The 115,343-nt window shown below is 61.8% G+C and carries 95 protein-coding genes and 3 pseudogenes (1 of these 98 running past the window's edge); 56 read left to right on the forward strand and 42 right to left on the reverse strand.

Annotation, left to right across the window (positions count from 1 at the left end; genetic code table 11):
- A partial coding sequence (locus tag Q8X51_RS23495; protein WP_407694552.1) for an amino acid adenylation domain-containing protein occupies positions 1-5,357 on the forward strand: 5,357 nt, incomplete at its 5' end.
- Entirely contained in the window at positions 5,357-9,475 is a 4,119-nt protein-coding gene (locus Q8X51_RS23500; protein WP_407694553.1) for an amino acid adenylation domain-containing protein, read from the forward strand. The genes Q8X51_RS23495 and Q8X51_RS23500, both read left to right, overlap by 1 nt.
- Before the next feature lie 157 nt (positions 9,476-9,632).
- On the opposite strand, the gene Q8X51_RS23505 is transcribed toward Q8X51_RS23500, so the two are convergent.
- Both Q8X51_RS23505 and Q8X51_RS23510 read right to left on the reverse strand, forming a co-directional pair.
- Positions 9,633-12,020 carry a TonB-dependent siderophore receptor gene (locus Q8X51_RS23505; RefSeq protein ID WP_407694595.1) on the reverse strand — a complete coding sequence of 796 codons (2,388 nt, stop codon included), beginning with the start codon at positions 12,018-12,020 and terminating at the stop codon, positions 9,633-9,635.
- 154 nt (positions 12,021-12,174) lie between these two features.
- A complete protein-coding gene (locus tag Q8X51_RS23510; protein WP_167655429.1) occupies positions 12,175-13,827 on the reverse strand; it encodes a cyclic peptide export ABC transporter in 1,653 nt (550 codons plus the stop codon).
- A 200-nt stretch (positions 13,828-14,027) separates the two neighbouring features.
- On the opposite strand from Q8X51_RS23510, the gene Q8X51_RS23515 reads away from it, so the two are divergent.
- Positions 14,028-14,858 (forward strand): N(5)-hydroxyornithine transformylase PvdF, encoded by an 831-nt coding sequence (locus Q8X51_RS23515; RefSeq protein WP_407694554.1) that lies wholly within the window; start codon positions 14,028-14,030, stop codon positions 14,856-14,858.
- A gap of 121 nt (positions 14,859-14,979) precedes the next feature.
- On the opposite strand, the gene pvdO is transcribed toward Q8X51_RS23515, so the two are convergent.
- From pvdO to pvdM, 3 genes are read right to left on the reverse strand one after another with little or no spacing between them, the layout of a single operon-like run.
- Complete coding sequence (gene pvdO, locus Q8X51_RS23520; protein WP_315871652.1) at positions 14,980-15,852, reverse strand: dihydropyoverdine dehydrogenase; 873 nt, start codon at positions 15,850-15,852, stop codon at positions 14,980-14,982.
- Positions 15,853-15,884: 32 nt separating this feature from the next.
- The gene (pvdN, locus tag Q8X51_RS23525; protein WP_065947712.1) at positions 15,885-17,156 is read right to left on the reverse strand and encodes a pyoverdine-tailoring periplasmic protein PvdN; all 1,272 of its coding nucleotides are present in this window, start codon (positions 17,154-17,156) and stop codon (positions 15,885-15,887) included.
- 18 nt (positions 17,157-17,174) lie between these two features.
- Positions 17,175-18,524 (reverse strand): pyoverdine-tailoring dipeptidase-like protein PvdM, encoded by a 1,350-nt coding sequence (pvdM, locus tag Q8X51_RS23530; protein WP_065927966.1) that lies wholly within the window; start codon positions 18,522-18,524, stop codon positions 17,175-17,177.
- 142 nt (positions 18,525-18,666) lie between these two features.
- On the opposite strand from pvdM, the gene pvdP reads away from it, so the two are divergent.
- The gene (gene pvdP / locus Q8X51_RS23535) at positions 18,667-20,298 is read left to right on the forward strand and encodes a pyoverdine maturation tyrosinase PvdP (protein ID WP_407694555.1); all 1,632 of its coding nucleotides are present in this window, start codon (positions 18,667-18,669) and stop codon (positions 20,296-20,298) included.
- Here the strand turns inward: pvdP and Q8X51_RS23540 are convergent.
- A complete protein-coding gene (locus tag Q8X51_RS23540; protein ID WP_407694556.1) occupies positions 20,234-21,517 on the reverse strand; it encodes a methionine gamma-lyase in 1,284 nt (427 codons plus the stop codon). The genes pvdP and Q8X51_RS23540 overlap by 65 nt on opposite strands.
- A gap of 123 nt (positions 21,518-21,640) precedes the next feature.
- On the opposite strand from Q8X51_RS23540, the gene Q8X51_RS23545 reads away from it, so the two are divergent.
- Both Q8X51_RS23545 and Q8X51_RS23550 read left to right on the forward strand, forming a co-directional pair.
- Positions 21,641-22,111, forward strand: coding sequence for an Lrp/AsnC family transcriptional regulator (locus Q8X51_RS23545; RefSeq protein ID WP_065947715.1), 471 nt, complete (start codon positions 21,641-21,643; stop codon positions 22,109-22,111).
- A gap of 100 nt (positions 22,112-22,211) precedes the next feature.
- Positions 22,212-22,649 (forward strand): carboxymuconolactone decarboxylase family protein, encoded by a 438-nt coding sequence (locus Q8X51_RS23550; protein WP_407694557.1) that lies wholly within the window; start codon positions 22,212-22,214, stop codon positions 22,647-22,649.
- Between the two features lie 4 nt (positions 22,650-22,653).
- Here the strand turns inward: Q8X51_RS23550 and Q8X51_RS23555 are convergent, their stop codons facing one another.
- Positions 22,654-23,424 (reverse strand): AraC family transcriptional regulator, encoded by a 771-nt coding sequence (locus tag Q8X51_RS23555; RefSeq protein ID WP_407694558.1) that lies wholly within the window; start codon positions 23,422-23,424, stop codon positions 22,654-22,656.
- 101 nt (positions 23,425-23,525) lie between these two features.
- Here Q8X51_RS23555 and Q8X51_RS23560 point away from each other — a divergent pair, with 101 nt between their 5' ends.
- Entirely contained in the window at positions 23,526-24,656 is a 1,131-nt protein-coding gene (locus Q8X51_RS23560) for an MFS transporter (RefSeq protein ID WP_407694559.1), read from the forward strand.
- Here the strand turns inward: Q8X51_RS23560 and Q8X51_RS23565 are convergent.
- On the reverse strand, positions 24,646-26,793 hold the full coding sequence (locus Q8X51_RS23565) for a TonB-dependent siderophore receptor (protein WP_065947717.1): 2,148 nt from the start codon (positions 26,791-26,793) through the stop codon (positions 24,646-24,648). The genes Q8X51_RS23560 and Q8X51_RS23565 overlap by 11 nt on opposite strands.
- A 191-nt stretch (positions 26,794-26,984) precedes the next feature.
- On the opposite strand from Q8X51_RS23565, the gene Q8X51_RS23570 reads away from it, so the two are divergent.
- Positions 26,985-27,764, forward strand: coding sequence for an acetoin reductase (locus Q8X51_RS23570; protein WP_065927962.1), 780 nt, complete (start codon positions 26,985-26,987; stop codon positions 27,762-27,764).
- A 328-nt stretch (positions 27,765-28,092) separates the two neighbouring features.
- Here the strand turns inward: Q8X51_RS23570 and Q8X51_RS23575 are convergent, their stop codons facing one another.
- A complete protein-coding gene (locus Q8X51_RS23575; protein ID WP_407694560.1) occupies positions 28,093-29,952 on the reverse strand; it encodes a sigma-54-dependent Fis family transcriptional regulator in 1,860 nt (619 codons plus the stop codon).
- A gap of 309 nt (positions 29,953-30,261) precedes the next feature.
- Here Q8X51_RS23575 and Q8X51_RS23580 point away from each other — a divergent pair, with 309 nt between their 5' ends.
- Genes Q8X51_RS23580 through Q8X51_RS23590 form a run of 3 tightly spaced genes read left to right on the forward strand, consistent with a single transcriptional unit; the run spans position 30,262 to position 33,385 of the window.
- Positions 30,262-31,239 (forward strand): thiamine pyrophosphate-dependent dehydrogenase E1 component subunit alpha, encoded by a 978-nt coding sequence (locus tag Q8X51_RS23580; RefSeq protein WP_065927960.1) that lies wholly within the window; start codon positions 30,262-30,264, stop codon positions 31,237-31,239.
- A 26-nt stretch (positions 31,240-31,265) separates the two neighbouring features.
- On the forward strand, positions 31,266-32,285 hold the full coding sequence (locus Q8X51_RS23585) for an alpha-ketoacid dehydrogenase subunit beta (RefSeq protein WP_027606544.1): 1,020 nt from the start codon (positions 31,266-31,268) through the stop codon (positions 32,283-32,285).
- Positions 32,282-33,385 carry an acetoin dehydrogenase dihydrolipoyllysine-residue acetyltransferase subunit gene (locus tag Q8X51_RS23590; RefSeq protein WP_407694561.1) on the forward strand — a complete coding sequence of 368 codons (1,104 nt, stop codon included), beginning with the start codon at positions 32,282-32,284 and terminating at the stop codon, positions 33,383-33,385. The genes Q8X51_RS23585 and Q8X51_RS23590 overlap by 4 nt, the downstream gene beginning before the upstream one ends.
- 114 nt (positions 33,386-33,499) lie before the next feature.
- Here the strand turns inward: Q8X51_RS23590 and Q8X51_RS23595 are convergent, their stop codons facing one another.
- Complete coding sequence (locus Q8X51_RS23595; RefSeq protein ID WP_065927958.1) at positions 33,500-34,387, reverse strand: helix-turn-helix domain-containing protein; 888 nt, start codon at positions 34,385-34,387, stop codon at positions 33,500-33,502.
- A gap of 138 nt (positions 34,388-34,525) precedes the next feature.
- Here Q8X51_RS23595 and Q8X51_RS23600 point away from each other — a divergent pair, with 138 nt between their 5' ends.
- Genes Q8X51_RS23600 through Q8X51_RS23615 form a run of 4 tightly spaced genes read left to right on the forward strand, consistent with a single transcriptional unit; the run spans position 34,526 to position 38,761 of the window.
- Entirely contained in the window at positions 34,526-35,884 is a 1,359-nt protein-coding gene (locus Q8X51_RS23600; RefSeq protein ID WP_407694562.1) for a glutamine synthetase family protein, read from the forward strand.
- A gap of 22 nt (positions 35,885-35,906) precedes the next feature.
- On the forward strand, positions 35,907-36,995 hold the full coding sequence (locus Q8X51_RS23605) for a polyamine ABC transporter substrate-binding protein (RefSeq protein ID WP_027606540.1): 1,089 nt from the start codon (positions 35,907-35,909) through the stop codon (positions 36,993-36,995).
- The gene (locus Q8X51_RS23610; protein ID WP_407694563.1) at positions 36,992-38,287 is read left to right on the forward strand and encodes an NAD(P)/FAD-dependent oxidoreductase; all 1,296 of its coding nucleotides are present in this window, start codon (positions 36,992-36,994) and stop codon (positions 38,285-38,287) included. The genes Q8X51_RS23605 and Q8X51_RS23610 overlap by 4 nt, the downstream gene beginning before the upstream one ends.
- Positions 38,288-38,344: 57 nt before the next feature.
- On the forward strand, positions 38,345-38,761 hold the full coding sequence (locus Q8X51_RS23615) for an SRPBCC family protein (RefSeq protein WP_065927955.1): 417 nt from the start codon (positions 38,345-38,347) through the stop codon (positions 38,759-38,761).
- A gap of 429 nt (positions 38,762-39,190) precedes the next feature.
- Here Q8X51_RS23615 and Q8X51_RS23620 read toward each other — a convergent pair whose 3' ends face one another.
- Together Q8X51_RS23620 and Q8X51_RS23625 are read right to left on the reverse strand one after the other, a co-directional pair.
- Positions 39,191-40,585 carry a sensor histidine kinase gene (locus Q8X51_RS23620; RefSeq protein WP_065927954.1) on the reverse strand — a complete coding sequence of 465 codons (1,395 nt, stop codon included), beginning with the start codon at positions 40,583-40,585 and terminating at the stop codon, positions 39,191-39,193.
- Complete coding sequence (locus Q8X51_RS23625) at positions 40,563-41,246, reverse strand: response regulator transcription factor (protein ID WP_027606536.1); 684 nt, start codon at positions 41,244-41,246, stop codon at positions 40,563-40,565. Before Q8X51_RS23625 ends, Q8X51_RS23620 begins: the two co-directional genes overlap by 23 nt.
- A 323-nt stretch (positions 41,247-41,569) precedes the next feature.
- On the opposite strand from Q8X51_RS23625, the gene Q8X51_RS23630 reads away from it, so the two are divergent.
- On the forward strand, positions 41,570-42,475 hold the full coding sequence (locus Q8X51_RS23630) for a hypothetical protein (protein WP_323146817.1): 906 nt from the start codon (positions 41,570-41,572) through the stop codon (positions 42,473-42,475).
- A gap of 223 nt (positions 42,476-42,698) precedes the next feature.
- On the opposite strand, the gene Q8X51_RS23635 is transcribed toward Q8X51_RS23630, so the two are convergent.
- Positions 42,699-43,607 (reverse strand): MurR/RpiR family transcriptional regulator, encoded by a 909-nt coding sequence (locus tag Q8X51_RS23635; RefSeq protein WP_010211026.1) that lies wholly within the window; start codon positions 43,605-43,607, stop codon positions 42,699-42,701.
- Between the two features lie 284 nt (positions 43,608-43,891).
- On the opposite strand from Q8X51_RS23635, the gene Q8X51_RS23640 reads away from it, so the two are divergent.
- The 13 genes from Q8X51_RS23640 to Q8X51_RS23700 all read left to right on the forward strand — a co-directional run bounded on the left by Q8X51_RS23640 (position 43,892) and on the right by Q8X51_RS23700 (position 59,095).
- On the forward strand, positions 43,892-45,829 hold the full coding sequence (locus tag Q8X51_RS23640) for a bifunctional 5-dehydro-2-deoxygluconokinase/5-dehydro-2-deoxyphosphogluconate aldolase (protein WP_065947721.1): 1,938 nt from the start codon (positions 43,892-43,894) through the stop codon (positions 45,827-45,829).
- 101 nt (positions 45,830-45,930) lie between these two features.
- On the forward strand, positions 45,931-46,824 hold the full coding sequence (gene iolE / locus Q8X51_RS23645) for a myo-inosose-2 dehydratase (RefSeq protein ID WP_065927951.1): 894 nt from the start codon (positions 45,931-45,933) through the stop codon (positions 46,822-46,824).
- On the forward strand, positions 46,821-47,609 hold the full coding sequence (iolB, locus tag Q8X51_RS23650; RefSeq protein WP_065927950.1) for a 5-deoxy-glucuronate isomerase: 789 nt from the start codon (positions 46,821-46,823) through the stop codon (positions 47,607-47,609). Before iolE ends, iolB begins: the two co-directional genes overlap by 4 nt.
- 23 nt (positions 47,610-47,632) lie before the next feature.
- On the forward strand, positions 47,633-48,448 hold the full coding sequence (locus Q8X51_RS23655; protein WP_065927949.1) for a TIM barrel protein: 816 nt from the start codon (positions 47,633-47,635) through the stop codon (positions 48,446-48,448).
- A gap of 10 nt (positions 48,449-48,458) precedes the next feature.
- Complete coding sequence (gene iolD, locus Q8X51_RS23660; RefSeq protein WP_407694564.1) at positions 48,459-50,390, forward strand: 3D-(3,5/4)-trihydroxycyclohexane-1,2-dione acylhydrolase (decyclizing); 1,932 nt, start codon at positions 48,459-48,461, stop codon at positions 50,388-50,390.
- A gap of 19 nt (positions 50,391-50,409) precedes the next feature.
- The gene (locus tag Q8X51_RS23665) at positions 50,410-51,420 is read left to right on the forward strand and encodes a Gfo/Idh/MocA family protein (protein ID WP_330216052.1); all 1,011 of its coding nucleotides are present in this window, start codon (positions 50,410-50,412) and stop codon (positions 51,418-51,420) included.
- Positions 51,421-51,569: 149 nt separating this feature from the next.
- Entirely contained in the window at positions 51,570-52,598 is a 1,029-nt protein-coding gene (locus Q8X51_RS23670; protein WP_407694565.1) for a Gfo/Idh/MocA family protein, read from the forward strand.
- Between the two features lie 127 nt (positions 52,599-52,725).
- Positions 52,726-52,902 carry a hypothetical protein gene (locus tag Q8X51_RS23675; RefSeq protein WP_162844258.1) on the forward strand — a complete coding sequence of 59 codons (177 nt, stop codon included), beginning with the start codon at positions 52,726-52,728 and terminating at the stop codon, positions 52,900-52,902.
- Between the two features lie 48 nt (positions 52,903-52,950).
- Positions 52,951-53,886, forward strand: a complete 936-nt coding sequence (locus Q8X51_RS23680; RefSeq protein ID WP_065927945.1) for a sugar ABC transporter substrate-binding protein — start codon at positions 52,951-52,953, stop codon at positions 53,884-53,886.
- 65 nt (positions 53,887-53,951) lie between these two features.
- Positions 53,952-55,505, forward strand: a complete 1,554-nt coding sequence (locus Q8X51_RS23685; protein WP_065927944.1) for a sugar ABC transporter ATP-binding protein — start codon at positions 53,952-53,954, stop codon at positions 55,503-55,505.
- Positions 55,506-55,563: 58 nt separating this feature from the next.
- A complete protein-coding gene (locus Q8X51_RS23690) occupies positions 55,564-56,586 on the forward strand; it encodes an ABC transporter permease (RefSeq protein WP_024076018.1) in 1,023 nt (340 codons plus the stop codon).
- 325 nt (positions 56,587-56,911) lie between these two features.
- A complete protein-coding gene (locus tag Q8X51_RS23695; protein WP_003191666.1) occupies positions 56,912-57,316 on the forward strand; it encodes a TraR/DksA family transcriptional regulator in 405 nt (134 codons plus the stop codon).
- 546 nt (positions 57,317-57,862) lie between these two features.
- Entirely contained in the window at positions 57,863-59,095 is a 1,233-nt protein-coding gene (locus tag Q8X51_RS23700; protein WP_370737668.1) for a methyl-accepting chemotaxis protein, read from the forward strand.
- Between the two features lie 81 nt (positions 59,096-59,176).
- Here the strand turns inward: Q8X51_RS23700 and Q8X51_RS23705 are convergent, their stop codons facing one another.
- From Q8X51_RS23705 to Q8X51_RS23715, 3 genes are all read right to left on the reverse strand, one after another.
- The gene (locus Q8X51_RS23705; protein ID WP_065927942.1) at positions 59,177-59,413 is read right to left on the reverse strand and encodes a DUF2789 domain-containing protein; all 237 of its coding nucleotides are present in this window, start codon (positions 59,411-59,413) and stop codon (positions 59,177-59,179) included.
- A gap of 72 nt (positions 59,414-59,485) precedes the next feature.
- A complete protein-coding gene (locus Q8X51_RS23710; RefSeq protein ID WP_065927941.1) occupies positions 59,486-59,716 on the reverse strand; it encodes a hypothetical protein in 231 nt (76 codons plus the stop codon).
- Between the two features lie 115 nt (positions 59,717-59,831).
- The gene (locus Q8X51_RS23715; protein ID WP_074846368.1) at positions 59,832-60,098 is read right to left on the reverse strand and encodes a hypothetical protein; all 267 of its coding nucleotides are present in this window, start codon (positions 60,096-60,098) and stop codon (positions 59,832-59,834) included.
- A gap of 414 nt (positions 60,099-60,512) precedes the next feature.
- On the opposite strand from Q8X51_RS23715, the gene Q8X51_RS23720 reads away from it, so the two are divergent.
- Positions 60,513-60,962 (forward strand): hypothetical protein, encoded by a 450-nt coding sequence (locus Q8X51_RS23720; RefSeq protein ID WP_051429370.1) that lies wholly within the window; start codon positions 60,513-60,515, stop codon positions 60,960-60,962.
- 133 nt (positions 60,963-61,095) lie between these two features.
- On the forward strand, positions 61,096-62,112 hold the full coding sequence (locus Q8X51_RS23725; protein ID WP_407694566.1) for an ABC transporter substrate-binding protein: 1,017 nt from the start codon (positions 61,096-61,098) through the stop codon (positions 62,110-62,112).
- Positions 62,113-62,195: 83 nt separating this feature from the next.
- Here the strand turns inward: Q8X51_RS23725 and Q8X51_RS23730 are convergent, their stop codons facing one another.
- Positions 62,196-64,322: a TonB-dependent receptor gene (locus tag Q8X51_RS23730; protein WP_407694567.1), complete on the reverse strand. Its 2,127-nt coding sequence runs from the start codon at positions 64,320-64,322 to the stop codon at positions 62,196-62,198.
- A 95-nt stretch (positions 64,323-64,417) separates the two neighbouring features.
- Positions 64,418-64,807: a DUF2946 domain-containing protein gene (locus tag Q8X51_RS23735; RefSeq protein ID WP_074846374.1), complete on the reverse strand. Its 390-nt coding sequence runs from the start codon at positions 64,805-64,807 to the stop codon at positions 64,418-64,420.
- Positions 64,808-64,899: 92 nt separating this feature from the next.
- Between Q8X51_RS23735 and Q8X51_RS23740 the strand changes: the two genes are divergently transcribed.
- From Q8X51_RS23740 to Q8X51_RS23750, 3 genes are all read left to right on the forward strand, one after another.
- The gene (locus Q8X51_RS23740) at positions 64,900-65,337 is read left to right on the forward strand and encodes a DUF3995 domain-containing protein (protein WP_137212906.1); all 438 of its coding nucleotides are present in this window, start codon (positions 64,900-64,902) and stop codon (positions 65,335-65,337) included.
- A 116-nt stretch (positions 65,338-65,453) separates the two neighbouring features.
- Positions 65,454-67,955 carry a TonB-dependent siderophore receptor gene (locus Q8X51_RS23745; protein WP_065947729.1) on the forward strand — a complete coding sequence of 834 codons (2,502 nt, stop codon included), beginning with the start codon at positions 65,454-65,456 and terminating at the stop codon, positions 67,953-67,955.
- 274 nt (positions 67,956-68,229) lie between these two features.
- Positions 68,230-68,559, forward strand: coding sequence for a hypothetical protein (locus tag Q8X51_RS23750; RefSeq protein WP_026136677.1), 330 nt, complete (start codon positions 68,230-68,232; stop codon positions 68,557-68,559).
- Positions 68,560-68,572: 13 nt separating this feature from the next.
- Here Q8X51_RS23750 and Q8X51_RS23755 read toward each other — a convergent pair whose 3' ends face one another.
- A complete protein-coding gene (locus Q8X51_RS23755) occupies positions 68,573-69,472 on the reverse strand; it encodes a LysR family transcriptional regulator (protein WP_407694568.1) in 900 nt (299 codons plus the stop codon).
- A gap of 109 nt (positions 69,473-69,581) precedes the next feature.
- On the opposite strand from Q8X51_RS23755, the gene Q8X51_RS23760 reads away from it, so the two are divergent.
- The 3 genes from Q8X51_RS23760 to Q8X51_RS23770 all read left to right on the forward strand — a co-directional run bounded on the left by Q8X51_RS23760 (position 69,582) and on the right by Q8X51_RS23770 (position 71,431).
- Positions 69,582-70,640, forward strand: a complete 1,059-nt coding sequence (locus Q8X51_RS23760) for an AbrB family transcriptional regulator (protein WP_407694569.1) — start codon at positions 69,582-69,584, stop codon at positions 70,638-70,640.
- Between the two features lie 79 nt (positions 70,641-70,719).
- The gene (locus Q8X51_RS23765) at positions 70,720-71,166 is read left to right on the forward strand and encodes a GNAT family N-acetyltransferase (RefSeq protein ID WP_407694570.1); all 447 of its coding nucleotides are present in this window, start codon (positions 70,720-70,722) and stop codon (positions 71,164-71,166) included.
- Between the two features lie 4 nt (positions 71,167-71,170).
- Entirely contained in the window at positions 71,171-71,431 is a 261-nt protein-coding gene (locus tag Q8X51_RS23770) for a hypothetical protein (RefSeq protein ID WP_065927933.1), read from the forward strand.
- A gap of 265 nt (positions 71,432-71,696) precedes the next feature.
- On the opposite strand, the gene Q8X51_RS23775 is transcribed toward Q8X51_RS23770, so the two are convergent.
- A complete protein-coding gene (locus Q8X51_RS23775) occupies positions 71,697-72,641 on the reverse strand; it encodes a sensor domain-containing diguanylate cyclase (protein ID WP_407694571.1) in 945 nt (314 codons plus the stop codon).
- Positions 72,642-72,757: 116 nt separating this feature from the next.
- Positions 72,758-72,898, reverse strand: a complete 141-nt coding sequence (locus Q8X51_RS23780) for a hypothetical protein (protein WP_162844259.1) — start codon at positions 72,896-72,898, stop codon at positions 72,758-72,760.
- Positions 72,899-73,121: 223 nt separating this feature from the next.
- On the opposite strand from Q8X51_RS23780, the gene Q8X51_RS23785 reads away from it, so the two are divergent.
- From Q8X51_RS23785 to Q8X51_RS23805, 5 genes are all read left to right on the forward strand, one after another.
- A complete protein-coding gene (locus tag Q8X51_RS23785; protein WP_315871662.1) occupies positions 73,122-73,433 on the forward strand; it encodes a YXWGXW repeat-containing protein in 312 nt (103 codons plus the stop codon).
- A 31-nt stretch (positions 73,434-73,464) separates the two neighbouring features.
- Positions 73,465-74,043: an RNA polymerase sigma factor gene (locus Q8X51_RS23790; protein ID WP_065927930.1), complete on the forward strand. Its 579-nt coding sequence runs from the start codon at positions 73,465-73,467 to the stop codon at positions 74,041-74,043.
- Positions 74,040-74,465, forward strand: a complete 426-nt coding sequence (locus Q8X51_RS23795; RefSeq protein WP_407694572.1) for a hypothetical protein — start codon at positions 74,040-74,042, stop codon at positions 74,463-74,465. Before Q8X51_RS23790 ends, Q8X51_RS23795 begins: the two co-directional genes overlap by 4 nt.
- Complete coding sequence (locus tag Q8X51_RS23800; protein WP_065927928.1) at positions 74,462-74,947, forward strand: periplasmic heavy metal sensor; 486 nt, start codon at positions 74,462-74,464, stop codon at positions 74,945-74,947. The genes Q8X51_RS23795 and Q8X51_RS23800 overlap by 4 nt, the downstream gene beginning before the upstream one ends.
- A gap of 94 nt (positions 74,948-75,041) precedes the next feature.
- On the forward strand, positions 75,042-75,215 hold the full coding sequence (locus Q8X51_RS23805) for a hypothetical protein (RefSeq protein ID WP_159440245.1): 174 nt from the start codon (positions 75,042-75,044) through the stop codon (positions 75,213-75,215).
- Between the two features lie 187 nt (positions 75,216-75,402).
- Here Q8X51_RS23805 and Q8X51_RS23810 read toward each other — a convergent pair whose 3' ends face one another.
- Positions 75,403-75,765 carry an NUDIX hydrolase gene (locus Q8X51_RS23810; RefSeq protein ID WP_065927927.1) on the reverse strand — a complete coding sequence of 121 codons (363 nt, stop codon included), beginning with the start codon at positions 75,763-75,765 and terminating at the stop codon, positions 75,403-75,405.
- Between the two features lie 127 nt (positions 75,766-75,892).
- Between Q8X51_RS23810 and Q8X51_RS23815 the strand changes: the two genes are divergently transcribed.
- The 3 genes from Q8X51_RS23815 (at position 75,893) to Q8X51_RS23825 (ending at position 78,296) form a co-directional block, all read left to right on the forward strand.
- Positions 75,893-76,873, forward strand: coding sequence for a Gfo/Idh/MocA family protein (locus tag Q8X51_RS23815; protein WP_407694573.1), 981 nt, complete (start codon positions 75,893-75,895; stop codon positions 76,871-76,873).
- A 19-nt stretch (positions 76,874-76,892) separates the two neighbouring features.
- The gene (locus tag Q8X51_RS23820) at positions 76,893-77,522 is read left to right on the forward strand and encodes a ribonuclease T2 family protein (RefSeq protein ID WP_065927925.1); all 630 of its coding nucleotides are present in this window, start codon (positions 76,893-76,895) and stop codon (positions 77,520-77,522) included.
- 186 nt (positions 77,523-77,708) lie between these two features.
- Positions 77,709-78,296, forward strand: coding sequence for a LysE family translocator (locus tag Q8X51_RS23825; protein WP_065947735.1), 588 nt, complete (start codon positions 77,709-77,711; stop codon positions 78,294-78,296).
- Here the strand turns inward: Q8X51_RS23825 and Q8X51_RS23830 are convergent.
- The 9 genes from Q8X51_RS23830 to gloB form a co-directional block, all read right to left on the reverse strand.
- Positions 78,238-79,125, reverse strand: a complete 888-nt coding sequence (locus Q8X51_RS23830; RefSeq protein ID WP_407694574.1) for a helix-turn-helix domain-containing protein — start codon at positions 79,123-79,125, stop codon at positions 78,238-78,240. The genes Q8X51_RS23825 and Q8X51_RS23830 overlap by 59 nt on opposite strands.
- 73 nt (positions 79,126-79,198) lie before the next feature.
- Complete coding sequence (locus tag Q8X51_RS23835) at positions 79,199-82,645, reverse strand: hypothetical protein (RefSeq protein ID WP_407694575.1); 3,447 nt, start codon at positions 82,643-82,645, stop codon at positions 79,199-79,201.
- Positions 82,646-82,822: 177 nt separating this feature from the next.
- On the reverse strand, positions 82,823-84,436 hold the full coding sequence (locus Q8X51_RS23840; protein ID WP_065947737.1) for an ABC transporter ATP-binding protein: 1,614 nt from the start codon (positions 84,434-84,436) through the stop codon (positions 82,823-82,825).
- Position 84,437: 1 nt separating this feature from the next.
- A complete protein-coding gene (locus Q8X51_RS23845; RefSeq protein ID WP_027606501.1) occupies positions 84,438-85,457 on the reverse strand; it encodes an ABC transporter permease in 1,020 nt (339 codons plus the stop codon).
- Position 85,458: 1 nt separating this feature from the next.
- Positions 85,459-86,535, reverse strand: coding sequence for a microcin C ABC transporter permease YejB (locus tag Q8X51_RS23850; RefSeq protein WP_027606500.1), 1,077 nt, complete (start codon positions 86,533-86,535; stop codon positions 85,459-85,461).
- Complete coding sequence (locus tag Q8X51_RS23855; protein WP_407694576.1) at positions 86,536-88,380, reverse strand: extracellular solute-binding protein; 1,845 nt, start codon at positions 88,378-88,380, stop codon at positions 86,536-86,538.
- Positions 88,377-90,206 (reverse strand): extracellular solute-binding protein, encoded by a 1,830-nt coding sequence (locus Q8X51_RS23860; RefSeq protein WP_315871666.1) that lies wholly within the window; start codon positions 90,204-90,206, stop codon positions 88,377-88,379. Before Q8X51_RS23860 ends, Q8X51_RS23855 begins: the two co-directional genes overlap by 4 nt.
- Before the next feature lie 144 nt (positions 90,207-90,350).
- Positions 90,351-91,766: a lytic transglycosylase domain-containing protein gene (locus Q8X51_RS23865; RefSeq protein ID WP_407694577.1), complete on the reverse strand. Its 1,416-nt coding sequence runs from the start codon at positions 91,764-91,766 to the stop codon at positions 90,351-90,353.
- A gap of 98 nt (positions 91,767-91,864) precedes the next feature.
- A complete protein-coding gene (gloB, locus tag Q8X51_RS23870) occupies positions 91,865-92,632 on the reverse strand; it encodes a hydroxyacylglutathione hydrolase (protein ID WP_330216040.1) in 768 nt (255 codons plus the stop codon).
- A 65-nt stretch (positions 92,633-92,697) separates the two neighbouring features.
- Between gloB and Q8X51_RS23875 the strand changes: the two genes are divergently transcribed.
- The 5 genes from Q8X51_RS23875 to Q8X51_RS23895 all read left to right on the forward strand — a co-directional run bounded on the left by Q8X51_RS23875 (position 92,698) and on the right by Q8X51_RS23895 (position 97,824).
- On the forward strand, positions 92,698-93,456 hold the full coding sequence (locus Q8X51_RS23875) for a class I SAM-dependent methyltransferase (protein ID WP_053134936.1): 759 nt from the start codon (positions 92,698-92,700) through the stop codon (positions 93,454-93,456).
- A 44-nt stretch (positions 93,457-93,500) separates the two neighbouring features.
- Positions 93,501-93,953, forward strand: a complete 453-nt coding sequence (gene rnhA, locus Q8X51_RS23880) for a ribonuclease HI (RefSeq protein ID WP_003173571.1) — start codon at positions 93,501-93,503, stop codon at positions 93,951-93,953.
- Between the two features lie 82 nt (positions 93,954-94,035).
- The gene (gene dnaQ, locus Q8X51_RS23885; RefSeq protein ID WP_176718769.1) at positions 94,036-94,776 is read left to right on the forward strand and encodes a DNA polymerase III subunit epsilon; all 741 of its coding nucleotides are present in this window, start codon (positions 94,036-94,038) and stop codon (positions 94,774-94,776) included.
- 202 nt (positions 94,777-94,978) lie between these two features.
- A complete protein-coding gene (locus Q8X51_RS23890; protein ID WP_407694578.1) occupies positions 94,979-97,234 on the forward strand; it encodes an Orn/Lys/Arg decarboxylase N-terminal domain-containing protein in 2,256 nt (751 codons plus the stop codon).
- Between the two features lie 20 nt (positions 97,235-97,254).
- Complete coding sequence (locus tag Q8X51_RS23895) at positions 97,255-97,824, forward strand: GNAT family N-acetyltransferase (protein ID WP_027606492.1); 570 nt, start codon at positions 97,255-97,257, stop codon at positions 97,822-97,824.
- Here the strand turns inward: Q8X51_RS23895 and Q8X51_RS23900 are convergent.
- A complete protein-coding gene (locus tag Q8X51_RS23900) occupies positions 97,821-98,714 on the reverse strand; it encodes a LysR substrate-binding domain-containing protein (protein ID WP_065927913.1) in 894 nt (297 codons plus the stop codon). The two genes, Q8X51_RS23895 and Q8X51_RS23900, sit on opposite strands and share 4 nt — an antisense overlap.
- 181 nt (positions 98,715-98,895) lie before the next feature.
- On the opposite strand from Q8X51_RS23900, the gene Q8X51_RS23905 reads away from it, so the two are divergent.
- Complete coding sequence (locus Q8X51_RS23905; RefSeq protein WP_065927912.1) at positions 98,896-99,240, forward strand: hypothetical protein; 345 nt, start codon at positions 98,896-98,898, stop codon at positions 99,238-99,240.
- A gap of 63 nt (positions 99,241-99,303) precedes the next feature.
- Here the strand turns inward: Q8X51_RS23905 and Q8X51_RS23910 are convergent, their stop codons facing one another.
- Positions 99,304-99,540, reverse strand: a complete 237-nt coding sequence (locus tag Q8X51_RS23910; protein ID WP_065927911.1) for a hypothetical protein — start codon at positions 99,538-99,540, stop codon at positions 99,304-99,306.
- Positions 99,541-99,766: 226 nt separating this feature from the next.
- On the opposite strand from Q8X51_RS23910, the pseudogene Q8X51_RS23915 reads away from it, so the two are divergent.
- Positions 99,767-100,323 (forward strand): annotated as a pseudogene (locus tag Q8X51_RS23915) (NADPH-dependent FMN reductase).
- A gap of 93 nt (positions 100,324-100,416) precedes the next feature.
- Here the strand turns inward: Q8X51_RS23915 and poxB are convergent.
- Both poxB and Q8X51_RS23925 read right to left on the reverse strand, forming a co-directional pair.
- The gene (gene poxB / locus Q8X51_RS23920; protein ID WP_315871760.1) at positions 100,417-102,141 is read right to left on the reverse strand and encodes a ubiquinone-dependent pyruvate dehydrogenase; all 1,725 of its coding nucleotides are present in this window, start codon (positions 102,139-102,141) and stop codon (positions 100,417-100,419) included.
- Between the two features lie 77 nt (positions 102,142-102,218).
- Positions 102,219-102,497, reverse strand: a pseudogene (locus Q8X51_RS23925) (2,4-dienoyl-CoA reductase); the annotation flags it as partial.
- On the opposite strand from Q8X51_RS23925, the pseudogene Q8X51_RS23930 reads away from it, so the two are divergent.
- Positions 102,490-102,621 (forward strand): annotated as a pseudogene (locus Q8X51_RS23930) (MerR family transcriptional regulator); the annotation flags it as partial. The pseudogenes Q8X51_RS23925 and Q8X51_RS23930 overlap by 8 nt on opposite strands.
- Positions 102,622-103,140: 519 nt before the next feature.
- On the opposite strand, the gene Q8X51_RS23935 reads toward Q8X51_RS23930, so the two are convergent.
- Positions 103,141-103,635, reverse strand: coding sequence for a DUF934 domain-containing protein (locus tag Q8X51_RS23935; RefSeq protein WP_003235539.1), 495 nt, complete (start codon positions 103,633-103,635; stop codon positions 103,141-103,143).
- Positions 103,619-105,277 (reverse strand): nitrite/sulfite reductase, encoded by a 1,659-nt coding sequence (locus Q8X51_RS23940; RefSeq protein ID WP_407694579.1) that lies wholly within the window; start codon positions 105,275-105,277, stop codon positions 103,619-103,621. The genes Q8X51_RS23935 and Q8X51_RS23940 overlap by 17 nt, the downstream gene beginning before the upstream one ends.
- A gap of 422 nt (positions 105,278-105,699) precedes the next feature.
- Between Q8X51_RS23940 and Q8X51_RS23945 the strand changes: the two genes are divergently transcribed.
- Positions 105,700-106,767 (forward strand): ABC transporter substrate-binding protein, encoded by a 1,068-nt coding sequence (locus Q8X51_RS23945; protein ID WP_065927909.1) that lies wholly within the window; start codon positions 105,700-105,702, stop codon positions 106,765-106,767.
- Here the strand turns inward: Q8X51_RS23945 and Q8X51_RS23950 are convergent.
- Both Q8X51_RS23950 and metH read right to left on the reverse strand, forming a co-directional pair.
- Complete coding sequence (locus tag Q8X51_RS23950; protein ID WP_027606482.1) at positions 106,764-106,982, reverse strand: DUF2970 domain-containing protein; 219 nt, start codon at positions 106,980-106,982, stop codon at positions 106,764-106,766. The genes Q8X51_RS23945 and Q8X51_RS23950 overlap by 4 nt on opposite strands.
- 52 nt (positions 106,983-107,034) lie before the next feature.
- Positions 107,035-110,745 (reverse strand): methionine synthase, encoded by a 3,711-nt coding sequence (gene metH, locus Q8X51_RS23955; RefSeq protein WP_407694580.1) that lies wholly within the window; start codon positions 110,743-110,745, stop codon positions 107,035-107,037.
- Positions 110,746-110,910: 165 nt separating this feature from the next.
- Between metH and Q8X51_RS23960 the strand changes: the two genes are divergently transcribed.
- Together Q8X51_RS23960 and nfuA are read left to right on the forward strand one after the other, a co-directional pair.
- Positions 110,911-113,202, forward strand: a complete 2,292-nt coding sequence (locus Q8X51_RS23960; RefSeq protein ID WP_407694581.1) for a fatty acid cis/trans isomerase — start codon at positions 110,911-110,913, stop codon at positions 113,200-113,202.
- A gap of 93 nt (positions 113,203-113,295) precedes the next feature.
- On the forward strand, positions 113,296-113,880 hold the full coding sequence (gene nfuA, locus Q8X51_RS23965) for a Fe-S biogenesis protein NfuA (protein WP_017136914.1): 585 nt from the start codon (positions 113,296-113,298) through the stop codon (positions 113,878-113,880).
- A 185-nt stretch (positions 113,881-114,065) separates the two neighbouring features.
- On the opposite strand, the gene cobM is transcribed toward nfuA, so the two are convergent.
- From cobM to Q8X51_RS23980, 3 genes are all read right to left on the reverse strand, one after another.
- Positions 114,066-114,812, reverse strand: coding sequence for a precorrin-4 C(11)-methyltransferase (cobM, locus tag Q8X51_RS23970; protein WP_065927906.1), 747 nt, complete (start codon positions 114,810-114,812; stop codon positions 114,066-114,068).
- A gap of 70 nt (positions 114,813-114,882) precedes the next feature.
- The gene (locus Q8X51_RS23975; protein ID WP_323146798.1) at positions 114,883-115,275 is read right to left on the reverse strand and encodes a cobalamin biosynthesis protein; all 393 of its coding nucleotides are present in this window, start codon (positions 115,273-115,275) and stop codon (positions 114,883-114,885) included.
- Positions 115,272-115,343: the end of a CbtA family protein gene (locus Q8X51_RS23980; protein ID WP_065927904.1), read on the reverse strand. The gene runs 633 nt beyond the window's last position; 72 of the gene's 705 nt are visible here — the last part of the coding sequence; its start codon lies off the right edge, out of view; it ends in the stop codon at positions 115,272-115,274. Before Q8X51_RS23980 ends, Q8X51_RS23975 begins: the two co-directional genes overlap by 4 nt.

The following is a 115,343-nucleotide window of genomic DNA, read 5'->3' on the forward strand; positions in this document are numbered from 1 at the left end:
ACGCGCAACTCAACCTGCAACCCATCGGCGTCGCCGGTGAGTTGTACCTGGGCGGCGAGGGCGTGGCCCGCGGTTACCTGGAACGCCCGGCACTGACCGCCGAACGCTTCGTGCCGGACCCGTTCGGTAAACCGGGCAGCCGCGTGTATCGCAGCGGCGACCTGACCCGTGGCCGCCCGGATGGCGTGGTGGATTACCTCGGTCGCGTCGACCACCAGGTGAAGGTCCGTGGTTTCCGTATCGAACTGGGGGAAATCGAAGCGCGTCTGCGCGAACAGGACAATGTTGGTGAAACCGTGGTGGTGGCCCAGGAAGGGCCGAGTGGCAAGCAACTGGTGGCTTATGTGGTACCGGTAACCGCTCAGGTCAACGAAACCGAGTTTCGTGATGCCTTGCGCCGCGCACTCAAGACCCGCTTGCCGGATTACATGGTGCCCGTGCACTTCATGTTCTTGGCGCAGATGCCGCTGACCCCCAACGGCAAGCTCGACCGCAAGGGCCTGCCGCAGCCGGATGTGAGCCAGATGCAGCAAGCATATGTCGCACCGCAGAGCGAGCTGGAACAGAAGATCGCTGTCATCTGGGCCGATGTACTGCGCCTGCCGCGTGTGGGCTTGAACGACAACTTCTTTGAGCTGGGTGGCGACTCGATCATTTCGATCCAGGTAGTTAGCCGTGCACGGCAGGTCGGTGTTCGATTTACGCCCAAGGACCTGTTTCAGCATCAGACTGTACTGAGCCTTGCAGCGGTTGCCCAGGCGGGTGGGGAGGGCCTTGTGATCGAGCAAGGGCCGGTCACCGGCGAAGCGTTGCTGTTGCCGATACACCAGTACTTTTTCCAGGCAGACATTGCCGAGCGTCACCACTGGAACCAATCCGTGGTCCTGCGCCCGGGCGAACGACTGGATGGCGCGACATTGCGCGCCGCCCTGGCAGCGCTGCTGGCGCATCACGACGCATTGCGCCTGAGTTTCAGCCCGCAAGCGGCCGGCTGGCAGGCTCACTACCGAGGGGTTGAAGCCCAAGACGAGCTGCTCTGGCAAACCGCCCTCGATACCATTGAGGCGCTTGAGCCCTTGGGCCTGCAGGCACAACGCAGCCTGGACCTGTCAGAAGGGCCGCTGATGCGTGCGGTGCTGGTCGAGTTGCCGGATGCATCGCAACGGCTGTTGCTGGTGATTCACCACCTGGTGGTGGACGGCGTGTCATGGCGGATCCTGCTCGAAGATCTGCAGACCGCCTACACCCAACTGCAGGCTGGGCAGGCGGCTGTGCTGCCGGCTAAGAGCAGTTCGATCCAGGCTTGGGGCAAGCGATTACAGGCTCATGCGCATAGCCCGGCACTGCAGGAAGAACTGCGGTTCTGGCAGGCGCAGTTGCAAGGCGTCGAGGCCGATCTGCCTTGCGATAACCCGCAAGGTGGTTTGCACAATTCACTGGCTCTGAGCGTGGGCACGCACCTCGATCAATCCTATACCCGACGCCTGCTGCAAGAGGCTCCGGCGGCATACCGTACGCAGATCAATGACCTGCTACTGACCGCGTTATCCCGGGTCATCACACGGTGGACGGGCGGCGAATCGCTGTTGGTCAAACTTGAAGGGCACGGTCGTGAGGATCTGTTCGAGGACGTCGACCTGACCCGCACAGTCGGTTGGTTCACCAGCATGTACCCGCTGGCGCTGACCCCGGCCACGTCCCTGGCCGACTCGATCAAGGGTATCAAGGAGCAATTGCGCGCTGTCCCGGATAAAGGGATTGGCTTCGGCGCACTGCGCTACTTGGGCGATGACCAGGCCCGGCAGGTATTGGGCGGGCTGGTGCAGCCACGGATCACCTTCAATTACCTGGGGCAGTTCGACGGCAGTTTCAATGATACTGCGGCACAGGCCTTTTTCACCCCTACGGGCGAAAGCGCTGGCGCTGACCAGAGCGAGCACGCCTTGCTGGGTAACTGGCTGGAAATCAACGGGCAGGTGTACGGCGGTGAACTGAACCTGAGCTGGAGCTTCAGCCGCGAGATGTTCAGCGAGGTCACCGTACAACGCCTGGCCGATGCCTATGCGCAGGAACTCAAGCACTTGATCGAGCATTGCTGCCTGGCCGCACATCAGGGCGTAACGCCGTCGGACTTCCCGCTTGCCCGACTCAGCCAGGCACAGCTGGACCAGTTTGCGTTGGCTGCCGTCGATGATGTGTACCCGCTGTCGCCGATGCAGCAGGGCATGTTGTTCCACGCCTTGTACGAGCCCCAGGCGGGCGACTATGTCAACCAGATGCGCGTGAATGTTGAGGGCCTGGACATCCCGCGTTTCCGTGAAGCCTGGCAGGCAGCGCTGGATAACCATGACATTCTGCGTACCGGCTTCATCTGGGACGGGGATCTTGCGCAGCCTCTGCAAGTGGTGCATCGCCAGGTGCAAATGCCGTTTATCGAAACCGAGTGCCCAGAAGGTGCCGATCAGCAGCAGCAACTGGATCAGTTGGCCGATGCGCAGCGCTTGCAAGGCTTCACACTGGAGAGCCCGCCGTTGGTGCGCATAGCCCTGGCGCACACCGGCCCGCAACGTTGCCATCTGATCTACACCAGCCACCATATCCTGATGGATGGCTGGAGCAGCTCCCAACTGCTCGGCGAAGTTCTGGGGCGTTACGCCGGCCATGTGCCGCAGGCTCAGGTCGCGCGTTACCGGGACTTTATCGCCTGGCTGCAATCCCAGGATAAAACCCTGCGCGAAGCCTTCTGGAAGACCCAGCTGGCCAGCTTGGATGAGCCGACACGTCTGTTCCAGGCGCTGCCTCGCAACAAGGATGTGAGGGCGTCCGGGCTGGGTGAACACGCCCATGAGTTGGATGCCGTGGGCATGGCCCGCCTCAAGGCCTTTGCCCAAGGCCAGAAGATTACCCTCAACACCCTGGTGCAATCCGCCTGGTTGCTGTTGCTGCAACGCTACACCGGGCAGGACACCGTGGCCTTCGGCGCCACAGTATCGGGCCGCCCCGCGGACCTGCGTGGTGTTGAGCAGCAAGTTGGGTTGTTCATCAATACCTTGCCAGTGGTAGCAACTCCTCGCCCAGATATGCCCGTGTCGCAATGGATGCAACAGATCCAGCAACAGAACCTTGCGTTGCGCGAGCATGAACACACGCCGTTGTTCGAGCTGCAACGCCTGGCCGGGCTGGGGGGCGAGGCGTTGTTCGACACCATTCTGGTGTTCGAGAATTACCCTGTATCGGAGGTGCTGGAGCAGGGGGCCCCGCAAGGGGTGCGGTTTGGCAGTGTCAGCAGCCGGGAACAGACGCACTATCCGCTGTCGATCGCCGTCGGTGTCGGCGAAACCCTGACGTTGCACTACAGCTATGACCGCAGTGAGGTCGACGGCCCGACGGTTGAACGTCTCAACCGGCATCTGCTGCACCTGTTGGCAGAGCTGGTCGCCAAGCCCCATGCGGCCCTGGCACAGTTGACGCTGTTGACAGAGTCGGAGCACCTGGCCCTGCTGGAGAAAGGCAACGGGTTGCCGAGCGAGACCTCTTGGCAGTGTGTCCAGCAGCAATTCGAACAGCAGGTGCGCCGCACGCCACAGGCAACCGCTGTGATCTTCGGCGAGCAGCAGTTGACCTACGATGCGCTGAACCGACGTGCCAACCGCCTGGCGAATGGGCTGATCAAGCAAGGTGTAGGCCCGGATTCGCTGGTTGGTATCGCGCTGGAGCGTTCTTTCGACATGCTGGTCGGGCTGCTGGCGATCCTCAAGGCCGGTGGTGCGTATGTACCGCTTGACGCCGACTACCCCGAAGAGCGCTTGGCCTACATGCTCAAGGACAGCGGCGTGAAGTGGCTACTGACTCAGTCGCACCTGAACCTGCCGTTGGCCGATGGCGTGCAGTGCCTGAGCCTTGAAGGTGATCAACGCTGGTTGAGCGGGTGCGGCGAAACTGATCCGCAGGTGCCCGTCAACGGTTATAACCTGATGTACGTGATCTACACCTCCGGCACCACCGGCAACCCGAAAGGTGTGGGGGTGACACACGAAGCATTGGCGCAACGCTTGCAATGGATGCAGGACACCTACGCATTGCAGGCCGACGATGTGCTGTTGCAGAAAGCCCCGATGAGTTTTGACGTATCGGTATGGGAGTGTTTCTGGCCGCTGATCAGCGGCAGCCGGCTAGTGATAGCGGCCCCGGGCGAACATCGGGATCCGGTGCGCCTGTTAGAGTTGATCCAGGCATTTGGCGTGACCACGCTGCATTTTGTGCCCTCGCTGTTGCAATTGTTCATGGATACCCCGGGCGTCGCCCAGTGCACCCGCGTGCGTAGGGTGTTCTCAGGCGGTGAAGCGTTGACCGCCGATTTGCGCGATCAGATCCTGCGGACCCTGCCCGGCGTAACATTGCACAACCGTTACGGGCCGACCGAAACGACGATCAACGCGACCTGGTGGGTGTGCTCCCTTGAGGATGGCACCCGTTCGCCGATTGGCCGGCCATTGGACGGTGTGATTTGCCGGGTACTGGACGGTGATCTGAACCCGGTCCCGATCGGTGTTGCCGGCGAGTTGTGCGTGGGGGGAGCCGGTTTGGCGCGCGGCTATCTCGGACGTCCGGGGTTGTCGGCCGAGCGCTTTATCGCGGACCCGTTCGGCGGCGCCGGTTCACGCCTGTATCGGACCGGCGACCGTGTGCGCTGGGCCGAGGATGGCGCGCTGGAATATCTGGGGCGCCTGGACCATCAGATCAAGATTCGCGGCTTCCGCGTGGAGCTGGAGGAAATTCGTGCGCTGGTGCTGCTCCAGGCCGGAGTGGCCCAGGCCGAGGTCGTCCTGCGCCAGGACGGTGGTGGCGGCCAATTGATAGGCTACTACGTAGCCCTCCCAACGGTACTCGATGAGATCGATCACGCTCAGGCGTTGCGTCATGCCCTGCAGGCGCTACTGCCGGACTACATGGTGCCCAAACAGTTCGTGCGCCTGTCGCACATGCCGTTGAGCCCCAGCGGCAAACTGGACCGCAAGGCCCTGCCGGAGCCCGACAGCTATGTTGTGCAAGGCGAATATGTGGCGCCTTGCAGCGACCTTGAACAGCAACTGGCGGCAATCTGGCAAGACGTGCTGGATGTTGAGCAAGTGGGGTTGAATGACAACTTCTTCGAGCTGGGCGGGCACTCGTTGCTGGTGATCAATGTGATGTCGCGCATTCAGCTGGAGCTGGGCGTGAAGATCAGCGTGCATGAGCTGTTCCAGCATGCCCAGCTCAGGGAACTGGCAGCGCATTTACAGGGTCAGGGCGGCGGCATAAGCACTGAGAAGCTGTCGTTCCTCGATTCACTCCTTGACGAAATGGAGCAGCTGTAATGGACGGCCAGATGGCGTACAAAATCATGCAGCGCTTTATCGGGCTGCCGCTGGAACAGCGCAAGGTGTACCTACAGAGGATGCTGCAGGAAGGCGTTTCGCCGGGCAACCTGCCGATCCCGAAGGTACGGCGAGAGGCGCCCTCCCTGACGCTCTCGTATGCTCAGGAGCGGCAATGGTTTCTCTGGCAATTGGATCCGCAGAGCGCTGCATACCATATCCCCAGCGCCTTGCGGCTCAGGGGACATCTGGATATTACGGCGCTGCAAAAGAGCTTTGAACACCTGATAGCCCGACACGAGAGTTTGCGCACGCGGTTTCGCCAGGTCGGTGAAGGCATGCAGCAGGAAGTCCAGCCCGCATACCTCGTGACACTGGTGCCTGAATCCATTGACGAAAGCCAGTTGAAAGCGCGCGTCGAACAGGAAATTGCGCAACCCTTTGACCTGGAGCGCGGCCCGTTGCTGCGTATGACGCTCCTGCGTCTGGCAGAGCAGGACCACGTGCTGGTCCTGGTGCAGCACCACATCATTTCCGACGGTGGTTCGATGCAAGTGATGGTGGAGGAAGTGATACAGGCCTATGGCGCCTACACCCATGGGCGTGAGTTTGAGTTGCCTGAACTGCCAGTCCAGTACACCGACTACGCCCTGTGGCAGCGCAGTTGGATGGAAGCGGGGGAAAAGGACCGCCAACTGGAATATTGGCGCAGCCTGCTCGGCGGCGACCAGCCGGTGCTGGAACTGCCGTTGGACCGGCCACGCCCGGCGGTGCAGAGTTTTCGCGGTGCTTCCCTGGACTTGGTGCTGGATGAGCGCGTGGTAGCGGGTGTCAACGCCTTGGCTCAGCGTGAAGGCGCTACCGGTTTCATGGTGCTGCTGGCCTCCTTTCAGGTGTTGTTGCATCGCTATAGCGGGCAACAGGACATCCGTATTGGTGTGCCGACCGCCAACCGTAACCGGGTCGAGACGCAGCGCCTGGTCGGCTTCTTCGTCAATACCCAGGTGCTGAAGGCCGAGGTGGACGAGCACACCAGCGTGCTGGCGCTGTTGCGCCAAGCCCGCCAACGGGTGCTGGAAGCCCAGGCGCATCAAGACTTGCCGTTCGAACAACTGGTGGAAGCGCTTCGTCCCGAACGCAGCTTGAGTTACAGCCCATTGTTCCAGGTCATGTTCAACCATCAGAACCGTGGCGCTGGCAGTACAAGCGAGCCGGGAACCTCCGGCCTGGTGTTGGAGGGCCTGGACTGGGAGAGCCGAACCGCTCAGTTCGACCTTAGCTTGAATGTTGTGCAGGAGGCATCGAGCATTCGGGCATCCTTTGGCTACGCGACCGACCTGTTCGACGCAGCAACCATCGAGCGCATGGCGCAGCACTGGCAACGACTGTTGAGTGCAATGGTTGCAACGCCGGAGGCCCTGGTCGACTCTCTGGCAATCCTGGACGCAGCAGAGCGCCGGCAGATCGTCGATGGCTGGAATGCCACCGCTGTCGATTACCCCCTTGAAAGGACCGTGCACCAACTGTTTGAAGCCCACGCCGAACATGACCCGCATCGGCCAGCCCTGGTGTTTGGCGCGCAGCAGTTGAGCTATGCCGTCCTGAACCATCGCGCCAACCGCCTGGCCCATGCCTTGATCGCACGTGGTGTCGGTCCGGACGTGTTGGTGGGCGTGGCAATGGAGCGCTCCGTGGAAATGGTCGTCGCCTTGTTGGCGATCCTCAAGGCCGGAGGTGCCTACGTGCCTGTGGACCCGGATTACCCCGCGGAGCGCCAGGCCTATACGCTGGAGGACAGTGCGGTAAACCTGTTGCTCAGCCAGTCGCACTTGAGCCTGCCGGCCGCCGACAGCGTGTTGCGTATTGACCTGGACCGCGATGAGCGTTGGCTGGACGCGTACAGCGAGGCCAACCCTGACGTAGCCCTCAGCGGTGAACACCTTGCCTATGTGATCTACACCTCCGGTTCAACCGGCAAGCCCAAGGGCGCGGGCAACAGCCATGCAGCCTTGACCAATCGCTTGTGCTGGATGCAACAGGCGTATGCATTGTGTGCCGGTGATACGGTGCTGCAGAAGACGCCGTTCAGTTTTGATGTGTCGGTGTGGGAGTTCTTCTGGCCATTGCTCAGCGGCGCGCGATTGGTGATGGCGGCCCCCGGCGATCACCGTGATCCGACGAAGTTGGTGGAGGTGATTACGCGTGAATCTGTCACCACGTTGCACTTTGTGCCGTCGATGCTGCAAGCCTTCCTGCAGGACCGCCTAGTGGGCCGTTGCAGCAGTGTGAAGCGCATCATCTGTAGCGGCGAAGCCTTGTCGGTGGATGCGCAACAACAAGTATTCGCCAAGCTGCCTCAGGTCCACCTGTATAACCTCTACGGGCCTACGGAAGCAGCCATTGATGTCACCAGCTGGGCCTGCATTGACGAAGGCAAGGACGCGGTGCCAATCGGCAAACCCATTGCCAACCTGAGGTGTCATATCCTGGACGCTAACCTTGAACCGGTGCCGATCGGTGTGCTCGGCGAGTTGTACCTGGCAGGCAAGGGGTTGGCACGTGGGTATCATCGTCGGCCAGTGTTGACCGCCGAGCGATTTGTCGCCAGCCCGTTCGGGGCCGGCGAGCGCATGTACCGCACTGGAGACCTGGCGCGTTATCGTCCGGATGGGGTGATCGAGTACGCCGGGCGTATTGACCATCAAGTCAAGCTGCGCGGCCTGCGGATCGAGTTGGGTGAGATCGAAGCGCGCCTGCTTGAACATGAAGGGGTTCGCGAGACCGCGGTGCTGGCGCTGGACGGCACGCAATTGGTCGGCTACGTGGTGCTCGATCAGCCAATGCCGCACTGGCGAGAAACCCTCACGGCCTATCTATCGACTCATCTGCCGGCCTTTATGGTGCCGGCCCAGTGGGTCTTGCTGGACAGTATGCCGTTGAGCCCAAACGGCAAACTTGAGCGCAAGGCACTGCCGCGACCCGAAACCGCCGTTCAGCGACGCGAGTACGTGGCGCCGCATACGGCGCTCGAACACCAGGTCGCGCAGATCTGGCAACAGGTGCTGGGTACCGAGCGGGTTGGCCTGGACGATAACTTCTTTGAACTGGGCGGGCATTCATTGCTGTTGCTGGTGGTGAAAGAACGCCTGGCGGCTCAATGCGGGTTGATGCTCACGGTCAGCCAATTGATGACGCGCCCAACCGTTAGGGCGTTGGCGGGCAGCGCGTCGGATGAACGAGCGCGCTCGCTGCTCGTTGACTTGAATGGCCAGCAGGGCGGGCCGTCATTGTTTCTGTTTCACCCAAGTTTTGGTTCAGTGCACTGCTACAAGGCGCTTGGCATGGCCTTGCGCTCGGAGATGCCGGTACAGGGCGTTATTTGTCGGGCGCTGCTTGATCCGCAAAGCCAGGTGCCGACGTGGGATGCCATGGTTCAGGACTATACCCATCAGGTTCTTGCGAGCCAGCCGCAGGGGCCGTATTACCTCGCGGGGTGGTCGCTGGGTGGGAACCTTGCGTTGCAGGTGGCTGGCAGACTGGAGGCGCAGGGGGCCAAAGTGGCGTTCCTGGGGAGCATCGATGCGCCTCCGCCGATGCATGTCACTGCGTTCTGGGACAGGGACAAAACCCTGCGGCCGGCGTTTGAATCACTGGAAGCAGGCGATAAGCGCGTGGAGTTGCTGACGGTCATGTTCCCTGACGCGGCCCAGGATATTGCACTGGCCTGGCAGGATATCGAGCGCTCGGGCGCCACGGCGGACCAACGGTGGGAGGCACTTTGCGAGTGGGGACAGTCGGCTTTGGGCGAGGTATTTGTCAGCTTGCGCAACGAGCTGCAACAAGGCGGCGAGCTGGAGGTTTCGTGGGCGTTGAAACGCACACTCGATGAGCGCTTGAAGGATGCCGCCTATGCGCGCCTCGCTGCTCCTGTGAGTTGCTGGTGGGCAGCACAAAGCAAATCTGCCAGTGATCGGCAAGTCATCTGCACGGCACTTGAAGAGGGGATCGGCCATGGACTGGACTCTTCGGTGGTCATCGATACGACCCATGATCGAATCGTCGACAACCCTGAGTTCATTGCCTCGTTCGTAGCGGCCCTGACGGCTGCCAGGCACTAGCCCGGGCGAGCACGCTTACACTGGACACCGGCCTTGCGCCGGTGTTTTTTGCGTGGTGTTCCAGTCACGGCGCTACGCGCCATGCCTGGCGCGCAACAAAGAAAACCCCCGCCTGATGGCGGGGGTCTAAGTGCTGCTTGCACGCAACTGCCGGGGGTTAGAAGTCCCAGCGTGTGCTCAGCATGACGTTGCGTGGGTCACCATAATAGGCCGTGTTATAGAAGCCAATGTTGGTGTAGTAGTACTTGTCGAAGATGTTGTTCACGTTCAGTGTCGCGGAGACGTTGTCGGTGATCTGGTACTTGGCCATTGCGTCCACGACCCAATACGCTTCCTGGGTGAAGTCCTCCTGCCGTCCCTTGCCACTGTTGGTCACTTCCTGCCAGGACTTGCCCTGCCAGCGAGCGCCACCGCCGATGGTCAAACGGTCCAGCGGCCCGCTGAGCTTGTACGAGGTGAAGAAGCTGACCTGATCCTGAGGCTCCCAAGTAGATACTTTTACACCATGCTCATCCCGGATGACTTTATGGGTGTAACCAGCCTGAGCCTGCCAGCCTGGGGCTAGCTCACCGGACATTTCGGCCTCGAAGCCTTTGGTTTTGGCGGCGATGCCTTTATAGGCATACAAGATCGACGGGTTGGTCGGGTTGGCGTTGTAGTCAGAATCCGGGTCAGCCCTGTTGGTTTCATGCACTTCGAAGTAGGCCAGACTGGTGTTCAGGCCACCGTTGAAAAACTCACCTTTCAAACCCAGTTCGTAATTCTTGCCTTCATCCGGTTCGAGCAGTTTGTTCTCTCTGTCGCGGTTATACACCTGCGGCATGAAGATCTCGCTGTAGCTGGCGTACGCGGTGAAGTTGTCGTTCAGGTCATAGGTTACGCCGGCATAGGGTACGAGCTTGCCGGTTTCGGTGGACTTGTTGTCGCCAGTCAGCCAGTAGTTGGCCACGCGGGTGCCCATGAAGACGTTCAGGTCATCCGTGAGGTTGAAGCGGGCGGTCATATAGCCAGCGGTTTGCCGGGTGGTTTCATCAATGATTCGAGTCGGTGTGCCCCAGTTCGGCTCCGGGAAGTTACCGTCGAAGTTCCAGAAGTCGACAATGCGCCCATTGGCGTGAATCGGCGCGCCGTAATCCTTACCTTTCCACTGGGAATTGGACGCAGAGGCGCCCACCACCAACTGATGCTCGCGGCCGCCCAGACTGAATGGGCCACTGGCGTAGATATCGCCGGAGTCGGATCGGGTATCGCCGGTGAATTTGTTCGCGTAGAGCGTCGACAGACCGGTTGCCGTGAATGGGCCCAGCTGGATCGCACCCATCGGCGCGTCATAACCGGAGAACTGGTGTGTGTACTGGCCTTTGACCACCCAGCCGTTGTCGAAATTGTGCTCCAGGGTTGTGAAGAAACTCTGAGTGAACTGTTCCCAGCTGCTCCACTTCGCGCCGTTGTTGTATGAGCGCTTTACATCGATGCGGTTGCCGCTACGGTCAAACAGCGGGCGGCTGCCCGACCAGCCAGAACCTTGAGGATCGCTGTTCTGGTAGTCGAAGCCGATGGTGAGCAGGGTGTCCTCGTCCAGGTCCGCTTCCACGGTGCCGAAGTACACGTTGGTCTTGCGCTCGTAGCGGTCCATGAACGAATGCTTGTCCTGGTACGCGGCTACGGCACGGGCGCGGATGTTGCCGCTCTCGGTGAGGGGGCCACTTACGTCGACCTGGGAGCGATAGTTGTCCCAGCTGCCGGCGCCCAGCTCCACGCTGCCTTTGAAATCACGGGTAGGCTTTTTGCGGATCAGGTTGATGGTTGCGCCCGGTGCCCCGGCACCCGTCAGCAGGCCGCTTGCGCCCTTGAGGACTTCCACGCGGTCGTAGATCGCCATGTCGCTCAGTGTTTGCCCGGACGAATAGGCCGAGTTGCGCAGGGTAGGGATGCCGTCGTACTGGAAGTTCTCGATCGAGAACCCACGGGAGAAATAGTTAGTGCGTTCGCTGTCCAGGGCCGACAAGGTAATGCCCGGTGTATGACGCATCACATCATCAATGGAGTTGAGTGCGAAATCATCCATATGCTGGCGCGTGATCACGCTGATCGACTGCGGTGTTTCACGCGGGGTCAGCACCAGTCGCGTGGCGGTAGCGATAGTGCCTGGTGTGTAGGAGCCCGTGCCTTCGGTGACCGTACCCAACTGGTTGGCGGTCACCTGGGTGGCCCCAAGCTCCAGCCCGGAGGTCGCGCCCGCCGTGATGGTCACCGCGCTGCCTTGCAGGCCGTAGCTGATGCCGGTGTCCTTGAGCAGGGCGGCGATGGCGTGGGCTGGCTCTAGCTTGCCCTTCACCGTCGTGCTGTTTTTGCCCTGTACATCCGTCGGGCTGTATAGCACCTGCAAGTTGGTCTGACGGCCAAATTCCTGGAGCGCTGTCCCCAACGGCTGTGCAGGAATGTCGATCTCGATCTCTTGTGCCTGCACGTAACTCGATAGCGGTAACGACACCGCTAGGGCCAAGGCGCAAGGCTTGAGGTGGATGTTCAAGGCCCTGCGCATGGAGAGCGCTTTGCTCAGGGGGCTGAGACCGAGTCGTACTGACATGGGTGCTTTCTCTTCTATATTTTAGTTGGGCAGTTTATAGGTATTTATGAGGTTGGTTCTCATTACCACTAGTGAGACGTTCCCACCTGGAAAAACCGGAAAAGAAAATTCATGCCGGCTCCATTTCGTGCACCACCTTGCCAGCGCGCAAGCGCACCAACTGGTCGGCGATGTCGAAATAGCGGTCGTCGTGGCTGATCACGATGATGGTTTTGCCCAGGCGCTTGAGGTCCGGCAGCAGTTCCGTGTAGAAGATGCGGCGGAAGGCCGGATCCTGGTCGGCGGCCCATTCGTCGAACACCAGTACCGGACGTTCCTCCAGCCAGGCATTGACCAACGCGAGGCGCTTGCGTTGGCCAGTGGACAGGTCGGTGGTGCTGAATGCGCCGTCCTTGATAGTGACCTTGTGGGCGATCTCCAGGCGGTCCAGATACTGGGCCGCACTGTCCAGAGACTTCTGCCCGCCGCCTTGGACGAGATCGTCGAATAGGTAATAGTCGGCGAATACGGTGGTGAACAGTTGGCGGTAGTCGTCGCGGGTAGGGGCAATCACAGCTTCGCCATTGAGGTGGATTTCACCTGATTGCGGCTGATAAAGCCCCAGCAACAGCTTGATCAGGGTGGTTTTGCCGCAGCCGTTTTCACCGACGATAAACACGATATCGCCTTGCTTGATGCTCAGGTTGATCGGGCCCAGATGGAACGGCTCGCTGCCTTCCACCGGCGGAGGACTGTAGGTCACGCCGCGCAGCTCAAGGCTGTGCACTTGGGGTTTTGGCGCTTCACTGTCTTCCAGCAGCAGGTGCGGTTCGGGGGATGAGAACCGCTCGGACAGCTCGGCGATGCGCGAGAACGCGATCTGTGCGCGGCTGACGATCGGCAGCGCGGTCACCACGTGTTCCAGTGGGCCTTTCATATACAACAGCACCAGCACAAAACCGGTGATCACCGCTGGGTCCGGGTTGGGGTTGTAGGCCTGGAACGCCAGCGCCAGGCCGATCACCACGAAAAACAGCATGGAGCCGAACGTCTTGGCGACAATGAAGATGTTGACCGAGCGGATCTGGATATCGCCGATACGATCAGCAGTGGCCTGGATGCGATGGGTATTCATGCGATAGCGGCGTGGCCGATGAATGCGCAGCTCCTTGGCACCCGAGGCGATGGCGGTATAGTAGCGCTGCAACTCGTCTTCCTGGTCGCGAGCGGCTTCGAACCCCTTGATGCCCGCCGAGCGTGCCGCGTACTGCACGGCGGTACCGATGACGATCGCCACCACCATCATCAGGAACATCGGCACCGACAGGTACGCCAGGTAGCCCAGGCAGCCGAGTGTCACCGTGGTGGCAATGGCCAGTGGCGTGAAGGAGAAGGAAAAATCGCTGATGGTATCGACATCATGAGTCAGCACAGGGATCAGCTTGTGAGTGCGGTAGCGCTCGATCTGCTCGATGGGCGCCGACAGCACCTTTTCGCCGAGATCCTTGCGCAGGGCGGCGATGATCCGCTGGCCCACGTAGTTGGTGCCGATATCGGAGACGATCGAACTGGTCAGCGCCAGCACACACAGCGCCGCAAAGCTCAGGATCACGCCCTGGGTCATACCGGTGGAAGAGTGCAGCGCGTTGTTGATGGTCGCCAGCAACAGCGTGATGGCCAGGCCGCCGGCCATGCCCAGGGCGATGGAGACCGTCACGATGGTGCGAAACGGCCTGAGCAATGCAAGCAAACCTTTGAAGGCGCCGCGCTTGGGGTCGGTCATAAGTACTTCCCGGAAAGTGAAAAAGAGGGGGCTGGGCACACAGACCCTTACCCATGACAAACGAAGTGTTGGCGCGACGATTTAGCTCGGTGTGCCCGGCGGTGCGGTTGGTGGATAAATTGACCGGCATCTGGTTCGTTCTTGTGGTGTAGGCGCACGCGTATTGGCGCGTGCCTGATCTATCCAGCGAGAGCGAAACAATGACGAAAAAGAATCTGGTGTACGTGTGGTCCCTGCGCAATGCCGCTGCCGACAAGGCCGGCCAGCCAGTGGCCTACAAGGACCACGAGCGCTACATGAAATCGGTGCTGGAGTTTCTGGTGGGATCGCTCAACGACACGTCCCTGGGTGACGCCTACAACCTGGTGGGCGTGGTGTATGACGACGATGAGCAGAACCCGCGCGACCAGCAGTTGGTGGTCGACTATGGGTTTGCCTATAAACCGGGGCGCCAGTGGCTTTATCCGGCGGATTTGCAGGTGCAGGGCCACCTGGTCAACGACCTGCTGTTGAGCGTGCCGTCCACCTATCGCCGCCTGCCACGGGGCAGCGCCGAGCATATCGCCGGCAAGCAGGACTTCGAACGCCGCCTGCATGACACGCTGGTGGAATTGAAGGCCGATATTGTGGTGCTGGACGGCCTGCTGGTGATCCTGGACGAGCTGGTGCGCCCCGGTGCGCCGTTTGCCCGTAAGATCATGAACATTCACCCCGGTATCACCCGTATCGAATCGCCCTATGAGCGCCGTGGGGCCTATGCGACCTGGAATGCGCTGTACGGTGCGCGTGGGTTGACGGTTACGGATTGGGTGACCAAGGCCACCACGCCATCCGAGCCGCTGTACCTGACCGGCGCCTCCTTCCACTACGTGGACAACGGCATCGACTCCGGCGAGGTGTTCCACGACGTACTCAAGACCGAGATCTCGCCGGACGACACCATCCTCGAATTGCGCTGGAACAACTTCAACAACAGCCTGTTCCCGGCGCTGCATGAAGGTTTGGAGTTGTTGGCGCAGAAGGGGGGCTAAGCCGCGCACGATTTGACTGTGGGAGGGGGCTTGCTCCCGATGACGGAGTATCAGTCAATGGCGATGTCGACTGCCGCACCCCATCGGGAGCAAGCCCCTCCTACATTAAATCCCGTCAGCTTTAGAGATCGCGCACTACCCTGAAGCCAATCCAATCCCCCCGCGTTTGCGGGTAGATGTTGTTGCGGTTGCCCGAGCGTGAAAACACCGGCGCTTCGCCCCAGTCATTGCCACGAATCTGGTAGCCCTCGCAGTTCGGCTCCATCCACGCGCTGCCATCCGTCGGTGCGCCGACATAGTTGGGGTGCTCGCAGTCGGCCACCCGCTCATAGACATTGCCATGCATGTCGTACATGCCAAACGCATTCGGCGGGTAGCTGCCTACCGGCGAAGAATAGCTGTACCCGTCCGCCGGCCCGTAGGTGTTGGCATGCTCGGCGATGCTGTAGCCCTTGCCCTCGTCGAACGGGAATGGGAATGGTCCGGCGGAGCCGGCGCGCGCGGCGTATTCGCGCTGGGCCTCGCTGACCATGTGGTACTGCTGGCCGGTTTTTTTCGACAGCCAGGCCACATAGTGCTTGATGTCGTCCATGTCCATGCACACCGCCGGCTGGCGCGGGCCCTGGGGATAGCGTGGCTTGCTGGCGATGCATTCGCGGCCGGGGCGGGTGTCGCCGTCGGCGATCTTCACGCCGGTCTGGCGGATATAGCTGTCCCATTCGCCGGCGGTGATGTGGAAGCGGCTCATGGCGAACGGCTTGGCGAAGGTCACGTCATGCATCGGGCCTTCGTCCGGCTCACGGCCGACTTCGTCTTCCGGCGTCCCCATGGTGAAGGTGCCGGCGGGCAGTACCACCATTTCCGGACAGTCCTTGCAGTCCTTGAACACTTTGCCCGGTTGCGGCGTGGCGGCCTGGGCCAGGCCCGGCAGCAGCGCGCCGCACAGGGCGGTCAGTGCCAGGGTCGTCAGAGGGTTGAGTCGCAGTGGCGTCATAGGGGCCTCTCGTGCAAAGGGAAAAAGGCGCGTCACAACCGCTGGCTGAGCAGGGTCATGAAACGCTGGATTTCGTCGGAGTTGTTGAGCAGGCCGGGCGCCGTGCGGATCACCGGGCCGACGTCGCGGTCCACCGCGTCGATCACCACGCGGTTCTTCTGCATGTAGGCTGCCACCCGATCACTGTCCTGGCCCTTGACCCGGAAGAAGGTAAAGCCGGCAGACAGTTCTGGGCTGCGCGGCGTGACCAGTTCGATCTGCGGGTGCGCCAGCAATTGCTCCTTGAGTTCGGCGTTCAGTCCATGGATGCGCGCCTGGACCGGCGCCTTGCCCAGTTGCAGGTGCAGCTTGAAGGCCTCATCCGCCGCCCAGCGATGCTCGAAAGCGTGATAGCCGCCGGGGGTCATGATGGTGGCGAAGTCCTTGTCTTCGGAGAAGGTCGGCACCATGGGCGTGACGTAGGTGTTTTCAGGGTTGCGCGCACACACCAGCCCGGTACCGCGCGGACCGAACATCCATTTATGGGTGCCGGCGATAAAGAAGTCGCAATGCATGTCTGGGAAGTCGAGGTTTTCCACGCCGAAACCATGCACGCCATCCACCACATAGAGGAGGCGGTCCTTGTCATCGCGGTTGCGGTTGTGCGCCGCCACCAGCTTGCCGATCTCGCCGATGGGCAGTTTTACGCCGCTGCCGGACTGTACCCAGGTCATGCCCAGCACGCGGGTGTTGGGGCGGATATTACGCTGGATATTGGCCAGCACCTCGTCGGCAGAAACCTGGCTGGCCCGCTCGAACAGCTTGATCCGGCGAACCTGGGTGCCTTCCTTGAGCACGCGAAAATCCAGCACGTTCTGGGTCGCGTAGTGCTCATGCACGGTGGTGAGGATTTCCTGGTCCGGGCGCACCTTGATGCCGCCATAGATCATCGCCAGGCCTTCGGAGGTGCTGCCGGTCAGGGCGATCTGCGCCGGGGTGGCCTTGAGGTAGCGGCCGGCCCATTCGCGTACCTGGCCTTCGCGCTTCCAGGTTTCCTCCAGGTCCCAGTCCATGGCGAGCCCTGGGTTGCGGTCGATCTGGGCGCGGTAACGCTCGATGGCCTCGCGTACCGGCCTGGGGTGCGAGGCCACCAGGAAGTTGGAGAAGTGCAGGTAATCCGGGTCCTGGTTGAACAGCTGCTTGAACACCGTCCATGGGGCATCCGTGGTGGTGGCAGCCAGTGCCTGCGGGATGAGTGCAGCGCCCAATGGCAGGCTGGCGGCGAATATCCCGGCCTGCTTGAGAAACGTACGGCGGTCAGTCATGGACTTGCTTCTAGGTGATTAGCGGTTGGCCAAGGGTTTGGCGGCTTTTTGTACCTGGTCCCAGACCCGCAGGAAGTTACCTCCCCACAGCTTGGCGATGTCGGCTTCGGAGTAGCCGCGCTGGATCAGTTCGGCGGTGACGTTGCGGATTTCGCCGACGTTGTTCCAGCCGTCGATGCCGCCGCCGTCGTTGAAGTCCGAAGCGATGCCGACGTGATCGATCCCGATCTTGCGCACGGTGTAGTCGACGGCGTCGCCCCAGTCCTTGAGCGTGGCCTTGGGTTCCTCCTCAAGAATCCCGTACAGCCCTTGGGCGTACTGGCCGAACTTCTGCTCCGGCCATGCCGCGATGATCGCGTCCCCCGGCATCAGGGCCATGGCCAGGTTGGGCAGCGGCGGCAGGTCGAAACGCGCGCGCAGGGTGTTGAGTTTGTCCTGGGTCGGCTGGCTCAGGGGGCGTATGTAGGCCGGGAAGCCCACCACCTGCACCACGCCGCCACTGTTCTTGATCAGTTGCAGTTCCTTGTCGCTGAGGTTGCGCGGGATGTCCACCGACGCGCGCGGTGCCGAGTGGGACGCCACCATCGGCGTGCGACTCAGCTGCGCGACTTGCTCCAGGGCCTTGGTCGACATCTGCGACACGTCAATGATCACCCCCAGGTCATTGAGGCGCTGCACCGCTTGCTTGCCGATGTCCGACAGGCCTTCGAGTGCATCGACGGAATCATTGAAAAACGGCAGTGGGCGCGATGAGTCGGACCAGGCGTTATTGCCGATATAACTGAAACCGAACATGCGCATGCCCCGGGCGGCCCACAGGTCCAGCTGATTCAGGTCATTGCCCAGCGGGTAGGCGTTGAGCATGCTGATAAAGATCGCGAACTTGCCTTCGCCATGCAGGCGTCGAAAGTCATCCGGGGTATAGGCGATGCCGACTTGATTGGGAAAGTCACGCACCATGCCGGAGATGATCTTGTAGCGCACCTCCTGCTCGTGGCGGGCTTCCTCGACAAAGCCGTCAGTAGGCTTGTGCGGGGCGTTGGGGCCATTCCAGATTTCCGGCCAGCCGAAGATCGTCAGGGCTGCGCCGGACAAGCGCCCGCGTGCCGCCTTGGCCAGGTCGAACTGGCCGCTGCCGTCCTTGTCCGCCTCGTTGCCGGCGGTGCCAAAATCCATGGGAACGGTGATATGGCTGTCGAACGACAGCAAGCGGTCCTGCAGTTCATTGGCCTGCTTGATCACGGCCAATGGGTAGCCGGCATTGCCCTTGAACCAATGATCCCAGGCCAGGAAGCCTGCGCCGGCACCGATGGCCAGTGCCAGCGGCAAGCCGATGTACAGCGCCTTTTTCGAACGTGGTTTTGTCATTGCCATCTCAGTCAGTTGAGGCCTTCGCTATCAGGGAAGAACGAGTGGTGCGCGGGGAAATTTAGGCGGCACGGGCAGGGCGGTAAATTTCCCCGGCCTGCAAACGTTCTAGCTCTGATAAAGCCGTTTCCTAAGGTAGACAATGACCATCTCTCGACGTGGGTTCATCGCAGGCCTGGCGCTGACCGGCGCGGCTGTGCCTGCCGCCTTCTATGCCCATCGCGAGTTGACGCGCGAAGAAGAATTGCCCATCACTCCCGGCGAAGCCACCGTGGACCTGGCCGACACCGCCGGGCAGCACCTGGCCAACACCTTGCGCGGGGTGTGGAGCCTGCGCCTGGAAGGCCGCGACGCCGGCCTCAAGGGCCTGCCGCTGCAAGGCCTGGAACTGCTGCTCGACATCGCCCCCCGTGGCCGTGGCCTGCGCGGCTACCTGGACACCGCCGCCAACCTGCGCGCCGACGGCGAACCGCGCTACCGCGTGCTCGGTGACCTGCTGACGGGCGAGGGCGCCTTGCTCTACTGGCGCCTGATCGACCGCGATGCCCTCGACGGCAGGCCCGCCTATGAGTTCAAGATGACCCTCGATGAAGTCTGGGCCGACTTCGCCAACGCCGGCAGCGGCACCCTCAGCGGGCACATCCTCGACCTGGATCGGCCCCTGGCCTTGACCGAACGTGACAACCGCTTTATCGCCCACAAACAGCTGTTTCCCGAAGCCCGCCAACGCATCGGCCTTAACCCGACCCTGCTGGCCTGGCTGATTGCTCCGGAGCACCGCCTGTTTCACCAGCTGTGGCACGCCACCCGTGACCAATGGCACAAACTCTCCGAAGAAAAACGCGACGCCCTGCGCGGCATCGGCTGGCAACCCGGCCCGCGCGGCAAGGAGCGTGACGCCCGTGGCAAACACAAAGACCGCAACGGCTCGGGCATCGATTTCTTCTTCATGCACCGGCATATGCTCGGCACCGCGCGTTCCATGCAGGATCTGCCCTCGTGGCCTGTATTCCCCGAACCGCAACCGGCGCTGGAGCGCGACCGCTTGGGTTTCCTGCGTTACTTCGACAACCACGACGGCTTCGCGCTGCCGCCCACCTGGTCAGCCCCGGACGACAGCGAATACACCCAGTGGGTCAGCGACATCAAGGCCGCCGAGACCTACCACAGCAACTTCCAGGTCTGGGAATCGCAGTACCGCGACCCGCGCTACCTGGCCAAACTGACCTTGGGCCAACTCGGCTCCGAAATGGAACTGGGCCTGCACGACTGGCTGCACATGCGCTGGGCCTCGGTGCCCCGCGACCCGTCCAACGGCGCGCCGGTACCCCTGGCCCGCGACCCGGCAGACTTTGCCCCGCGCTGGTACGCGGCAGAAAACGACTTCCTCGGCGACCCGTTTTCATCCCATGTAAACCCGGTGTTCTGGCACTTCCACGGCTGGATCGACGACCGTATCGAAGACTGGTACCGCGCCCACGAACGCTTCAACCCCGGCGAAGTCAGACGCCTGGACGTCAACGGCGTGGCCTGGTTCGCAGCGGGACGCTGGGTCGAAGTCGGCGACCCGTGGCTGGGCCCGGACACCCATGGCTGCAGCACCACCCCGGGGTTGCGGATGGGCAAGTCGATGGAGATGGACCCGGAGACCATGAAGCTCGCCTTGCGCATTACCTTTGGCGAGGACGAGCACCTGTTGCAGGGCCTGTTCAAGCGCGTGCCGAAGCGGCCTTGGTATGCGCGGCATTTGAAGGTGAAGGCGCGAGAGGCTTGAGCGTTTGGCGTGGCACGGTGCGGGTGCACTTGGCCAGCGCCTGCTGCACGTCCGCCAACAGGTCGGCAACGTCCTCAAGCCCGACCGATAAACGCACCAGCCCTTCGCTGATGCCGTGGTGCGCGCGTTCTTCCGGGGTGTAGGTGCTATGGGTCATGCTCGCCGGGTGCTGGGCCAGTGACTCGGCGTCGCCGAGGCTGACGGCGCGGGTGAACAGCTTGAGGGCATTCATGAAGCGTCGACCGGTGTCGATCCCGCCCTTGAGTTCGAAGGCGATCATGCCACCGGCCTGGCTCATCTGCCGCGCCGCCAATGCGTATTGCGCGAAGCTGCGCAGCCCCGGATACGTCACCCACTCCACGGCGGGATGCGCCTGCAAGGCTTCGGCCACGGCCTGGGCGTTGCTGCAATGGCGGTCCATGCGCAGGGCCAGGGTCTTGAGGCCGCGCATCAACAGGGACGCGTCTTGGGGCGACATCACCGCACCGGTCAAGTCCTTGAGGCCTTGCAGGCGAATACGCTGGGCCAGTGCCTGGTTGCTGACGGCAATGCCGGCGGTGATGTCGCCATGGCCGCTGAGGTACTTGGTGGCCGAGTGCACCACCACATCGGCGCCCAGTTCCAGGGGCCGTTGCAGGTACGGCGTGCAGTAGGTGTTATCGACCACCACGGTCACGTTCGGCTGTTGATGGGCGAGGGCGGCCACGGCGGCGATGTCCACCAGTTGCAGGGTGGGGTTGGCCGGGGTTTCGCAGTAGACCATGCGGGTGGCGGGGCTGAGTGCCGCTTGCAGGGCCGCCAGGTCGGTGAGGTCCACGTGACGCACCTTGATGCCGAATTCGCCGATACCGTGATGCAGCAGGGCGAAGGTGCAGCCGTAGAGCGTCTGGCTGACGATCACCTCATCGCCTGGGCGCAGCAGGGTCCAGAACGTCGCGGCAATCGCGCCCATGCCCGAACTGAACGCCACCGCCGCTTCGCCGTTTTCCAGGCTGGCCATGCGGGACTCCAGCAGCGCCAGGGTCGGGTTGGAAATGCGCGTATAGAAATGGCCGCCGGCCTCACCGGCAAAACAGGCGGCGCCGTATTCGGCAGTGGGAAAGGCAAACGTGGCCGACAGGTAGATCGGCGGCACGAGTGCGCCGTGGTGGGCCTTGGGGTCGTAGCCGTGGTGGATGGCACGGGTGGAAAAGCCGAATGCATTGTGTTTAGTGTTCATGTCGGGCGCTCCTTATTTCCTACAATGCTATGCTTATAACCACGGCTGGATTTTCCAAACTTTGCCGAGAAATCCCTTGTCCTGGGATGAAAACTCGCTAAAAACAATAAACAGAGGCACGTCATGCCCATCACGCTGGATCGCACCGACAAGGCGTTATTAAACGCCCTGCAAGGCAATGCCCGTTTAACCGTGGCCGAGCTGGCCGAGCGCGTGTCCCTGACCACTTCACCGTGCTGGCGACGGGTCAGGAACCTGGAGGAAAGCGGGGTGATCAGCGGCTACCAGGCGATCCTCTCGCCCAAGGCGCTGGGGTACGGGGTGACGGCGTTTGTCAGCATCATGATGGAGAGCCACACCCAGGAAATCGCCCGGGCGTTCGAGCAACGCCTGTTGGATATTCCGGAAATCGTGGCCTGTCATAACGTGTCGGGACGCTATGACTTTTTGCTCGAAGTGGTGGCCAGGGATCTGGAGTCGTTCGGCGAGTTTGCGCGGGAGGTGTTGCAGACGCTGCCGTGCGTCAAGGAGATTTATTCGAGTTTTTCCTATAAGTCGGTGCGACCGTTGCGGGTGATTCCATTACCAGGTTGATCGCACCATTGGTCACCTGTTCTTCCCCGTAATTGGCTATTTCTCCCGTATGGCCCGGTGGCTAACCTAGCCACCACTTCCCACCGTTCCGGAGTTCCGCATGCAAGCCCGTACCGATTTCTACACCGCTTCCCCAGACGCCATGAAAGCCATGCTCGCCCTGGAAGCCGCCGTCGGCAAACTCTCCATCGAGCTGCCATTGCTGGAACTGATCCGCCTGCGGGTCTCTCAGATCAACGGCTGTGCCTTTTGCCTGGACATGCACACCGCCGATGCGCGCAAGGGCGGCGAGACCGAGCGCCGTTTGTACACCCTGTCGGCCTGGCGTGAAACGCCGTTCTTCACCCCGCGTGAGCGCGCCGCCCTGGCCTGGGCCGAAAGCCTGACCCTGCTCAGCCAGACCCACGCTCCCGACGAGCAGTTCAACGCACTGGCCGTCGAATTCAACGCTCAGGAGCAGGTCGACCTCAGCGTGGCGATCGCCACCATCAACAGCTGGAATCGCCTGGCCGTGGGGTTCCGCAAGATGCCTGAATAAGGCTTCAGCCTGATTTGAAATAGCCGCGCGGCGTGGTGCCGGTCATGCCCTTGAAGAAGGCGATCAACGCGCTGTCGCTGGCAAACCCCAGTTCAAAGGCGCAGTAGCCGATGCTGCGCCCGGTGGCGAGCAGCTCGATGACGCGCATCAAGCGCCACTGCTGGCGCCATTGCTGATACCCCAGGCCGGTTTCCCGCAGGAAGATCCGGCCGATGGTCTTGGTGCTGGCGCCGATCTGCTTTTCCAGGTCTTGCAGCGTGGGCGGCAATCGTTTCAGATTGGCCAGCAATGGCGCCAGGCGCTTGTCCCGTGGCAAGGGCAGGAGCATCGGTTGCTCGGCCGCACCCTGGATATCTTCCAGGCACAGCGCCAGCAAATGGGCATATCGGCCTGTGTGCCAATCGGTTTCGAAAGGGGCCATGGCCATCGGTTCCAACACCGCCCGCAGTAAGACGCTCACTTCGATCACCCGTACCTGTGTCGGCAACTGGGTGGCCATGGCCGGGCTTACGTACACCGAACGGTAATCGACGGCCTTGCTCATCACCGCGCGGTGATGCACGCCGCAAGGTATCCACGCTGCACGGGTCGGCGGCAACAGGCACAGTTGATTGTCCAGGGTAATGCGGGTGCAGCCCTGTTGGGTAAACAGCAGTTGACCGCGACGGTGCAAGTGCAGGCCGGAGTCATGGTCACCGAGGAGGGCGGCGATGCCAATGACGGGCGCCGGGTAGCTGTCCGGGTCGAACGATGCGTCGGCGGCGAGCCAAGCCATGGGTTTGTCCGATTTCATGGGTTAATTGTCGAAGTCTGGATAATACCCCAGCCCACGCTGCTTAAAATCCTTCCGATTGTTTTCCTGTGAAGGTCCTGTCCATGACATCGAAAAACCTGTTGGTGCTGGCCGTGGCGTTGCTGATGTTTCCGCAATTGGCCCAAACCCTCTACAGCCCGGCCCTGGGCGATATCGGCCAAGCCTTCGCGGTCGGGCCTGAACGCGCCGGGCAGACCCTGTCGGTGTACTTTCTGGCGTTTGCGTGCGGGGTGGTGGTATGGGGCCGGTTGTGTGATCGCTGGGGCCGGCGCCCGGTGATGTTGGCCGGGCTGGGGCTGTATGTTGCCGCCACGCTGCTCGCCTTGAGTGTGAGTACGTTCAACGGCTTGCTGTTGGCCCAGGCTCTCGCGGCCTTTGGTGCTGCAGTCGGTTCGGTGGTCACGCAGACGGTATTGCGCGACCGCTTCCACGGCGCGCAGTTGGCCCAGGTGTTTTCCGTGATGGGCATTGCCCTGGCTGCCAGCCCGGCACTTGGCCTGTTCAGTGGTGCGAGCCTGGTGCAGTACTTCGGCTATCGCGGCATGCTCACGGGCTTGCTGTTGATGGCGGCGGTACTGTGGGTCGCCTGCGTATGGGTCTTGCCCGAGACGCGTGCGGCCTTCTTGCCGACCTCACCGCTGGGCCAAACCGTGGGCCTGATGCTCAGGGATACGGGGGTATGGCGTTCCGTCGGCCTGGTGGCAGCGTTCAATATTGCGCTGTTTAGCTACTACAGCGTGGGGCCGTTTATCTTTGCGCGGCTGGGTTTGTCCGCTGCCGAATTCGGCTACAGCGGTGTGTTGCTGGCGCTTGGATCGGGGCTTGGGGCGTGGCTGAACAAGGCCTTGCTCAAGCGTGGCATGAATGGCGAGCAGTTGGTGTTGGCCGCTGCCGGGGTGGCGTTGCTGGGCGGCCTGTCAGTACTGATGCTGCAAGACAGCTGGCTGTTCGTATGGCCGATGCTGCTGGTGGTGCTGGCGTTCGGCATGGCGATCCCCAACGTACTGGGGGCGGCGCTGGTGGCGTATCAAGATCGCCTGGGCACCGCCGCTGCGGTATTTGGCTTGCTCTATTATTTGGTGATTGGCGCCGGACTCACCCTGGTGGCCTGGGCGCAGGACCTTGGCTGGAGCCTGTTGACCTGCGGCCTGACGGCGCTGTGGCTGGCAGTGCCGCGGGTGTTCAGAAGTTGACCGAAGCACTCAGGCGCGCCGTCAGCGGCGCGCCCTGGAACAGATAGTCATCGCCCATGTACTCGCCCGCGTCGCGCCAGTAGCGCTTGTCGAACAGGTTGTCGACGCTCAGGCGCAGCACCGTCTCGTAGCCGTCGACCTTGGTGGTGTAGCGGCTGCCGACGTTGACCACCGCATAATCCCCCACCTCCACATTGCCGCTGCGGTTGGCGTACTTCTTGGCGCTGTATTGCACGCCGCCGAGCACCGCCAGGCCATTGACCCACGGCAACGCATAATCGGCGTACACACTGGCGCGCAGCTTGGGCACGTTGATCGCCTGGTGGTCTTCGTATTCCGGTGTGCCGCTGCCGCTTACCCGTGCACGAATCGCCGCCACGCTGGTGGAAATCTGCAGGCGGTCGGTGGCCCAGCCGTTGGCCGACAACTCCACGCCGGTGTTCTTCTGCTCGCCCTGTTGCACATAGGTAAAGGTAGCGGCGCCATCCGGCCTGGCGTACTGGTAGGCCTGGCGTGTCTGGAACACAGCGGCGGCGAAGCTGATGCGGCGCCAGTCGTATTTCACCCCGGCCTCGATTTGCCGCGAGGTGGTAGGGGCCAGGGTTTCATCGGCGTTGCTGGCAAACCACGGCGCAGTGCCGCCCAGGGACAGGCCTTTGCTGTAACTGGTGTACAGCGAGATATTTTCTACGGGTTTGTAGATCAATGCCGCCTGGGGCAGAAACACGTATTGCTGGGTATGGCGGGCCTGGTTGCCAGTGACACCGTCGAAGGCTTTTTCATCCAGGCGCACTTCGCGGCCACCGAGGATGGTTTGCCATTGCTCGTTGAAGCGGATGCGGTCGGTGACGAACAGGCCGTACTGGCGGCTGTCGAGGGTGCGATGGCTGTCGTTCAACGGCTTGTCGGTGGGCGTGAACGTCGGCGCGTCAGCGTCGATATTGGCCGTGCCGATGTACTCGTTGACGGACTTGCGCTTGTCGATCACCCGGCGAAACGCGCTGGTGCCGAAGGTCAGTTCATGGCCGATGCCGGCGGTGTCGAACAGGCCGGTCATCGCCGCCTGGACTTCATCGTCACGGCGGGTGTCGTCGGGGCTGCGGTAGTCGTAGACGTCGTAGTTGCCTGCGGGCGTAAAGTGGTTGCCGACACCGTTGGTGTCGCCGCCCCAGGCAAACGAACTGTAGTCATCGATCACCACCTTGCTGCGCGCGGCGCTGACGCTGCCTTTCCACTGGTCGCTGAAGCGGTATTCGAAGGTGCCGTTGAGGTTCAGCGAATCGATGCCGACCTGCCTGGAGCCGCTCTGGTGGCCCAGCAGTTTTTTCGGCGAGGCGTCGTGGGGCACCTCGGTGCCGCCCAGCAACTGGTAGCCCGGTACCGAGCGCTGTTGCTTGTTCTGGTATTCCGCGTCCAGTTGCAGCACCGCGTCGGGGCTGATGTTCCAGTCGAAGGCCAGGGACACGAAGTCGCGCTGGCCGTTGGCGTGCTCCACATAGGAATTAAGGTCTTCATGGGCGACGTTGGCGCGCAGGCCGAATTGCTGCTCGCTGCCAAACCAGCCACCCACATCGGTGGCGATATAGCCACTGCCGCGGTCATCGGTGGACACCGTCACCGAGCGCACATCTTCCGGGCGCTTGGTCACGTAGTTGATCACGCCGCTGGGTTCGGAAATCCCGCTCTGCAAACCGGCCAGGCCCTTGAGCACTTCCACCTGCTGCTTGTTTTCCAGGGCGACGTTCTGCTCGCCGGTGATGGTGCGCCCGTTGATCTTGTAGCTGCTCGCCGCATTCAGCGAGAAACCGCGCACCACGAAATTCTCGTAGTAGCCGATGGGGGCGTAGCTGTCGCCCACCGAGGCGTCGTTGCGCAGCACCTCACTGAGCAGGCGCGCTTGCTGGTCCTTGATCAACGCGGCATTGATCACTGTGATCGAGGCCGGGGTGTCCAGCAGCGGCGCCTCGTTGAAGCCGCCGACCGAGGCGGTGTCTGCGCGATAGCCTGACGCGTCCTCGCCCTGGACCTGCACCGCCGGCAGCTCGAGTTGTGCCGCCCAACTGTTGCCGATCCCGCCGCTGAGCAGCAGGCCGAGGGCGAAACGTGTACTGACGACAGGACGAAAACGCAAAACCATGGGGGAGGGCCTTAAAGCGCAGGGCGGGGGGCGCATAAGCTAGGCATAACGGCCAGGTTTTACAAGCGTTCGGTACACGGGCGTGCGCTGAGACAGGGCGTCTCAACGCCTATGCCAAACCCGTTGCGCCTCGACAGCCCGTGCGCGTACCTGCGATAGACAACGTTCTCTCATCGTTGCAGGAGATTGTCATGAGTATCGCTGGAAAAGTTGCGCTGGTGACTGGCGCCGGGCAGGGCATTGGTCGGGCCATCGCCCTGCGCCTGGCACAGGACGGTGCCGACATCGCCCTGGTCGACATCAATGGCGCCAAGCTCGAAGCCGTGGCCGCCGAAGTCGTGGCCCTGGGGCGCAAGGCCTCGGTGTTTATCGCCGACGTGTCCAAGCGCGACCAGGTGGTGGCGGCGGTCGAACACGCACACCAGACCCTCGGCGGCTTCGACATTATCGTCAACAACGCCGGGGTCGCGCAGATCGACGCGCTGCTGGACGTCAGCCCGGAACAGGTCGAGCGCACCCTGGGCATCAATGTGCAGGGCGTATTGTGGGGCATCCAGGCTGCCGGCAGGAAATTCAAGGCGCTCAAACAGAAGGGCAAGATCATCAATGCCTGTTCCATCGCCGGCCACGAAGGCTTCGCGCTGCTGGGCGTGTACTCGGCCACCAAGTTCGCCGTGCGCGCCTTGACCCAGGCGGCGGCCAAGGAACTGGCGAGCGCCGGGATCACGGTCAACGCCTACTGCCCGGGCGTAGTGGGCACCGATATGTGGGTGGAGATCGACAAGCGCATGGCCGAGATTACCGGGGCTGAAGTGGGTGCGACGTATAAGAAGTACGTGGATGGGATTGCCTTGGGCCGTGCGCAAACGCCGGAGGATGTGGCGGGGTTGGTGGCCTACCTGGCGGGACCGGACGCGGATTACATGACCGGGCAGGCGCCGTTGATCGATGGCGGGCTGGTTTACCGCTGATCTCCCAAGGCCTACGGTGTTAAATGTGTGAGGGGGGGGCGACGATTCGACTGCACCCGATCAGCATGGGTATCTACACAACTTGAGCGAGCCTTCTGCGTAGATACCGCCTTATCCAACACCACGCAAATCCGTAGCAGCTGCCGAGCGCAAGCGAGGCTGCGTCGGCCGCGCCTCGAGCCTGAATCGGCCGCGCGCCTGACGCAGCCTCGCTTGCGCTCGACAGCTGCTACGCACTATTTCTATTGAAGTTGTGTAGATACCCATGCTGATCGGGGGCAAGTCGAATCGTCGCACCGCCCCTCCCACATTGTTGACCCCCGTTGTGTCAGTGCTTGCCGGGCATGTCGATGCCCAGTTGGTTGACTCGGCGGTAGAGGGTGGCTCGGGAAATGCCCAACGCCTGCGCCGTCGGCAACGGCTTCCAGCGATGCCGGATCAACGCGTCCAGTACCACCTGGCGTTCCGGGCTCACGCTAGGTTCCGCGGCTGGCGAAACCTGCTCCCCACGCACTTCCACCGGCAAGTCCGCCAACTGGATGGTGCCGCCTTCACATACCGCACAGGCATACGCCAGCGCGTGGTGCAGCTGGCGCACATTGCCCGGCCAGGCATAGCCCAGCAGGCGTTCCAGCGCGGCTTGGCCGATGCCGACCGAGACGCCGCTGCCGCGTGCTTGCTGCTCCACCAGCCGGTTGATCAATGCCAGTTTGTCACTGCGCTCGCGCAGCGGCGGCAGGTAGAAGCGTGCGCAGCCGAGGCGGAAGTACAGGTCTTCGCGAAAGCGCCCGTCGCCGACCAGCACGGCCAGGTCGCGGTGGCTGGCGCAGATCACCTGAATGTCTACCGTGCGGGTCTTGGCCCCGCCCAGGGGCGCGACTTCACCCTCGGCCATCACCCGCAGCAGGCGCGTCTGCAACGCCAGCGGCATATCGCCGATTTCATCGAGGAACAGGGTGCCGCCATCGGCCTGCACCAACAGCCCCGGCATGCCTTTGCTGGACGCACCGGTAAAGGCCCCGGCCACGTAGCCGAACAGCTCGCTTTCAATCAGGTTCTCGGGGATCGCCGCGCAGTTCACCGCCACAAAGGGCCCTGTTCGCCGGGCGCTGCGTTCGTGCAGCTGGCGGGCGAACACTTCCTTGCCGGCGCCGGTTTCCCCCTGCACCAGCACCGGCAGGTTGCGGTCCTTGACGCGCACGGCCAGGCGCAGGTGTTCTTCCACCCGTGGGTCGACCTGGGTGTGCGCAACGGGCCGTGACGGTTTGCGGCGCGGCGCGTTGACCCGCACGTGCAGCATGCCAGGCTCGCCCAGCCATTGCAGGTGTTGGGTTGATTGATCGGTGGCCGAGCGCAACGCATCCAGGTCGAACACTTCGCCGATATGCTCCGGCACCTGGCCGAAACGCCGGCGCAGTGCCTGGCGCGCCTTGCTATTCAGCGCGTGCAGGCGCCCGTCCTGGTCCCAGGCCAGCAGCAGGTCGGGCTGGCTGTCCACGTAGCCCGGTGTGCTGTGGGCCTGGAGCACCCAGTGCTCGCGGGCGCTGTGCATAAAGAAGGCGTTTTCGATGGCCAGGGCACTCTGGGCCACCATCTGCCGCACCAGGTGCTGGCTGCGCCGGTCATCCGGGGATTTGAGCGCCGAGGCATCCATCACCCCCAGCAGGTTGCCCTGGGAGTCGAAGATCGGCGCGGCGGAGCAGGTCAAACTGATGAAGGCGGCGCGGAAGTGGTCGCGCTTGTGCACGGTCACTGCGGCCTTGCTGGTCAGCACCGTGGCCACGCCGCAGGTGCCTTCCTCGGCTTCCGACCAGCAGGTGCCGAGGTACAGGCCGGCTTTGCGGCAGTCGCTGCGAATGGTGGTGTCGACGCGGTGGTCGATGGTCTGGCCCTGGGCGTCGGTGAGCATCACGCAGTAGTCGGCGTGGCGCACCCGGTGGTGCAGTTGCCCGACTTCCTCGCCGGCGATGCGCATGAACAGCTCGGCGCGTTCGCGGCATTCCTTGAGCAAGGGTTCGGTAAGGATGCGTGGCCCCTGCAGCGAGCTGGGGTCGAGGTGGTGTTGTTCAATGGAACGCCGCCATGAATCGAAAATCAGCGACGGCACCGGCGCCTGGGGCAGGCGATCGGCATTGCGGACCACGCGACTGACGCAGTCGACGTGCTCCCTGGAGTTCGCGGCGAGCATAAGGCCTCCGGTTCTCGATCTTTGTTGTTATGCCCGCCATTAAGCGCCCGTGGGCGCGAGGGGACAAGGGCGACCTGACCAACAGCCCCGCGTGAGACGCGGCGTCTCATTCCGGCCGAGACGCCGCCTGCACAGTGCAATGCACCGTCTCATTCTGCACAGGCATACCGTCCCGGCACAACCGCACGGCACTGCTCTGGATCAAGGCTTTGCCAGGTTTCATCGCACCTTGGCACAGGCTGTGCTGAACCGCTTGCAGCTGGCCGCAGCCAGCCTTTTGTGTGTCGAGACAACCTGGAGAACAACAAGATGTCCACCCACCTGTCCACCGATCAATTGCTGCATGCCTACACCGTGATGCGCACCATCCGTGATTTCGAAGAACGCCTGCATGTGGAATTCGCCACCGGCGAGATCCCCGGTTTCGTGCACCTGTATGCCGGCCAGGAAGCCAGCGCAGCGGGGGTCATGGCCCACCTCAACGATGAAGATTGCATCGCCTCAAACCACCGTGGCCATGGCCATTGCATCGCCAAGGGCGTGGATGTGTTTGGCATGATGGCCGAGATCTACGGCAAGAAAACCGGCGTGTGCGGAGGCAAGGGCGGCTCCATGCACATCGCCGATCAGGAGAAGGGCATGCTCGGCGCCAACGGCATTGTCGGGGCGGGTGCGCCGTTGGCGGCGGGCGCCGCGCTGGCCTCCAAGCTCAAGGGCAGCCAGGGCGTGGCGGTCGCATTTTTCGGCGACGGCGGCTCCAACGAGGGCGCGGTGTTCGAGGCGATGAACCTGGCGTCGATCATGAAACTGCCGTGCCTGTTCGTTGCCGAGAACAACGGCTATGCCGAGGCCACCGGTTCCGGCTGGTCGGTGGCGTGCAAGGACATTGCCGAGCGGGCGGTGGGCTTTGGCATGCCGGGGGTGATTGTCGATGGCAATGACTTCTTTGCCGTACACGCGGCGTTGGGCGTGGCCGTGGAGCGTGCACGCAAAGGCGACGGGCCGACCTTGGTGGAAGTCAAGCTGAGTCGCTTCTACGGCCACTTCGAAGGCGATGCACAAACCTATCGTGGCCCGGACGAGGTGAAGAACCTGCGCGAATCCCACGACTGCCTCGCACTGTTCCGCCAGCGCTGCAATGCCGAAGGCTGGCTTGACGCGGCCCAATTCGAACGTATCGACGGCGAGGTCGCGCAGTTGATCGACGACGCCGTGCGCCTGGCCAAGTCCGATCCCAAGCCCCAGGCCGCCGACCTGCTCAGTGATGTCTACGTCGCCTACCGCTAATAACTACAAGACTCGGAGAGAATTTCATGGCTCGCAAAATCAGCTATCAGCAGGCAATCAACGAAGCCCTGGCCCAGGAAATGCGCCGCGACCAGAGCGTGTTCATTATCGGCCAGGACGTCTCCGGCGGCACCGGTTCCCCCGGCGAGCAGGACGCCTGGGGCGGTGTGCTCGGCGTGACCAAGGGCCTGTACCCGGAGTTTCCGGACCGCGTACTCGATGCGCCGTTGTCCGAAGTCGGCTACGTCGGCATGGCCGTCGGCGCCGCCACCCGTGGCATGCGCCCGGTGTGCGAATTGATGTTCGTCGACTTTATCGGCTGCTGCCTCGACCAGTTGCTCAACCAGGCCGCCAAGTTTCGCTACATGTTCGGCGGCAAGACCACCACGCCGCTGGTGGTGCGCGCCATGTACGGTGCCGGCCTGCGCGCCGCCGCCCAGCATTCGCAGATGCTCACCTCGATGTGGACGCACATTCCCGGCCTCAAGGTGGTGTGCCCGGCCACGCCGTATGACGCCAAGGGCATGCTGATCCAGGCGATCCGCGACAACGACCCGGTGATCTTCCTCGAACACAAGATGCTCTACAGCCTCCAAGGTGAGGTGCCGGAAGAGCTTTACACCGTGCCGTTCGGCGAAGCCAACTTTGTGCGCGAAGGCCGCGACGTGACCCTGGTGACCTACGGCCGCATGGTGCATATCGCCCTGGAAGCCGCCGCCAACCTGGCACGCCAGGGCATCGACTGCGAAGTGCTGGACCTGCGCACCACCAGCCCGCTGGACGAAGACAGCATCCTCGAGAGCGTGGAGAAAACCGGGCGCCTGGTGGTGATCGACGAGTCCAACCCGCGCTGTTCCATCGCCACCGACATCAGTGCGTTGGTGGCCCAGCAGGGCTTCTCGTTCCTGCGTGCGCCGATCGAGATGGTCACCGCGCCGCACACGCCGGTGCCGTTTTCCGATGCGCTGGAAGACCTGTACATCCCCAACGCCGCGAAGATCGAGGCCGCCGTGCTGAAGATCGCCGACAAGAGGAACGCCGCATGATCCATACCTTGACCATGCCCAAGTGGGGGCTGTCGATGACCGAAGGCCGCATCGACGTCTGGCTCAAGCAGCCCGGCGACCGGGTGGAGAAGGGCGAGGAAGTGCTGGACGTCGAGACCGACAAGATCTCCAGCAGTGTCGAGGCGCCGTTCAGTGGTGTGCTGCGCCGCGTGCTGGCGCTGAGCGACGAGACCTTGCCGGTGGGCGCGCTGCTGGGGATCGTGGTGGAAGGTGAGGCCAGCGAGGCGGAGATCGATGCGGTGATCGAAAGCTTCAACGCCGGGTTCGTCTCAAGCAGCGCCGAAGCCGAAGCCACCGGGCCGAGTGCGCAGAAGGTCGAGGTGGGCGGGCGCTTGCTGCGCTATCTCGACCTGGGCGACGGCGGTACGCCGCTGGTGCTGGTGCATGGCTTTGGCGGCGACTTGAACAACTGGCTGTTCAACCAACCGGCCCTGGCCGCCGAGCGCCGTGTGATCGCCCTGGACCTGCCGGGGCATGGCGAGTCGGGCAAGCATCTGCAAACCGGTGACGCCGAAGAGCTGAGCCAGGCTGTGCTGGCCTTGCTCGATCACCTCAAGCTCGACCGCGTGCACCTGGCCGGGCACTCCATGGGCGGCTTGGTCAGCCTGACGCTTGCCGGCCAGGCGCCGGCGCGCGTTGCCTCGCTGACCCTGATCGCCAGCGCCGGGCTGGGTGCGGACATCAATGGCGATTACTTGCAAGGTTTCACCGAAGCCAATAACCGTAACGCGCTCAAGCCGCAACTGATGCAACTGTTCAGCGACCCGGCGCTGGTGACGCGGCAGATGCTGGAGGACATGCTCAAGTTCAAGCGGTTGGAAGGGGTGGACCAGGCGCTTCGTCAGCTCAATGCCCAACTGTTCGAGGATGGGCGCCAGCGCCTGGATTTGCGCAACGTAGTGGGGCAGCAACCGAGCCTGGTGATCTGGGGCAGTGACGATGCAATCATCCCGGCCGGCCATGCCCAGGGGCTGGAGGCCCAGGTGGAGACTCTGCCGGGGCAGGGGCATATGGTGCAGTTGGAGGCGGCGGAGCGGGTTAACCAACTAATCTCAACCTTCCTAAAATCCCAACCTTGAAATGCAATTCAATGTGGGAGGGGGCTTACCCCCGATTGCGGTAGTTCAGATACAGAGATGTTGACTGACCCATCGCCATCGGGGCAAGCCCCCTCCCACATTTTCAGATGCATTTCAAAGTGAGTGCTTGAGGGTTTCGCTCGGCAGCTCTTTGAACAACGCTCGATAGCTGTTGGAGAACCGCCCCAAATGCCAGAACGACCAATTCATCGCCACCTCGGCCACGGTCGTTCCGGCACCGCTCAACAATTCCCGCCGTGCCCCGTTCAACCGGCGCAGGCGCAACCACTGCGCCGGGCTCATCCCGGTGTAGGTCTTGAACCCTTGTTGCAACTGGCGCAGCGGTACGCCGGCAATCCGCGCCAGTTCCAACAGGTTGACGGTTTCGTCCGGCGCATCCGCCGCCCACTCGCCTATGCGCGCCATCAACCGGCGTTCTTCACTGCGCTTTTGCAATGAGCTGCGATCCAGGCACACGCAGGCGTTGTCGAGGATGAACAGGCAGTCGTCGAGCAGTTGCTGAGTGAGGGAAACGGGGTCGATGACCGTGGACAAGCGCGTCAGGGTGCCACTCAGCCAGCGGCTGAACAGCGCGTTCTGCTGGCAGGTCAGCGGCGCCATGAACAGGCCTTCCAGCGTCTCCACATCCAGGCCGTGGCGCTGCACGAATTGCGGCCCGAACACCACCGCCACTTCGCGGTAGTTTTCCGGGGTGATCCAGGTGTTGCGGCTTTCGCCATTGAGCAGATACAGCGCGTTGTCGCTGCCATCGAAACAGAACGCCAGCGCGCCCGGCGGTGCGTTGAAGTGCTGCTCCACACGGGTGTTCATGCTCTCTTCGTACACCTGCACACCGTGCAGGTCGAGGTAGCGGACGCGCCCGGCAAAATGCCCCGGGGACATCTGCTGGTACTGCTGCACCCAACCGGGTGTCGCACGGCATTGGGCGGCCACATCAGCGGTGGTGAAGGCCTGTACGCGCAAAGCGGTTGCCTGGGTCATGGGTGATCCGTGCGCACTCTATTGGTGCGTTGTGCTGCGTGCAAAGTGGATAGATGGCCTGTGAAGGCTGGCCCAAGATAGACCTCAATGCGCCGCGAGTACAAGCCGGCGCAGCACCCACCCCATGATGAGGTCCTTATGAACGCCCCCTTCGATCAGCTGTCCGCCTGGCTGAAAGAACACAAGATTACCGAAGTCGAATGCGTGATCAGTGACTTGACTGGCATCGCACGCGGCAAGATTGCGCCCACCAACAAGTTCCTGCATGAGCGAGGCATGCGCCTGCCGGAGAGTGTGTTGCTGCAAACGGTAACCGGGGACTTTGTCGACGACGAGATCTACTACGACCTGCTGGACCCGGCCGACATCGATATGGTCTGCCGCCCGGTGGCCAACGCGACCTACGTGGTGCCGTGGGCCATCGAGCCCACCGCGATTGTGATCCACGACACCTTCGACAAGCATGGCAACCCCATCGAACTGTCGCCGCGCAACGTGCTGAAGAAAGTCCTGCAGCTTTACACCGACCGGGGCTGGCAGCCGATTGTCGCGCCGGAAATGGAGTTTTACCTGACCCAGCGCTGCGAAGACCCGGACCTGCCGCTGAAAACCCCGATTGGCCGGTCCGGCCGTGCCGAAACCGGGCGCCAGTCGTTCTCCATCGATGCGGCCAACGAGTTCGACCCGCTGTTCGAAGACGTCTACGACTGGTGCGAAGCCCAGGGCCTGGACCTCGATACGCTGATCCATGAAGACGGCCCGGCGCAGATGGAAATCAACTTCCGCCACGGCGATGCCCTCGACCTGGCCGACCAGATCACCGTGTTCAAACGCACCCTGCGCGAAGCCGCGCTCAAGCACAATGTGGCCGCCACCTTCATGGCCAAGCCGGTGGCCGACGAGCCCGGCAGCGCCATGCACCTGCACCAGAGCGTGGTGGAGATCGCCACAGGCAAGCCGGTGTTTGTCGACGCCGACGGCAACATGAGCCCGCTGTTCCTGCACCATATCGGCGGCCTGCAGAAGTACATCCCCAAGCTGTTGCCGATGTTCGCGCCCAACGTGAATTCGTTCCGCCGCTTCCTGCCGGACACCTCGGCGCCGGTCAATGTGGAGTGGGGCGAAGAAAACCGTACTGTCGGCCTGCGCGTGCCCACCTCGAGCCCGGATGCGATGCGCGTGGAAAACCGCCTGCCGGGCGCCGATGCCAATCCCTACCTGGCCATTGCCGCCAGCCTGCTGTGTGGCTACCTGGGGATGATCGAGCAGATCGAACCCAGCGCCCCGGTAGAAGGCCGCGCCTATGAGCGCCGCAACCTGCGCCTGCCGTTCACCCTCGAAGACGCCCTGGCGCGGATGGAGGACTGCGACACGGTCAAGCAGTACCTGGGCGACAAGTTCGTGCGCGGCTTCGTCGCGGTCAAGCGCGCCGAGCACGAGAATTTCAAGCGGGTGATCAGTTCCTGGGAGCGTGAGTTCCTGCTGTTGAGCGTCTAAAAAACACAAAAGGGGTGTCGATATGCGTCTTGTGAACAAGCTTCTTCCGCTGGCCCTGGTGGCCGCGTTCAGCGGTGCCGGCCAAGCCGCGCCGACGGTGAGCGTCTACAACTGGACCGACTATATCGGCGAGACCACCCTGGCGGATTTCCAGGCCAAGACCGGGATCAAGGTGATCTACGACGTGTTCGATTCCAACGAAACCCTGGAGGGCAAGTTGCTCGCCGGTCGCACCGGCTATGACGTGGTGGTGCCCTCCAACCACTTCCTGGCGCGCCAGGTAAAGGCCGGCGCGTTCCTCAAGCTCGACCGTTCGCAGTTACCCAACTTCAAGAACCTCGACCCCAAGCTGCTCAAGCTGCTGGAGAAAAACGACCCGGGCAATGCGCACTCGGTGCCGTACCTGTGGGGTACCAACGGCATCGGCTACAACGTCGACAAGGTCAAGCAGGTGTTGGGTATCGATCATATCGATTCCTGGGCGGTGCTGTTCGAACCGGAGAATCTCAAGAAGCTCAACCAGTGCGGCGTGGCCTTCCTCGACTCGGCGGATGAGCTGTTCCCGGCGATCCTCAACTACATGGGCAAGGACCCGCGCAGTGAGAACCCCGAGGACTACCAGCAGGCCGAGGCCAAGCTGTTGACGCTGCGGCCGTACATCACCTACTTCCATTCCTCCAAGTACATTTCGGACCTGGCCAACGGCGATATCTGCGTGGCGTTCGGTTATTCCGGTGATGTATTCCAGGCCGCCAACCGCGCCAAGGAAGCCAGGAACGGCGTGAATATCGCCTACTCGATTCCCAAGGAAGGCTCCAACCTGTGGTTCGACCTGCTGGCGATCCCGGCCGATGCGAGTCACCCGAAAGAGGCCCATGCCTTCATCAACTACCTGCTCGACCCTGAAGTGATCGCCAAGGTCAGCGCCTCGGTCGGTTACGCCAATGCCAACCCGGCGGCGAAGGCGTTCATGGCCCCGGAACTGGTGAACAACCCCGAGGTGTACCCGTCCCAGGCCGTGCTCGACAAACTCTATATTTCCACCACGCCGACCCCGGCGACCATGCGCCTGATGACGCGCGCCTGGAGCAAAGTGAAGACCAACAAATGACCCTATCCAGCGACCACGCCCGTTCCTACTACCTTGCGTCGGCGAATGCCATGCCGGAGCGCCCGGCACTGGGCGCCGACCTGAGCGCCGATGTCTGTGTGATCGGCGCTGGTTTTACCGGGGTCAACACCGCTATCGAACTGGCCCAACGCGGGCTCTCGGTGATCCTGCTGGAGGCCCGGCGTATCGGCTGGGGCGCCAGCGGGCGCAATGGCGGGCAGTTGATTCGCGGGATCGGCCACGATGTGTCGGGGTTCGCCAAGTACGTGGGCGAGGAGGGCGTGCGTTACCTGGAACGGGCCGGGATCGAATCGGTGGCCCTGGTGGGCGAGCGCATTCGCGAGCACGGGATCGACTGCGACTTGCGCTGGGGATTTGCCGAGCTGGCCAACACCCCGGCGCAGTTCGCTGCGTTCAAGGGCGAGCAGGACAGCCTGGCGCGCCTGGGTTATGTGCATGAAACCCGCCTGGTGGGCCCGCAGGACATCCGCGACGTGGTGGATTCGACGCAGTATGCAGGCGCCTTGGTGGACATGGGCTCCGGGCACCTGCACCCGCTGAACCTGGTGCTCGGCGAGGCGCAGGTGGCCGAGTCCCTTGGGGTGCGGATCTTTGAGCACACCGAAGTGCTGGAACTGATCCACGGCGACACGGTGCAGGTGCGTTGCGCTGGCGGCACGGTACGCGCGGCCAGCCTGGTATTGGCCTGCAATGCGCACCTGGAGGAACTGGAACCGCGCCTGAGCGGCAAGGTGCTGCCGGCGGGCAGCTACATCATCGCCACCGAGCCGCTGTCGGTTGCACAGGCCAATCAGTTGATCCCGCAGAACCTGGCGCTGTGCGACCAGAAAGTCGGCCTGGATTACTACCGGTTGTCCGCCGACCGTCGCCTGTTGTTCGGCGGCGCCTGCCATTACTCGGGGCGCGATCCCAAAGACATCGCGGCCTATATGCAGCCCAAGATGCTCAAGGTGTTCCCGCAATTGGCCGACACCGCCATCGCGTTCCAGTGGGGCGGCAGGATCGGCATCACCGCCAACCGTTTCCCTCAGATCGGGCGGCTCAAGCAATACCCGAACGTGTTCTACGCCCAGGGCTATTCCGGGCATGGGCTCAACGTGACCCACTGGTGCGCGCGGCTGCTGGCCGAAGGCATACACGCGGGCCACAGCCAGGGCCTGGATATTTTCAGCCAGGTGCCGCACATGACCTTTCCCGGCGGCAAGGCGTTGCGCTCGCCGCTGCTGGCGTTGGGAATGGCGTGGCATCGCTTGCGGGAATTGATGCATTGAAGTCCGGGGCGTGGCAGGCTGTGCACGACGTTTTCCTACGACTTTTGGAGATTTAGCGTGCCAACAGCATCTGCAGTGATTGAAATCCCGGTATCGGCCGAGACGGTCTGGCACTTGGTGGGTGGCTTCAACAGCCTGCCGGACTGGCTTCCGTTTATCGCCAAGAGCGAGCCCGGTGAAGGTGGCCGCGTGCGCCATCTGACGACCGCCGACGGCGGTGTGATCGTCGAGCGTTTGCAGACCTTCGATAACGTCGGGCGTACTTACAGCTACACCATTGAAGAGTCGCCGTTTCCGGTGAGTGCCTATCTTGCGACCGTGCAGGTTGAGGCGTTGAGTGATTCGTCGGCGAAAGTGACCTGGTCCGGTGTGTTTACCCCGGCGGCGGGTACTACGGAGGCGGCGGTGGAAGAGCTGTTTGCCGGGATGTACAAAGGCGGGGTCGAGGCGTTGCGCGCCAACTTTCCGGCCTGATTCGTTCTACCAGGCAATGCAAGACTAATGTGGGAGGGGCGATAGCTATCTTCACAACTTTCAGAGACTGGCGAGTTGCCCTGTGGTGAGCGGGCTTGTCGAATCGTCGCACCGCCCGCGTTGGGCTGCGCAGCAGACCCAAAACCAGGCGCTGCGGTTTACCTGACAGAACACAGGGAGCCTGATTGGGGCTGCTTCGCAGCCCAGCGCGGGGCAAGCCCGCTCACCACAGCAAACCCGCTCACCACAATAAGCTTGCGCAGGCTCACCCGATAACGCATTCGAGAGTGCACCTCCACGTGCCCACGTGATCTGAGGACTACTCGTAACCTGTGGTGAGCCCGCTCACCACAGTTACAGTGTTCCTCCTTAACTGACTGGCATTGGGGCAAGCCCCCCTCCCACAGTTTGACCTCACTGGCTTATGGATCAGGCTTCGGGCATCAGCTGCTGGCGACACTCCAGCACCAGGCGCGCGCCGCCTTGCTCGCTGGTGCCGACTTCCAGCTTGAACCCATGCAGGTTGATGATCGCCGCCACGATCGACAAACCCAACCCAAACCCGCCTTGCTGGTCGCCTTCATCCACCCGATAAAAGCGCTGGAACACCGCATCGCGTTCCGCCGCCGGTATGCCGGGCCCGGAGTCGTGCACTTCGATGCGCGTGCTGCCGGCATCGTTGAGTCCCCGCAGGATCACTGCGCCGCCCGCTGGAGAGAACTTGATGGAGTTGCTCAGCAGGTTGGCCAGGGCTTCGAACAACAGGGCGCGGTCGCCGGTGATCCATGGCAGGGACTCGGGGACTTCGAGTCGCAACTGCAATTCGCCTTCCTCGGCCAGGGGCAGGTAGAAGTCATGCAACTCGCGCAGCAGCGGCAGCGGGTCCATGACCAGGAAACCGGAACGGCGCTGGTGGTCTTCCAGCTCGGAGATACGCAGCAGCCCGCGAAAGCGCGCCATCAGGGTGTCGGTCTCGGCGATGGCGTCGTCCAGTTTCACCGCGTAGCCGGAGTCCTGCTCGGCCTCCTGGCGGATGCGGTAGAGCTGCGCGCGCAGGCGGGTCAATGGGGTGCGCAGGTCGTGGGCGATGTTGTCGCACACGCCCTTGACCTCGTTCATCAGCTTCTCGATGCGATCGAGCATGGCGTTGACGATGGCCGCGAGCATGTCCAGTTCGTCACGCCGGTTGGACAGCGGCAAGCGGTGGGTGAGGTCGCCGGCGACGATGGCTTCGGCGCTGGCCTGGATCCCGCGGATCCGGCGCAGCGGGCGGCGACGCAACAGATGCCAGCCGGCGGCGCCGGGGATAATGGTCAGGGACAGCGCCCATAGCAGGGCATGCCAGATGATCCGCGTCACCCCGAACAGCGAGCCATTGGCGCGCACCAGTACCAGCCAGCGGCCGTCGTCGGTATGGCTGGCGACGGCGTCGCAGCTGTCCTTGGGCAGTTTGGGGTCGTCGGAGTCGACGCAATTGGCCAGGGCGTGGATCTTGCCGTCCAGCGGCAGGTCGGGGGGAATCGCGCGGATCGGCCCACTCAAGGGGCGGAACTGCTCATCGAACAGGCCGTAGGCGTCCACGCCCTTCATGTCGAAGGTCATGCTGGTGGTCAACGCTTCCACCAGTTCTTCGCCGTCGAAGCGCTGGAACAGGTGCTGGCGTTGCATCAGCGAATGGCGCGACAGGTCACTCAGGTAACCCGAGACCTCGTAATACAGCACCCCCATGAGGATGCAGCTCCAGGCCACGAACAACGAACTGTACAGCGCCAGCAAGCGGCTGCTGGATGAGCGCCAGCCCTTAGAGGGGTTCAGCAATGACATAACCGGAACCTCGTACCGTGCGGATCAGCGGCGGGAGGCCCGGTGGATCGATTTTCTTGCGCAGGCGGCCGATGTGCACGTCGATCAGGTTGGTGCCCGGGTCGAAGTGATAGCCCCAGACTTCCTCGAAGATCATCATCCGCGACAGGATCTGCCCGGTGTTGCGCATCAGGAATTCCAGCAGTTTGTATTCGGTGGGCAGCAGGCTCAGGGGCTGGTCGGCACGGCTGGCTTCGCGGCTGATCAGGTTCAGTTCCAGGTCGGCCACGCGCAAGGCGGTTTCGAATTCCTTGACCGTGCTTTTGCGGCGCAGCAGCACTTCGACGCGGGCGGCCATTTCGTCGGAGGCGAAAGGCTTGGTCAGGTAGTCATCACCGCCGGCGCGCAGGCCACGCACGCGCTCGTCGACGTCGGAGAGGGCGCTGATCATCAGGATCGGCGTCGATACGCCGATGGTGCGCAGGGTGGTGACGATGGCCAGGCCGTCGAGTTCCGGCAGCATGCGGTCGAGGGTGATCAGATCGTAATCACCACTCACGGCGCGGACCAGGCCTTCGCGGCCGTTGTCCACCCAATCTACGTCCAGTCCATGGCTACTCAGCTCGGCGACGATCTCGCGGGCCGTTACGGCGTCATCCTCGATGGTCAAAATGCGGGTCATAGGATTACCTGGTGAGCGATTCACACTAGAAGTGGGGGCATTTTGCCAAGAAACGGCTGAACGCTTCCTAAATAAAACTTCATGTTGGCAAAACTGACACAACTTTCATGACGGTACCGGCCGGGGAGCAATCTCCTCCCACAGGGAATGCATTACGCCCGCCTGCAACAATCATTTCTTGCAAGTTGCATGGTTCAGGCAAGTTCAATTTACTTAACCTGTTGAAATACAACGGATTTAATTTTAAGCGCGACTGGCATGCTGCCTGCACTGTGCCTTTTGAGACTTGTAACACTATTTTTCCTGCCGGGAGCACCATAACAATGATCACATCGTCATCCACGCTGCAAGAGTCGAGCGCGCGCTCCGGGGTTTCCTGGGGGGCTATCTTTGCCGGGGCCGCTGCGGCGGCTGCGTTATCCCTGATTCTGGTATTGCTGGGCTTCGGCCTGGGTTTCTCGGCGGTGTCGCCGTGGGCCGACAGCGGCATCAGCGCCAAGGGGCTTGGCATTTCCACGATTGTCTGGCTGGCCTTTACCCAGATCGTCGCCTCGGGCCTGGGGGGTTACATCGCCGGCCGGTTGCGGGTGAAGTGGGCCAATATGCATGGCGATGAAGTGTACTTTCGCGACACCGCCCATGGTTTCCTGGCCTGGGCCGTCGCCACGCTGATCACTGCCGTGCTGGTGGTCGGTTCGGTCAGCAGTGTGCTCACCGGCGGCGTGAAAGCCGGTGCCAGCGTGGCAGCCGGTGCGGCCAGCGGTATCACCCAGGCCGCAGGCAGCGCAGCCAAAGGCGTCAACGGCGGCGATTTTGACTACTACGTCGACAGCCTGTTTCGTGACGATCGCCCGGTTGCCGTCAGTGATGACGCTGCCCATGGCGTGGTTGCGCGCATTTTTACCCGCACCCTGAGCAACGACGGCCAACTCGCCGCTGAAGACCGTGCCTACCTGGCCCAGTTGATCAGCCAGCGCACCAACCTCAGCCAGGCCGATGCCGAAGCGCGTATCGACAAAGTCTACGGCGACGCGCGTAAAGCCGTCGAAGACGCCAAGCTCAAGGCCAAGCAAGCCGCTGAAACGGCCGCCAAAGTCGCCGCTTATACCTCGCTGTGGACCTTTGTCGCCCTGTTGATCGGCGCCTTCTTTGCCAGCTTCGCTGCAACCTTTGGTGGCCGTCGCCGCGATGCCGTGGTGTACGTCGAAACCGAAACCTACGTTCGTTAATTCAAGGAGAACACCATGCGCTCATTACTTCTGTGGTTCCTCGGCGTGCCGATCCCGGTGATCATCCTGATCGCAATTTTCATGCACTGATCCCCGGCCTATCTCGGTCCATTGTGGGAGGGGGCTTGCTCCCGATAGCGGTGTATCAGTTGATGTTGCTGTCGACTGACACTCCGCTATCGGGGCAAGCCCCCTCCCACATTTGATTTGCGGTGTTTGATAGTCAGTCATCAAACCCGACCTGCTCGTGAATCTCATCCACCTTCAACTCCAACCGATACGCCACGGCAATAAACAACGCCTGGCACAGGCACAAGGTGGCGCTCAACGAGCGGAAGGCAAACGACGAGCCTTCATTCACCAGCAGCACCGCGTTGGCCCGCTTGGCCAGGGGCGACAGGTTGCTGTCGGTGATGATCAGGGTCTTGGCCTGATGGTGCTGGGCGATCCGCAGGCAGTGCTGGGTCTCTTTGCCGTAGGGCGTGAAGCTGATGGCGATCACCAGGTCATTGGCGCGCACGCTGCGCATCTGCTCGCGATAGCTGCCGCCCAAACCGGAAATCAGGTGGATGCGCTTGTTGGTGTGCTGCAGGTTGTAGACCAGATAATCGGCCACCGCGAACGACCGGCGCACCCCAACCACGTAGATATTGTCGGCGTTGACCACCAGGTCGACGGCCTTGTCGAAGGCCACATCATCCAGTTCCAGCCCCAGGCGCTCGATACCCGAGAGGGTCGCGTTGACGCACTCGCGGGCCAGGTCGCCGCCGCTGGCTTTCTGCGACTTGTTGGCGATCATGCTGCGGATGCGCTGCTGGTAGTTCTGCACCGGTGTGGTCTTGTGGGTGTAGGCCTCGCGAAACAGCGCCTGCATCTCACTGAACCCACTGAAGCCGAAACGCTGGGAAAACCGCACGATCGCCGAGGGGTGCACTTCGCATTCGCGGGCGATGTCGCTGATGCGGTCGACCATGATCCGGTCGCTCTGCTGGCTCATGTAGCTGGCGATGCGCTTGAGCTGGCGCGGCAGGCTTTCGTACTCGTCGGTGATCAGCTGCAACAGGCGTTCGGCATTGATCGGAGGGCTGGCGATGGTGTCTTCCAGGGTGGTCTCGGGATCGGTGCGGGACATGGGCAATCCTTCTGGCGTGTTCTTCTGATGCGCTGGTGGGTGGCGCAAGTCTACAGGGTAGGCGTAAAAAAATACCCCGGCATCACGGCCCGCGTGGCCTGCTGAAACGATGCACGGCAGCTGGCATGCCCCTATGCTGACGTATTGGAAAAAATATTCCACTAAAAATAATTCTGGAATAAATATTGATTGCCGCCGCCGGACGTTCTAGTCTGCTCCCACCAAGAGCGTTTGCCGTCGCCACGACGGCACAACGCAGGCTGATAAAAATAACAGGAGCCAGCATGGGCCAGACTCGTTTTGCCAGTGGGCGTCAATTGGATCTGATTTGCCTCGGGCGCCTGGGCGTCGACCTCTACGCACAGCAAGTAGGTGCGCGGCTTGAGGACGTGTCCAGCTTCGCCAAATACCTCGGCGGTTCCTCCGCCAATATCGCGTTCGGCACTGCCAGGCTGGGGCTCAAGTCGGCAATGTTGAGCCGGGTGGGGGACGACCATATGGGCCGTTTCCTGATGGAATCCCTGGCCCGCGAAGGCTGCGATGTCAGCGGCATCAAGGTCGACCCGGAACGCCTCACCGCCATGGTGCTGCTGGGCCTCAAGGACCGCGAAACCTTCCCGCTGGTGTTCTACCGCGAAAACTGCGCCGACATGGCCCTGCGCGCCGAAGACGTCAACGAAGCCTTTATTGCCTCGAGCAAAGCCTTGTTGATCACCGGCACGCATTTCTCCACCGACGGCGTGTACAAGGCCAGCATCCAGGCCCTGGACTATGCGGCCAAGCACAACGTCAAGCGCGTGCTGGATATCGACTACCGCCCCGTGTTGTGGGGCCTGGCGGGCAAGGCCGACGGCGAAACCCGGTTTGTCGCCGACCAGAACGTCAGCCAGCATGTGCAGAAAATCCTGCCGCGTTTCGACCTGATCGTCGGCACCGAAGAAGAGTTTTTGATTGCCGGCGGCAGCGAAGATCTGCTCACCGCCTTGCGCACCGTGCGTGAACTGACCCCGGCGACCCTGGTGGTCAAGCTCGGCCCGCAAGGCTGCACGGTGATCCACGGTGCAATCCCGGCGCGCCTGGAAGAGGGCGCCATCTACCCTGGCGTGCGGGTTGAAGTGCTTAACGTGCTGGGCGCCGGCGATGCCTTTATGTCGGGCTTCCTCAGCGGCTGGATCAATGACGCCAGCGATGAGCGTTGCAGCCAGTTGGCCAATGCCTGCGGTGGTCTCGTGGTCTCGCGCCACGCCTGTGCGCCGGCCATGCCGACCCCGGCCGAACTGGATTACCTGTTCAACAGCCCGGTGCCGATCACCCGGCCTGACCAGGACGCGACCCTGCAACGCCTGCACCGCGTCACCGTGCCGCGCAAGGCCTGGAAGCAGCTGTTCATCTTTGCCTTCGATCACCGCTGGCAACTGGTGGAACTGGCGCAACGCGGCGGCCAGGACCTGACCCGGATCAGCGAGATCAAGCAGCTGTTTATCCAGGCCATCGAACGCGTGGAGAAAAAGCTCGCCGAGCAGGGCGTCGAGGCCGATGTGGGCCTGTTGGCCGACCAGCGCTTCGGCCAGGACGCGCTCAATGCCGCCAGCGGTCGCGGCTGGTGGATCGCGCGTCCGGTGGAGGTGCAGAACTCGCGGCCCCTGGCGTTCGAACATGGCCGCTCGATCGGCAGCAACCTGATTGCCTGGCCCCAGGAACAGATCATCAAGTGCCTGGTGCAATACCACCCCGACGACGAGCCCATGTTGCGCCTGGAACAGGAAGCGCAGCTCAAGGCGGTGTACGAGGCTTCGGTGACCAGCGGCCATGAGCTGCTGCTGGAAGTCATCCCGCCCAAGGATCATCCGTCCACTTACCCGGACGTGCTCTATCGCAGCCTCAAGCGCCTGTACAACCTGGGTATCTACCCGGCGTGGTGGAAAATCGAGGCACAGTCGGCCGAGGACTGGACAAAGCTCGACGAACTGATCCAGGAACGCGACCCGTACTGCCGTGGCGTGGTGTTGCTGGGCCTGAACGCCTCGGCCGAATGCCTGTCCGCCGGCTTCCAGCAAGCCAGCCAGAGCAGCACCTGCCGTGGGTTTGCCGTGGGCCGCACGATTTTCCAGGAGCCGAGCCGTTTGTGGATGGCGGGGGAGATCGATGATGAGACGTTGATCCAGCAGGTCCAGGCGACCTTTGAGCAGTTGATCAACGCCTGGCGCAGTGCCCGAGGCTGAACCAAGTTCTTAATTTGAAATGCAATCCAATGTGGGAGGGGCTTGCCCCCTCCCACAGAAAGCAGATCTCAGTGATACCAGAAAATAATAAAGGTGCAGCCATGCCCGCAATCCGAATTGGCATCAACCCGATCTCCTGGAGCAACGACGACCTTCCGGCCCTCGGCGGTGAAACCCCGCTGAGCACCGCCCTGAGCGAAGGCAAGGAAATCGGCTACGAAGGTTTCGAGCTCAACGGCAAATTCCCCAAGGACGCCAAGGGCGTCGGCGACGTCCTGCGCCCCTATGACCTGGCGCTGGTCTCCGGCTGGTACTCCAGTCGCCTGGCCCGTCGCTCGGTGGCCGAAGAAATCGAAGCCATCGCCGGCCACGTCGAACTGCTGAAACAAAACGGCGCCAAGGTGCTGGTGTACGGCGAGGTGGCCGATTCGATCCAGGGCTCGCGCATTCGCCTGATCGAGCGTCCTCGGTTTCAGAGTGAACAGGCCTGGCAGGACTACGCCGACAAACTCACGGAGCTGGCGCGTTTCACCCTGTCCCAGGGCGTGCGCCTGGCGTACCACCATCATATGGGCGCGTATGTCGAATCGCCTGAAGACATCGATCAGTTGATGGGCCGTACCGGGCCGGAAGTCGGCCTGCTGTTCGATTCGGGCCACTGCTATATGGGCGGCGGCGAACCCATCGAGGTGTTGCGCAAGCATATCGACCGCGTCTGCCACGTGCATTTCAAGGACGTGCGCAAAGCCGTGGTGCAACTGGCGCGCAACCAGATGTGGAGCTTCCCCGATTGCATCGTCAACGGCACCTTCACCGTGCCCGGGGATGGCGATATCGATTTTGCCGAGTTGCTCGATGTGCTGATGGCCGCGAAATACGCGGGCTGGCTGGTGGTAGAAGCCGAGCAGGATCCGGCCGTGGCGCCCAGCTACGTCTATGCGAAAAAGGGCTATGACACATTGCGTGCGCTTCTCGATGAGAGGACCCAACCATGAGCTTGCTGGTAAAGAGCAGTAAACGCGGACAAACCATGGTCGCCCTGGAAGAGGGCCGCCTGGAATACGTAGGCTTTGCCGCCTACCGCCTGAGCCTTGGCGAAACATTGCCGGTGACTGCCGGCGATCAGGAGCTGTGCCTGGTGCTGCTCAGCGGTCGGGTCAATATCGAAGGCGAGGGCTTCAACTGGCAGAACCTCGGTGATCGCCAGTCGGTGTTCGAGGACAAATCGCCGTTCGCCGCCTATCTGCCGCCGGGTACCGATGCCCAGGTCACGGCGTTGAGCGACGTGCAGATTGCCGTGTGCGCCGCACCGGGTGCTCCGGGTTTCGAGCCACGCCTGATCCGTCCTGAACAGTGCAAGCGCAGCGTACGCGGCAAAGGCGCCAATACCCGCTACGTGTGCGACATCCTGCCGGACACCGACCCGGCCCATTCGCTGCTGGTGGTGGAAGTGCGCACGCCGTCCGGGCATTCGTCGAGCTACCCGCCGCACAAGCACGACACCGACGACCTGCCGCACCAGAGCTTTCTTGAAGAGACCTACTACCACCAGATCAACCCGCCCCAGGGCTTCGTGTTCCAGCGGGTGTACACCGACGACCGCAGCATCGACCAGGCCATGGCCGTGGAAAACAGTGATCTGGTGGTGGTGCCCAAGGGCTATCACCCGGTCAGCGTGCCGTATGGCTACGAGTCTTACTACCTGAACGTGATGGCGGGCCCCAAGCGCGCCTGGCATTTCCACAACGACCCGCAGCACAGCTGGCTGCTGGACCTTTAAACGGTGTTGGACGGAGAACAACAATGAAGTCGCCTCTACGCTTTGCCCTCAACCGTATGGTCGCGCCCAACCTGTCCCTGCCGGATTTCATCCAGCTGGCCGTGGCCTTGAAATGCGATGCCATCGAGATTCGCAACGACCTCAAGGATCGCCAGATCGAATACGGCACCCCGGCCGGCCGCGTGCGCGAATTGTGCGCGGCCCAGGGCATCACGGTGCTGTCGATCAACGCGCTGTACCCCTTTGATGTGTGGAATGACGAGCGCCGCGCCCAGGCGATAGCGCTCGCCACCTATGCCCGCGAATGTGGTGCGCAAGGCTTGGTGATGTGCCCGTTCAATGAACCCGGCGACACCCGCAACGAAGCCCAGCGCGCCGCCGGTTTGCGCACCGCGTTGAGCCAACTGGCGCCGATCCTGCGCGAGTACGGGATTCTCGGGTTTATCGAGCCCCTGGGCTTTGAAGAATGTGCCATGCGCCGCAAGCGCGTGGCGGTGGATGCGATCCAGTCCATCGGCGGCCTGGATGTATTCCGCCTGGTGCACGACACCTTCCACCACCACCTGGCCAGCGAGCATGAGTTCTTCCCGGAACTGACCGGGCTGGTGCATATCTCCGGCGTGGAAGATGCCGAGGCGCCGCTCAATTCGATCCGCGACGGCCACCGCGTGCTGGTGGGCGAGGGCGATATCCTCGGCAATACCGCGCAGATCGACACCTTGCTCAGCAGCGGTTACAGCGGCTACCTGTCGTTCGAACCGTTTGCGACAAGCGTGCACGAGCTGGCGGATATCCAGCAGGCCTTGGGGGCAAGCATCGCCCACCTGCAGAAACGATAAGGGGCGCGACATGACCACCACCCGACTGACCATGGCCCAGGCCCTGGTGAAGTTTTTGGATAACCAGTACATCGAAGTCGATGGCGTGCAGAGCAAGTTCGTCGCCGGCGTGTTCACTATTTTCGGCCACGGCAACGTGCTGGGCCTGGGTCAGGCCCTGGAACAGGACAGCGGCGACCTGGTGGTGCATCAGGGCCGTAACGAGCAGGGCATGGCCCATGCCGCCATCGGTTTTGCCAAGCAGCACTTGCGCCGCAAGATCTACGCCTGCACCGCCTCTGTCGGCCCAGGTGCGGCGAATATGCTCACCGCTGCGGCGACCGCCACTGCCAACCGTATCCCGTTGCTGTTGCTGCCCGGCGATGTCTACGCCAGCCGCCAGCCCGACCCGGTGCTGCAACAGATCGAGCAGTTCCACGACCTCAGCATCAGCACCAACGATGCCTTCCGTTCCGTGAGCAAATACTGGGACCGCATCAACCGCCCCGAGCAACTGATGACGGCGGCGATTCATGCCATGCGCGTGCTCACCGATCCCGCCGAAACCGGCGCGGTGACCCTGGCGCTGCCCCAGGACGTGCAGGCCGAAGCCTGGGACTACCCCGACTACTTCCTGCAAAAACGGGTGCACCGTATCGACCGCCGCCCGGCCACCGCCGCGATGATCGGCGATGGGTTGGCCGCCTTCCGGGGCAAGCGCAAACCGCTGATCATCTGCGGTGGCGGCGTGAAGTACTCCGGAGCGAATGCTGCCTTGCAAGCCTTTGCCGAGCGCTTTGATATTCCTTTCGCCGAAACCCAGGCGGGCAAGAGCGCGGTGGTCTCGAGCCATCCGCTGAATGTGGGCGGTATCGGTGAAACCGGCTGCCTGGCCGCCAACCTGCTGGCGCCCGAGGCCGACCTGATCATCGGCATCGGCACCCGTTACACCGACTTCACCACCTCGTCGAAATCGCTGTTCAAGCATGCCGAGGTGAAGTTTCTCAACCTCAATATCAGCCCCTGCGACGCCTTGAAACTCGACGGCGTGCAGGTGCTGGCCGACGCGAAGGTCGCCCTCGAAGCGCTGGCCGATGCCCTCGGTGATTACCGTTCCGGCTGGGGCGAGCAGATCGCCGACGCCAAGGCGCAACTGGACGCCGAAGTGGACCGTGTGCATCAGGTCGAGTACCAAGGCGATGATTTTGTGCCGGAAGTCGACGACCACCTTGACCGCGCCGTGCTGCGTGAATTTATCGAACTGACCGGCTCATGCCTGACCCAGAGCCGGGTGCTCGGCGTCCTCAACCAGACCCTGGCCGACGACGCGATCATCGTCGCCGCGGCCGGCAGCCTGCCCGGCGACCTGCAGCGCGCCTGGCGCAGCAAGGGCGTCAACACCTACCACGTCGAGTACGGTTATTCGTGCATGGGCTATGAGATCAATGCCGCCCTCGGCGTGAAGCTCGCCGAGCCCTCCAAGGAGGTCTATGCGCTGGTCGGCGATGGCTCCTACATGATGCTGCACTCGGAGCTGGCCACCTCGATCCAGGAACGCCGCAAGATCAACGTGGTGCTGCTCGACAACATGGCCTTCGGTTGCATCAACAACCTGCAGATCGGCAACGGCATGGACAGCTTCGGCACCGAGTTCCGCTACCGCAACCCCGAGAGCGGCAAGCTCGACGGCGGCCTGGTGCCGGTGGACTTCGCCATGAGTGCGGCGGCCTATGGCTGCAAGACCTACAAGGTCAGCACGGTGGAGCAGTTGGAGGCGGCCCTGGCCGATGCGCGCACGCAAAGCGTCTCGACCCTGATCGACATTAAGGTCCTGCCCAAGACCATGGTCCACGGCTACCTGTCGTGGTGGCGGGTGGGGGTGGCGCAGGTGTCCACCAGCGAGCGCACCAACGCGGCGGCGAAAAAACTCAATGAACACCTGGCCAAGGCCCGGCAGTACTAATAACTAGAGGAGCGTTTGTATGTCTTTGAAGCTTGGTGTAATCGGTACCGGCGCCATTGGCCGCGATCATATTCGTCGGTGCAGCCAGACCCTGCTCAACAGCCAGGTGGTGGCGGTGACCGACATCAACCTTGAGCAGGCCGCCAAGGTGGTCGCGGAGTTGAAGCTGGACGCCGAGGTGTACGCGGACGGCCATGGGCTGATCAACTCGCCGCAGGTCGAGGCGATCCTGGTCACGTCCTGGGGCCCGAGCCACGAGGAGTTCGTGCTCGCCGCCATCGCCGCCGGCAAACCGGTGTTCTGCGAAAAGCCCCTGGCGGTGACGGCCGAAGGCTGCCGCAAGATCGTCGACGCCGAAGTGGCCTACGGCAAGCGCCTGGTGCAAGTGGGCTTTATGCGCCCCTATGACGAAGGTTATCGCGCCCTCAAGGCGGTGATCGACAGCGGCCAGATCGGCGAGCCGTTGATGCTGCACTGCGCGCACCGTAACCCGACGGTGGGCGAGAACTACAAGACCGACATGGCGATCACCGACACCCTGATCCACGAGCTGGATGTCCTGCGCTGGCTGCTCAACGACGACTACGTGTCGGTGCAGGTGGTGTTCCCGCGCAAGACCAGCAAGGCCCTGGCCCATCTGCGCGACCCGCAGATCGTGCTGCTGGAAACCGCCAAGGGCACTCGTATCGACGTGGAAGTGTTTGTGAACTGCCAGTACGGCTACGACATCCAGTGCGAAGTGGTGGGGGAGACCGGCATCGCCAAATTGCCGGAGCCGTCCCAGGTACAGCTGCGCAGCGATGCCAAGCTGTCGAATGCGATCCTGATGGATTGGAAGGACCGTTTTATCGGGGCCTATGACGTGGAGTTGCAGGCCTTCATCGATAGCGTGCGTGCTGGTCAGGTCGGTGGGCCGTCGGCGTGGGATGGCTTTGCGGCGGCGGTGGCGGCGGATGCGTGTATCGAGGCCCAGGGCAGTGAGCAGATTGTGAAGGTCAGCCTGCCGGATCGCCCACACTTCTACGGCTAAATCACTGAAGGAACTCTGTTAAAAATGTGGGAGGGGGCTTGCCCCCGATGGCAGTGTGTCAGTCAACCAGTTGTTATCTGACCCACCGCTATCGGGGGCAAGCCCCCTCCCACAGTTGATTGGTTTCCAATTCAATTCAGGAGTTGATCATGAGAATCGGACTAGTCGGCTACGGCCACGGAGGGCGCTTTTTTCATGCGCCGCTGATTGCAACTTTGCCGGGGGCGACGTTTGTCGGCGTGGTGACGCGCTCACCCGAGCGCCGCCAGCAATTAAGTACCGATCTTCCAGGTGTGAAGGCCTTTGACAGCATCGGCCAGATCGTCGAAGCCGGCGTCGATGCCCTGGTGATTTCCACCACCCTCAAGGGCCGTCCGGCGCTGGTGCTGGAAGCCATCGAGCACGGCGTGGCGGTGGTCAGCGACAAACCCTTTGCCGCCAACGCTGAACAGGCCCAGGCGCTGATCACGGCCGCCGAGCGCCATGAGGTGTTGCTCAGCGTCTACCAGAACCGGCGCTGGGACTCGGACTACCTGACCCTGCGCAAATTGATCGACGCCGGTGCCCTGGGCGAGATCACCCGCTTTGAATCCCGCGTCGAGCGCTACAGCCCGCAGGCCGTGGGCAATGCCAGCGGCGGCGGCTGGTTGCGCGACCTGGGCAGCCACCTGGTGGACCAGGCGCTGCAACTGTTCGGTCCGGTGGAGCGTGTCTTTGCGCAGTTACAGTTCACCCCTGAATACCCCACTGTCGACCACGGCTTCTTCGTCTCCCTGACCCACGCCAACGGGGTGGTTTCCCATTTGTGGGGCAACGCCCTGCAGAACAGCCAGGCTCCGCGTTTTCGCGTCAGTGGCACCTTGGGTTGCTACACCGTGGACGGACTGGACGGCCAGGAAGAAGCGCTGATGGCCGGCAAGTCACCGAAAACCGAAGGCGAACACTGGGGCGCAGAAGAACATCGCCGCTGGGGCTGGTTCGAACAGGGGCCGGAACGTGAGCGAGTGCCGTCGGAGAAGGGCTGCTGGACCCAGTTCTATCGCCAGTTGCAAGCGGCGGTAAACGGGCAGGGCTCGTTGCCCGTGGACGCTTATGACGCGCTGGAAACCACGCGTATATTGGACGCCGCACGCCTCAGCGCCGAGCGCCAGCAGGTGGTTTCAACAAAAATAGAATAAAATTCTAAAACAGGTTGATATGGAAATTATTTTCCAATAAAGTCTTTTCCAGGTTGCATAAAGTACGTTCGGACTCGATTCGCACGACTCAACAAAAACAAGATCAAAAACAACCAGGTACCGTCAGATGAAAATCTTCAACGCTGTACTGCGAGTTTTACGCCCTGCCCACACGCCCCGCGGCCTGCCCCGCGCCCGGCCGTTCTACTTCTCCTTCCTTAATGTGCTGTGCGTCGAAAACCAGGGCGCGCTGGTCTGCTGCATTCCAGGCGCACCGGTCGTACGCGTGCCTGCCGAGCTCTGATAAACGCAACGTCCAAAAAACCAACAAGAAAGTGGAGACAGACCGTTCATGAAGACCCCGATCCGTTTTACCGCGCTGGCTTTATCCATGCTGCTGGCCAGCGGTGTTGCCAGTGCCGCCGACATCAAGGTCGGCGTGAGCATGTCCGCCTTCGATGACACCTTCCTCACTTACCTGCGCGAAGACATGGACAAGCAGGCCAAGTCCTATCCCAAGGGTGACGGCGTGCAGCTGCAGTTCGAAGATGCCCGCGCCGATGTGGTCAAGCAACTGAGCCAGGTGGAGAACTTCATCAGCCAGAAAGTTGACGCCATTATCGTCAACCCGGTCGACACAGCCTCTACCAAGAACATCATCAATGCCGCGACCAAGGCCGGCATCCCGCTGGTGTTCGTCAACCGCCGTCCCGACCAGAAGGACTTGCCCAAGGACGTGGTGGCCGTGACCTCCGATGACGTCGAGGCCGGCAAGCTGCAAATGCAATACATCGCTGAGAAGCTCGGCGGCAAGGGCAAGATCGTGATCCTGCTGGGCGATCTGGCGAACAACTCCACCACCAACCGCACCAAGGGTGTGAAGGAAGTGTTGGCCAAGTACCCGGACATCAAGATCGAACAGGAACAGACCGGTATCTGGCTGCGGGACAAGGGCATGACCCTGGTCAACGATTGGCTGACCCAGGGCCGCGAGTTCAATGCGGTACTGGCCAACAACGATGAGATGGCCATCGGCGCGTCCATGGCGCTGAAATCGGCCGGCAAGGAAAAGGGCAGTGTGCTGATCGCGGGGGTCGACGGTACGCCGGATGGCTTGAATGCGATCACCAAGGGTGATATGGCCGCCTCCGCGTTCCAGGACGCCAAGGGCCAGGCAGTGGGCTCGGTGGAAGCGGCGCGCAAGATGGCCAAGAAGGAACCGGTCGAGCAGAACGTGATCATCCCGTTCCAGCTGATCACCCCGGAAAACGTCGCCACGTTCAAGTAGCCCTGACATAACAACAATGAACCGGCAGGGCGGTCGTGCCCGCCCTGCTGATGGAGTACCGTCTTATGCTCGCTCAAGCCGCTGTCTCGCAGCCTCCCGGTATCCAGCCGTTGCCGCTGGACGAACCCTACCTGTTGGAAATCGTCAACATCAGCAAAGGCTTTCCCGGCGTCGTGGCCCTGGCCGACGTACAACTGCGTGTACGCCCCGGTACGGTGCTGGCGCTGATGGGCGAGAACGGTGCGGGCAAGTCGACCTTGATGAAAATCATCGCCGGCATCTACCAGCCCGACGCCGGTGAAATCCGCCTGCGCGGCAAGCCCATCGTGTTTGACACGCCGCTGGCGGCGCAGAAGGCCGGGATTGCGATGATCCACCAGGAGCTCAACCTGATGCCGCACATGAGCATCGCCGAGAATATCTGGATCGGCCGCGAGCAGCTCAACAGCCTGCACATGGTCAACCACCGCGAAATGCACCGCTGCACCGCCGAGTTGCTGGCGCGCCTGCGCATCAACCTGGACCCCGAGGAACACGTGGGTAACCTGAGCATCGCCGAGCGGCAGATGGTCGAAATTGCCAAGGCTGTGTCCTACGACTCCGACATCCTGATCATGGATGAACCGACATCGGCCATTACCGAGAAGGAAGTGGCCCACCTGTTTTCGATCATTGCCGACCTCAAGGCCCAGGGCAAAGGCATTGTCTACATCACGCACAAAATGAACGAAGTGTTCGCCATTGCCGATGAAGTGGCGGTGTTCCGCGACGGCCAGTACATCGGCCTGCAACGCGCCGACAGCATGAACAGCGACAGCCTGATCTCGATGATGGTGGGTCGCGAGCTGAGCCAGTTGTTCCCGGTGCGCGAGACGCCCATCGGCGAACTGCTGCTGTCGGTGCGCGACCTGCGCCTGGACGGGGTGTTCCAGGGCGTGTCGTTCGACCTGCATGCCGGTGAGATCCTCGGCATCGCCGGGCTGATGGGCTCGGGGCGCACCAATGTGGCGGAAACCATTTTCGGCATCACCCCCAGCAGCGGTGGGCAGATCACCCTGGATGGCGAGGCGGTGCGCATCAGTGACCCGCACATGGCCATCGAAAAAGGCTTTGCGCTGTTGACCGAGGACCGCAAGCTCAGTGGCCTGTTCCCCTGCCTGTCGGTGCTGGAAAACATGGAAATGGCCGTGCTGCCGCACTATTCGGGCAACGGTTTTATCCAGCAGAAAGCCCTGCGCGCCCTGTGCGAGGACATGTGCAAGAAACTGCGGGTGAAGACGCCATCCCTGGAGCAGTGCATCGACACCTTGTCCGGCGGCAACCAGCAGAAAGCCCTGCTGGCGCGCTGGTTGATGACCAACCCACGCTTGCTGATCCTCGATGAACCGACCCGGGGCATCGACGTAGGCGCCAAGGCCGAGATCTATCGCTTGATCTCCTTCCTCGCCAGCGAAGGCATGGCGGTGATCATGATTTCCTCCGAGCTGCCTGAAGTGCTGGGCATGAGCGACCGGGTGATGGTGATGCACGAAGGCGAACTGATGGGCACCCTGGACCGTGCGGATGCGACCCAGGAAAAAGTCATGCAGCTGGCTTCCGGTATGACCGCAGTCCACTGACGAACAGCCGCGCGGGCCTGCGGTTGGCCCGCGCCATAGAATAAGAAGGTGATTGGCTATGAACGCAATAACAGACAACAAGCCTGCCACGGCCCCGGTCAAGCACCGTCGGCGCTTGCCCACCGAGCTGAGCATCTTCCTGGTGCTGATCGGCATCGGCCTGGTGTTTGAGCTGTTTGGCTGGATCGTGCGGGACCAGAGCTTCCTGATGAACTCCCAGCGCCTGGTGCTGATGATCCTGCAAGTGTCCATCATCGGCTTGCTGGCGATCGGGGTGACCCAGGTGATCATCACCACGGGTATCGACCTGTCTTCGGGGTCGGTGCTGGCGCTGTCGGCGATGATTGCCGCCAGTTTGGCGCAAACTTCCGACTTTTCCCGGGCGGTGTTCCCTTCGCTGACGGACTTGCCGGTGTGGATTCCGGTGGCGATGGGGTTGGGTGTGGGGCTGCTGGCGGGGGCGATCAACGGCAGCATCATCGCCGTCACGGGTATTCCGCCGTTTATCGCGACCCTGGGCATGATGGTCTCGGCCCGTGGCCTGGCGCGTTACTACACCGAAGGCCAGCCGGTGAGCATGCTCTCGGACTCCTACACGGCCATCGGTCATGGCGCGATGCCGGTGATCATTTTCCTGGTGGTGGCGGTGATCTTCCATATCGCCCTGCGCTACACCAAGTACGGCAAGTACACCTACGCCATCGGCGGCAATATGCAGGCGGCGCGGACGTCGGGGATCAACGTCAAGCGCCACTTGATCATCGTCTACAGCATTGCCGGGTTGCTCGCCGGTCTGGCCGGCGTGGTGGCTTCGGCACGCGCCGCCACCGGCCAGGCCGGCATGGGCATGTCCTATGAGCTGGATGCGATTGCCGCCGCGGTAATCGGCGGCACCAGCCTGGCTGGCGGGGTAGGGCGTATCACCGGCACCGTGATCGGCGCGCTGATCCTCGGAGTGATGGCCAGCGGGTTTACCTTTGTCGGGGTGGATGCGTATATCCAGGACATCATCAAGGGCCTGATCATCGTGGTGGCGGTGGTGATCGACCAGTACCGCAACAAGCGCAAGCTCAAGCGCTGAGCTTCAAGCTGCAAGCTGCAAGTCCGATGAGCTCTACAGCTTGTCGCTTGCAGCCTGCGGCTTATAGCTGCTCTACGAACTTTCCTGCTATAAACGCACTCCGATGACCATTCGCCAAGCCCGTCCTGGTGCCTTTGGGGGTTATATCGGTAAAAATGCCTGTCATTTCAGTTGCTGTGCCCTCAAGTCGGCCTTAGACTGCCGCCCCTCGTAAATTGAGTGCCGGGTGGCGCTTGGAATGGATGGCGCCTTTCCGAGACCTGCAGAGGTCGACCGGAACGCTCCCTTATTCGCCTTAATGCACGTATTTTTTATAGAGAAATCAATGACAAAGGAAAAGTTGCTGGCCATGCCGGCGGATGACTACATGAATGCCGAACAGCACGCTTTTTTTGAGAAGTTGCTGCAGGACATGAAGGTGGAACACCACGAGCGCATTGAGCAGAACCGCATCGCCATTGAAAGCCTGGACACCCCGGCCGACCCTGCCGACGCCGCTTCCGTTGAAGAAGAGCGCACCTGGCTGGTCAATGCCATCGACCGCGACCAGCGCATGCTGCCGCAGCTTGAGCGTGCACTGGAACGCATCAAGGAAGATTCCTTCGGCTGGTGCGATGACAGCGGCGAGCCTATCGGCCTCAAGCGCCTGCTGATCAGCCCGACCACCAAGTACTGCATCGAAGCGCAAGAGCGCCACGAGCAGATCGACAAGCACCAGCGCCAAGCCTGATGCGCTGAAGCTGGGGAATCGCCTGGGCGGTTCCCCGGAGAAAGACCCGTTACGCCCCGTCTATTGATCTGCTGCAGGCTACCCCACTAAAGGCCCATGGATAATGGCTGGATAGTGGCGTTTAATGCAGGGACAAAAATGACAAACAGTGGGGTAACGACGATGGCTGGAGACGGATCTCTGATGGGCGCAGCAGTGCCACCGCAACCGGTGGTGCGCGGGTTGCCCGGCTGGTTGATGCCGCTCCTGCAGAGCGCCGCCCTGGTGCTGGTACTGCTGGGCCTGGCGTTTGCCAGCCTGCCGATATACCTCTGCCTGCCCATTGCCTTGCTGGTGATCTGGCTGCCAGGCCTTATGAACCGCACCTCCCGCACGGCACCGCCCGTCACTGCCGATGCCATTGGCGAGCTGACCCGCGATCTGTCCTATACCACCAGCCACAACGCACTGTCCGCTGCCGGCGTCGCCTATTCAGTCAAGCAACTGGCGGCTCGAGTGCAATCGCAATTGGGCGCGGCCAAGCAGATCGTCAGCAGTGCCGAAGTGATGATCAGCACTGAAAAGGTCACCTCTCAACTCAGTCGCGAGGCCCTTCAGGCGGCCAGCCAGGCCCATCAGCGCAGCACTGAAGGCCGTGAAGTGCTGGCCCAGTCGATCATTCGTATGCACCAGCTCAGCCAGCGCGCCAATGCCAGTCGGGAGTTGATTGAAGCCCTGAGCCAACGCAGTGAAGAAATCCAGCGGGTGACCCTGGTGATTCAGTCCATCGCCAGCCAGACCAACCTGTTGGCGCTCAACGCCGCGATTGAGGCGGCGCGGGCCGGTGAGCACGGTCGCGGGTTCGCCGTGGTGGCGGATGAAGTGCGTGGGCTGGCGGGCCGCACGGCCACGGCCACCGATGAAGTCGGGGTGATGGTGGCGGATATCCAGCAACGCACTGCCCAGGTGGTTGAGCAGATTCGCCAGCTCTCGGCAGACTTGCACACCGGTGTCGAGCAGGTGGAGCACGCCGGCGAGCACCTGGAGAACATTGCCGGCCTGGCGGCGGGTGTGGAAGGCCAGGTCAATGAAATCGCCCAGGGCACCGACACCAACCGCGCCCAACTCGACAGCCTGTTCCATGCCGTGGAGCAAATGCGCAGCGATCTTATCGTGAGCGACCAGCAGACCCGCCAGTTGGCCGATGCCGCTGTGCAGATGGAAGGGCAGGCCGAAACGATCAGTGAGCGCCTGGCGGAAGTCGGGCTGGATGACTATCACCAACGCATCTACGACCTGGCGCGCGAAGGCGCGAGCCGGATTGCCGCGCAATTCGAAGCCGATGTACAGCAGAACCGCATCAGCCTGGATGACTTGTTCGACCGCAGCTACACCTTGATCCCCAACACCAGCCCGAGCAAGTACCACAGCCGGTTCGATGGCTACACCGACCAGGTGCTGCCGGCCATCCAGGAAGCACTGCTGCCACGCCATGAAGGCTTGGTGTTTGCCATTGCCTGCACGCCCCAGGGCTATGTGCCAACGCACAACAAGGCATTTTCCCAGGCGCTGACCGGCGATGCCCAGGTCGACGCGGTGCAGAACCGCACCAAGCGCAAGTTCGAAGACCGCACCGGCATCCGCTGCGGCAGCCACCAGCAAGCGGTGTTATTGCAGACCTACACCCGCGATACCGGTGAGTTGATGCACGACTTGTCGGTGCCGATCATGGTCCGGGGGCGGCATTGGGGTGGCTTGCGCCTGGGGTATAAGCCGGAGGGGGCGAAGGCTGCGCGCTAGGGATTGTTGTTGTCTGTGAGGCGGGGAAATACCAGCTGCCTGGCAAGCGCTATTGCGCTCAGGCAGCCGGCATTGAGTGGGTTACTGCGATTGATGCAGGCGCTGGTTCAGCTCATCCACCGCCATGGCCCAATCGGCGTCTTCACGCAGTTCTTCCTTGAGGAACTGTGCCTGTTGCGGCGTCCAGAACGGCGCGTCGATCAACTTGACGTCGTCACTCAACGGGTGCGCGACAATAAAGGCGTCGATAGCTTCGGGGGTTGAGTCCAGGCCCAGTTGTTCAAATAAGGTTTCGAGTGTCGGTATTGGCGCGTCCATGTCAGTCTCCGTGCGGGTTTCGGGATCGTTATGCATGGGAGGCTTGTGGCGCGGTAGAGTTCGATCGGATTGTCAGGAGGTCAGTGCCCCTGAATCCACTGCAGCCTTGAGTGCCTGGGCGGATTCTTTTCCGGCGCTGGCGGCAGTGTCGAGGGTCTTGAACCAACGGTCTTTTTCGACCTGGTGCGTGGTGACGGTGGTCAACGGCGGCTTGGCGCGCATCACGATCACTGCTTGAAACTCACCGTCTACTTCCCTTGCGTCGCCATGGATGAAAAATTCGCCAATATCAAATTCCGTCACGTATCGCCTTCCCTTCGAGGTAACCAACAGCACTGATGAAACCTGGCCCGTGAGGGAGCAAATTCCAATGGACAGGCCAGTATGGCAGTTGTTGAAGGGCGGCGGCGCAGTAAAGTCATCCGGGTGACGAAACGATTCCGCCGTGCAGTGAGGCCTCCAGCCGCTTGGCCAGTTCACAGGCCTCGATGTGGTCGCTGCGAAAGCCTTTGATCCTGCCACTGGTGACTTCGCGGATATGGAAGAAGTTTCTTCCGGCGGGTACAACTTGGTAAAGAACGGAATCGGGGTACCCGTTGGGACTGCGTAAGCAGTAGTATTGCTGTTCGTCCTGACATGATGAACGAGTGCGGGAAGACATAGCGTCGTATTGACGTCGTTGCATGGTCAGCTCCTGTCGATCGATCTTGTTGACCCACCAGCGGCGTTACAGGTGGTTTTGACCCGTGTTGCTGTTTTAGTATTGTCGTCGGCAGTCGGCGTCTGGTTCCACGCCGAGGTGTTTTTGTTTGTATGAGCTGTCGGAAACTGCGTTTTTAATAGTGTTATTCTCTGAAGCGGGTCGACCGGTATTCTCTGGTTATTGAACCTGTGATCTCCTGCGATGCCTGATGTCCCTGCGCAAGGCCCATCGTGCATGCCTGTCCGGGGCTTTGGGCGCAGCAACGGGGTCTTCTTCAGTTTTCCATGAATGTGTTGTGTGATCGTGCCGAGATGGCCGTTTCTTTGTGCTGCCCGCTCCGGCGGACAGTGCTCTTTTCGATGTGGGGGCGTTTCCTTGGCAGTCAGTAATCTGGATATGCACGCGTTGTTCGTGCTGGGCGATTTGCGCGCAAAGTTGGTCAAGCAGTTTCAATCCCGTTTTGTTTACATCACTGAGCAGACGCCGGAAGGCATCTACATCGCCGAAATCGATACCGAAGCGGCAATGGTTGTGGATGACAAACCCCGTCTGGAGCTCAAGGTGGGCGACCATTTCCGTGCTGCGGTATTGCCCAGTCGCGAAGGTGGAAAGTTCGAACTCAAGTTCCGCGACATCAAGTTGACGGTGTATGGCTTGGGCGACTATGCCTTTGTGTCCTCGCCCGAGGGCCAGGGCATCGTCTTCAAGGAAGGCCACAGTGTGATGCTGGTGTTTGCGGCCCATGAACAACTGCAGGAAGGCCTGACCAAGACCCTCAAGGCCGTGACCGGCAAGGCCGCCAAATGGCGCAAGGGTGAGCTGGTGACGTTCAAGGCCAGTGAATAATCGGTAAATACTGCGAACATCTCCTATCTCCCGGAACCTCTACTACAGTTGAGTTGACTTAACTATTCAGAGGCTTCGCGCATAGACAGCAAAGCCGTTCGTTGTTTGCTGCGACATCGCGAGGTGCATGGGCATGAAAGGATTGAGAACGCTGTTGGCTGCATCGCTGACGACCCTGGGTCTATCGGTGGCTTCACTGCCAGTTTCGGCCGCGCCAGCGCCGGTGCACTTTGCCGACCTGAACTGGGAAAGCGGCAGCCTGATCACCGAAATACTGCGGGTCATCGTCGAGAAGGGCTACGACTTGCCCACCGACACCTTGCCCGGTACCACCATCACCCTGGAAACCGCCCTGGCTAAGAACGACATCCAGGTCATCGGTGAAGAGTGGGCCGGCCGCAGCCCGGTGTGGGTCAAGGCCGAGGCCGAAGGCAAGGTGGTGGGCCTGGGCGATACGGTCAAGGGGGCCACCGAGGGGTGGTGGGTGCCGGAGTATGTGGTCAAGGGCGACCCGGCCAAAGGTATCAAGCCCCTGGCGCCGGACCTCAAGAGCGTGAAGGACCTTGCGCGCTACAAGGACGTGTTCAAGGACCCGGAGTCTCCCGGCAAGGGGCGCTTCCTCAACAGCCCCATCGGCTGGACCTCGGAAGTGGTCAATAAACAGAAGCTCAAGGCCTATGGCCTGGATGACAGCTACGTGAACTTCCGCAGCGGTTCGGGAGCTGCACTGGATGCCGAAATTGCCTCGTCCATCCGTCGCGGCAAACCGGTGTTGTTCTACTACTGGTCACCGACGCCGTTGATGGGGCGCTACAAGCTGATCCAGCTGGAGGAGCCACCGTTCGATGCCGAGGCCTGGAAGACCCTGACGAATGCGGATAACCCCGATCCGAAGCCTACGCGGTCGCTGGCGTCCAAGCTGAGTATTGGCGTGTCCACGCCGTTCCAGAAGGAACATCCGCAGATTGCCGGGTTTTTCCAGAAGGTCGAGTTTCCGATCGAGCCGCTGAATAAAGCCCTGGCGACCATGAGCGAGAACCACACCGCGCCCCGGGAGGTGGCCCAGGCGTTCCTCAAGGAGCATCCTGAGGTGTGGAAGGCGTGGTTGACCGAGGATGTGGCGCAGAAGGTCGAAGCCAGCTTGAAGTAAACACGGCGCTTATTGCCGAGCAGAGATCAAAAATAATGTGGGAGGGGGCTACACCCCTCCCACATGTTGTTTGCACTGTCGCTTCAGAATTTGGTTTGCACCGCCAGCTCGAATGTCCGTGGCGCTCCCAGGTAATACGCTGGCGACACATGGGCAAACTCGGCATACACCTCATTGGTCAGGTTGCGCACCCGGCCGGTCACCGAGGTGTGTGAATCCACCTGGTAGCGCAGGAACGTCCCGAACAGCGTGTAGGCCGGCACTGTCTGGGTGTTGGCATTGTCCGCATACACCTCGGCGACATAGCGTGCATCCACACCGCCTTGCCAGTCCTCGGTAAAGTCATAGGTCAACCACAGGTTGCCGATGCGCCTGGGCACGTTGGTCGGTGTATTGCCCTTGCGCGAGACCACCGCGCCACTGGCGATTTTCTCGTTGAACTCATCGTATTCGGCATCCACCCAGGCGATGTTGCCTTCCGCCAGCAGCCTGGGCGTGATGCGCAATGAACTGGCCAGCTCGATGCCCTTCGATGACTGCGCGCCGACCGGGATGCTCGTGGTCGGGTCCTGCGGGTCGGTTACGGCAAAGTCCTTGCGTTCGATCTTATAGACAGCAACGGTGGCCGAGCCACGGCCGTCCAGGTAGTCGAACTTGCTGCCCACCTCCCATTGTTTGCCGGTCGACACATCGAACACCTGGGTGGTCGTACTCGGTTGCTCGGCGGCGGTGCTGTATTGCACGTAGACATTGGCCGATGGGATGAACTGGTAAGTCAGGCCGACGCGACCGGTCACCGGTTCCCAACGGCGCTTGAAGTGCCGTGGTTTGGTGGCCGTGACCTCGCGGTGGTTGGTCACATCCAGGTCGATGGCGTCGTAACGCAGGCCGCTCAGCAGCGAGAGTTTATCGGTAAGGCCCAGGCGGTTCTCCACGAACAACGCCTTGGTGGTGACCTCATTGGTCTTGTCCTTGCCAAAGTTCTCCCGGGTACGCGGGATGTCGTAGAAGTACCCGGGGGCGAAGCCGTTCGGGTCCACCGTGCTGTTACCCGGCACATTCAGCGGCGTGTTGGTTGTGCTGTTGACCTTGTACTCAAAACCACCGGACCAGGTGGTCGACAGGCCGAAGAGGCGGTCGTCATGGCGCAGCTCGAACTGGTTGCCGTGCTGTTCGCCCTGGTGACGCACCTGGTAGGCGGTCGAGCGGTTTACCGCACTGTTGTCGGCGTTGTATTGGTAGGTTTCGAGGTTGCGGTAATCACGCTGGCTATCGAGGTGGTAGAGCGTATTTTTCAGCGTCGTGCTGTCGTTGACCCGGTAGTCGATGATCGAGCGCGCCCAGATCGTGCGCTGCTCGTAACGGCCGTCGGCGACGTTGTAGTTATTGAAACGGTTGTGTTTGTCGATCTTCAGCTCGCCGGCCTTGGGGTTGAGCACCGGCGTGCCCCAGTAAGGGCTGTCTTCCTGTTCATCCTGGTATTCCAGGGCCAGGGTATGGGACAGGTCGGGAGTGAGGTCGCTGAGCAGGGAAAACGCCAGGCTCCAGGCCTCACGCTGGTCGCGGTCGATGTAGCTGTGGTTGGTGTTGCGGCTCACATCCAGGCGCGCGTAATGCTGCACCTCGGCGCCGGGCTCGGTCAGCGCGTGATTGACGCCGAATGCCATGCCGGTGGTGTCGTAGCTGCCATAGGTGAGCTGACCTTCGGCGGCCTGCTCCTCACGGGTGGCCAGCTTCGTCACATAGTTGAGCGAGCCGCCTACGGAGCCGGCGCCGTTGATCAGGGAGGAGGGGCCGCCCACCAGTTCCACGCGGTCATAGATCCAGGCATCCACGGGGCGGGCCAGGCCGGTGGCGACATTGATACCGTTGAACATCTGGGTGATCTGGCTGCTGGTAAACCCACGGTAAGAGACAAACCCGCCAAAACCCGGCGGCGCACTGGCGTTGACGCCGGGCAGGGTGTTGGCGGCATCGCGGAACGTCTTGGCACCATGGCGCTCGATGTCACTGCGGTTGGCAATGGCAACCGACGCTGGGGTTTCCCGCACGCTCAGTCCCAGACGCGACGCCACGCCGCTGGATTGATCCAGGGTGAGGCCGGGTTCGGCAGTTGATTCGCCATCAATGGTGGTCGGAGCCAGTTCGATGGCCCAGGCGCAGGCAGGCAGGCAGCCGAACAGGCCCGCCAACAGGGGTAGATGTTTCATGGTTGAATCCTGAAAAACTTGGCTTGAAAACAACGCACGACCGTCCGTCATTCCGTGTGGAACCGGTGGTCAGTGCAGATTGGAAAGCAAAGGGATCAGGCGAAGGCGGGGGGCGCGCGCGGGTTAGCCGTGGGCCAGGTGAAGCGGGCAGGGATATCAGCGGCCAGCACGACGGCCGGCGGCGGTGCATGGGGTTGTGGCACCACCGCCACATTCAGGTTGGAACTGAGCGCCGGGCCCATGCCGCCGGTGGAGCACAGCGGGCAACCAAACGCCTTGGACAGCGTCGGCAGGCTCTCATCGGTGGAGTTGGACGGCTTGGGCGCCTGGGTACGCGGGTCGACGGTACAGAACTGCCCGCCGATGCCATTGAGCTGCATCCCCACCATCTGCCCGTGACCGATACTGCAGGCGAATACATTGAACAGGACGCAGCAATAGAGCATCCAGGCAATGAGCGAGCGGTCGGCACGGGCGATTTTCATGGGGCGGCACTTTACCATCAGCCGCCGACGAAATGCCTGCAAAAAATCCCAGGGCGACTATCCTGTTTCGCACCTTTCAGGGAGAACCCGCCATGAGCTTTGTCATCGCACGATGGATCGTCGGCGTTTTTACCTGCATCAGCATGGTGCACTTGTACTGGGCTGCCGGCGGCAAACTCGGCAGCCTCGCCGCCATCCCCCAACTGCCCGGCGAATTCGCCAGCGGGCCTCGCCCTGCATTCAAGCCCTCGGCGCTGGGTACCTTTCTGGTGGCGATGGGCTTGGTCGGCATTGCGCTGCTGGTGTGCCTGCGGGCCGGGCTGTACTTTTCGGCGGTCTCCCATGCGGCGCTGCAATGGGGAATCAGCGCGATCGCCCTGCTGATGTTTGCCAGGGCGATTGGGGATTCGGAGTTGGTGGGTTTTTTCAAGAAGGTCGGCGGATCACGGTTTGCGCGGTGGGATACGTGGTTCTATTCGCCGTTGTGCCTGGTGTTGGGGGTGGGGTTGTTGGTGGTGGCGTGGGGTTAATGAGGGAAACACAACACACCGATCTACGCCGCCCAAATAAAAACTGCTCTCATTCTTGCCCGATTTGCCGACCTGGCCGTCATGGTTAATAGAACCTCTATTACCCAGGATTTCCCATGTCGCGCCTTGCTCGCCCCTTGCACCCACTGGCCTTGTCAGTGGCGTTGGCTTTCGCCGCCGTGCCGTTGCTGAACGTCCAATCCGCCTTCGCCGAAGAAAGCCGCAGCGCTGTACGCGGCTTCCAGATTCCGGCCGGTGACTTGAGCCAGGCGCTCAATAGCCTGGCCGAGCAGGCGGGCCTGGTATTGGCGTTTGATGCGAGCCTGACACGCGGCAAACGCAGCAATGGCTTGAGCGGGCAGTATGCCACCGACGAGGCGCTGACCCAGTTGCTCGCCGGCAGCGGCCTGCAGGCGCTGAAGCTCTCGGCCGACCGCTACCGCCTGGAAGCCATCCCGGATAACGGCGGCACCATGCAGCTGCAGGCCACCACCATCAGCGGCGCCTACCAGGCCGAAAGCCCTACCGGGCCGGTGTCCGGTTATGTGGCTACGCGCAGTTTGTCGGGCACCAAGACCGATACCGCGCTGATCGAGACCCCGCAGTCGATCTCCATCGTCACCAAAGACCAGATGCGCGCACAGAACGCCGAGAGCCTCAACCAGATCCTGCGCTACAGCGCCGCGGTCATCCCGGAAACCCGCGGCGCCACGGCGTCGCGTCTCGACCAATTGACCATCCGTGGGTTTGCCCCGGCCACTTACCTGGACGGCCTGCGCATGCCGTCGAGCCGTGATGCCTTGCCGCAAAAGGATGCCTTCGACCTGGAGCGCGTCGAAGTGCTGCGCGGCCCGGCGTCGGTGCTGTACGGGCAGGGCACGCCGAGCGGGGTGATCAATATGGTCAGCAAGCGCCCGCTGGATACGCCGTTCCATGAAGTGGGCGTCGAATACGGCACCTTTAACAAAAAGCGCACCACCTTCGATTTGAGCGGGCCGATTGACGATCAAGGCGTGTATTCCTACCGCGTCGCGGGGCTGTTCGACGATGCCGATGGCCAGGTCGATCACACCGAAACCCGTCGCCAATCGTTGTCCAGCGCGTTCACCTGGCGGCCGGACGAAGACACCTCGCTGACCTTGCTCGGGCATTTCCAGAAGGACCCCAAGGGCGCGTCCTACGGTTCGGTGCCGGCCTGGGGCTCGGTATTGCACAGCCCGACCGGGCGCAGCATCGACGTGGACTTCTACGACGGCGAAAAGAACTTCGAGAAAAGCGATCGCGAGTACTACTCCATCGGCTGGGCCTTCGAGCATCACGTCAACGATGTGTGGACGGTGCGCCAGAACGCGCGTTACCTGCGCAGCGAAGGACGCTATCGCAGCCTCTACAGCAACTACCTGCTGGCGGATTACCGCACCATCCGACGTTCCACCATTGCCAGTGACGTCGACATGGATGCCTACACCCTCGATAACCAGGTGCAGGCCAAATTCGACACGGGCCCACTGCAACACACCCTGCTGATGGGGCTCGACTACCAGAACACCAGCACCGACACCCTGTTGGGCTCAGGGACGTATACCGCCGGGCCGACCCTGGATATTTTCAACCCGGTGTATGGCGCGGCCGTGCCGGTACCGGCGTACACCACCGATGGTACGTCGCGCAGCGAACAGACCGGGGTCTACCTGCAAGAGCAGATGAAGTGGGACAAATGGGTGCTGTTGCTGGGCGGTCGTTATGACTGGGCCAGCACCGACAGCACCACCAAGACCCTGCGCACCGGGGCCAAGAGCCAGTCCTCCCTGGACAGCAAGGCCTTTACCGGGCGTATTGGCCTGGTCTATCTCTTCGATAACGGCCTGGCGCCGTATGCCAGCTATGCGGAGTCGTTCAACCCGCAGTCGGGCACCGGTTACGGCGGTTCGGTGTTCAAGCCGACCGAAGGCAAGCAGTATGAAATCGGCATCAAGTACCAGCCGCCGGGCAGCAACAGCTTTATCACCGCTGCGATCTTCGACCTGCGCCAGACCAACGTCCTCACCACTGACCCGGACCCCACCCACTTGTGCGGCAGCGGTCGCTGCCAGAGCCAGGACGGCGAAGTGCAATCCCGTGGTTTTGAGCTCGAAGGCAAGGCCAGCCTCAACGACAACCTGGACATCACGGCGGCCTATGCCTACCTGGATAACCGCATCAGCAAGTCCAACAACACCGTGCGCTATGCGCCCATCAGCGACATCGGCGTAGGCCCAGCCATTAATGCCGAAGGCACCACCACTTATGCGGTGCCGCGTCACACCGCGTCGGCGTGGGCGGACTACACCTTCCACGATGGCAACCTCAAGGGCTTCGGGGCCGGTGCCGGTGCGCGTTATGTCGGCTCATCTTGGGGCGACACGGCTAACACGCTGAAAGTACCGGGCTACACCTTGTTCGATGCGGCGGTGCACTACGACATCCAGAACATCGTCAACCTCAAGGACAACCTGCGGCTGGCGCTGAACGCTACCAACCTGGCGAACAAAGAGTACGTCGCGTCGTGCTACTCGTACTCATGGTGCTGGTATGGCTCGCAGCGTACGGTGCAGGCGAGTGCCACCTACCAGTGGTAAGTACCTGGGCCTGTGTAGTGAGCGAGCTTGCTCGCGCTGGGCTGCGAAGCAGCCCCAAAACCAGGCACCGCGTTCTACCTGATACCCATAGGTGTATTGGTGGGGGGCCGCTTCGCGCCCCAGCGCGAGCAAGCTCGCTCGCCACAACAAGCGGGCTCATCACAGGGCCATCAGTTGTCATTCGGTTTCACCGATAAGGCAATTTAGTGGCCCCTTTGTAACAAAATCCTCGCCAGAATCGCTTTTATTTTCAGGTGGTTAGGTGAGGAAGCAAATGCGCACTGTTGGAATCATGCTGATCGCCTGCTCCCTGGCCGGCGGCGCGGCTGCCGTGCAGGCACGGGAGCTGCGCGAGGGTGACAAGTACATGTGCAGTTGGGGCGCCGGCACGGCTGCCAGGGCCCAGGAACTCAAGCTGTCGGGGGTGTCGTTGTACGCCGCGCGGCAGAAGATCCAGACCATCAAGTTCAATAAGTCCTGGATGCGCATGATGGCCATGGGCATCACCGAACAGACGTATGACAGTCGTTCACGGCTCAAGCCCGAAGCGATTCGCCAGAGTTTCTATCAGGATTGCGTGCGCTACAAAGTGGCACGCAAATGAGTGGCCAGCCCGCTTAGCGTGTCAGCGGCGAGCTGGCATCCTCCTGGAAATACACCTTTGCCGTTTCAATAAACCGCCGATTGGCCTGGGACAAATACTCACTGGCGCGCCAGCACAGGTTGAAGTGCATGAATTGTGCAGGCTCGAAAGACACACCCGTGAGCCCGACCTCCTGCTCTTGAACTGACCGCAGCAGGGTGGAAACCCCCATGCCGCTGCGGGTGGCGGCAATCACCAGCGGAACGAAATTACTTTCCAGGGCAATATTGAAACGCACGCGGGCATCGCTGCAAAAGGCATCCAGCAGGTGGCGTTGCAGGAAGGTGTTGTCGAAGACCAGCATGGGCTCGTCCTGCAATTGCGCCGCCGTGATCGAAGGTGCCCCTGTCAACGGATGCCTTTCGTGCATGCACAACACCATCTCATCACTGCCGAGCAGCACCGACTCCCAGTCCGGGTCAACCCGTCGCGACTCCAGCAGCGCCACATCAATCTGCCGTGTGGCCAGGCGTTCGCTGATGTCATCGGCACTGCCTTCCACCACATGCATGGCAATGCCGGGATAACGCGCGCGAAATTGCATCAACAGTTCGGGAATATGGCGGATGCCGTACATAGGCGGCACACCGATGCGGATCTCGCCGCTGTGCAGTTGAGTCAGGTCCTGCAGCTCGCGGCGGGCACCAGCCAAACCTTCCAGGCAGGCTTCGGCGCGCGCCAGGAACAATTGGCCTTCGGCAGTCACGCTGATTTGCCGCGTAGCACGGTTGAACAGGGCGACACCCAGTTCCTCTTCCAACCGACTGACTGCCATGCTCAATGCCGGTTGCGCCACATGCAGCGCCTGCGCGGCCTTGGTGAAGCTGCCTTGGCGGGCGATTTCGACGCAGTATTCCAGGGCTTTCAGGTTCATACGGGATCGCATAACAAAAGTTGATGATTTGCTTAACAAATGGATATTTTCTGTGATGATGTCAAGTCTATAACCTGTCGGCATTCTTCTCCATGCCGGGTTCATCACAATGCGCAACCTTCGCCAGTATTGGCTCCTGACCCTCATCATCGGCGCCTTGGGCGGCAGCGTTGCCAGTTGGGCGGGGTGGCCGTTGCCCTGGGTGATTGGCTCGCTGGTCGCCGTGATGCTGAGCCGATGCGCCGGCGCGCGGGTGCCGGAAGTGCCCCACGGGCGCAGGATCGGGCAACTGATCGTGGCGGTGGCCATCGGCTGTCATTTCACCCTGCCGGTGATGCAGCAAGTGGCGACCCATCTTGGCCTGATCGTAACGGCAGTGATGCTGACGCTGGTGCTGGCCGTGTGTTCGGTACTGATCCTGCACCGCTGGGGCGTTTCATTCGGTACGGCGTTCTTCGCGTTGATGCCGGCCAATTCCACTGAGATGGTGCACCTGGGGCGCCAACGTCAGGCGGACACATCGTTTATCGCGGCGGCCCATAGCATTCGGTTACTGCTGATCCTGCTGGCGGTGCCCGCCGTCGCCACCTTTGGAATGCCGCACGTGGCTGTTCGTGTGCCGTTGCCGGTGATCTGGCCCTGGCTGGTGTTCATCCTGGCGATGAGCGGGCTGGCAGCCCTGGGCTTCCAGCGCTGCAAACTGCCCAACCCATGGACGTTCGGGCCGTTCCTGATCTGCGCGGTGGGAGTGGGCTGCAACAACCTGTCGATGAGCATGCCAGGCTGGCTCAGTGGCACCGGCCAGCTGTTGATCGGCTGCGCGCTCGGCGTTGCGGTTGACCGTGGTTTTTTCCTGCGGGCGCCGGGTTTTCTGTCGAAGGTGTTGCTGTTGTTGGCGGGTTCGGTAATTGCCACGGTCCTCGCCGCGTGGGGACTTGGCGCCTGGCTGGGCATGCCGTGGCTGTCGCTGGCCTTGGGCATGATGCCCGGCAGCGCGCCGGAAATGAGCCTGACCGCCGAGGCCCTGGGCCTGGCGGTGACGCTGGTGACCGCGATGCAGGTGATCCGGATGTTGCTGATCCAGGCGGCGTGCCTGCCGCTATTGAGGCTGCTGGACCGTACCCCGCAGGTGCGTACGCCGGCGAGTGCAGGCTCAGGGTTCTGGTAGGCCGTCGCTTACAAATCCACGACATTCACTGTGTTTCAATTTGCATACAATTGCGTCCTTCACTAAGGGGGGGGCCGGTATGCAAACGCTAATTCGCGCGGCGACGCAGGACGATGTCGATACGCTGTTCGAGATCCGCACGTCGGTGGTCCAAAACCATTTGAGTATTGAGCAGATGGCTGAACTGGGCATCACGCCGCAGCTGCTGGCCGATAGCATGCGTGAAGCGTCCTGCGTATGGATTGCCGAAGTGGATGGCCAGCCAGTCGCTTTCGCCATGGTCGACCTGGCTGAAGGTGAGGTATTTGCGATGTTCGTGTTGCCGAGTCACGAGAACCTCGGGTTGGGCCGTCAACTGATGGCGGTCGCCGAAGCGGCGCTGTTTGAACACCATGACAGGCTGTTCCTGATCACCGACGGCCGCGACGAAATCCGCGCCAACGGTTTCTACCGGCACTTGGGCTGGTCGGTGGTGGAGCGGGTGGAGGGTGACGACGTTCGCTACCAGAAGAGCAGGGCAGGGTAAGCCGATGAGCCCGGCAGCCCGCCCATCGTCCACCAGCTTGCGCTCCCTCGCGGTCGGCGTGCTGTGCGTTGCGGTAGTGCTGGGGGGCTATTTCGTGCAACTCAACGCCAAGGCGGATCGCCAGCGCGAAGAAGCGGCCGAGCGTTTGGCACTTTGTCGACAGGTTGAGCGGGTCGCCAGTGTGGCCACATCCGGTGGCCTCGAACTTCGCGATACCTGCAAGCAATTGAGCGAGGGCGGATCGAAGAGTGTCACGCCGCCGTAACTTATAACCCTTTTTTATAAGTGGGAATAACGGCGGTAGTTGCACCAAAAAGTGGCACTTATATACTTCGTTACCTTAAAAAACATGTGGTTATTGAAGGACTTACACCGCTTCTAATCCGACGAAAGGATATAAAATTTTCTTGTTACAGCTTTTTACACTCGTTACTATAGCCGGGCGTTCACCTCCCACGGTTTATGCATTTTTAAATCCCAAGTTTCCATCAGCTACTTGGGATTTTTTTTGCCTGCGATTTGACCCGGCATCAAACTTCCCCGTCTGCAAACTCTGCGCGCATTCGCCCGTTGCGTTTGGCCTGGTAGAGCAACTTGTCGACATCTTCGACAAAACCCAGCATCGGGCTGTCGGGTTTGACGATGCGCGTACCCACGCCGAGGCTCAGGGTCAACAGGTTGGATACCGCTGAAAAGCCATGTTCGATCTGTTGCTGGCAGATCAGGTGCAGGCAGCGCTGTGCCACCTGTTTGGCCGAGGCTGCATCGGTTTCCGGCAGCAACCACACAAACTCTTCACCGCCGATACGTGCAATGAAGTCCCGGGGCCGGTTGGCGGCCAGTGACAGGGTACGCGCGACCTCGCGCAGGCATTCGTCACCCTTGATATGGCCGTAGTGGTCGTTGTACTGCTTGAAGAAATCGATATCCAGGATGATCAACGACAGTGGCAACTGGCTGCGCAGGGCGCTGGCCCATTCGCGCTCCAGCACGGTATCGAACATGCGCCGGTTGGCGATGCCGGTGAGGCCGTCCTGATAGGAATATTCCTCGAGTTGCTTTTGCAGGCGCACCAGATGTTCTTCGGTCTTCTTGCGTTCACTGATGTCGAACATAAAACCAATCAGCGCCTCGACTTCGCCGTCCTTGCGCACCACATGCACCACGTCGCGAATCCACACGTAGTCGCCGTTCACCGTCAGCGCCCGGTAATCCGCCTCATGGTCCACCCCTGCACGGGATTGCGACACGCAGAAATTCACCACGTATTCGCGGTCGTCCGGGTGCATGCGCGAGACCCAGTCATCGACGCTGACCCAGCTTTGCGGGGTCCAGCCCAGCAGCGCTTCGATCTGCGGGCCGATATAGGTGAAGGTCATGGTCTGCCAGTCGATACGCCAGGGGATGGCCTTGGTCGACTCCAGCAGCGTGCGGTATACGTCGCTGTCGGGCTGGCTCGGAGGGGCAATGCTCATGGTGGACGGCTCGAATGATGGCTAAATGCCCAGAGCGTCGTGTGATCGACGGTGGGAGTCAAGCGCTTGCCGAGGCAGCAGACGAGAGGTCGTGTGACGGGCATGGCGGCGGCCAGCTAGCCGATGACAGCATGGCTGGGCGCGTCCACTGCGCCGTAGTAACGCCAGCAGCAATGACGGTGTTCCGGCACGATCACGCAGCCGCTGAGACTGACGATCAGCGCAGCGGCAACCAGCAGGGTAAGTCGACGGTACATGGTGTTTCCTCTTGGTTTGGCCGGGGTTAATCCTTCAACGCGGCGACCGGCGAAAATCCGTCGCAATCCTTTCAGACATTTCATCAAGCCCCGCCAACCCCTGAGCAATACTGGTCTCGCACCCTGCTGAAAAAATCTGCGCAGCCCGCGACGGATTTTTGTGCACGCGCCGTTCAACCCATCAGCAACCTGCACTTTCGCGGGTTGCATGGAGGAGTTGCCAATGAGACCCCAGGCCACATTGCGTTTTGCCTTGCTTGCTCCGCTGGCCCTCGCCGCGTTTGTCAGCACCCCGACGTTTGCCCAGACCGAGATCATTATCCAGCAGGCACCGCCGCCGCAACGTGTGGAAATGATCCCGGCCGAGCGCCCCGGCTATGCCTGGGACCGTGGCCACTGGCGTTGGGAAGGGCGCGGTTATGGCTGGGTACCGGGCCACTGGCAGCCAGTGATGCGTCATGCGCGCTGGGAGCCTGGTCATTGGGAAGCCCATGGCCCCAACTGGTACTGGCGCGAAGGGCATTGGATCCGCTGAACCCTGACCCTTGGCCCTGAGAACTGCCCGATTGAAAGACACTGATCCGGACGTTGAGTTGCTGGCGCGTATCGGCAATAACGAACCTGCCGCTGTCAACGAAATGGTGACGCGCAAGCTCCCGCGTTTGCTGGCGCTCGCCAGTCGGATCCTGGGGGACGCCGACGAGGCCAAGGACGTGGCCCAGGAAAGCTTCCTGCGCATCTGGCGCCAGGCCGCCCACTGGCGCAGTGGCGAGGCGCGTTTCGACACCTGGCTGCACCGGGTCGCGCTGAACCTGTGCCACGACCGCTTGCGGCGGCGCAAGGAGCGCCCGCTGAGCGATGAGGCGGCGGTGGAGGTGGCAGACAGCTCGCCATCGCCTGAAGAGCAACTGGAGACCCAGGACCGCAGTACACGCATGGCCGCCGCGTTGGCGGCCTTGCCCGAACGCCAGCGCGAAGCCATCGTGTTGCAGTACTACCAGGAGCTGTCGAACATCGACGCCGCGGCCCTGATGAATATCAGCGTCGAGGCACTGGAGAGCCTGCTGTCGCGGGCCCGACGCCAGTTGCGCAGCCAACTTGCCGATACACCCGGGCTTGCCCGCCCAGGAAGGGGAAAATCATGACACCCGAACGCTTTGTCTACCTGGCCGACGTCTATGGGGCGGACCTGCGTCGCTGGCCCGCGGCAGAACGGGCAACGGCCCAGGCGCTGCTCGACAACGGCAACGTCCATGCCCGTGTAGCCTTGCAGCAGGCGCGTTGGCTTGACAGCCAGTTGGACAGCCATCACCTGGCGTTCCCCGACCCGGCGTTGGTCCGGCAGATATGCCAATCCGCCCCACGCTCATTCTGGTCACGCTATGCCAACTGGTTATCGCCCGCCGGCCTTGTCGGTGCGGGCATTGCCGGCATCGTCACCGGGATGCTGGTGGCGTCCATGAGCGTGCCGCTGCCGATGTTGTCCTCCGACGTGCTGCCCAGTGTCTTTGATCAGGGCGACGCGGAAGTCGTCTTCAGCGTCAATGCCGAGGAAACCGAACAATGACCACCAGATCCCTGAAGCCGTGGTTGTTTGCCTCGATCCTGCTCAACGTATTTTTGATCGGTGGGGTGGGCGGCGGTCTCTACCATTGGATGGCCAACGCCCGGCCCGCCGAAGCGGTGGTCAACCAGCATGGCCTGCGCCAGGCGATGGTCAAGTTGCCGCCGGAGCGGCGCAGGGAACTGCGCCAACTGCTGCGCCGCAATCGCGACGACAGCCAGCCGCTGATCATGGCCGGGCGTGAGGCGCGGCTGGGGGTGATCAAGCAATTGGAAGCGCCGAGCCTGGATCGTGAGGCGTTGGTAGCGGAACTGGCCAAGGCACGGGAGGCCGATATGGCGCTGCGGGCGTTGGTGGACGGTACCCTGGCGCAGTTCGCCAATACCTTGCCCCAGGATGAACGGCAGCAGCTGGTGGAGGCCTTGTACAGGCGCGGGCAGGCAAAGGCCCAAGCAAAGTTGGCAGGCAAAGAACCTCGGTCGTGAGCAGGCTGATGGAACTGGAAATCTCAAAGTGCCACGAAGGTAGAGCTCAGAGAAACCTGACATTCCGTTGGGTAGAGCAACAAGGTAAAGAACGATGATCGAAAGCTCTAACGTACGTCCCGCGCAGGCTGCTGCTCAACCTAACTCTTTGGATGCAATCACCGATTTCGGCGGCGCACAGCCGGAGGACATGGCAGAGCAAACGCGGGTGAAACGCCCGGGAGAAGAATCGGCAGCAGGAAATGGCCCGTCCCAGATCAGTTTTTGAGTCTTGCCCCCAGCGGTGAGGGGAAGCGCCCTCGCCACTGATACCTCCGCCTGCCGCCCTTCACCAGGCCATGTGGGTGCCTTTGACACACACAGCGGCTGCCGCGGTCGACAGATCCTTTGTCGAACGGCAGAGAGCAAATGGCCTGGTCTAACGAAGGGGGCTGGATAACAGGTTGGGCGCTGTATTACAGACGCCGGAGAAAGGCTTTGACGATGTGCCGCGTGGCGTCGGTTGTGTCCAGTTGGTCCACGGCGCCATAGGCGTGCCACTGGCAGTCGACGATCTCGTTCAGCGGCCGCGCATCCGCGATATTCACCACCGAGGCTTCAAATACATGGTGCACGGTGTCGTGGGCCTTCAGCTCCTGCAAGTACAGCAGCCCGTCCACGTTCAATCCGGTTTCTTCTTCCAGCTCCCGTTCGGCCGCACCGACCGGGCGCTCGTCCCGTTCCACCTTGCCGCCCGGCAAGGCCCATTTTGACCTGGCCTTGCGCACAAAGAGGATATGCCCCTCGTGTTCGCAAATGACCGTTGCGCGTATTTTCATCGTCTGTGCCCCCGCAGCGGGATGAATGTCATAAAAGTGTAATGCAATTGTCATGCTAAGTGGTTATGGCGTGTCGGCGTGGGGATGTGGATACTGCCTGATTGATGAAAACGGACGAGGAAAACAGATGAGCAGCGTACGTTGGGGCATGATCGGGTGTGGCAGTGTCACTGAATTGAAGAGTGGACCCGCTTTCTACAAAGCGCCAGGTTCGGCGCTGGTGGCCGTGATGGGGCGGCGCGAGGAGGCCGTGCGCGATTATGCATCGCGACATGGGATTGCCCGTTACTACACCGACGCCCAGGCACTGATCAACGACCCCGAAGTGGACGCCGTGTACGTCGCCACGCCGCCCGACAGCCACCTGGAATACAGCCTGATGGTGGCGGCGGCCGGCAAGCATTGCTGTGTCGAGAAGCCTATGGCGCTGAACGCCGAACAGAGCGCGCTGATGCAGCGCACCTTCGAGCGCGCCGGGCTGCACCTGTTTGTTTCCTACTACCGGCGCTCGCTGCCACGCTTCCAGCAAGTGCGCGCGTGGCTGCAGGACGGGCGCATCGGCACGTTACGCCAGCTGACCTGGACCCTGTGCAAGCCGCCGGCCGCCGAGGACGCCAGCGCCGCCAACTGGCGCACCGACCCGGCCATTGCCGGTGGCGGCTACTTTGCCGACCTGGCCAGCCACGGTTTCGACCTGTTCCAGTACCTGGCCGGGGATATTGTCGAAGTGGCGGGCTTTACTGCACGACAGGCCGGAAGCTATGCCGCCGAGGACGCCGTGACGGCCTGCTGGACCTTCAGCTCGGGCGCGCTGGGCATGGGCTGCTGGAACTTCGTCGCCGACCGCCGTGAGGACCGGGTCGAATTGATCGGTAGCCGTGGGCGCATCCAGTTCTCGGTCTTCGAAGACCAGCCGCTGCACCTGGAGGGCGAGACCAGCGAGGTGCTGGAAGTGCCATGCCACACGCATATCCAATGGCACCACGTATTGGCCATGAACGCGCATATTCGCGGCGAAGCCGAGCATCCGTCGCTGGCCATCGAGGCGTTGAAGACCGATCGGATCCTGGACAAGGTCCTGCAACGTAATCCCAATCTGCCGGGATGATTTTCCAAGGAATAGCTGAATGAAATACTGGATGGTCCTGTGGCTGGCACTTGCCACAACGGCGATGGCGGCCCCGCGTAGCCAAGGGACGCCTGGGGAATTTGATTTTTATGTGTTGTCGCTGTCATGGTCGCCGACCTTCTGCCTGACGCATCCGGACAACGAGCAGTGTTCGGGCAAGGGCTACGGTTTTGTGCTGCACGGCTTGTGGCCGCAATACGCGCGGGGAGGGTGGCCGGCGACCTGTGCGACGCAATCGCGCTTGAGCCGCGAAGAGATGGACAAAGGCGCGGCGCTGTTCCCGACGCGCTCGCTGCTCACCCACGAATGGGCCAAGCACGGCACCTGCAGCGGGCTGGAACCCTTGGCATACCTGGAGAAAACCGATGCGGCGCTGGGCGTGGTTGCCATCCCTGCGCAACTGCAACCGTTCAACACACCGCCGTCGTTGCCTGCCCGCGAGATCGAGGCGCTGTTTCGCGAAAGTAACCCGCGCATGGGCACCCATGGGCTGGCGGTGATCTGCAAGGGCAAGGTGCTGTCGGAGGTGCGTGTGTGCCTGACCAAGGACCTGGCGTTCGCCGGTTGCCCACGCAGTGTGAAAACCCAATGCCGTGATGGCGAAATCCGCATTCCCACGCAGCGTTGAACGCCGGCATCCACACACCTTTGCCCAAGCCACTGCACTAGGTCGAGATCCTGGCTGAGGATGGGCGGGTGTGTGGCGTCGAAGACTGTGTGATCCACGCCCCAGGGTGATTTTGTTCAATACCGATTTGCCCCGGCCTTATACCGTGGAACCCTGTTTACGCCTCATCATAAAAAGGGAACCGCAATGAGCTTGATCATTTCCATGGCCGCCTTCGCCCTGGCCACGTCCATCACGCCGGGACCGGTCAACGTGGTCGCCCTGAGTTCAGGCGCGCGCTTCGGTTTTGTCGCCAGCCAGAAGCATGTGTTCGGCGCTGCCGTTGGCTTTACCTTGCTGTTGGTGCTGATCGGCCTGGGTTTGCACGAGGTGCTGGTGCGCTGGCCCATCCTGACCCAGTTGATCCAGTGGGGTGGGGTGGCGTTCCTGCTGTACATGGCCTGGAAACTGGCGGTGGACGACGGCCAGCTCAACGCGGAGGGCAGCGCGACAGCGCCATCCATGCTCTACGGCGCGATCATGCAATGGCTCAACCCCAAGGCCTGGCTGGCCTGTGTGGCGGGCATGGGCCTGTTTGTGGCCGACGGGGATGGGCGGCAAGTCTGGCTGTTTGCCAGTCTCTACCTGGTGATCTGCTACCTGTCGGTGGCGTGCTGGGCCTATGCCGGGACCTTTCTACGCCGTTACCTGGACAATCCCCACGGCGTGCGCCTGTTCAACCGCTCGATGGCCGCGTTGCTGGTGGCCAGTGTGGGTTATTTGCTGATGGCTTGAGCACCTCGCGGTATTGCCCGGGGGTGGCGGCGAAATGCTGCTTGAAGGTGCGCTGGAAGTGCGCCTGGTCTGCAAAACCGGCGGCGAGCGCTACGTCGGCGATCAACTCGCCCTTGCGCAGCTGGGTGCGGGCAAACTGGATGCGCTGGTTGACCAGGAACGCGTGGGGCGTCAGCCCGTAGTACTGCTTGAAGGCGCGGATCAGGTACGACGGCGACAGTTCGGCCGCCAGGCAGATGTCTTCGAGTTTCAACGCCTCGGTGCAGTGCGCACGGATGTACTCGGCGGCCCGCTCCAGCTTGTGGTTGACCTCGCGCATCGGTGTGGGTGAAGGGTTCAGGCGCTGCTGGACTTCGCTGAAGTAACTCACCAGTGCGCTCTGCTTTTGCAGCAATTCGGCCTGCTCGTTCACCAGCATCCGGTACAACGCCAGCAAGCCGCCGTACAACAGCGGGTCACGGGTATGCGGCGTATTGAACGGGCGATAACCCTGGTCGGTGCTGAAGCCCAATTGGTACTGCAGCCCGGTCAGCCAGGGCATGTCGAGGTACAGCATATGATAGGACCAGGGCTGGTCGTGGATAGGGTTGCAGGCATGCACATCGCCGGGGTTCATCAACACCACGGTGCCGGCGCTGATCTGGAATGTATCGGCGCCGTAATGGTAATAGCTGCGCCCGGTGGTGATCGCGCCGATGGAGAAATGCTCATGGGCGTGCCGGGTGTAAGTGACCTTGCGCCCGTCGGCGATGGTGCGCGCTTCGATGAACGGCAGGCGCTCGTCGCGCCAGAAGCGCGGTGCGGCGGGGAAAGGGGCGGGCGGTGTCATGGGCGCGACTCCAGGGCAGTCAAGATCAGAAACGGATCGTTGCACAGACCCTGGCGTTTGGGTAGCCGATGGCTTAATAGGGTTTCAGATTGTGCAAACGCTCGTTTCGGCGGTTGTTGATCAGCAGGACCTTTTCCACATTGTTGAGGTTCTGCGTGGACTCACTCAGATCCCGGTGGTTACTGAGCAGGCACTGGTCAACGACCATCCTGGCAATCGCTTCGAGTCGTGCCGATTGCCAGGACTTCGGTATGGGGGCGGGGTCACCCTGGGTATCCGTTATGAGGGTGGCGTCCAGGGGATGGAGCAGGACCTGCGAACTGGCGCCCGCCACGGGTTCGGAACCGGTGAGATAAGCGCTCCAATCGATCTGCAACTGAACAGGGCCTGGGGAGACCGGGTCATTCAGCAAACCGGATGGCGGGTTGGCCAGCTGCGTGACCAGCATCTGCCTGGGAAGCAGTTGCAGCAGGTAGCGATCCCGCTGGTAGCGAACACGCAACAGGCATCCAAAATGTGCGGTGATCATCGTGTCCCGGGCAGCGGGGGACGGTTTGCGCAGCAGGTACAGTTCGATGTTTCCCTGCTCCAGGCTGACGCGCTTGGGCAGCGGCAGGCAGGCCAGCAGGTAGGCAATGTACACGATATAGCTCTCACGGATGGATTCGAGCGCGGCGTGGAAGTTTTCATCAGCGTTGTGGTCCTTGAGCGTTCTCAAGGATGGCGAAAACCTGTTGACACGTACCTGTGGCTGAATCGCCCTCCAGCGTTCAATGTGCTTTAACTCACCGGCCAGATACAGTTCGGCCAGGGAAAAGGAAATATCCTGGGTACTGACTTGCGGATAGCGAATACCGGGTGGAAGGAAGGGCGCCGGCATGAACACGGTTTTGTCCAGGTGAGCGTTATCCGGATAGACCTCACGCAGGTACCTCAATGCCGCCTCCTTCTGATCCGGATAGGGGGTGTGCAGCGATCCGAAGGCATCGTTGAGTGTGCGCTTCTGTTTCTCATAGGTGCGCACGGCGAGCTCGCCTTTAAAGGGCAGGTCCGTGTCCGTCGCATCCACCACGCCATTGGCACGCGCCCAGTCGAGGACGGGATCGACCGTAGGAGGCAGCGCCCAGAATTCCCGGTTGAGCGTCGTGGCAGGGTTATGGACCAGGGTCATGATGTTCTCAAGTGTCATGTACCGGCTGGCGCCAGGGGTTTTCAGCTCGATGAAATCGACGAACTGCTTGAACACGACCCAGTTCTGGTTACACAGGTAAGGCAAGGTTTCGGGGATGTTGCGCACGAGCAATTGTGGCGCGCTGCCACTGAGCAGCAAATGCGCGGCCAATGGGGCACCCTCCAGCAGCGTCTGGCGCAGGAGGGCTTCAAGATTGCTGCGCACCAGTGCACAGTTGTCACCCCAGTAGTAATCGGTATCGATGGCCAGCCCGCCGACCAGGTTGCGTTGTGTGCCGGCCTGTTCGTCCAGGCTCAGAATCAGCGCGCTGAGCAGCAGTGTTTGTCGACGCTGTTGTGGCGTTGTACCGTGCAGTGCGGCATCGGACCAGATGACGAGGGTGTCCAGGCGCTCGACCAATAGCTGGCTGCGCTGGCTCTGCACCATCTGGTTCAGCAGCATGTCCGCTTCGGCGCGGATCCTGGGGGCGCTCTTGCCCGCCCAACAAGGTTCGCCGAGCCACTTGAACAGGGGCGCTCCATGCGCCTGTGCAAACGCCTGTTGCGCTTCGTATACCTGTCGGCGTTGTGTGCTGGATAAGGTCAGCAATGACGGCTGCGGCTGGCCCAGGCCCTGCCAGTAGTTGCCCAGCCGTGGTGTCGCAGCCCTGACGGCCCTCAGGTAGTGCGCCGCCTGCCGGGCCTGCTCCGCTGTCTTCACTTCGGGCATGCGCAGGAACTTCATCAACTGCTTGAGGGTGGCCTTCATATCACTGCGCAGCTCGCCACCCAATTGTTTGGCCAGCTCCTGCAAGGGCGTGAGACAGCGCTTGAGCGCTGGACTGGAGACGATATCGTCCGTGAGGTTTCTGCGCCTGCCGTCCCTGTCGTCCGCGCCCACGTACCCCTCTTCGGTCAGCAGTACCAGCGCCTTTTCGTCGTCGATACCGCGTTTCACGCAAATGGCGACAAATGATCTGTGCTTGATCATCATCAGCAGTTTTTCGGCGCTCTCCTCCAGCAACTGGTAGAACATCGAGTCAGTGTCCAGCTCGACCGTATCGTCGAGCTCAACCTTTTCATCGGGTTGTTTGCCAGCGCTGACTCGCTCCAGCTCTGTCTGCAGCCGATTGAAGTTATTCAGGGCGCTCAGGCTGTTTTGTTTGCGCTTGAGCCATTGCGCATCCTGGGCAGCTTCACTGCAGTACGGCTGCCCAGGCACGGATGACTGGCGCAGGCGCGCGATCAGGGCGTGCACCTCGCTGGCCTGGAGGGGGACCTCGATGGCGTAGAAGTGCATGAGCTGCGCCAGGCTCAGGCTGTTATTGGAGGCCACCTGTTCTCCCAGCAACGACGCATATTGCGCCAGGCGAATCAGCCGACCCGCCACTGGCGCACCGCCCAGGTGTGTACGCAGGCTGATACTGGTCCCCTGGATCTGCGCGGGTGAGGCCCGCAGGGAGTGATCCTCGCCGGAATAAATAAAGTATTCATCGGGACCCAGCGCAGTTGGGAACGTCTGCGTGAACTCGATCGAATTGATCACGCTCTGCAGTAATTGCGCGGCTTCTTTCAAGGTGTGCGCTACGAAGGAGTCAGACCTCAGCGTGAGGCGCTGGCGGTAAGCGAGGTAGCTGTCATGGGGTTCATCCGTGGTTGCCGCGCTGGCCATGCATTGCTCGAGGTTATCGGCCAGTTGCAGCAAATCCAGGTGCTGTGCGTGCATTTCATGGCGTGTCGCCGACTGCGCGCGGCCATTGTCACCCATCGTTGGAAAGGCATGGTAGGCCTGCAGCTCATCGACAATCATCCGCGCCTGGATCTGGTTTTTGGGCAACGTGTAGCCGTAGAACGCCAGCGTCAACTCGAGTGGCAATTCAAACGTACTGTGGCCGTTTGGCAAGTCGATATAGGGCACGCCCAGCTGGTTGGGATCAAGGATCTCGGAGATGCCCAGGATCGGCACGGACACTTCCAGCCAGCCTGGGTCGTCATGAAGATGAAAGGCCCTGGGTGTCATTTGGTCCTCGTGAATGACATTGGTGTGCAGGGAGCTTCCCATGACCTTGATGCTTCGATACTCCAGGTGCCGCGTGTCGGCCCATGCCAGGAACACGCTCTGGTTGATAGCCTTGCCGAACAGCACCATCCATTGGCCAAGCCTGGAGTTGCGGTCGACCGCGATCAACGCGGGAGGCCCCAGCAGAGTCCAATTGTGCGGTAAGGCGGGCGACAGCAGCGCAACCAGGCTGTTGATCAGCTTCAGATCATCCTGGGTGGCAAACAAGACGGGGCTGGCAGGCAGTGGCTCGGTCGCCGCAGCGGCAATCAGCGGGGCAAATTCGTACATGAATGAAGTTCCGTTTCAAGGTTGCCCAAGAAAACGTTCTTGGGCGGAACTTCATGGTCGAGGGTTTTTACCTGGGCTTGATAGCCTGCGCCATCCGGAGTTGCTGTAGGTCGAGTAGGCAGCCACGGTGATCCGATGGCGAGGCACGCCAACGCAGGAGGTGGGCGTGCTCATCGCTCAGAAGCGCTCCGGGCAGGGCACCAGAAAGGCCGCTTCCAGCAGTTGACGCGTATACCCATGCTGCGGATCAGCGAAAATCGCTCGCGCATCGCCTTGCTCCACCACCTGCCCCTGCTTGACCACCATCAGTTGGTGACTCAGCGCCTTCACCACCGCCAGGTCATGGCTGATAAACAGGTAGGTCAGGTTGTACTTGGCCTGCAGGCTGCGCAGCAATTCCACCACTTGCCGTTGCACGGTGCGATCCAGCGCCGAGGTCGGTTCGTCCAGCAGGATCAGGCGCGGCTTGAGCACCAGTGCGCGGGCGATGGCGATGCGTTGGCGTTGGCCGCCGGAGAACTCATGGGGGTAGCGATGACGGGATTCAGGGTCCAGGCCCACCTCCTTGAGCGCCGCGATAATCGCCGCTTCCTGCTCGGCAGCTGTGCCCATCCTGTGGATGCGCAGGCCTTCGCCGACGATCTCGCTGACGCACATGCGTGGGCTCAGGCTGCCGAACGGGTCCTGGAACACCACCTGCATTTCCCGGCGCAACGGGCGCACCTGTTGCTGGGTCAGCGTGTCCAGCTGCTGGCCTTCGAAACGAATCCCGCCCTTGCTGGCAATCAAGCGCAGGATCGCCAGGCCAAGGGTGGATTTGCCCGAGCCGCTTTCGCCGACGATGCCCAGGGTCTGGCCCTGGGGCAGGCTGAAGTTGATCCCGTCCACCGCCTTGACGTAATCGACGGTGTTGCGCAAGAAGCCCTTCTTGATCGGGAACCAGACTTTCAGGTCATCGACTTCCAGCAACGGCGGGCCGACTTCGTTGCTGGCCGGGCCACCGCTGGGTTCCGCCGCCAGCAATTCCTGGGTGTAAGGGTGTCGGGGCGACTGGAACAGCGTCTCGCACTCGGCCTGCTCGACGATGCAGCCTTGCTGCATCACGCAGACGCGGTGAGCAATACGCCGCACCAGGTTCAAGTCGTGACTGATCAACAGCAAGGCCATGCCCAGGCGTGCCTGCAATTCCTTGAGCAACTCCAGGATCTTCAACTGCACGGTGACGTCGAGGGCCGTGGTCGGCTCATCCGCGATCAACAACTCCGGCTCATTGGCCAGGGCCATGGCGATCATCACCCGCTGGCGCTGGCCGCCGGACAATTCGTGGGGCAGGGCCTTGAGCCGTTTGTGCGGCTCGGGGATACCCACCAGTTCCAGCAGCTCCAGGGTGCGCCGGGTCGCGACCTTGCCGGTCAGGCCCTTGTGCAGGCCGAGCACTTCGTTGATCTGCTTCTCGATGCAGTGCAGCGGATTCAACGACGTCATCGGCTCCTGGAAGATCATCGCGATGCGGTTGCCGCGAATATGCCGCAGGGTCTTTTCCTTCAGGGTCAGCAGGTCCTGGCCGGAATAGGTGATGGTGCCGGACGGATGCCGGGCCAGCGGGTAGGGCAGCAGGCGCAGGATCGAGTGTGCGGTCACCGATTTGCCTGAGCCGCTTTCGCCGACCAGGGCCAGGGTTTCGCCGCGCTTGATATCGAAGCTGACGTTGTTCACCACACGGTGGTGATGCTCGCCCGTGACGAACTCGACGGAGAGGTCGCGGATTTCGATCAGATTGTCCTGATTCATCTCATTTCCTCGGGTCGAAGGCATCGCGAGCGGATTCGCCGATAAACACCAGCAAACTCAACATGATCGCCAGCACGGCAAACGCGCTCATGCCCAGCCACGGTGCTTGCAGGTTGGATTTGCCCTGGGCCACCAGTTCGCCCAGGGACGGCGAACCGGCCGGCAGGCCAAAGCCGAGGAAGTCCAGGGCAGTCAGGGTGCCGATGGCGCCGGTGAGGATGAACGGCATGAAGGTCATGGTCGAGACCATGGCATTGGGCAGGATATGGCGGAACATGATCGCGCCGTTCTGCATCCCCAGTGCCCGCGCCGCGCGCACGTATTCGAGGTTACGCCCGCGCAGGAACTCGGCGCGCACCACGTCCACCAGGCTCATCCAGGAAAACAGCAGCATGATCCCCAGCAGCCACCAGAAGTTCGGCTGCACGAAGCTGGCGAGGATGATCAGCAGGTACAGCACCGGCAAGCCCGACCAGATTTCCAGGAAACGCTGCCCGGCCAGGTCGACCCAGCCGCCATAGAAACCCTGCAAGGCGCCGGCGATCACGCCGATGATCGAACTGAGCACCGTCAACGTCAGGGCAAACAGCACCGACACACGGAAGCCGTAGATCACCCGCGCGAGCACATCGCGGCCCTGGTCATCGGTACCCAGCAGATTGACGCGCGAAGGCGGCGCGGGGGCCGGTACCTTCAGGTCGTAGTTGATGCTCTGGTAGCTGAACGGGATCGGCGCCCACAGGGTCCAGGCGTCCTTGGCCTTGAGCAGTTCCTGGATATACGGGCTCTTGTAGTTGGCTTCCAGGGGGAATTCGCCGCCGAAGGTGGTTTCCGGGTAGCGCTTGAGCGCCGGGAAATACCAGTCGCCGTCGTAGTGCACCGCCAGTGGCTTGTCGTTGGCGATCAGCTCCGCGCCCAGGCTCAGCCCGAACAGGATCAGGAACAGCCACAGCGACCACCAGCCACGCTTGTTGGCCTTGAACCGCTCGAACCGGCGGCGATTGAGGGGGGATAGATTCATCTCAATGCTCCCGGCTGGCGAAGTCGATACGCGGATCGACCAGGGTGTAGGTGAGGTCGCCGATCAGTTTCACCACCAGCCCCAGCAGGGTGAAGATAAACAGCGTGCCGAACACCACCGGGTAGTCGCGGTTGATCGCCGCTTCAAAGCTCATCAGGCCCAGGCCGTCGAGGGAGAAGATCACTTCCACCAGCAACGAGCCGGTGAAGAAAATCCCGATGAACGCCGACGGGAAGCCGGCGATCACCAGCAGCATCGCGTTACGGAACACATGGCCGTAGAGCACGCGGTGGTTGGTCAGGCCCTTGGCCTTGGCGGTGATCACGTATTGCTTGTTGATCTCATCGAGAAAGCTGTTCTTGGTCAGCAGGGTCATGGTCGCGAAGTTGCCGATCACCAGCGCGGTGATGGGCAGCGCCAAGTGCCAGAAGTAGTCGAGCACCTTGCCGCCCCAGCTCAACTCATCGAAGTTGTTGGACGTGAGCCCACGCAAGGGGAACCAGTCGAAATAACTGCCGCCGGCAAACACCACGATCAGCAGGATCGCAAACAGGAACGCCGGGATCGCATAGCCGACGATGATTGCCGAGCTGGTCCACACATCGAAGTGGCTGCCATGTCGCGTGGCCTTGGCGATCCCCAGCGGGATCGACACGAGGTACATGATCAGCGTGCTCCATAACCCCAGGGAGATGGATACCGGCATCTTTTCCTTGATCAGGTCGATGACCTTGGCGTCACGGAAGAAGCTGTCGCCGAAATCCAGCCGGGCGTAGTTCTTGACCATGATCCACAAGCGTTCCGGCGCCGACTTGTCGAAGCCGTACATTTTTTCGATTTCCTTGATCAGCGCCGGGTCCAGGCCCTGGGCGCCACGGTAGCTGCTGGAGCCGGCCACCGAGACTTCGGCACCGCCGCCGGCAATGCGGCTGGTGGCGCCTTCAAAGCCTTCGAGCTTGGCGATCATCTGTTCCACCGGGCCACCGGGGGCGGCCTGGATGATGATGAAGTTGATCAGCAGGATCCCGAACAGCGTCGGGATGATCAGCAACAGGCGGCGAACAATATAGGCCAGCATTTAATCGCCTCCGCTCGCCGCATCGGCGTTGGTGTCGGTAGTCGTTTCCAGGGTGACGGCAGGTTTTACGTTGGGTTTTGCCCACCAGGTGGCGGTGCCCACGTCATAGCGTGGCGGGGTTTTCGGATGGCCTAGGTGGTCCCAGTACGCCACACGGAAGGTCTTGATGTGCCAATTGGGGATCACGTAGTAACCGAACTGCAGCACTCGGTCCAGGGCCTTGGCATGGGCGATCAGGCTTTTGCGCGAGTCGGCGTCGATCAGTTCTTCCACCAACTGGTCGACCGCCGGATCCTTGAGGCCCATGTAATTGCGGCTGCCGGGTTTGTCGGCACTGGAAGACTTCCAGAATTCCCGCTGTTCGTTACCCGGCGAAGTGGATTGCGGGAAGCTGCCCACCATCATGTCGAAGTCCCGGGAACGCACACGGTTGACGAACTGCGAAACGTCCACCCGGCGGATCACCAGGTCGATGCCCAGGTCCGCCAGGTTGCGCTTGAACGGCAGCAGGATGCGCTCGAACTCGGTCTGGGCCAGCAGGAACTCGATGGTCACCGGTTTGCCCGTGGTGTCGACCATCTTGTCGTCGACGATGCGCCAGCCGGCCTCCTGCAGCAATTGGTAGGCCTCGCGTTGCTGGGTACGGATCATCCCGCTGGCGTCGGTCTTGGCGGGCTCGAAGGCCTGGGTAAAGACTTCGGCCGGGATCTTGTCGCGCAGGGGTTCGAGGATCTTCAGCTCATCCGGGCCGGGCAGGCCGGTGGCGGCCATTTCGGAGTTTTCGAAGTAGCTGCGGGTGCGGGTGTAGGCGCCGTTGAACAGCTGTTTGTTGCTCCACTCGAAGTCCAGCAACAGGCTGATGGCCTTGCGCACGCGCACGTCCTGGAACATCGGCTTGCGCGTATTGAACACAAAACCTTGCATGCCCGTGGGGTTGCCGTTGGGGATCTCTTCCTTGATCAACCGGCCTTCGGTCACGGCCGGAATGTTGTAGGCGTTGGCCCAGTTCTTGGCGCTGAACTCCAGCCAGTAGTCGAACTGTCCGGCCTTCAACGCTTCCAGGGACACGGTGCTGTCGCGGTAGTAGTCGGTGATGCGGTTATCGAAATTGTAGAAACCCTTGGTGATCGGCAGGTCCTTGGCCCAATAGTCCTTGACCCGCTCGTAGCGGATCATGCGCCCGGCCTTGACCTCGGCCACCTTGTACGGCCCGCTGCCCAGGGGCACCTCCAGGTTGCCCTTGGCAAAGTCCCGCGTGGCCCACCAATGCTTGGGCAGTACCGGCAGTTGCCCGAGGATCAGCGGCAGTTCGCGGTTGTTGGTGCGCTTGAACTTGAACAGCACCCGCAGCGGGTCTTCGGCGACCACTTCATCCACATCGGCGTAGTAGGTGCGGTAGATCGGCGAGCCTTCCTTGATCAATTCCTGGAAGGTGAACACCACGTCTTCGGCACGGATCGGGTGGCCGTCGTGGAAGCGCGCTTCGGGCCGCAGGTAGAAACGCACCCAGCTGTTGTCCGGGGCTTTTTCGATCTTGCCGGCGACCAGGCCGTATTCGGTGATGGGTTCGTCCAGGCTCTGCATGGCCAGGGTGTCGTAGATCAGGCTGACGTTGTCGGCCGGCACGCCCTTGCTGATAAACGGGTTGAGGCTGTCGAAGCCGCCCATGCTCGACTCGCGGAAGGTGCCGCCCTTGGGCGCGTCCGGGTTGACGTAGTCGAAGTGCTTGAAGTCGGCGGGGTATTTCGGCGGCTCGTTGTACAGCGTCAGCGCGTGTTGCGGGGCGGCGTGGGCCGTGGTGCACAGCAGCAGGCTGCCGAGCAGTGCGTTGCGCAAATACATCATTGGGCTTTCTCCGAAGCTTTCAGCCACCACGCGCTCAGGCCCAGGCTGTAGGGCGGCGTGGCGACAAAGGCGAACCGGTTACGGTACGCCAGGCGATGATAGTTGAGGTACCAGTTGGGAATGCTGTAGTGCTGCCACAGTAGCACCCGGTCCAGGGCGCGGCCGGCGGCCAGTTGTTCTTCGCGGGTCTGCGCCGCCAGCAGTTGTTCCAGCAGGTGATCGACAACGGGGTTGGCGATGCCCGCATAGTTCTTGCTGCCCTTGATCGCGGCCTGGCTCGAGTGGAAGTACTGCCACTGTTCGAGGCCGGGGCTCAAGGTCTGGTTGAGGGTGATCAGGATCATGTCGAAATCGAATTGATCCAGGCGTTGCTTGTACTGGGCGCGGTCGACGGTGCGCAGGCGTGCGTCGATGCCGATGCTGATCAGGTTCTCGACATAGGGCTGCAGGATGCGCTCCAGGTTCGGGTTGACCAGCAGGATCTCGAAGCGCAGCGGTTGCCCGTCCTTGTTGAGCAGGCGTTGGCCCGACAGCTTCCACCCGGCTTCGCCCAGCAGCGCCAGGGCGCGGCGCAGGGTTTCGCGGGGGATGCCGCGCCCATCGGTCTGAGGCAGGCTGAAGGCTTGGGTAAACAGGTTGGGCGGCAGCTGGTCGCGGTAGGGGGAGAGCATCAGCCATTCATGGCCGGTTGGAACCCCGGCAGCGGCGAATTCGCTGTTGGGGTAATAGCTGAGCGTGCGTTTGTAGGCGCTGCTGAACAGGGTGCGGTTGGTCCACTCGAAGTCGAACATCAGCCCCAGGGCCTCACGCACCTTGGTCTGGCTGAAGGTCGGGCGCCGGGTGTTCATGAACAGGCCCTGGCTTTGGGTCGGGATCTGGTGGGCGATCTGCGCCTTGATCACTTCGCCACGGTTCACCGCCGGGAAGTTGTAGCCATTGGCCCAGTTCTTGGCCTGGTGCTCGATATAAATGTCGAACTCGCCGGCCTTGAACGCTTCGAAGGCCACGTCGCTGTCGCGGTAGAACTCCACCTCGACCTTGTCGTAGTTATAGAAGCCCTGGTTGACCGGCAAGTCCTTGCCCCAGTAATCCTTGACCCGTTCGAACACCAACTGACGTCCAGGGGTGACCTTGCTGATGCGGTACGGCCCGCTGCCCAGGGGCGGTTCGAAGGTGGTCGCCTTGAAGTCGCGGTTTTTCCAATAGTGCTGGGGCAATACCGGCAACTCGCCCAGGCGCAGGATCAACAACGGGTTGCCGGCGCGCTTGAACACAAAGCGGATGCGGTGACGGTTGAGGATGTCCACCCGTGCCACTTCCTGCAGGTTGGTGCGGTATTGGGGGTGGCCTTCGGTCAGCAGGGTGCGATAGGAAAACGCCACATCATAGGCCGTGATCGGCTTGCCATCGTGGAAGCGCGCCTGCGGACGCAGGTTGAACACGACCCAGCTGCGGTCCTCGCTGTATTCCACCGACTGGGCAATCAGCCCGTAGCTGGAGGTGGGCTCGTCGCCGGACGGCGCGTACTGGCCGGTGCCGACCATCAACGGCTCGTTCAGCTCATTGACGCCGTATTGCAGGAAGTTGGGGGTGGAAACCGGGCTTGAACCCTTGAACGTGTAGGGGTTAAGGGTATCGAAGGTGCCAAATGCCATGACCCGCAAGGTCCCGCCTTTCGGCGCTGCAGGGTTTACCCAATCGAAGTGGGTGAATTTGGCCGGGTACTTGAGCGTGCCGAACTGCGTGTAACCGTGGCTCTCGGTTATTGTCGCGTTCGCACCAAAGCTCAAGGCCAGACTTATTAGTAGAAGGAGGGGACGCTTCAAGTCAGGGATCCGATCCAGGCGGCTTGGGCTTTATGATCGGTACAGTAACAGCTTGTTCCGGATGGAAAAAGCCAGTCGGGATGATGTAGAACCAATGTGGGAGCAAGCTCCCTCCCACATTGGTTCTCCGGGGTTCTTGAAACCTTAGCGCGGCCCGGAAACCACCAGCATCTGCCCAGGCTTCAGCGCCTGGCCAGTACGCGGGTTCCAACGCTTGAGATGTTGCATCTCGACGTTGAAGCGCTTGGCGACGATGTACAGCGAGTCGCCTTTCTTGACCTTGTACTGCACCGGCTTCTTGCTGTCGGCCTTGGCCACCAGCTTGCGGGTGTCCTGCATCACCAGGGTCTGGCCGACCTTGAGGGCCTGGCCGTTGAGTTTGTTCCAGCGCTGCAGGTCATGCACATCGACCTTGTTCGCCTTGGCGATCAGCGTGAGGTTGTCGCCACTGCGCACCTTGTAGTTGCGGGTGCGGCCGGCCACCCGAGCAGTCTCGACTTCGTCGAACACCTGCTTTTTCGGGCGCATCGCCAGCAATTCTTCCGGTTTCATCGTCGAAAGGGTGCTGGTGAGCAATTGTGCCTTGGAGCTCGGCACCAGCAGGTGCTGCGGGCCATCCAGGGTGGTGCGTTGCTTGAGCGCCGGGTTGAGCTGGAACAGTTCGTCTTCGTCGATCTCGGCCAGCGCGGCAACCCGCGACAGGTCCATGCTTTGCTTGACCTCGACCACTTCGAAGTACGGCGTGTTGGCAATCGGGTTCAGGTTGACGCCATAGGCCTCGGGGGCCAGCACCACCTGGGACAGCGCCAGGAACTTGGGCACATAGTCCTTGGTTTCCTGGGGCAGGGGCAGGTTCCAGTAGTCGGTGGGCAGGCCGAGCTTCTCGTTGCGCTCGATGGCCCGGCTCACCGTGCCTTCGCCGGCGTTATAGGCGGCCAGGGCCAGCAGCCAGTCGCCGTTGAACATATCGTGCAGACGGGTCAGGTAGTCCAGGGCGGCGGTGGTGGAGGCGGTGATGTCGCGGCGGCCGTCGTAGGCGCGGGTCTGGCGCAGGTTGAAGTAGCGCCCGGTGGAGGGGATGAACTGCCACAGGCCGACGGCATCGCTGCGCGAATACGCCATCGGGTTGTAGGCACTTTCGATCACCGGCAGCAGCGCCAGCTCCAGGGGCATGTTGCGTTCTTCAAGGCGTTCGACGATGTAATGAATGTAGAGGCTGCCGCGTTCACCGGCGTTCTCCAGGAAGGACGGGTTGCTGGCGAACCACAGGCGCTGTTGCTCGATACGCGGGTTGACGCCCACGTTGTCCTGCAATTGAAAGCCGCGGCGCATGCGTTCCCACACGTCCTGGGGTACTTCTGGAGCAGGCTTCTCTGAAAGCCAGATGACGGGTTTCTGCTTGATCTTGGCGGTAAGGTTGGGCTTGGGTTGCACGGTGGATTGTGCGGCGAAATTTGTCGATTGGCAGCCCGCCAGCGTGGCGGACACAGCCACCGCCACAGCTTGAGCCAGGCGGGTCAATGCGTCTGAATGGTTGGATTTACGAATAGATGACGACATTGGCTGGAAGTAAGTTCCGGGCAAAAATGTCGGGCGATTCTAGAAAGCACTTTGGTTCCGGTCAACCATTCAGAAATTACGTATCAGATTGCGTCCCTTTAGAACTTATCTTTCCACGCCCTCAAGCTAGCAAATACCTCGGCCCCAGAGCGGTTGTCACGGCCATTCCGTTCGTCCGCTTTTTGTTTAACGGATGTTTCAGAGGTGCGCAGGAAGGGGTTGGTACGCTTTTCCAGGGCCAGGTTGGAAGGCAGCGTCATCTCGCCGCGGGCCCGCAGCTGACGGACGTTTTCCACCCGTTCGGAGATGTCGGCATTCTGCGGTTCCACCGCCTGGGCAAACTTGAGGTTACTTTGTGTGTATTCGTGGGTGCAGTACACCAGGGTGTCGGCGGGCAGGGCGGCCAGGCGCTCGAGGGAGGTGTGCATCTGTTCCGGCGTGCCTTCGAACAGGCGGCCACAACCGGCGGCGAACAGGGTGTCGCCACAGAACAGCACGCCCTGGTGGTAGAAGGCGATATGGCCTAGGGTGTGGCCGGGCACGGCATAGACGTCGAAGTCCCAGCCCAGCACGCTGATGCGGTCGTTATCCCGCAGGGCGATGTCCCGCGCCGGGATCATCTCGTTGGCCGGACCATACACCTTGGCGTCGCTCACACCCTTGAGTTGCTCGACACCGCCGACATGATCGTGGTGATGGTGGGTAATCAGGATGTCGCTGAGGGTCCACGTCGGGTTTTGCTCGAGCCAGGCCAGTACCGGCGCGGCATCGCCGGGATCGACCACGGCACACCGTTGGGTCTGCGGGTCCTGCAGCAACCAGATGTAGTTATCGGTGAAGGCGGGCAGGGCACTGATCTGTATCATTCTTCGATTCGCCAAGCTGAACACATTGGTGCATCTTAGAACGTCTAGGCGAGTTGGAGAATGCAATGACTGATAAAGCGTTCGCCCAGGCCGATCCTGAGTGGCTGGCCCTGATCGGCGCAGCCCGTGAATGGCTGTCCGGGCCCATCGGGCAATTTCTGCTGGATGAAGAACGGCGCATGCTCGAAGACGAGTTGGGTCGTTTCTTTGGCGGCTACCTGGTGCATTACGGTCCGTCGGCCCAGACCCCGCCCGCCGCGCCCCAGGTGCAACGCAACGTGCGCCTGGGCGCGCCGTTGCCGGGGGTGGAGATTGTCTGCGAAGAACAGGCCTGGCCATTGAGCGAGCACGCCGCCGATGTGGTGGTGTTGCAGCATGGCCTGGATTTCTGCCTGTCGCCCCACGGTCTGCTGCGTGAAGCGGCGAGCAGCGTGCGCCCTGGTGGCCATTTGCTGATTATCGGCATCAACCCTTGGAGCAGCTGGGGCCTGCGCCATGTGTTCGCCCATGATGGCCTGCGTCAGGCGCGCTGCATCTCGCCATCACGGGTCGGGGACTGGCTGAACCTGCTGGGCTTCGCGCTGGAGAAACGCCGCTTCGGGTGCTATCGTCCGCCGCTTGCCTCGGCCAAGTGGCAAGGCCGCCTGGCCGGTTGGGAACGCCGCGCGGGCGCCTGGCAACTGTCGGGTGGCGGCTTCTATTTATTGGTGGCGCGCAAGATCGTGGTCGGGTTGCGGCCGGTGCGCCAGGTGCTGCGCCAGCCCATGGGCAAACTGGTGCCGATGCCGATGGCCAAGGTCAACCGCAAGCAAAGCGAACCGTAGAACTTTTTTGATTTCAGACCTGCCCGTCTTGATGGATGTAACCGATGACCGATAGCGTAGAACTCTTCACCGATGGCGCCTGCAAGGGCAACCCCGGCCCCGGGGGCTGGGGCGCCTTGCTGGTGTGCAAGGGCGTAGAGAAGGAGTTGTGGGGCGGCGAAGCCAACACCACCAACAACCGCATGGAACTGATGGGCGCCATTCGCGGCCTGGAAGAACTCAAGCGCCGCTGCAACGTGCTGCTGGTCACCGACTCGCAATACGTGATGAAAGGCATCAACGAGTGGATGGTCAATTGGAAGAAGCGCGGCTGGAAGACCGCGGCCAAGGAGCCGGTCAAGAATGCCGACCTGTGGCAATTGCTCGATGAGCAATGCAACCGCCATGACATCACCTGGAAATGGGTGCGCGGGCACATCGGCCATCCGGGTAACGAGCGCGCCGACCAGCTTGCCAATAGAGGTGTGGACGAAGTGCGGGGCTACAAGCAGAGCTGATGCTGGTTGACGTGTTAACATCGCGCTCCTTGACTCACACCACACTGCACACCACACCGTTGAGAGCTGAACCCTGATGGCCATCCGATCTGTTGTACTCGATACCGAAACCACCGGCATGCCGGTGACCGACGGCCACCGGATCATTGAAATCGGCTGTGTCGAACTCATGGGTCGGCGCCTCACCGGTCGTCACTTCCACGTCTACCTGCAACCGGACCGCGACAGTGACGAAGGCGCCATCGGCGTCCACGGCATCACCGACGAGTTCCTCAAGGGCAAGCCGCGTTTCGCCGAAGTGGCCGATGAGTTCTTCGAATTCATCAACGGCGCCCAGTTGATCATCCATAACGCGGCGTTCGACGTCGGCTTCATCAATAACGAGTTTGCCCTGATGGGGCAGACGGATCGTGCGGATATTTCCAAGCACTGCTCGATCCTCGACACCTTGATGATGGCCCGTGAGCGTCACCCGGGCCAGCGCAACAGCCTCGATGCCTTGTGCAAACGTTATGGCGTCGACAACTCCGGCCGTGAACTCCACGGCGCCTTGCTCGACTCCGAGATTCTCGCCGACGTTTACCTGACCATGACCGGCGGGCAGACCAGCCTGTCCCTGGCCGGCAATGCCTCCGACGGCACTGGCTCGGCGGAAGGCTCGGGCAACCGCCCTTCGGAAATCCGCCGCCTGCCGGCCGATCGCAAGCCCACCACCATCATTCGCGCCAGCGAGCAGGATCTGGCCGAGCATGCAGCGCGGTTGGAGGCTATTGCGAAGTCGGCGGGTGCGCCGGCGTTGTGGACCCAGCTAACACAACAATAGCCCTGCGTAGGTATGATCAAAATGTGGGAGGGGGCTTGCCCCCGATAGCGGTGTATCAGCCAATCAAATATGAGCTGGCATACCGTCATCGGGAGCAAGCCCCCTCCCAGGGTTGACCTCCATTGCTTTCAGAATCTTCATTCGCGTCATCGTCCCCGAGCTTCTACCCTTGAGTGCATAGCCCTCAGGACTACACGCCCTCATGTACAAAGACCTGAAGTTCCCCGTGCTTATCGTGCACCGCGACATCAAGGCCGACACCGTTGCCGGCGACCGGGTTCGGGGCATCGCCCGGGAGTTGGAACAAGAGGGCTTCAGTATCTTTTCCGCCGTGGACTACGCCGAAGGCCGGCTGGTGGCGTCGACCCATCACGGCCTGGCGTGCATGCTGATCGCCGCCGAAGGCGCCGGTGAGAATACCCACCTGCTGCAAAACATGGTCGAGCTGATCCGCCTGGCGCGCCTGCGGGCGCCGAACCTGCCGATTTTTGCCCTGGGCGAGCAGGTCACCCTGGAAAACGCCCCGGCCGATGCCATGAGCGAACTCAACCAGCTGCGCGGCATTCTCTACCTGTTCGAAGACACCGTACCGTTTCTCGCCCGCCAGGTGGCCCGTGCTGCCCGCACATATTTGGATGGCCTGCTGCCGCCATTCTTCAAGGCGCTGGTGCAACACACCGCCGACTCCAACTATTCCTGGCACACCCCCGGCCATGGCGGTGGCGTGGCCTATCGCAAAAGTCCGGTGGGGCAGGCGTTTCATCAGTTCTTCGGGGAAAACACCCTGCGCTCGGACTTGTCGGTCTCGGTGCCCGAACTGGGCTCGCTGCTGGATCACACCGGGCCCCTGGCCGAAGCCGAAGCCCGCGCCGCGCGCAACTTCGGCGCCGACCATACCTTTTTCGTGATCAACGGCACGTCCACCGCCAACAAGATCGTCTGGCACTCCATGGTCGGGCGCGATGACTTGGTGCTGGTGGACCGCAACTGCCACAAGTCGGTGTTGCATTCGATCATCATGACCGGTGCCATCCCGCTGTACCTGTGCCCGGAGCGCAACGAATTGGGCATCATCGGTCCGATTCCCCTGAGCGAGTTCAGCCCGGAATCGATCCGCGCCAAGATCGACGCCAGCCCCTTGACCCGCGGCCGGCCCCCCAAGGTGAAGCTGGCCGTGGTCACCAACTCCACCTACGACGGCCTGTGCTACAACGCCGAGCTGATCAAGCAGCAATTGGGCAACAGTGTCGAGGTGCTGCACTTCGATGAAGCCTGGTACGCCTATGCGGCGTTCCACGAGTTCTTTGCCGGGCGCTACGGCATGGGCACCTCGCGTACCCCGGACAGCCCGCTGGTGTTCACCACCCACTCCACCCACAAGCTGCTGGCGGCGTTCAGCCAGGCCTCGATGATCCATGTGCAGGACGGCGGCGCGCGTCAACTGGACCGCGACCGTTTCAATGAAGCCTTCATGATGCACATCTCCACGTCGCCGCAGTACAGCATCATTGCTTCGCTGGACGTCGCCTCGGCGATGATGGAAGGCCCGGCCGGGCGCTCGCTGCTGCAGGAAATGTTCGACGAGGCCCTGAGTTTTCGCCGCGCCCTGGCCAACCTGCGCCAGCATATCGCCGCCGAAGATTGGTGGTTCTCCATCTGGCAGCCGCCGTCGGTGGCGGGCATCGACCGCGTCGCCACGGAGGATTGGCTGTTGCAGCCGCAGGATGACTGGCACGGCTTTGGTGACGTGGCCGAAGACTACGTGCTGCTGGACCCGATCAAAGTGACCCTGGTGATGCCCGGCCTCACGGCCGGCGGTGCCTTGAGCGAGCATGGGATTCCCGCCGCGGTGGTCAGCAAATTCCTCTGGGAGCGTGGGCTGGTGGTGGAAAAGACCGGGCTGTATTCGTTCCTCGTGTTGTTTTCCATGGGCATCACCAAGGGCAAATGGAGTACCTTGCTCACCGAGTTGCTGGAGTTCAAGCGCAGTTACGACGCGAATGTCAGCCTCGCCAGTTGTTTGCCATCGGTGTTTGCCCAGGGCCCGGCGCGCTATCAGGGCCTGGGTTTGCGCGACCTGTGCGATCAATTGCACGGCTGTTACCGCAGCAACGCCACCGCCAGGCACCTCAAGCGCATGTACACGGTGTTGCCGGAAATCGCGATGAAACCCGCCGACGCCTATGACCAATTGGTAAGGGGCGAAGTGGAGGCCGTGTCCATTGATGCCTTGCCAGGACGCATTGCAGCCGTGATGCTGGTGCCTTATCCGCCGGGCATTCCGTTGATCATGCCGGGCGAGCGCTTTACCGAGTCGACCCGGTCGATCATCGACTACCTGGCGTTTGCCCGGACGTTCGATAGCAGTTTCCCCGGTTTTGTTGCCGATGTTCACGGGTTACAACACGAAGATGACGGCAGTGGTCGTTGTTACACCGTCGATTGCATCAAGGGTTAAGGATGTTTATGCAAGCTGTAATGAACCCGAAGTATCCAGGGCTCAGTGTGCGGGTCGCCGACGAGGGCTTCGACGCCTACGTGTGGGGCAATGATTTCAGCTTTGAGGTCAGTGCCTATGGCGTGCCGGAGATGGGCAGGCGGGTCGATCAATGGCCCGTGGAGCGCATCGTGCCGTACCGCAAGTGCTATGGCATCGACCCGGAAGAATTCGCCAGTTTTCGCGATGCGCCGGACAGTGCGATCTTCATGGCCTACCTGGATGATCGTGCGGTCGGGCATATCGTGGTCAGCACCAATTGGAACGGCTTTGCCCACGTTGACGAGCTGGCGGTGGCCTTGCCTGCCCGTCGGCACGGGGTGGCCAAGGCGCTGCTGGATGTGGCGCAGTTCTGGAGCCGCAAGAAAAACCTGCCGGGCATGATGCTGGAAACCCAGAACAACAACTTGGGTGCCTGCCGTCTGTATGAGCGTTGCGGCTACGTGATGGGCGGGATCGATCACCTGCGCTATCGCGGCATCGACCCGCAAACCCGTGAAGTGGCGATTTTCTGGTATCGATTGTTCAAGACCGACGCCGAGCGGCGTTAACTTTCCAGCAGGCCCTGGGCCTTTTGCGTGACGATCTCCAGCAACGCATTCAGCGCAGGCGAGGTCACGCCATCCTTGAGTGTCAGCGCATATAGGCTGACCAGGATCGGCGGCGATACCGGGCATGTATCCAAACCCGCCTCACGCGCGCCAAACGCGGTGAATGGGTCGACTATCGCCAGGCCTTCGCCGGCTTCCACCATGCTGCGCATCATCTGGTAGGTCTGCACCCGCGTCTGCACCACCGGCAGCGGGCGCAGGGCTTGCAGCTTGGCGTCCAGCAGGCGGCTGAGCGGGTCGTGTCCTTCGAGCCCGATCATCGCTTGCCCGGCCAGGTCCTGCAGCGCAATGTACTTCTGCTTGGGCTTGAGCCAGCCGTGGGGCGCCAGCAATTGCAATTTGCCTTGGGCCAGCACCGTGCTGTGGATTTGCGGATGTTCCGGGTCATGCAGGCTCAGGCCCACCTCGGCCTCGTGCAGCAGCAGGCTGCGCACGATTTCCCGGGTTGGCTGGCTCGACAGGTTGCACGGCGTGTCCTGGAAGCGTCGGCGCAGCAGCGCGATGCTCTGGGGCAGCAGTTGATTGGCCAGGGGCGGCGTGCACAAGGCGCGCAGGGTGGGGGCGTGATGGTGTTTCAAGCGGCTGGCCAGGCGTTGCACCGGTTCCAGGGCTTCGTACACATGGGCTATTTCTGCCTGCAACTCCAGGGTTTCCCGTGTCGCCTGCAAACGCCCGCGCACACTGGCAAACAGCATGAAGCCCAATTGCCGCTCGGCCTCCTTGAGTGCCGCGTCTACATCGCCCACGGGAAGTTGCAACCATTCGGCGGCGGTGCCGAGGTGTCCGGTCTGCAGGATGGCCTGAATCACTTCGATATGACGTAAACGCATGGCCGGAGTCTATGTGCAGCGCCGTGGGGATTCAATGGTGCATGCCGTCGTGCGCAAAAAAGACGGTGTGGGTCGCGTATGTCGCTGGCGTTCAGCCAGGACCTCACTAGAATGGCGAGTCTGATCATCAACGACCAATGCCGATTACCGGCACATACAACAAAAACAGGTCTGGTCTCCTATGCCTCTGCCCTCGACAGTTCTCGGGGTAACGGTCAAGCAACTGCTGGTCCTGGTGACCGTAGGGTGCGTGGCTGCTTATCTCTTCAGCAATCACGATGAATCAGCTCCGGAAAACCTCACGCTTGAGGCATTTATCCGTGCCCAGGAGCCAGTCGCCGCGCAGGTCGGCACGGTGCTGGGCATGACGCAGGTCAAGCAGGTGGTGGCGTATCCGGGGTACAACTCGCCGGGCTACAGGCGGGTGATGTACGCGGTGGAAGGCGAGCGGGGCCGGTTGATGGTGACGCTCAAGCAAGTGGACGGTGAGTCGGGGCTTGAAGTGACGGAAATTCGCAGCCCGTGACCGCCCGGCCCAGTCGATGCCGTCAATGGCCGGGACTGAGCAGGTACGCCTGGGCGATCAAGCTTATGAGGCGAGGACGGTCTGCGATTCGCGGACGATAATGGTCCCCGACTGAATCAGCTTGAACTCATCGCCTTCGAGTTTTTCTACCCGGTCGCCAATGGCCAGCTTGTAGGTGGTGGTGGGTGCCGAGCCAGCCAGGTCGCCTTGCGCCGGGTTGGATTCCTGGAACTCATGCACCGAATACACGCGTCCTTCTGCGTCTCTGGCATGAAACTGTCCGACTAGTACTGCTGCCATCTGTTTAGAACCTCTGGAGATAAACACTCAATTCGCGGTGCTGTAGACCGTCATAAAGAGGGGGAGTTTACCTATTGAAAAAAAATACTATTCGCTGACATTTTCAGACGGTTCCTACGCATCAAATCGCGGGCCAAACGTCTGGAGGATTATCAAAACCTTCTGGTGAACGCACTGCGAAGCCTTTATAACTACAAGCTCCCTTAGTCAGACGTCGAGAAACCCAATGAGCAAGGTCTACACGATTGCCGTCCTGGTTGGCAGCCTGAGAAAAGACTCGATCAACCGCAAGGTCGCCCTGGCACTGGCCGAAATGGCCCCCGCCAACCTGAAGTTGAACATTGTGGAAATTGGCGATTTGCCGCTCTACAACGAGGACATCGACGGGGCATCGCCGCCCGCAGCCTACAGTACTTTCCGTCAGCAGGTACGTTCATCCGACGCGGTGTTGTTTGTGACACCGGAGTACAACCGCTCCGTACCCGCGCCGTTGAAGAATGCGATTGACGTCGGCTCCCGTCCTTATGGCCAAAGCGCCTGGAGCGGCAAGCCGGGGGCGATCATCAGCGTATCCCCGGGCGCCGTTGGCGGTTTTGGCGCCAACCACCATCTGCGCCAGTCCCTGGTGTTCCTCGATGTGCCATGCATGCAGCAGCCGGAAGCCTACCTGGGCGGAGCGGGCAGCGTGTTCGATGATGCCGGCAAGGTGTCGGAAAAGACCAGGCCGTTCCTGCAGGCATTTATGATGCCTACGGCAAATGGGTAGAAAAACAGACAGCTTGAATCTGCGCCATTGTCCACTGTGGGAGGGGCAAGCCCGCTCACTACAGGTTTAACTGACTGGAGTTAGGGCTTGCCCCCTCACTCAGTGTTGGATCAGCGCAACCAGTTAGTCCGCGCCAACTCGATCACTTCATCTCCACGCCCACTCATCACCGCCTTGAGCATGTACAGGCTGAAGCCCTTGGCCTGTTCCAGCTTGATGCTCGGCGGCATCACCAGTTCCTGGGTGGCCGTCACCACATCCACCAGCACCGGGCCATCATGGGCCAGGGCGCGGCGCAGGGCCGGTTCCAGGTCTTCGGATTGCTCCACGCGAATGCCGAGGATGCCCATGGCGTTGGACATGGCGGCGAAGTCCGGGTTTTTCAGCTCGGTGCCGGCATCCAGGTAGCCCGCGGCCTTCATTTCCATGGCGACAAAGCCCAGGGACGAGTTATCGAACACGATGACTTTGACGGGCAGGTTCAACTGCGCCAGTGAAATGAAATCCCCCATCAGCATGGCAAACCCGCCGTCGCCGGACATCGAGATCACCTGGCGCCCAGGAAAGGCTGCCTGCGCACCGATCGCCTGGGGCATGGCATTGGCCATGGAGCCGTGGTTGAACGAGCCGATCAGGCGACGCTTGCCGTTCATCTTCAGGTAGCGCGCCGCCCACACCGTCGGCGAGCCCACGTCGGCTGTGAAGATTGCATCGTCGTCCGCCAGTTCGCTGAGCAAACGCGCCACGTACTGCGGGTGGATCGGCCGGTTGGCCTTTGACGGTTGCGCCAGGTCGTCCAGGCCTTGGCGGGCTTTTTCGTAGTGCTTCAGCGAGGTCTCGAGGAAGCTGCGGTCGGTCTTGCGGGTCAGGCGCGGCAGCAGCGCGTCGAGGGTCTCGCTCACATCGGCAGCGATGCCCAGGTCCAGCGTGGCGCGACGGCCCAGGGCCTGCGGGTTGCGGTCGACCTGGATGATTTTGGCATCGGCGGGGTAGAACTGGCGGTACGGAAAGTCAGTGCCGAGCATGATCAGCGTGTCGCAGTCGAGCATGGCGTGGTAGCCGGAGCTGAAGCCGATCAGGCCGGTCATGCCCACATCGAATGGGTTGTCCCATTCCACATGCTCCTTGCCGCGCAGGGCGTGCACCACCGGTGCCCCCAGCGTGTCGGCCAGGGCCACCACTTGATCGTGGGCACCGGCGCAGCCACTGCCGCACAGCAGGGTGACTTTCTCGCTGCTTTCAAGGATCTCGGTCAGGCGCTGCAGGTCCTGTTCCGCCGGCAGGGTGCGCGGTGCGTGCAGGGCCGGCCAGGGCTTGAGCTTGTCTTCGACTTCCAGCAACGATACGTCCCCCGGAATCACCACCACCGCCACGCCGCGGTTGAGGACCGCCGAACGCATGGCACGGTGCAGCACGTGCGGCATCTGTTCGGGGTTGGTGACCAGCTCGATAAAGTGGCTGCACTCCTTGAACAGTTCCTGGGGATGGGTCTCCTGGAAGTAGTTCAGGCCGATCTCGGAGGAGGGGATTTGTGCGGCAATCGCCAGCACCGGCACATGGTTGCGATGGCAATCGAACAGGCCATTGATCAAGTGCAGGTTGCCCGGCCCGCAGCTGCCGGCGCACACCGTCAGTTCACCCGTGGCCGCCGCTTCGGCACCGGCGGCGAAGGCGGCGACTTCTTCGTGGCGCACGTGCATCCACTCGATGCTGTCCATGGTGCGCAGGGCGTCGGTGAGACCGTTGAGGCTGTCGCCGGTCAGGCCCCAGATGCGCTTGATCCCCGCCTGTTCAAGGGTGGTCGCCAATTGCTGGGCCAGGTTGATTTTCGCCATGAAGAACTCCAATCGTCAGTGAGGTTAAAAGCGGCTGATCAATAGGGGACAGTTCGATCACGGCGAATGCTCCGCCTTTAATGTGAAGATTGCGTCATGGACGCGCGGTATTGCCGGGTGCGCCGGGCGATAAACCACTGGTCGCGCACCAGCGCCAGCCACGGTGCTACCTTGGCATCGGGCAAGCGGCCGCGGCTCAGGCGGCGCATCTGGTCACGCACCACGGCCAGGGTCGCGAGAGCGGCCAAGGGTTTGCGCTGCCAACTGATCGGTTTGAGTTGCGGGTTGAGGTCGCGCCCCTCGTGCCAGTGTTTGATCAGTTGCGGTTCCAGGGTGAGGGCGGTGGCAATGCAGGCGCAGTTGACTCATAGCAAGGCGCAGTTGCTGGGCGTGATCGAGGCGGTCCGGGCGCAGCCGGAAGGCGTGCCGTGCTCCATGGGGCAGAAGCAGGTGCTGGCATCGATTAAGATCGGTGCCTGAAAAAGCTTCGATGAGCATAGGTATCTACACAACGTAGCAGCCAACGCTAACCACGATGCGAAGCGAGCCGCCCTTGATCTTGATCTTGATCTTGATCTCAGGCGCCCCGTTAACCACGCTGGCCGGAATTCGATAGTGATTTGGGGGGTAAACCGGCAGGGATGCCGGTTTAGCCGCCCCGCGCCATGGATGGCGCGTGGCGGCGGCCCCCCACATCACTGTCGGATTACGGGCACACCGAGCCTGGGCGAGGTGCCGAGTGGTGGGGCGAAGCGTTTTTGGTTACTTTTGGCGCTCTTCCAAAAGTGACCCGCTGTAAGAGCGGAACCCTAAGTAGCCGTTGCCGCAGCAACGGATATGTACTCATTCCAACCCAAGCACATGGTCGGCCCAGAGGCCGCCATCGGGGGCAAGTCGAATCGTCGCACCGCCCCTCCCACATTTAGCGCGGGGCATCAGTTAGAGAGTCGTCAGCACCCGAGCCGTCACGGGAGCAACCCCCCACCCCACATTTGATACTCAGCGACGACGGAACAGCGGCAGCGGTTCATCCGTTGCTGCCTGGTACGTCACCGAGAAGTCCTTGAGGCTTTCCAGCGCCTCGTACGGGTCTTTGTCGGCGCGCAAGGCGAAGGCATCGAACCCGCAACGGCGCAGGTAGAACAGCTGGTCGCGCAGCACGTCGCCAATGGCCCGCAGCTCGCCTTTGTAACCGTAGCGGTCACGCAGCAAGCGTGCGTTGGAATAGTTGCGACCGTCGGTGAAGGCCGGGAAGTTCAGGGCAATGACCTGGAAGTGTTCCACGTCAGCGCCGATCTCTTCGGCTTCTTCATCGGCGTCCAGCCACACACCCAGGCCGCCGTCGCGAGCCTTGAGGGCGTGGCCATGTTCGCGCCACAGCGCCAGCGGCACGATCAGGTCGTCGCAGTTGGAAATGCCGTCGAAGCTCGCGTCCTTGGGCAAAAGGTGCCAGGTTTCGTCGAGGACTTCGTTGTTCTTAATGATTCGCTGCATAGACGCGCTCCTTGAACAGGTCAATGCCGATGCGCTGGTAGGTGTCGATGAAACGCTCATCTTCGGTGCGCTGTTCGATGTACACGTCGATCAGCTTGCCGATCACCTCGGGCATGGCTTCCTGGGCGAAGGACGGGCCGAGGATCTTGCCCAGGCTCGCATCGCGGCTGGCGCTGCCACCCAGGGACACTTGGTAGAATTCTTCGCCTTTCTTGTCCACGCCCAGGATGCCGATATGGCCGACGTGGTGGTGACCACAGGCGTTCATGCAACCGGAGATGTTCAGGTCCAGCTCGCCGATGTCGAACAGGTAGTCCAGGTCGTCGAAACGGCGCTGGATCGATTCGGCGATCGGGATCGACTTGGCGTTGGCCAGGGAGCAGAAATCGCCGCCCGGGCAGCAGATGATGTCGGTCAGCAGGCCGATGTTCGGCGTGGCGAAACCGCCTTCGCGCAGTTCGCCCCACAGGGTGAACAGTTGGCTCTGCTCAACGTCCGCGAGGATGATGTTCTGCTCGTGGGAGGTGCGCAGTTGGCCAAAGCTGTAGCGCTCGGCCAGGTCGGCGACGGCGTCCAGCTGCTTGTCGGTGATGTCGCCCGGTGCCACACCGGTCGGTTTCAGCGACAGGGTCACCGCCACATAGCCCGGCTTTTTGTGCGCCAGGGTGTTGCGGGTGCGCCAGCGGGCAAAGCCCGGGTGCTGCTGGTCGAGCGCTGCGAGCTCGGCGTCCTGATTGCTCAGCGCCTTGTACTCGGGATCGACGAAGTGCTTGGCCACACGGTGCACTTCGGCTTCGGTCAGGGTGGTCTGGCCGCCGCGCAGGTGCTCCATCTCGGCATCGACTTTCTGGGCGAACACCTCAGGGGTCAGTGCCTTGACGAGGATCTTGATCCGCGCCTTGTATTTGTTGTCGCGACGGCCGTAGCGGTTGTAGACCCGCAGGATGGCGTCGAGGTAGCTCAACAGGTCCTGCCACGGCAGGAACTCGTTGATGAACGCACCGACCACCGGGGTACGGCCCAGGCCGCCACCCACCAGGACACGGAAACCCAGCTCGTCAGCCGCGTTGTACACCGGCTCCAGGCCGATATCGTGTACTTCGATGGCGGCACGGTCCGAGGTCGAGCCATTGATGGCGATCTTGAACTTGCGTGGCAGGTAGGCGAATTCGGGGTGGAAGGTGGTCCACTGGCGGACGATTTCACACCACGGGCGTGGGTCGATCAGCTCGTCGGCGGCAACCCCGGCGAATTGGTCGGTGGTCACGTTGCGCAGGCAGTTACCACTGGTCTGAATGGCGTGCATCTGCACGGTGGCCAGTTCAGCCAGGATGTCCGGCACATCTTCCAGGGCCGGCCAGTTGAACTGTACGTTCTGGCGGGTACTGATGTGGGCATAGCCTTTGTCGAAGTCGCGGGCAATCCTGGCCATCATGCGGGTCTGGCGCGAAGTCAGTTGGCCATAAGGCACGGCCACCCGCAGCATCGGCGCAAAGCGCTGGACATAAAGGCCATTTTGCAGGCGCAGAGGGCGGAACTCTTCTTCGCTCAGTTCACCTGCTAGGTAGCGTCGGGTCTGATCACGGAACTGCTTGACGCGGTCCTCGATGATGCGCTGATCGTATTCGTCGTATACGTACATATAGGTCCTGTTCTCGGCAAATCTGCGCGCACGGCCGCGCACTCCCAACGGAGCCGGCGCACGATACCAGTTTGCGTTTATGCGCAAAAGTGATGTTTGAGTATATGCACATAACCAAAATGACTAATGAGAAAGGTTATCGCGATACCCACATTTGTCATGCGGGCAATCGTGAACTTTACTGTGATCGTGTTTGAGTGCAATCACCTATAAAACCGACAAGAGGCGATGCAATGAGCAATCCGACCAAAGCCCGTAAACCTGACAGTACCGTTGATGCCTGGGCCATTCTGTTCCTGATCATTCTGGTGGTGGGAACGGCCGTTTTCTGGGTCAGCCACCAATAAAGGACGTTGATTGAGCCTCGATTGGTTCAGGCATTGCCACTATCATGGCGGCCTATTTTCGAGGCTCAAGCATCCATGTTGAAGGTGTTGATTACGTGTGTCTGGTTGCTGGGATCGACGTATGGGGTGATGGCTCATGCAACGTCGGTGGTGTTTCTCAATCCAGGCATGTCGACGGAAACCTTCTGGGTCAGCTACGCGCAATTCATGCAGGCCGCCGCCAAGGACCTCGGCCTGGACTTGCGCGTGCGTTATGGCGAGCGTGATGCCGGCAACACGCTGGCTCAGGCGCGTGAGGTGCTGCAAGGCAGCCAGCGGCCCGATTACCTGGTGCTGGTGAATGAGCAGTACGTTGCACCGCAGATCCTGCGCATGGCCGAGGGCAGTGGCGTCAAGCTGCTGCTGGTGAACAGCGCGCTGACATCCGATCAGGCGCAATTGCTGGGAACCCGCCGTGGCATCCGTTTGATCGGCAGCCTGGTGGCTGACGATGAACAGGCTGGCTACCTGATGCTCCGTGATCTGTTGCGCCAGCACGGTCCGGTTGCGCCGGGCGAGCCCCTCGACCTGTTGGCGTTTTCCGGGACCAAGTCCACCCCGGGGGCGCAATTGCGTGAGCGCGGCATGCGTCGGGCGCTGGCCGAGCATCCCGAGGTGCGCCTGCGTCAGTTGGTCTACGGCGAATGGAACCGCGAACGCGCCTTCGAACAAGCGACGCAACTGTTCAAGCGCTACCCGCAGACGGCGCTGGTGTGGTCGGCCAACGATCAGATGGCGCTGGGCGCCATGCAGGCGCTGCAGGGCAGTGGGCGGTTACCGGGCAGGGACGTGCTGTTCAGCGCGGTCAACAGCTCGCCGGAGATCCTGCAGGCACGCCTGGATGGACGCTTGTCGTCCCTGGTCGCCGGGCATTTCACCGTGGGCGGCTGGGCCATGGTGTTGGTCCATGACGATGCCAAGGGCCTGGACATTGGCGCCTATGGCGGACGCGACCGGCAGTTGGCGCTATTCCAATTGATCGATGCCGGCCAGGCGCGGCGCTTGTTGGGGCCGACACCGTCGGTGAATTTCCGCGCGTTGTCCGCCCAGGACAAGCCCGTGTCCTATCGTTACCCGTTCAGCCTGCACCTGCTGCTGCGCTAGACGCCGGCCAGGTGCAGCACCAGTTTGACGATGCCGAACAGCGTCAAGGCGAATACTGCTGTGAACAGAATGCCCAGGATCACGAAGTGGCTGGGCTTGCCGTGGGTGAAGTCGCGGGCGCGATTCTTGCCGCTCTGCACGCCAAACGCAGCGGCCATGACGCTGTGGAGCATCTGCCAGAAGGTCGGCGGCTTGTTGTTGACTGGATCGTCCATACGTCCCTCGACACAAGGTGTGTGAGGGACAGCATAGACAATCCAGGCCGGCTTAGTTGTCGTAGCCCAGGTTCGGCGCCAGCCAGCGCTCGGTCACGGCCAGGTCCTGGCCCTTGCGCGCGGTGTAGCTGGTCACCTGGTCCTTGTCGACCTTACCGACGGCAAAGTACTGCGCCTGCGGGTGGGCGAAGTACCAGCCGCTGACCGCCGCCGCCGGGAACATCGCATAGTGCTCGGTGAGGAACACGCCGCTGCGCCCAGCCTGCATTTCGCGGGCCTCGGGGTCGAGCAGTTGGAACAACTGGGCTTTCTCGGTGTGGTCCGGGCACGCCGGGTAACCGGGGGCAGGGCGGATGCCGCTGTACTGCTCCTTGATCAGCGCCTCGTTGTCCAGTTGCTCGTCCTTGGCGTAGCCCCAGTGTTCCTTGCGCACCTGCTGGTGCAGCCACTCGGCACAGGCCTCAGCCAGGCGGTCGGCCAGGGCCTTGACCATGATCGAGTTGTAGTCGTCACCCGCGTCCTGGTAGGCCTTGGCCACTTCCTCGGCGCCGATGCCGGCGGTGGTGATGAAACCACCGATGTAGTCGGTCACGCCGCTGTCCTTGGGCGCGACGAAGTCTGCCAGGGAGAAGTTCGGCTTGCCGTCGGTCTTGATGATCTGCTGGCGCAGGTGGTGCAGCCTGGCAATCGGCTGGCCGTCTTCGCCGTAGACTTCCAGGTCATCGTCCTGCACCTGGTTGGTCGGCCAGAAACCGAACACCGCGCGGGCACTGATGAGTTTTTCGTCGATCAGCTTCTTGAGCATTTCCCGTGCGTCGGCGTATAGCGCGGTGGCGGCTTCACCCACCACTTCATCGGTAAGGATGCGCGGGAACTTGCCGGCCAGGTCCCAGGAGATAAAGAACGGGGTCCAGTCGATGTACTCGGCCAGGACGTTGAGGTCGATATTGTCCAGCACCCTGGAACCGGTGAAGGTTGGCTTGACCGGCGCGTAGGTGCTCCAGTCGAACTGCGGCTTCTTGGCGATGGCCGCCGGGTAGCTCAGGCGTTCGGTGCGCGCACTGCGGTTGGAGGTGCGCTCACGCACGTCGATGTATTCCAGGCGGGTCTTCTCGACGAAGCCGGCCTTCAATTCCTTGGACAGCAGCTGCGTGGCCACGCCCACCGCACGGGAGGCGTCGGTGACGTAGATCACCGCGTCGTTGCTGTACTTGGGCTCGATCTTCACCGCCGTGTGCGCCTTGGAGGTGGTCGCACCGCCGATCATCAGCGGCAGGTGGAAATCCTGGCGCTGCATCTCGCGGGCCACATGCACCATCTCGTCCAGGGACGGCGTGATCAGGCCGGACAGCCCGATAATGTCGCACTTCTGCTCCTTGGCCACCTGCAGGATCTTCTCGGCCGGCACCATTACGCCGAGGTCGACGATGTCATAGCCGTTGCAGCCGAGTACCACGCCGACGATGTTCTTGCCGATGTCGTGCACGTCGCCCTTCACCGTGGCCATCAGGATCTTGCCCTTGGCTTCCGGCTTGTCGCCTTTTTCCAGCTCGATGAACGGGATCAAGTGGGCCACGGCCTGCTTCATCACGCGGGCGGATTTCACCACCTGGGGCAGGAACATCTTGCCGGCGCCGAACAGGTCGCCAACGATGTTCATGCCGGACATCAGCGGGCCTTCGATCACTTCGATAGGGCGGGCGAACGACAGCCGCGATTCTTCGGTGTCTTCGACGATATGGGTGGTGATGCCCTTGACCAGCGCGTGTTCCAGGCGCTTGTTGACCGGCCAGCCGCGCCATTCTTCGGTCTCGGCCTCTTTTACGCTGCCGTCGCCCTTGTACTTGTCGGCGATGGCGAGGAGGGCGTCGGTGCCTTCCGGGGTGCGGTTGAGGACTACATCTTCCACGGCATCGCGCAGCTCGGCCGGGATCTGGTCATAGATCTCCAACTGGCCGGCGTTGACGATACCCATGGTCAGGCCGTTGCGGATCGCATACAGCAGGAACACCGAGTGGATCGCTTCACGCACCGGGTTGTTGCCCCGGAACGAGAACGACACGTTGGACACGCCACCGGAGGTCAGCGCATACGGCAGCTCGTCGCGAATATAGGCGCAGGCGTTGATGAAATCGACGGCGTAGTTGTTGTGTTCTTCGATGCCGGTGGCGACTGCGAAGATGTTCGGGTCGAAGATGATGTCTTCCGGTGGGAAGCCGACTTCATCCACCAGGATGTCGTAGGAGCGCTTGCAGATTTCCTTCTTGCGCGCTTCGGTGTCGGCCTGGCCGGCTTCGTCGAACGCCATCACCACCACGGCGGCGCCGTAGCGCTTGCACAGCTTGGCGTGGTGAATGAACTGCTCGACCCCTTCCTTCATGCTGATGGAGTTGACGATGCCCTTGCCCTGGATGCACTTGAGGCCGGCTTCGATCACTTCCCACTTGGAGGAGTCGATCATGATCGGTACGCGGGAGATGTCCGGCTCGCCGGCAATCAGGTTGAGGAAGGTCACCATGGCCTTCTTCGAATCGAGCATGCCCTCGTCCATGTTGATGTCGATCACCTGGGCGCCGGCTTCCACCTGTTGCAGGGCGACTTCCAGGGCTTCGGTGTAGTTGTCCTCGCGGATCAGGCGGGCGAAACGCGCAGAACCGGTGATGTTGGTGCGCTCGCCGACGTTGACGAACAACGAACTGCGATCAATCGTGAACGGCTCCAGGCCCGACAGGCGACAGGCCTTGGGGATGTCTGGGATCGGGCGCGGCGCGTAGCCGGCCACGGCCTTGGCGATGGCTTCGATATGGCCCGGGGTGGTGCCGCAGCAGCCGCCGACGATGTTGAGGAAGCCGCTCTGGGCGAACTCTTCGATGACCTTGGCGGTTTCCGACGGCAATTCGTCGTACTCGCCGAATTCATTGGGCAGGCCGGCGTTGGGGTGCGCGGACACATGGGTATTGGCTTTGTTGGACAGCTCTTCCAGGTACGGGCGCAGCTCGCTGGCGCCGAGGGCGCAGTTCAGGCCCACGGAAATCGGCTTGGCGTGGGCGACCGAGTTCCAGAAGGCTTCAGTGGTCTGGCCCGAGAGGGTACGGCCGGAGGCGTCGGTGATGGTGCCGGAGATCATGATCGGCAATTCGATACCGAGCGCTTCGAACACACCCTGCACGGCGAAGATCGCGGCCTTGGCGTTGAGGGTGTCGAAGATGGTCTCGATCAGGATCAGGTCGGCACCGCCCTCGATCAGGCCTTGGGTGGCCTCGGTGTAGTTCTCCACCAGTTCATCGAAGGTGACGTTGCGGTAGCCGGGGTTGTTCACATCGGGCGACAGCGAGCAGGTGCGGCTGGTCGGGCCGAGGACGCCGGCGACGAAACGCGGCTTGGCCGGGTTCTCGGCGGTCTTGGCATCGGCGATCCTGCGCGCCAGGCGTGCGCCTTCGACGTTCAGTTCATAGGCCAGTTCTTCCATGCCGTAGTCGGCCATGGAGATACGGGTGGCGTTGAAGGTGTTGGTTTCGAGGATGTCGGCTCCGGCATCCAGGTAGGCCTTCTCGATCCCGCCGATCACGTCCGGGCGGGTGAGCACCAGCAGGTCGTTGTTGCCCTTGACGTCGCTCGGCCAGTCGGCGAAGCGTTTGCCGCGGTAGTCGTGTTCTTCCAGTTTATAGCTCTGGATCATCGTGCCCATGCCGCCGTCGAGGATCAGGATGCGTTCCTTGAGGGCGTGGTGAAGGGCTTGCAGACGAGCGCTACGATCGGACATGGGACTACTCTGGTCAGGCATTACGGAGGGCGTGGATCATAACAAACCTGTGCGGATTTGCGGCATGTCCGGGTTTTGCATGAATATCGCTCATGTTGAGCGGGGGCATGGCCCGGTAGAATCACCGCCACTTTAAAACGCACGCCTTGAATCGGGACCGGATACATGTCACTTCGTCTTATCGTCAGTGCCGTCCTGGCATTGATAGCCAGTAGCGCTCTGGCAGAAGGTCCCCCCCAGGCGATCTCGTATACCCGCGACATCCAGCCGATCTTCACCGAGAAGTGCGTGGCCTGCCATGCGTGCTATGACTCCGCGTGCCAGCTCAACCTGGGCAGTGCCGAGGGCGCGGCGCGCGGTGCGACCAAAGTGCCGGTCTACGACGGCGAGCGCAGCCAGGCCACACCCACCACGCGCTTGTTCTATGACGCCTTCGGCAAGCAGGCGTGGCAGCAGAAGGGTTTTTATTCGGTACTCGACGCCCAGGGCAGCCAGGCCGCGCTGATGGCGCGCATGCTGGAGCTGGGGCATACCGCAGCGCTGAAGCCCAATGCCAGGCTGCCCGAAGAGATCGTATTGGGCCTGAACCGCGAAAACATGTGCGCCACACCCGGCGAGTTCAACGCCTATGCCGGTGCCCATCCCAAGGAGGGCATGCCGTTGGCGGTCACCGGCCTGAGTGACCAGCAGTACCAGACCCTGCAGCGCTGGCTGGCCTCTGGTGCACCGATTGACCAGCAAGGCGTGGCCCCCAGCGCCCGGGAAGCCGCACAGGTGCTGCAATGGGAGAACCTGCTCAACGCCCCCGGCGCGCGGGAAAGCCTGGTGGCCCGCTGGTTGTTCGAGCATCTGTTCATTGCGCATCTGTATTTCGAAGACGGTGAGCCTGGGCATTTCTTCCAGTGGGTGCGCTCGCGTACCCCCAGCGGCCAGCCGATTGACCTGATCAATACCCGCCGCCCCAATGACGATCCCGGCACCCGTGTGTACTACCGCCTGTGGCGCGTGGAAGGGGTGATCGTCCACAAGACCCACATCACCTACCCCCTCAGCGCGGAGAAAATGGCGCGGATCAAAGCCCTGTTCTACAGCGGCGACTGGCAGGTCAGCGCCTTGCCCGGCTACGGCCCCGGCCGGCGGGCCAACCCTTTCGAGACTTTCGAGGCGATTCCGGCCCAGGCGCGTTACCAGTTCATGCTGGATAACGCCGAATACTTTGTGCGCACGTTTATTCGCGGGCCGGTGTGCCGCGGGCAAATTGCCACGGACGTGATCCGCGACAATTTCTGGGCGTTGTTCCAGGCGCCCGACCACGACCTGTACGTCACCGATGCGCGCTATCGCGGCCAGGCCACGCCGTTGCTGGCGATGCCAGGGCAGAATGACGATGTGGGCAGTGTGCTCAGCCTGTGGCTCGAATACCGCGATAAGCGCAACCAGTACGAAGCCCTGCGGCGAGACAGCTATGCCGAGTTGCCGGCACCCAGTTGGTCGACCCTGTGGGCCGGCAATGACAATGCCCTGTTAAGCATCTTCCGCCACTTCGACAGCGCCTCGGTCAATAAGGGCCTGATTGGTGAAGTCCCGCAGACACTGTGGTTGTTCGACTATCCGTTGCTCGAGCGCACCTATTACCAACTGGTGGTCAATTTCGATGTGTTCGGCAACGTATCGCACCAGGCCCAGACCCGGCTGTACTTCGACCTGATCCGCAACGGTGCCGAGCAGAACTTCCTGCGCCTGATGCCGGCCGATAGCCGCGATGCGTTTATGGATGATTGGTACCAGAACAGCGGCAAGATCAAGCTGTGGCTGGATTACGAAGCCATCGACGACGACACGCCTACTGCCTTGCACCTGGATAAAAAGGACCCCAAGCGCGACTTCGCCAACCAGTTGCTTGCCCGCTACGGTGACCTGAATGCCAGCCCGGATCCGATCAACCGTTGCGGGGGCGCGTTTTGTTCGCGCGACGGTATCGACCCGGCGCTGCAGGACGCCGAACAGGCGTTCAGCCGCCTGACTTCACGCCCGGCGGCGGGGCTCAAGGTGATTGACCAGTTACCCGAAGCGACGATGCTGCGCGTCGAAACCGCCAGCGGCAAGCGCGTGGTCTACAGCCTGCTGCGCAATCGCGCTCACAGTAACGTGGCATTTCTGCTGGGCGAGGCTTATCGCTATCAGCCGGGCCTGGACACACTGACCCTTTACCCTGGAGTGCTCAGCAGTTACCCGAACTTCATGTTCAACATCCCTGCCCAGGAAGTGCCCGAATTCGTCGCCGAAATGGAGCGGGCCAAGGACGCCAATCGCTTTGAGAAAATTGTCGACCGCTGGGGCGTGCGCCGCAGCCACCCGTTGTTCTGGCAGTATTTCCACGATTTGTCCCAGTACATCCGCGAGACGACGCCGGTGGAAGAGGGGGTGCTGGATATGAACCGTTATGAAAACCTCTGACAGAGGCCGGCGTCTTTTCCGACAAAATTACTCGGACTTTGTACCTGCGTAATATTTTGGCGTAAACTGCCGGCAAGCCTGTGAGGAGTTTCCATGACTGCCATAACCATTACCGACGCCGCCCACGATTACCTGGCTGACCTGCTGTCCAAGCAGAACACCCCGGGTATCGGCATCCGCGTCTTTATCACCCAGCCTGGCACCCAGTACGCCGAGACGTGCATCGCCTACTGCAAGCCCGGTGAAGAGAAACCTGAAGACACCGCCCTGGGGCTGAAAAGCTTCACCGCGTATATCGACAACTTCAGCGAAGCCTTCCTGGACGATGCCGTGGTCGACTACGCCACCGACCGCATGGGCGGCCAATTGACCATCAAGGCGCCCAACGCCAAGGTGCCGAACGTCAACGCCGACAGCCCGGTCAACGAGCGCATCAACTACTATCTGCAAACCGAGATCAACCCTGGGCTCGCGAGCCACGGTGGTCAGGTCAGCCTGATCGACGTCGTCGAAGACGGCATTGCCGTATTGAAGTTCGGCGGCGGCTGCCAGGGCTGCGGCCAGGCAGACGTGACCCTGCGCGAGGGCATCGAGCGGACCTTGCTCGAGCGTATTCCGGAGCTCAAGGGCGTCCGTGACGTGACAGACCACACGCAGAAAGAAAACGCCTACTACTGAGTAAGGTGTTCACTGCGAACAAAAAACGGCGCCCGTGAGCGTCGTTTTTTATTATTAAAATTCAAACAGTTATGCCATCTATCTAACAAGTAGGATTAAGTGTGGGAGGGGGCAAGCCCCCTCCAAAATTTTTTGTATTTAGCCATTTAAATCAATGGATTGCTTTGATTTTTTGAAGTAAATCATCAAGGTCGATAAAGGTGCGCATGCCCTGCCCGATACAACGACGATTCACTGAAACTATCACTCGCCAGTACCCGACCTACCACAATCAACGCCGTACGCCGAAAGCCCTTGGCGGCGACTTTGTCGGCAATATCGCTGAGCGTGCCGACGGCCCAATCCTGATCCGGCCATGTCGCCCGGTGTACCACGGCAATCGGGCAGTCTGCTCCGTAGTGCGGCAGCAGTTCGGCGACGATCTTCTCCAAATGGTTGACCCCCAGATGAATCGCCATGGTGGTGCCATGCCGGGCCAGGCTGTCGAAGTCCTCTCCGGCCGGCATGCGGGTTTTATCGGCGTAGCGGGTCAGGATCACGCTTTGGGCGATGTCCGGCAAGGTCAGTTCGGTCTCCAGCAACGCTGCGCAGGCGGCCACTGCGGTGACGCCGGGAATGATCTGGAAGGGGATGCCCAACTCGCGCAGGTAACGGATCTGCTCGCCAATCGCGCCATACAGGCTCGGGTCGCCGGAGTGCACGCGGGCCACATCCTGGTCGTTGGCGTGGGCGGTCTTGATCAGTTCGATGATCTGTTCCAGGTGCAGTTCGGCGCTGTTGACCACCTGTTGCGCCTGATGACCCTCCAGCACCGCCGCCGGCACCAGCGAGCCGGCATAGATGATCACCGGGCAACTGCGGATCAAGCGTTGGCCTTTGACGGTGATCAATTCCGGATCGCCGGGGCCGGCGCCGATGAAGTAGACGGTCATGGAGGATTCCTGTGGAAAAACGGGCGAGCATGAAGATTGCTCATGATCGGGATGGGCGATTATCGGGATTTTAGCCGGCGCCGGCCAATGCAAAGGTGGCCTGGGCGTTTTTCTGGCGGGTGATCAGCAAACGGGCAGGGCCGCCGCAGAGCTGTTCGGCCAGGGCCAGGGCGGCACTTTCGGCGATGCCGTAACAGCCGGTATGGGCGAAGGCGACCGTGGACCTGTGACTCAGCCTGGCTTCATAAGCCGCCAGTTGCCCGGCGCTGAAACACTGCAACGGCAGGTTGAGCAACCGGGCCAGGGCGAGTAATCCGGGCTCATCCTGCCTGCGGTCAATACTGGCCAGCGCGCTGACACGCTGACGCTCGATCCCGCCTGCGGCGAGGGCGCTGTCGAACAGCGCCAGCAGGGTGTCGACATCACAACCCCGCTGGCAACCCAGGCCGACCACCAGGGTCATGCCGAGTATTGATCGTCGCGGTTGCGGCGGAACAACCAGGCACTGATCAGGCCAAGGGCCAGCCAGAA

It is taken from the genome of Pseudomonas sp. Yb2C2 (genome assembly GCF_052112325.1).
Lineage (GTDB): Bacteria > Pseudomonadota > Gammaproteobacteria > Pseudomonadales > Pseudomonadaceae > Aquipseudomonas > Aquipseudomonas marginalis.

Bases quoted from the DNA above. Each gene is read 5' to 3' on its own strand.
- Q8X51_RS23500 (WP_407694553.1), top strand. From the start codon at position 5,357: ATGGACGGCCAGATGGCGTACAAAATCATGCAGCGCTTTATCGGGCTG.
- Q8X51_RS23505 (WP_407694595.1), bottom strand. From the start codon at position 12,020: ATGCGCAGGGCCTTGAACATCCACCTCAAGCCTTGCGCCTTGGCCCTA.
- Q8X51_RS23510 (WP_167655429.1), bottom strand. From the start codon at position 13,827: ATGACCGACCCCAAGCGCGGCGCCTTCAAAGGTTTGCTTGCATTGCTC.
- Q8X51_RS23515 (WP_407694554.1), top strand. From the start codon at position 14,028: ATGACGAAAAAGAATCTGGTGTACGTGTGGTCCCTGCGCAATGCCGCT.
- pvdO (WP_315871652.1), bottom strand. From the start codon at position 15,852: ATGACGCCACTGCGACTCAACCCTCTGACGACCCTGGCACTGACCGCC.
- pvdN (WP_065947712.1), bottom strand. From the start codon at position 17,156: ATGACTGACCGCCGTACGTTTCTCAAGCAGGCCGGGATATTCGCCGCC.
- pvdM (WP_065927966.1), bottom strand. From the start codon at position 18,524: ATGACAAAACCACGTTCGAAAAAGGCGCTGTACATCGGCTTGCCGCTG.
- pvdP (WP_407694555.1), top strand. From the start codon at position 18,667: ATGACCATCTCTCGACGTGGGTTCATCGCAGGCCTGGCGCTGACCGGC.
- Q8X51_RS23540 (WP_407694556.1), bottom strand. From the start codon at position 21,517: ATGAACACTAAACACAATGCATTCGGCTTTTCCACCCGTGCCATCCAC.
- Q8X51_RS23545 (WP_065947715.1), top strand. From the start codon at position 21,641: ATGCCCATCACGCTGGATCGCACCGACAAGGCGTTATTAAACGCCCTG.
- Q8X51_RS23550 (WP_407694557.1), top strand. From the start codon at position 22,212: ATGCAAGCCCGTACCGATTTCTACACCGCTTCCCCAGACGCCATGAAA.
- Q8X51_RS23555 (WP_407694558.1), bottom strand. From the start codon at position 23,424: ATGGCTTGGCTCGCCGCCGACGCATCGTTCGACCCGGACAGCTACCCG.
- Q8X51_RS23560 (WP_407694559.1), top strand. From the start codon at position 23,526: ATGACATCGAAAAACCTGTTGGTGCTGGCCGTGGCGTTGCTGATGTTT.
- Q8X51_RS23565 (WP_065947717.1), bottom strand. From the start codon at position 26,793: ATGGTTTTGCGTTTTCGTCCTGTCGTCAGTACACGTTTCGCCCTCGGC.
- Q8X51_RS23570 (WP_065927962.1), top strand. From the start codon at position 26,985: ATGAGTATCGCTGGAAAAGTTGCGCTGGTGACTGGCGCCGGGCAGGGC.
- Q8X51_RS23575 (WP_407694560.1), bottom strand. From the start codon at position 29,952: ATGCTCGCCGCGAACTCCAGGGAGCACGTCGACTGCGTCAGTCGCGTG.
- Q8X51_RS23580 (WP_065927960.1), top strand. From the start codon at position 30,262: ATGTCCACCCACCTGTCCACCGATCAATTGCTGCATGCCTACACCGTG.
- Q8X51_RS23585 (WP_027606544.1), top strand. From the start codon at position 31,266: ATGGCTCGCAAAATCAGCTATCAGCAGGCAATCAACGAAGCCCTGGCC.
- Q8X51_RS23590 (WP_407694561.1), top strand. From the start codon at position 32,282: ATGATCCATACCTTGACCATGCCCAAGTGGGGGCTGTCGATGACCGAA.
- Q8X51_RS23595 (WP_065927958.1), bottom strand. From the start codon at position 34,387: ATGACCCAGGCAACCGCTTTGCGCGTACAGGCCTTCACCACCGCTGAT.
- Q8X51_RS23600 (WP_407694562.1), top strand. From the start codon at position 34,526: ATGAACGCCCCCTTCGATCAGCTGTCCGCCTGGCTGAAAGAACACAAG.
- Q8X51_RS23605 (WP_027606540.1), top strand. From the start codon at position 35,907: ATGCGTCTTGTGAACAAGCTTCTTCCGCTGGCCCTGGTGGCCGCGTTC.
- Q8X51_RS23610 (WP_407694563.1), top strand. From the start codon at position 36,992: ATGACCCTATCCAGCGACCACGCCCGTTCCTACTACCTTGCGTCGGCG.
- Q8X51_RS23620 (WP_065927954.1), bottom strand. From the start codon at position 40,585: ATGTCATTGCTGAACCCCTCTAAGGGCTGGCGCTCATCCAGCAGCCGC.
- Q8X51_RS23625 (WP_027606536.1), bottom strand. From the start codon at position 41,246: ATGACCCGCATTTTGACCATCGAGGATGACGCCGTAACGGCCCGCGAG.
- Q8X51_RS23630 (WP_323146817.1), top strand. From the start codon at position 41,570: ATGATCACATCGTCATCCACGCTGCAAGAGTCGAGCGCGCGCTCCGGG.
- Q8X51_RS23635 (WP_010211026.1), bottom strand. From the start codon at position 43,607: ATGTCCCGCACCGATCCCGAGACCACCCTGGAAGACACCATCGCCAGC.
- Q8X51_RS23640 (WP_065947721.1), top strand. From the start codon at position 43,892: ATGGGCCAGACTCGTTTTGCCAGTGGGCGTCAATTGGATCTGATTTGC.
- iolE (WP_065927951.1), top strand. From the start codon at position 45,931: ATGCCCGCAATCCGAATTGGCATCAACCCGATCTCCTGGAGCAACGAC.
- iolB (WP_065927950.1), top strand. From the start codon at position 46,821: ATGAGCTTGCTGGTAAAGAGCAGTAAACGCGGACAAACCATGGTCGCC.
- Q8X51_RS23655 (WP_065927949.1), top strand. From the start codon at position 47,633: ATGAAGTCGCCTCTACGCTTTGCCCTCAACCGTATGGTCGCGCCCAAC.
- iolD (WP_407694564.1), top strand. From the start codon at position 48,459: ATGACCACCACCCGACTGACCATGGCCCAGGCCCTGGTGAAGTTTTTG.
- Q8X51_RS23665 (WP_330216052.1), top strand. From the start codon at position 50,410: ATGTCTTTGAAGCTTGGTGTAATCGGTACCGGCGCCATTGGCCGCGAT.
- Q8X51_RS23670 (WP_407694565.1), top strand. From the start codon at position 51,570: ATGAGAATCGGACTAGTCGGCTACGGCCACGGAGGGCGCTTTTTTCAT.
- Q8X51_RS23675 (WP_162844258.1), top strand. From the start codon at position 52,726: ATGAAAATCTTCAACGCTGTACTGCGAGTTTTACGCCCTGCCCACACG.
- Q8X51_RS23680 (WP_065927945.1), top strand. From the start codon at position 52,951: ATGAAGACCCCGATCCGTTTTACCGCGCTGGCTTTATCCATGCTGCTG.
- Q8X51_RS23685 (WP_065927944.1), top strand. From the start codon at position 53,952: ATGCTCGCTCAAGCCGCTGTCTCGCAGCCTCCCGGTATCCAGCCGTTG.
- Q8X51_RS23690 (WP_024076018.1), top strand. From the start codon at position 55,564: ATGAACGCAATAACAGACAACAAGCCTGCCACGGCCCCGGTCAAGCAC.
- Q8X51_RS23695 (WP_003191666.1), top strand. From the start codon at position 56,912: ATGACAAAGGAAAAGTTGCTGGCCATGCCGGCGGATGACTACATGAAT.
- Q8X51_RS23700 (WP_370737668.1), top strand. From the start codon at position 57,863: ATGATCAGCACTGAAAAGGTCACCTCTCAACTCAGTCGCGAGGCCCTT.
- Q8X51_RS23705 (WP_065927942.1), bottom strand. From the start codon at position 59,413: ATGGACGCGCCAATACCGACACTCGAAACCTTATTTGAACAACTGGGC.
- Q8X51_RS23715 (WP_074846368.1), bottom strand. From the start codon at position 60,098: ATGCAACGACGTCAATACGACGCTATGTCTTCCCGCACTCGTTCATCA.
- Q8X51_RS23720 (WP_051429370.1), top strand. From the start codon at position 60,513: ATGCACGCGTTGTTCGTGCTGGGCGATTTGCGCGCAAAGTTGGTCAAG.
- Q8X51_RS23725 (WP_407694566.1), top strand. From the start codon at position 61,096: ATGAAAGGATTGAGAACGCTGTTGGCTGCATCGCTGACGACCCTGGGT.
- Q8X51_RS23730 (WP_407694567.1), bottom strand. From the start codon at position 64,322: ATGAAACATCTACCCCTGTTGGCGGGCCTGTTCGGCTGCCTGCCTGCC.
- Q8X51_RS23735 (WP_074846374.1), bottom strand. From the start codon at position 64,807: ATGAAAATCGCCCGTGCCGACCGCTCGCTCATTGCCTGGATGCTCTAT.
- Q8X51_RS23740 (WP_137212906.1), top strand. From the start codon at position 64,900: ATGAGCTTTGTCATCGCACGATGGATCGTCGGCGTTTTTACCTGCATC.
- Q8X51_RS23745 (WP_065947729.1), top strand. From the start codon at position 65,454: ATGTCGCGCCTTGCTCGCCCCTTGCACCCACTGGCCTTGTCAGTGGCG.
- Q8X51_RS23750 (WP_026136677.1), top strand. From the start codon at position 68,230: ATGCGCACTGTTGGAATCATGCTGATCGCCTGCTCCCTGGCCGGCGGC.
- Q8X51_RS23755 (WP_407694568.1), bottom strand. From the start codon at position 69,472: ATGAACCTGAAAGCCCTGGAATACTGCGTCGAAATCGCCCGCCAAGGC.
- Q8X51_RS23760 (WP_407694569.1), top strand. From the start codon at position 69,582: ATGCGCAACCTTCGCCAGTATTGGCTCCTGACCCTCATCATCGGCGCC.
- Q8X51_RS23765 (WP_407694570.1), top strand. From the start codon at position 70,720: ATGCAAACGCTAATTCGCGCGGCGACGCAGGACGATGTCGATACGCTG.
- Q8X51_RS23770 (WP_065927933.1), top strand. From the start codon at position 71,171: ATGAGCCCGGCAGCCCGCCCATCGTCCACCAGCTTGCGCTCCCTCGCG.
- Q8X51_RS23775 (WP_407694571.1), bottom strand. From the start codon at position 72,641: ATGAGCATTGCCCCTCCGAGCCAGCCCGACAGCGACGTATACCGCACG.
- Q8X51_RS23780 (WP_162844259.1), bottom strand. From the start codon at position 72,898: ATGTACCGTCGACTTACCCTGCTGGTTGCCGCTGCGCTGATCGTCAGT.
- Q8X51_RS23785 (WP_315871662.1), top strand. From the start codon at position 73,122: ATGAGACCCCAGGCCACATTGCGTTTTGCCTTGCTTGCTCCGCTGGCC.
- Q8X51_RS23795 (WP_407694572.1), top strand. From the start codon at position 74,040: ATGACACCCGAACGCTTTGTCTACCTGGCCGACGTCTATGGGGCGGAC.
- Q8X51_RS23800 (WP_065927928.1), top strand. From the start codon at position 74,462: ATGACCACCAGATCCCTGAAGCCGTGGTTGTTTGCCTCGATCCTGCTC.
- Q8X51_RS23805 (WP_159440245.1), top strand. From the start codon at position 75,042: ATGATCGAAAGCTCTAACGTACGTCCCGCGCAGGCTGCTGCTCAACCT.
- Q8X51_RS23810 (WP_065927927.1), bottom strand. From the start codon at position 75,765: ATGAAAATACGCGCAACGGTCATTTGCGAACACGAGGGGCATATCCTC.
- Q8X51_RS23815 (WP_407694573.1), top strand. From the start codon at position 75,893: ATGAGCAGCGTACGTTGGGGCATGATCGGGTGTGGCAGTGTCACTGAA.
- Q8X51_RS23820 (WP_065927925.1), top strand. From the start codon at position 76,893: ATGAAATACTGGATGGTCCTGTGGCTGGCACTTGCCACAACGGCGATG.
- Q8X51_RS23825 (WP_065947735.1), top strand. From the start codon at position 77,709: ATGAGCTTGATCATTTCCATGGCCGCCTTCGCCCTGGCCACGTCCATC.
- Q8X51_RS23830 (WP_407694574.1), bottom strand. From the start codon at position 79,125: ATGACACCGCCCGCCCCTTTCCCCGCCGCACCGCGCTTCTGGCGCGAC.
- Q8X51_RS23835 (WP_407694575.1), bottom strand. From the start codon at position 82,645: ATGTACGAATTTGCCCCGCTGATTGCCGCTGCGGCGACCGAGCCACTG.
- Q8X51_RS23840 (WP_065947737.1), bottom strand. From the start codon at position 84,436: ATGAATCAGGACAATCTGATCGAAATCCGCGACCTCTCCGTCGAGTTC.
- Q8X51_RS23845 (WP_027606501.1), bottom strand. From the start codon at position 85,457: ATGAATCTATCCCCCCTCAATCGCCGCCGGTTCGAGCGGTTCAAGGCC.
- Q8X51_RS23850 (WP_027606500.1), bottom strand. From the start codon at position 86,535: ATGCTGGCCTATATTGTTCGCCGCCTGTTGCTGATCATCCCGACGCTG.
- Q8X51_RS23855 (WP_407694576.1), bottom strand. From the start codon at position 88,380: ATGATGTATTTGCGCAACGCACTGCTCGGCAGCCTGCTGCTGTGCACC.
- Q8X51_RS23865 (WP_407694577.1), bottom strand. From the start codon at position 91,766: ATGTCGTCATCTATTCGTAAATCCAACCATTCAGACGCATTGACCCGC.
- gloB (WP_330216040.1), bottom strand. From the start codon at position 92,632: ATGATACAGATCAGTGCCCTGCCCGCCTTCACCGATAACTACATCTGG.
- Q8X51_RS23875 (WP_053134936.1), top strand. From the start codon at position 92,698: ATGACTGATAAAGCGTTCGCCCAGGCCGATCCTGAGTGGCTGGCCCTG.
- rnhA (WP_003173571.1), top strand. From the start codon at position 93,501: ATGACCGATAGCGTAGAACTCTTCACCGATGGCGCCTGCAAGGGCAAC.
- Q8X51_RS23890 (WP_407694578.1), top strand. From the start codon at position 94,979: ATGTACAAAGACCTGAAGTTCCCCGTGCTTATCGTGCACCGCGACATC.
- Q8X51_RS23895 (WP_027606492.1), top strand. From the start codon at position 97,255: ATGAACCCGAAGTATCCAGGGCTCAGTGTGCGGGTCGCCGACGAGGGC.
- Q8X51_RS23900 (WP_065927913.1), bottom strand. From the start codon at position 98,714: ATGCGTTTACGTCATATCGAAGTGATTCAGGCCATCCTGCAGACCGGA.
- Q8X51_RS23905 (WP_065927912.1), top strand. From the start codon at position 98,896: ATGCCTCTGCCCTCGACAGTTCTCGGGGTAACGGTCAAGCAACTGCTG.
- Q8X51_RS23910 (WP_065927911.1), bottom strand. From the start codon at position 99,540: ATGGCAGCAGTACTAGTCGGACAGTTTCATGCCAGAGACGCAGAAGGA.
- poxB (WP_315871760.1), bottom strand. From the start codon at position 102,141: ATGGCGAAAATCAACCTGGCCCAGCAATTGGCGACCACCCTTGAACAG.
- Q8X51_RS23935 (WP_003235539.1), bottom strand. From the start codon at position 103,635: ATGCAGCGAATCATTAAGAACAACGAAGTCCTCGACGAAACCTGGCAC.
- Q8X51_RS23940 (WP_407694579.1), bottom strand. From the start codon at position 105,277: ATGTACGTATACGACGAATACGATCAGCGCATCATCGAGGACCGCGTC.
- Q8X51_RS23945 (WP_065927909.1), top strand. From the start codon at position 105,700: ATGTTGAAGGTGTTGATTACGTGTGTCTGGTTGCTGGGATCGACGTAT.
- Q8X51_RS23950 (WP_027606482.1), bottom strand. From the start codon at position 106,982: ATGGACGATCCAGTCAACAACAAGCCGCCGACCTTCTGGCAGATGCTC.
- metH (WP_407694580.1), bottom strand. From the start codon at position 110,745: ATGTCCGATCGTAGCGCTCGTCTGCAAGCCCTTCACCACGCCCTCAAG.
- Q8X51_RS23960 (WP_407694581.1), top strand. From the start codon at position 110,911: ATGTCACTTCGTCTTATCGTCAGTGCCGTCCTGGCATTGATAGCCAGT.
- nfuA (WP_017136914.1), top strand. From the start codon at position 113,296: ATGACTGCCATAACCATTACCGACGCCGCCCACGATTACCTGGCTGAC.
- cobM (WP_065927906.1), bottom strand. From the start codon at position 114,812: ATGACCGTCTACTTCATCGGCGCCGGCCCCGGCGATCCGGAATTGATC.
- Q8X51_RS23975 (WP_323146798.1), bottom strand. From the start codon at position 115,275: ATGACCCTGGTGGTCGGCCTGGGTTGCCAGCGGGGTTGTGATGTCGAC.